Origin of the sequence: Reichenbachiella sp. (assembly GCF_039969095.1) — a bacterium.
Lineage (GTDB): Bacteria > Bacteroidota > Bacteroidia > Cytophagales > Cyclobacteriaceae > Reichenbachiella.
Map to the genome: position 1 here is coordinate 288358 of NZ_JBDVOL010000011.1, position 115343 is coordinate 403700.

Annotated in this window: 112 protein-coding genes and 1 riboswitch (2 of these 113 only partly in view); of the genes, 51 read left to right on the forward strand and 61 right to left on the reverse strand. The window is 37.7% G+C overall.

The genetic code is table 11. The annotated features are described in order from the left end of the window. From ABJH98_RS09825 to ABJH98_RS09835, 3 genes are all read right to left on the reverse strand, one after another. Positions 1 to 1033, reverse strand: partial view of a hypothetical protein gene (locus ABJH98_RS09825; RefSeq protein ID WP_348307492.1) — the 5' end (the start) only. 1502 nt of this gene lie to the left of the window's left edge; 1033 of the gene's 2535 nt are visible here — the first part of the coding sequence; the start codon lies at positions 1031 to 1033; its stop codon lies off the left edge, out of view. A 67-nt stretch (positions 1034 to 1100) separates the two neighbouring features. Next, entirely contained in the window at positions 1101 to 1637 is a 537-nt protein-coding gene (locus tag ABJH98_RS09830; protein WP_348307493.1) for an NAD(P)H-dependent oxidoreductase, read from the reverse strand. Between the two features lie 102 nt (positions 1638 to 1739). After that, entirely contained in the window at positions 1740 to 2882 is a 1143-nt protein-coding gene (locus ABJH98_RS09835) for an ABC transporter permease (protein WP_348307494.1), read from the reverse strand. 142 nt (positions 2883 to 3024) lie between these two features. Here ABJH98_RS09835 and ABJH98_RS09840 point away from each other — a divergent pair, with 142 nt between their 5' ends. Then, positions 3025 to 4200 (forward strand): DUF1343 domain-containing protein, encoded by a 1176-nt coding sequence (locus tag ABJH98_RS09840; RefSeq protein ID WP_348307495.1) that lies wholly within the window; start codon positions 3025 to 3027, stop codon positions 4198 to 4200. 6 nt (positions 4201 to 4206) lie between these two features. Here ABJH98_RS09840 and ABJH98_RS09845 read toward each other — a convergent pair whose 3' ends face one another. Then, positions 4207 to 4587 (reverse strand): rhodanese-like domain-containing protein, encoded by a 381-nt coding sequence (locus tag ABJH98_RS09845; RefSeq protein WP_348307496.1) that lies wholly within the window; start codon positions 4585 to 4587, stop codon positions 4207 to 4209. A 42-nt stretch (positions 4588 to 4629) separates the two neighbouring features. On the opposite strand from ABJH98_RS09845, the gene ABJH98_RS09850 reads away from it, so the two are divergent. The 7 genes from ABJH98_RS09850 to ABJH98_RS09880 all read left to right on the forward strand — a co-directional run bounded on the left by ABJH98_RS09850 (position 4630) and on the right by ABJH98_RS09880 (position 11184). Further along, positions 4630 to 5139, forward strand: coding sequence for a GNAT family N-acetyltransferase (locus tag ABJH98_RS09850; protein ID WP_348307497.1), 510 nt, complete (start codon positions 4630 to 4632; stop codon positions 5137 to 5139). An 81-nt stretch (positions 5140 to 5220) separates the two neighbouring features. Continuing rightward, a complete protein-coding gene (locus ABJH98_RS09855; protein ID WP_348307498.1) occupies positions 5221 to 6171 on the forward strand; it encodes a bifunctional helix-turn-helix transcriptional regulator/GNAT family N-acetyltransferase in 951 nt (316 codons plus the stop codon). A 25-nt stretch (positions 6172 to 6196) separates the two neighbouring features. Next, positions 6197 to 7105, forward strand: coding sequence for a DMT family transporter (locus ABJH98_RS09860; protein WP_348307499.1), 909 nt, complete (start codon positions 6197 to 6199; stop codon positions 7103 to 7105). A 36-nt stretch (positions 7106 to 7141) separates the two neighbouring features. Beyond that, entirely contained in the window at positions 7142 to 8014 is an 873-nt protein-coding gene (locus tag ABJH98_RS09865; RefSeq protein WP_348307500.1) for a hypothetical protein, read from the forward strand. 122 nt (positions 8015 to 8136) lie between these two features. Then, positions 8137 to 8751, forward strand: a complete 615-nt coding sequence (locus ABJH98_RS09870; RefSeq protein WP_348307501.1) for a DUF4136 domain-containing protein — start codon at positions 8137 to 8139, stop codon at positions 8749 to 8751. Between the two features lie 14 nt (positions 8752 to 8765). Continuing rightward, the gene (locus ABJH98_RS09875; protein WP_348307502.1) at positions 8766 to 9362 is read left to right on the forward strand and encodes an outer membrane beta-barrel protein; all 597 of its coding nucleotides are present in this window, start codon (positions 8766 to 8768) and stop codon (positions 9360 to 9362) included. Between the two features lie 85 nt (positions 9363 to 9447). Continuing rightward, entirely contained in the window at positions 9448 to 11184 is a 1737-nt protein-coding gene (locus ABJH98_RS09880; protein WP_348307503.1) for an ABC transporter ATP-binding protein, read from the forward strand. A gap of 1 nt (position 11185) precedes the next feature. Here ABJH98_RS09880 and ABJH98_RS09885 read toward each other — a convergent pair whose 3' ends face one another. From ABJH98_RS09885 to ABJH98_RS09915, 7 genes are all read right to left on the reverse strand, one after another. Continuing rightward, positions 11186 to 11725 (reverse strand): hypothetical protein, encoded by a 540-nt coding sequence (locus ABJH98_RS09885; RefSeq protein WP_348307504.1) that lies wholly within the window; start codon positions 11723 to 11725, stop codon positions 11186 to 11188. Positions 11726 to 11809: 84 nt separating this feature from the next. Further along, on the reverse strand, positions 11810 to 13480 hold the full coding sequence (locus ABJH98_RS09890) for a hypothetical protein (RefSeq protein ID WP_348307505.1): 1671 nt from the start codon (positions 13478 to 13480) through the stop codon (positions 11810 to 11812). Then, complete coding sequence (locus ABJH98_RS09895) at positions 13473 to 16445, reverse strand: tetratricopeptide repeat protein (RefSeq protein WP_348307506.1); 2973 nt, start codon at positions 16443 to 16445, stop codon at positions 13473 to 13475. The genes ABJH98_RS09890 and ABJH98_RS09895 overlap by 8 nt, the downstream gene beginning before the upstream one ends. Before the next feature lie 82 nt (positions 16446 to 16527). Then, on the reverse strand, positions 16528 to 17550 hold the full coding sequence (gene holA / locus ABJH98_RS09900; protein WP_348307507.1) for a DNA polymerase III subunit delta: 1023 nt from the start codon (positions 17548 to 17550) through the stop codon (positions 16528 to 16530). A gap of 108 nt (positions 17551 to 17658) precedes the next feature. Next, the gene (locus ABJH98_RS09905; protein WP_348307508.1) at positions 17659 to 18108 is read right to left on the reverse strand and encodes a hypothetical protein; all 450 of its coding nucleotides are present in this window, start codon (positions 18106 to 18108) and stop codon (positions 17659 to 17661) included. A gap of 31 nt (positions 18109 to 18139) precedes the next feature. Further along, the gene (locus ABJH98_RS09910) at positions 18140 to 18946 is read right to left on the reverse strand and encodes an alpha/beta hydrolase (RefSeq protein WP_348307509.1); all 807 of its coding nucleotides are present in this window, start codon (positions 18944 to 18946) and stop codon (positions 18140 to 18142) included. A 12-nt stretch (positions 18947 to 18958) separates the two neighbouring features. Beyond that, positions 18959 to 21001, reverse strand: coding sequence for a carboxy terminal-processing peptidase (locus ABJH98_RS09915; protein WP_348307510.1), 2043 nt, complete (start codon positions 20999 to 21001; stop codon positions 18959 to 18961). Positions 21002 to 21200: 199 nt separating this feature from the next. On the opposite strand from ABJH98_RS09915, the gene ABJH98_RS09920 reads away from it, so the two are divergent. The 3 genes from ABJH98_RS09920 (at position 21201) to ABJH98_RS09930 (ending at position 24273) form a co-directional block, all read left to right on the forward strand. Further along, positions 21201 to 22052, forward strand: a complete 852-nt coding sequence (locus ABJH98_RS09920; protein WP_348307511.1) for a transketolase — start codon at positions 21201 to 21203, stop codon at positions 22050 to 22052. Between the two features lie 13 nt (positions 22053 to 22065). After that, the gene (locus tag ABJH98_RS09925; RefSeq protein ID WP_348307512.1) at positions 22066 to 23025 is read left to right on the forward strand and encodes a transketolase C-terminal domain-containing protein; all 960 of its coding nucleotides are present in this window, start codon (positions 22066 to 22068) and stop codon (positions 23023 to 23025) included. A gap of 63 nt (positions 23026 to 23088) precedes the next feature. Beyond that, a complete protein-coding gene (locus tag ABJH98_RS09930) occupies positions 23089 to 24273 on the forward strand; it encodes an aspartate aminotransferase family protein (protein WP_348307513.1) in 1185 nt (394 codons plus the stop codon). A 9-nt stretch (positions 24274 to 24282) separates the two neighbouring features. Here the strand turns inward: ABJH98_RS09930 and ABJH98_RS09935 are convergent, their stop codons facing one another. The 8 genes from ABJH98_RS09935 to ABJH98_RS09970 form a co-directional block, all read right to left on the reverse strand. Next, positions 24283 to 25452 carry an aspartyl protease family protein gene (locus tag ABJH98_RS09935; RefSeq protein ID WP_348307514.1) on the reverse strand — a complete coding sequence of 390 codons (1170 nt, stop codon included), beginning with the start codon at positions 25450 to 25452 and terminating at the stop codon, positions 24283 to 24285. Between the two features lie 195 nt (positions 25453 to 25647). Then, positions 25648 to 27531 carry a M23 family metallopeptidase gene (locus tag ABJH98_RS09940; protein WP_348307515.1) on the reverse strand — a complete coding sequence of 628 codons (1884 nt, stop codon included), beginning with the start codon at positions 27529 to 27531 and terminating at the stop codon, positions 25648 to 25650. Beyond that, positions 27518 to 28126, reverse strand: coding sequence for a fumarylacetoacetate hydrolase family protein (locus tag ABJH98_RS09945; protein WP_348307516.1), 609 nt, complete (start codon positions 28124 to 28126; stop codon positions 27518 to 27520). Before ABJH98_RS09945 ends, ABJH98_RS09940 begins: the two co-directional genes overlap by 14 nt. A gap of 116 nt (positions 28127 to 28242) precedes the next feature. Further along, the gene (locus tag ABJH98_RS09950) at positions 28243 to 28791 is read right to left on the reverse strand and encodes a DUF4136 domain-containing protein (RefSeq protein WP_348307517.1); all 549 of its coding nucleotides are present in this window, start codon (positions 28789 to 28791) and stop codon (positions 28243 to 28245) included. A 155-nt stretch (positions 28792 to 28946) separates the two neighbouring features. Then, on the reverse strand, positions 28947 to 29963 hold the full coding sequence (locus ABJH98_RS09955) for an HAD family hydrolase (protein ID WP_348307518.1): 1017 nt from the start codon (positions 29961 to 29963) through the stop codon (positions 28947 to 28949). A 62-nt stretch (positions 29964 to 30025) separates the two neighbouring features. Further along, a complete protein-coding gene (locus tag ABJH98_RS09960) occupies positions 30026 to 31573 on the reverse strand; it encodes an arylsulfatase (protein ID WP_348307519.1) in 1548 nt (515 codons plus the stop codon). Positions 31574 to 31764: 191 nt separating this feature from the next. Further along, positions 31765 to 32817, reverse strand: coding sequence for a formylglycine-generating enzyme family protein (locus ABJH98_RS09965; RefSeq protein ID WP_348307520.1), 1053 nt, complete (start codon positions 32815 to 32817; stop codon positions 31765 to 31767). A 25-nt stretch (positions 32818 to 32842) separates the two neighbouring features. Further along, entirely contained in the window at positions 32843 to 34066 is a 1224-nt protein-coding gene (locus tag ABJH98_RS09970) for a sodium:proton antiporter (protein ID WP_348307521.1), read from the reverse strand. A gap of 171 nt (positions 34067 to 34237) precedes the next feature. Between ABJH98_RS09970 and ABJH98_RS09975 the strand changes: the two genes are divergently transcribed. Genes ABJH98_RS09975 through ABJH98_RS09985 form a run of 3 tightly spaced genes read left to right on the forward strand, consistent with a single transcriptional unit; the run spans position 34238 to position 36525 of the window. Further along, the gene (locus ABJH98_RS09975; RefSeq protein ID WP_348307522.1) at positions 34238 to 34675 is read left to right on the forward strand and encodes a RimK/LysX family protein; all 438 of its coding nucleotides are present in this window, start codon (positions 34238 to 34240) and stop codon (positions 34673 to 34675) included. Further along, the gene (gene rimK / locus ABJH98_RS09980; RefSeq protein ID WP_348307523.1) at positions 34672 to 35571 is read left to right on the forward strand and encodes a 30S ribosomal protein S6--L-glutamate ligase; all 900 of its coding nucleotides are present in this window, start codon (positions 34672 to 34674) and stop codon (positions 35569 to 35571) included. Before ABJH98_RS09975 ends, rimK begins: the two co-directional genes overlap by 4 nt. 3 nt (positions 35572 to 35574) lie before the next feature. Beyond that, positions 35575 to 36525 (forward strand): succinylglutamate desuccinylase/aspartoacylase family protein, encoded by a 951-nt coding sequence (locus tag ABJH98_RS09985; RefSeq protein WP_348307524.1) that lies wholly within the window; start codon positions 35575 to 35577, stop codon positions 36523 to 36525. A 109-nt stretch (positions 36526 to 36634) separates the two neighbouring features. Here the strand turns inward: ABJH98_RS09985 and ABJH98_RS09990 are convergent, their stop codons facing one another. Continuing rightward, positions 36635 to 37120 (reverse strand): hypothetical protein, encoded by a 486-nt coding sequence (locus ABJH98_RS09990; protein WP_348307525.1) that lies wholly within the window; start codon positions 37118 to 37120, stop codon positions 36635 to 36637. Between the two features lie 184 nt (positions 37121 to 37304). On the opposite strand from ABJH98_RS09990, the gene miaB reads away from it, so the two are divergent. From miaB to ABJH98_RS10035, 9 genes are all read left to right on the forward strand, one after another. Then, complete coding sequence (gene miaB / locus ABJH98_RS09995; protein ID WP_348307526.1) at positions 37305 to 38762, forward strand: tRNA (N6-isopentenyl adenosine(37)-C2)-methylthiotransferase MiaB; 1458 nt, start codon at positions 37305 to 37307, stop codon at positions 38760 to 38762. Positions 38763 to 38774: 12 nt separating this feature from the next. Then, complete coding sequence (locus tag ABJH98_RS10000; RefSeq protein ID WP_348307527.1) at positions 38775 to 40052, forward strand: sigma-54 dependent transcriptional regulator; 1278 nt, start codon at positions 38775 to 38777, stop codon at positions 40050 to 40052. Continuing rightward, positions 40036 to 40563 carry an LptE family protein gene (locus ABJH98_RS10005; protein WP_348307528.1) on the forward strand — a complete coding sequence of 176 codons (528 nt, stop codon included), beginning with the start codon at positions 40036 to 40038 and terminating at the stop codon, positions 40561 to 40563. Before ABJH98_RS10000 ends, ABJH98_RS10005 begins: the two co-directional genes overlap by 17 nt. A 42-nt stretch (positions 40564 to 40605) precedes the next feature. Beyond that, positions 40606 to 42666 (forward strand): hypothetical protein, encoded by a 2061-nt coding sequence (locus ABJH98_RS10010; RefSeq protein ID WP_348307529.1) that lies wholly within the window; start codon positions 40606 to 40608, stop codon positions 42664 to 42666. Then, positions 42667 to 43041, forward strand: a complete 375-nt coding sequence (gene secG / locus ABJH98_RS10015) for a preprotein translocase subunit SecG (protein WP_348307530.1) — start codon at positions 42667 to 42669, stop codon at positions 43039 to 43041. It abuts the gene before it with no gap. Positions 43042 to 43267: 226 nt separating this feature from the next. Continuing rightward, the gene (locus ABJH98_RS10020; RefSeq protein WP_348307531.1) at positions 43268 to 43546 is read left to right on the forward strand and encodes a co-chaperone GroES; all 279 of its coding nucleotides are present in this window, start codon (positions 43268 to 43270) and stop codon (positions 43544 to 43546) included. 43 nt (positions 43547 to 43589) lie between these two features. Next, positions 43590 to 45224 carry a chaperonin GroEL gene (gene groL, locus ABJH98_RS10025; protein ID WP_348307532.1) on the forward strand — a complete coding sequence of 545 codons (1635 nt, stop codon included), beginning with the start codon at positions 43590 to 43592 and terminating at the stop codon, positions 45222 to 45224. A 99-nt stretch (positions 45225 to 45323) separates the two neighbouring features. Beyond that, complete coding sequence (locus ABJH98_RS10030; RefSeq protein WP_348307533.1) at positions 45324 to 46664, forward strand: hypothetical protein; 1341 nt, start codon at positions 45324 to 45326, stop codon at positions 46662 to 46664. A 123-nt stretch (positions 46665 to 46787) separates the two neighbouring features. Beyond that, complete coding sequence (locus ABJH98_RS10035) at positions 46788 to 47186, forward strand: DUF3127 domain-containing protein (RefSeq protein ID WP_348307534.1); 399 nt, start codon at positions 46788 to 46790, stop codon at positions 47184 to 47186. Positions 47187 to 47273: 87 nt separating this feature from the next. Here the strand turns inward: ABJH98_RS10035 and ABJH98_RS10040 are convergent, their stop codons facing one another. After that, positions 47274 to 48161: a sterol desaturase family protein gene (locus ABJH98_RS10040; protein WP_348307535.1), complete on the reverse strand. Its 888-nt coding sequence runs from the start codon at positions 48159 to 48161 to the stop codon at positions 47274 to 47276. A gap of 304 nt (positions 48162 to 48465) precedes the next feature. Between ABJH98_RS10040 and ABJH98_RS10045 the strand changes: the two genes are divergently transcribed. The 9 genes from ABJH98_RS10045 (at position 48466) to ABJH98_RS10085 (ending at position 60291) form a co-directional block, all read left to right on the forward strand. Continuing rightward, positions 48466 to 49860, forward strand: coding sequence for a tetratricopeptide repeat protein (locus ABJH98_RS10045; RefSeq protein WP_348307536.1), 1395 nt, complete (start codon positions 48466 to 48468; stop codon positions 49858 to 49860). A gap of 116 nt (positions 49861 to 49976) precedes the next feature. Further along, the gene (locus tag ABJH98_RS10050) at positions 49977 to 50750 is read left to right on the forward strand and encodes a phosphosulfolactate synthase (RefSeq protein ID WP_348307537.1); all 774 of its coding nucleotides are present in this window, start codon (positions 49977 to 49979) and stop codon (positions 50748 to 50750) included. A 17-nt stretch (positions 50751 to 50767) separates the two neighbouring features. After that, on the forward strand, positions 50768 to 51721 hold the full coding sequence (locus tag ABJH98_RS10055; protein WP_348307538.1) for a DUF368 domain-containing protein: 954 nt from the start codon (positions 50768 to 50770) through the stop codon (positions 51719 to 51721). Next, positions 51718 to 52458, forward strand: coding sequence for a shikimate dehydrogenase (locus tag ABJH98_RS10060; RefSeq protein WP_348307539.1), 741 nt, complete (start codon positions 51718 to 51720; stop codon positions 52456 to 52458). The genes ABJH98_RS10055 and ABJH98_RS10060 overlap by 4 nt, the downstream gene beginning before the upstream one ends. 53 nt (positions 52459 to 52511) lie before the next feature. After that, positions 52512 to 53666 carry an MFS transporter gene (locus ABJH98_RS10065; RefSeq protein WP_348307540.1) on the forward strand — a complete coding sequence of 385 codons (1155 nt, stop codon included), beginning with the start codon at positions 52512 to 52514 and terminating at the stop codon, positions 53664 to 53666. Between the two features lie 87 nt (positions 53667 to 53753). Then, a complete protein-coding gene (uvrB, locus tag ABJH98_RS10070; RefSeq protein WP_348307541.1) occupies positions 53754 to 55778 on the forward strand; it encodes an excinuclease ABC subunit UvrB in 2025 nt (674 codons plus the stop codon). Between the two features lie 179 nt (positions 55779 to 55957). Beyond that, positions 55958 to 57013: a hypothetical protein gene (locus ABJH98_RS10075; RefSeq protein ID WP_348307542.1), complete on the forward strand. Its 1056-nt coding sequence runs from the start codon at positions 55958 to 55960 to the stop codon at positions 57011 to 57013. A 264-nt stretch (positions 57014 to 57277) separates the two neighbouring features. Then, complete coding sequence (locus ABJH98_RS10080; RefSeq protein WP_348307543.1) at positions 57278 to 57601, forward strand: hypothetical protein; 324 nt, start codon at positions 57278 to 57280, stop codon at positions 57599 to 57601. 245 nt (positions 57602 to 57846) lie between these two features. After that, complete coding sequence (locus ABJH98_RS10085) at positions 57847 to 60291, forward strand: tetratricopeptide repeat protein (protein WP_348307544.1); 2445 nt, start codon at positions 57847 to 57849, stop codon at positions 60289 to 60291. A 116-nt stretch (positions 60292 to 60407) separates the two neighbouring features. Here ABJH98_RS10085 and ABJH98_RS10090 read toward each other — a convergent pair whose 3' ends face one another. From ABJH98_RS10090 to ABJH98_RS10125, 8 genes are all read right to left on the reverse strand, one after another. Beyond that, positions 60408 to 61022: a LysE family transporter gene (locus tag ABJH98_RS10090; RefSeq protein ID WP_348307545.1), complete on the reverse strand. Its 615-nt coding sequence runs from the start codon at positions 61020 to 61022 to the stop codon at positions 60408 to 60410. Between the two features lie 68 nt (positions 61023 to 61090). Beyond that, complete coding sequence (locus tag ABJH98_RS10095) at positions 61091 to 61540, reverse strand: RES domain-containing protein (RefSeq protein WP_348307546.1); 450 nt, start codon at positions 61538 to 61540, stop codon at positions 61091 to 61093. Further along, positions 61537 to 61944: an antitoxin Xre/MbcA/ParS toxin-binding domain-containing protein gene (locus tag ABJH98_RS10100; protein ID WP_348307547.1), complete on the reverse strand. Its 408-nt coding sequence runs from the start codon at positions 61942 to 61944 to the stop codon at positions 61537 to 61539. Before ABJH98_RS10100 ends, ABJH98_RS10095 begins: the two co-directional genes overlap by 4 nt. A gap of 46 nt (positions 61945 to 61990) precedes the next feature. After that, positions 61991 to 63193: a hypothetical protein gene (locus tag ABJH98_RS10105; protein WP_348307548.1), complete on the reverse strand. Its 1203-nt coding sequence runs from the start codon at positions 63191 to 63193 to the stop codon at positions 61991 to 61993. A 5-nt stretch (positions 63194 to 63198) separates the two neighbouring features. After that, positions 63199 to 63957 (reverse strand): outer membrane beta-barrel protein, encoded by a 759-nt coding sequence (locus ABJH98_RS10110; protein ID WP_348307549.1) that lies wholly within the window; start codon positions 63955 to 63957, stop codon positions 63199 to 63201. Positions 63958 to 64072: 115 nt separating this feature from the next. Beyond that, positions 64073 to 65794, reverse strand: coding sequence for a DUF1501 domain-containing protein (locus tag ABJH98_RS10115; RefSeq protein ID WP_348307550.1), 1722 nt, complete (start codon positions 65792 to 65794; stop codon positions 64073 to 64075). A 10-nt stretch (positions 65795 to 65804) separates the two neighbouring features. Next, positions 65805 to 67562: a DUF1800 family protein gene (locus ABJH98_RS10120; RefSeq protein ID WP_348307551.1), complete on the reverse strand. Its 1758-nt coding sequence runs from the start codon at positions 67560 to 67562 to the stop codon at positions 65805 to 65807. Between the two features lie 137 nt (positions 67563 to 67699). Further along, a complete protein-coding gene (locus ABJH98_RS10125) occupies positions 67700 to 69256 on the reverse strand; it encodes a GH3 auxin-responsive promoter family protein (RefSeq protein ID WP_348307552.1) in 1557 nt (518 codons plus the stop codon). Between the two features lie 118 nt (positions 69257 to 69374). Here ABJH98_RS10125 and ABJH98_RS10130 point away from each other — a divergent pair, with 118 nt between their 5' ends. Further along, positions 69375 to 70058: a YggS family pyridoxal phosphate-dependent enzyme gene (locus tag ABJH98_RS10130; RefSeq protein WP_348307553.1), complete on the forward strand. Its 684-nt coding sequence runs from the start codon at positions 69375 to 69377 to the stop codon at positions 70056 to 70058. Here ABJH98_RS10130 and ABJH98_RS10135 read toward each other — a convergent pair whose 3' ends face one another. The 8 genes from ABJH98_RS10135 to ABJH98_RS10170 all read right to left on the reverse strand — a co-directional run bounded on the left by ABJH98_RS10135 (position 70059) and on the right by ABJH98_RS10170 (position 77589). Next, positions 70059 to 71267 carry a hypothetical protein gene (locus ABJH98_RS10135; RefSeq protein WP_348307554.1) on the reverse strand — a complete coding sequence of 403 codons (1209 nt, stop codon included), beginning with the start codon at positions 71265 to 71267 and terminating at the stop codon, positions 70059 to 70061. A 22-nt stretch (positions 71268 to 71289) separates the two neighbouring features. Beyond that, a complete protein-coding gene (locus tag ABJH98_RS10140) occupies positions 71290 to 71952 on the reverse strand; it encodes a TIGR02594 family protein (protein ID WP_348307555.1) in 663 nt (220 codons plus the stop codon). Between the two features lie 147 nt (positions 71953 to 72099). Further along, the gene (locus ABJH98_RS10145; protein WP_348307556.1) at positions 72100 to 72465 is read right to left on the reverse strand and encodes a methylglyoxal synthase; all 366 of its coding nucleotides are present in this window, start codon (positions 72463 to 72465) and stop codon (positions 72100 to 72102) included. A 154-nt stretch (positions 72466 to 72619) separates the two neighbouring features. Further along, positions 72620 to 74269, reverse strand: coding sequence for a glucose-6-phosphate isomerase (pgi, locus tag ABJH98_RS10150; protein ID WP_348307557.1), 1650 nt, complete (start codon positions 74267 to 74269; stop codon positions 72620 to 72622). Between the two features lies 1 nt (position 74270). After that, the gene (locus tag ABJH98_RS10155) at positions 74271 to 74945 is read right to left on the reverse strand and encodes an HAD family phosphatase (protein WP_348307558.1); all 675 of its coding nucleotides are present in this window, start codon (positions 74943 to 74945) and stop codon (positions 74271 to 74273) included. Positions 74946 to 75016: 71 nt separating this feature from the next. Continuing rightward, positions 75017 to 76054 carry a DUF3667 domain-containing protein gene (locus ABJH98_RS10160; RefSeq protein WP_348307559.1) on the reverse strand — a complete coding sequence of 346 codons (1038 nt, stop codon included), beginning with the start codon at positions 76052 to 76054 and terminating at the stop codon, positions 75017 to 75019. Then, positions 76055 to 76237, reverse strand: a complete 183-nt coding sequence (locus tag ABJH98_RS10165; RefSeq protein ID WP_348307560.1) for a hypothetical protein — start codon at positions 76235 to 76237, stop codon at positions 76055 to 76057. It lies immediately after the preceding gene. 2 nt (positions 76238 to 76239) lie between these two features. After that, complete coding sequence (locus ABJH98_RS10170; protein ID WP_348307561.1) at positions 76240 to 77589, reverse strand: NfeD family protein; 1350 nt, start codon at positions 77587 to 77589, stop codon at positions 76240 to 76242. Between the two features lie 70 nt (positions 77590 to 77659). Between ABJH98_RS10170 and ABJH98_RS10175 the strand changes: the two genes are divergently transcribed. Genes ABJH98_RS10175 through ABJH98_RS10185 form a run of 3 tightly spaced genes read left to right on the forward strand, consistent with a single transcriptional unit; the run spans position 77660 to position 80238 of the window. Continuing rightward, positions 77660 to 78436, forward strand: a complete 777-nt coding sequence (locus ABJH98_RS10175; protein ID WP_348307562.1) for a hypothetical protein — start codon at positions 77660 to 77662, stop codon at positions 78434 to 78436. Then, positions 78426 to 79487 (forward strand): LysM peptidoglycan-binding domain-containing protein, encoded by a 1062-nt coding sequence (locus ABJH98_RS10180; protein WP_348307563.1) that lies wholly within the window; start codon positions 78426 to 78428, stop codon positions 79485 to 79487. Before ABJH98_RS10175 ends, ABJH98_RS10180 begins: the two co-directional genes overlap by 11 nt. Continuing rightward, positions 79477 to 80238: a TIGR02757 family protein gene (locus ABJH98_RS10185; protein WP_348307564.1), complete on the forward strand. Its 762-nt coding sequence runs from the start codon at positions 79477 to 79479 to the stop codon at positions 80236 to 80238. The genes ABJH98_RS10180 and ABJH98_RS10185 overlap by 11 nt, the downstream gene beginning before the upstream one ends. A 162-nt stretch (positions 80239 to 80400) precedes the next feature. Here the strand turns inward: ABJH98_RS10185 and pyrE are convergent, their stop codons facing one another. Next, positions 80401 to 81051 (reverse strand): orotate phosphoribosyltransferase, encoded by a 651-nt coding sequence (pyrE, locus tag ABJH98_RS10190; protein WP_348307565.1) that lies wholly within the window; start codon positions 81049 to 81051, stop codon positions 80401 to 80403. Between the two features lie 133 nt (positions 81052 to 81184). Here pyrE and ABJH98_RS10195 point away from each other — a divergent pair, with 133 nt between their 5' ends. Beyond that, a complete protein-coding gene (locus ABJH98_RS10195) occupies positions 81185 to 81859 on the forward strand; it encodes an NUDIX domain-containing protein (protein ID WP_348307566.1) in 675 nt (224 codons plus the stop codon). A gap of 3 nt (positions 81860 to 81862) precedes the next feature. On the opposite strand, the gene coaD is transcribed toward ABJH98_RS10195, so the two are convergent. The 4 genes from coaD to ABJH98_RS10215 form a co-directional block, all read right to left on the reverse strand. Next, positions 81863 to 82321: a pantetheine-phosphate adenylyltransferase gene (coaD, locus tag ABJH98_RS10200; RefSeq protein WP_348307567.1), complete on the reverse strand. Its 459-nt coding sequence runs from the start codon at positions 82319 to 82321 to the stop codon at positions 81863 to 81865. 10 nt (positions 82322 to 82331) lie between these two features. Beyond that, positions 82332 to 83222: a DUF3822 family protein gene (locus ABJH98_RS10205; RefSeq protein WP_348307568.1), complete on the reverse strand. Its 891-nt coding sequence runs from the start codon at positions 83220 to 83222 to the stop codon at positions 82332 to 82334. Between the two features lie 8 nt (positions 83223 to 83230). After that, entirely contained in the window at positions 83231 to 83821 is a 591-nt protein-coding gene (locus ABJH98_RS10210; RefSeq protein ID WP_348307569.1) for a hypothetical protein, read from the reverse strand. Between the two features lie 68 nt (positions 83822 to 83889). Next, positions 83890 to 84381, reverse strand: a complete 492-nt coding sequence (locus tag ABJH98_RS10215; RefSeq protein ID WP_348307570.1) for an NUDIX hydrolase — start codon at positions 84379 to 84381, stop codon at positions 83890 to 83892. A 42-nt stretch (positions 84382 to 84423) separates the two neighbouring features. Here ABJH98_RS10215 and ABJH98_RS10220 point away from each other — a divergent pair, with 42 nt between their 5' ends. Beyond that, positions 84424 to 85821, forward strand: a complete 1398-nt coding sequence (locus ABJH98_RS10220) for an AAA family ATPase (RefSeq protein WP_348307571.1) — start codon at positions 84424 to 84426, stop codon at positions 85819 to 85821. 36 nt (positions 85822 to 85857) lie between these two features. Continuing rightward, complete coding sequence (locus ABJH98_RS10225; protein ID WP_348307572.1) at positions 85858 to 86271, forward strand: DUF1573 domain-containing protein; 414 nt, start codon at positions 85858 to 85860, stop codon at positions 86269 to 86271. 56 nt (positions 86272 to 86327) lie between these two features. Here ABJH98_RS10225 and ABJH98_RS10230 read toward each other — a convergent pair whose 3' ends face one another. The 10 genes from ABJH98_RS10230 to ABJH98_RS10275 all read right to left on the reverse strand — a co-directional run bounded on the left by ABJH98_RS10230 (position 86328) and on the right by ABJH98_RS10275 (position 93560). After that, positions 86328 to 86699 carry a VOC family protein gene (locus ABJH98_RS10230; RefSeq protein ID WP_348307573.1) on the reverse strand — a complete coding sequence of 124 codons (372 nt, stop codon included), beginning with the start codon at positions 86697 to 86699 and terminating at the stop codon, positions 86328 to 86330. Between the two features lie 21 nt (positions 86700 to 86720). After that, positions 86721 to 87233, reverse strand: coding sequence for a DUF4199 domain-containing protein (locus tag ABJH98_RS10235; RefSeq protein ID WP_348307574.1), 513 nt, complete (start codon positions 87231 to 87233; stop codon positions 86721 to 86723). Between the two features lie 76 nt (positions 87234 to 87309). Next, positions 87310 to 87726, reverse strand: coding sequence for a LuxR C-terminal-related transcriptional regulator (locus tag ABJH98_RS10240; RefSeq protein ID WP_348307575.1), 417 nt, complete (start codon positions 87724 to 87726; stop codon positions 87310 to 87312). Between the two features lie 3 nt (positions 87727 to 87729). Then, positions 87730 to 88647: a hypothetical protein gene (locus ABJH98_RS10245; RefSeq protein WP_348307576.1), complete on the reverse strand. Its 918-nt coding sequence runs from the start codon at positions 88645 to 88647 to the stop codon at positions 87730 to 87732. A gap of 139 nt (positions 88648 to 88786) precedes the next feature. Further along, positions 88787 to 89458 carry an ABC transporter ATP-binding protein gene (locus ABJH98_RS10250; RefSeq protein ID WP_348307577.1) on the reverse strand — a complete coding sequence of 224 codons (672 nt, stop codon included), beginning with the start codon at positions 89456 to 89458 and terminating at the stop codon, positions 88787 to 88789. 88 nt (positions 89459 to 89546) lie between these two features. Continuing rightward, on the reverse strand, positions 89547 to 89891 hold the full coding sequence (locus ABJH98_RS10255; RefSeq protein WP_348307578.1) for a hypothetical protein: 345 nt from the start codon (positions 89889 to 89891) through the stop codon (positions 89547 to 89549). Then, a complete protein-coding gene (locus ABJH98_RS10260; RefSeq protein ID WP_348307579.1) occupies positions 89888 to 90856 on the reverse strand; it encodes an ABC transporter ATP-binding protein in 969 nt (322 codons plus the stop codon). The genes ABJH98_RS10255 and ABJH98_RS10260 overlap by 4 nt, the downstream gene beginning before the upstream one ends. Beyond that, positions 90856 to 91872, reverse strand: coding sequence for an iron ABC transporter permease (locus ABJH98_RS10265; RefSeq protein WP_348307580.1), 1017 nt, complete (start codon positions 91870 to 91872; stop codon positions 90856 to 90858). Before ABJH98_RS10265 ends, ABJH98_RS10260 begins: the two co-directional genes overlap by 1 nt. A gap of 44 nt (positions 91873 to 91916) precedes the next feature. Continuing rightward, entirely contained in the window at positions 91917 to 93050 is a 1134-nt protein-coding gene (locus ABJH98_RS10270; RefSeq protein ID WP_348307581.1) for an ABC transporter substrate-binding protein, read from the reverse strand. Between the two features lie 45 nt (positions 93051 to 93095). Continuing rightward, complete coding sequence (locus ABJH98_RS10275; RefSeq protein WP_348307582.1) at positions 93096 to 93560, reverse strand: hypothetical protein; 465 nt, start codon at positions 93558 to 93560, stop codon at positions 93096 to 93098. Between the two features lie 286 nt (positions 93561 to 93846). After that, positions 93847 to 94076: riboswitch (cobalamin riboswitch) on the forward strand. 102 nt (positions 94077 to 94178) lie between these two features. Here ABJH98_RS10275 and ABJH98_RS10280 point away from each other — a divergent pair. The 4 genes from ABJH98_RS10280 (at position 94179) to ABJH98_RS10295 (ending at position 98331) form a co-directional block, all read left to right on the forward strand. Continuing rightward, on the forward strand, positions 94179 to 96092 hold the full coding sequence (locus ABJH98_RS10280; protein ID WP_348307583.1) for a TonB-dependent receptor: 1914 nt from the start codon (positions 94179 to 94181) through the stop codon (positions 96090 to 96092). A 54-nt stretch (positions 96093 to 96146) separates the two neighbouring features. After that, entirely contained in the window at positions 96147 to 96797 is a 651-nt protein-coding gene (locus tag ABJH98_RS10285) for a diphthine--ammonia ligase (RefSeq protein ID WP_348307584.1), read from the forward strand. A 254-nt stretch (positions 96798 to 97051) separates the two neighbouring features. Further along, a complete protein-coding gene (gene cobC / locus ABJH98_RS10290) occupies positions 97052 to 97612 on the forward strand; it encodes an alpha-ribazole phosphatase (protein WP_348307585.1) in 561 nt (186 codons plus the stop codon). Further along, entirely contained in the window at positions 97609 to 98331 is a 723-nt protein-coding gene (locus tag ABJH98_RS10295; protein WP_348307586.1) for an ATP-binding protein, read from the forward strand. Before cobC ends, ABJH98_RS10295 begins: the two co-directional genes overlap by 4 nt. Here the strand turns inward: ABJH98_RS10295 and meaB are convergent. Further along, positions 98312 to 99301 carry a methylmalonyl Co-A mutase-associated GTPase MeaB gene (gene meaB / locus ABJH98_RS10300; protein WP_348307587.1) on the reverse strand — a complete coding sequence of 330 codons (990 nt, stop codon included), beginning with the start codon at positions 99299 to 99301 and terminating at the stop codon, positions 98312 to 98314. The two genes, ABJH98_RS10295 and meaB, sit on opposite strands and share 20 nt — an antisense overlap. Before the next feature lie 253 nt (positions 99302 to 99554). On the opposite strand from meaB, the gene ABJH98_RS10305 reads away from it, so the two are divergent. Together ABJH98_RS10305 and ABJH98_RS10310 are read left to right on the forward strand one after the other, a co-directional pair. Continuing rightward, positions 99555 to 100799 (forward strand): CHASE2 domain-containing protein, encoded by a 1245-nt coding sequence (locus ABJH98_RS10305; RefSeq protein ID WP_348307588.1) that lies wholly within the window; start codon positions 99555 to 99557, stop codon positions 100797 to 100799. A 28-nt stretch (positions 100800 to 100827) separates the two neighbouring features. Next, on the forward strand, positions 100828 to 101754 hold the full coding sequence (locus ABJH98_RS10310; protein WP_348307589.1) for a hypothetical protein: 927 nt from the start codon (positions 100828 to 100830) through the stop codon (positions 101752 to 101754). A 102-nt stretch (positions 101755 to 101856) separates the two neighbouring features. On the opposite strand, the gene ABJH98_RS10315 is transcribed toward ABJH98_RS10310, so the two are convergent. The 5 genes from ABJH98_RS10315 to ABJH98_RS10335 all read right to left on the reverse strand — a co-directional run bounded on the left by ABJH98_RS10315 (position 101857) and on the right by ABJH98_RS10335 (position 106732). After that, positions 101857 to 102783 carry an aspartate carbamoyltransferase catalytic subunit gene (locus ABJH98_RS10315; RefSeq protein WP_348307590.1) on the reverse strand — a complete coding sequence of 309 codons (927 nt, stop codon included), beginning with the start codon at positions 102781 to 102783 and terminating at the stop codon, positions 101857 to 101859. Further along, positions 102780 to 103328: a bifunctional pyr operon transcriptional regulator/uracil phosphoribosyltransferase PyrR gene (gene pyrR / locus ABJH98_RS10320; protein ID WP_348307591.1), complete on the reverse strand. Its 549-nt coding sequence runs from the start codon at positions 103326 to 103328 to the stop codon at positions 102780 to 102782. The genes ABJH98_RS10315 and pyrR overlap by 4 nt, the downstream gene beginning before the upstream one ends. Before the next feature lie 71 nt (positions 103329 to 103399). Beyond that, complete coding sequence (locus tag ABJH98_RS10325; RefSeq protein ID WP_348307592.1) at positions 103400 to 104968, reverse strand: hypothetical protein; 1569 nt, start codon at positions 104966 to 104968, stop codon at positions 103400 to 103402. A 57-nt stretch (positions 104969 to 105025) separates the two neighbouring features. After that, the gene (locus tag ABJH98_RS10330; protein ID WP_348307593.1) at positions 105026 to 105433 is read right to left on the reverse strand and encodes an EVE domain-containing protein; all 408 of its coding nucleotides are present in this window, start codon (positions 105431 to 105433) and stop codon (positions 105026 to 105028) included. A 66-nt stretch (positions 105434 to 105499) separates the two neighbouring features. Then, positions 105500 to 106732 carry a pitrilysin family protein gene (locus ABJH98_RS10335; RefSeq protein ID WP_348307594.1) on the reverse strand — a complete coding sequence of 411 codons (1233 nt, stop codon included), beginning with the start codon at positions 106730 to 106732 and terminating at the stop codon, positions 105500 to 105502. A gap of 281 nt (positions 106733 to 107013) precedes the next feature. Here ABJH98_RS10335 and ABJH98_RS10340 point away from each other — a divergent pair, with 281 nt between their 5' ends. The 5 genes from ABJH98_RS10340 (at position 107014) to ABJH98_RS10360 (ending at position 110695) form a co-directional block, all read left to right on the forward strand. Further along, on the forward strand, positions 107014 to 108303 hold the full coding sequence (locus tag ABJH98_RS10340) for an aminopeptidase P family protein (RefSeq protein ID WP_348307595.1): 1290 nt from the start codon (positions 107014 to 107016) through the stop codon (positions 108301 to 108303). A 13-nt stretch (positions 108304 to 108316) separates the two neighbouring features. Further along, positions 108317 to 108739: a RidA family protein gene (locus ABJH98_RS10345; protein ID WP_348307596.1), complete on the forward strand. Its 423-nt coding sequence runs from the start codon at positions 108317 to 108319 to the stop codon at positions 108737 to 108739. Positions 108740 to 108828: 89 nt separating this feature from the next. Then, complete coding sequence (locus tag ABJH98_RS10350) at positions 108829 to 109413, forward strand: DUF4389 domain-containing protein (protein WP_348307597.1); 585 nt, start codon at positions 108829 to 108831, stop codon at positions 109411 to 109413. Positions 109414 to 109415: 2 nt separating this feature from the next. After that, positions 109416 to 109907 (forward strand): DUF4870 domain-containing protein, encoded by a 492-nt coding sequence (locus ABJH98_RS10355; RefSeq protein WP_348307598.1) that lies wholly within the window; start codon positions 109416 to 109418, stop codon positions 109905 to 109907. Continuing rightward, positions 109904 to 110695: a M48 family metallopeptidase gene (locus ABJH98_RS10360; protein WP_348307599.1), complete on the forward strand. Its 792-nt coding sequence runs from the start codon at positions 109904 to 109906 to the stop codon at positions 110693 to 110695. The genes ABJH98_RS10355 and ABJH98_RS10360 overlap by 4 nt, the downstream gene beginning before the upstream one ends. Here the strand turns inward: ABJH98_RS10360 and fabD are convergent. From fabD to ABJH98_RS10375, 3 genes are read right to left on the reverse strand one after another with little or no spacing between them, the layout of a single operon-like run. Further along, on the reverse strand, positions 110692 to 111564 hold the full coding sequence (gene fabD, locus ABJH98_RS10365; RefSeq protein ID WP_348307600.1) for an ACP S-malonyltransferase: 873 nt from the start codon (positions 111562 to 111564) through the stop codon (positions 110692 to 110694). The two genes, ABJH98_RS10360 and fabD, sit on opposite strands and share 4 nt — an antisense overlap. Before the next feature lie 46 nt (positions 111565 to 111610). Then, a complete protein-coding gene (locus ABJH98_RS10370; protein ID WP_348307601.1) occupies positions 111611 to 112024 on the reverse strand; it encodes a DCC1-like thiol-disulfide oxidoreductase family protein in 414 nt (137 codons plus the stop codon). Further along, positions 112003 to 114960 (reverse strand): gliding motility-associated C-terminal domain-containing protein, encoded by a 2958-nt coding sequence (locus ABJH98_RS10375; protein WP_348307602.1) that lies wholly within the window; start codon positions 114958 to 114960, stop codon positions 112003 to 112005. Before ABJH98_RS10375 ends, ABJH98_RS10370 begins: the two co-directional genes overlap by 22 nt. Positions 114961 to 115278: 318 nt before the next feature. On the opposite strand from ABJH98_RS10375, the gene ABJH98_RS10380 reads away from it, so the two are divergent. Next, positions 115279 to 115343, forward strand: the start of a protein-coding gene (locus ABJH98_RS10380) for a succinate dehydrogenase cytochrome b subunit (protein ID WP_348307603.1). It continues 622 nt past the right edge of the window; 65 of the gene's 687 nt are visible here — the first part of the coding sequence; it begins with the start codon at positions 115279 to 115281; its stop codon lies off the right edge, out of view.

Genomic DNA, 115343 nt, shown 5'->3' on the forward strand with positions numbered 1-115343 from the left:
CTTGTGTCGCTTCCTCCACATCCTCAGAAGAAAAGCCTTGTACGCTACCATTGTCACTCTCAGCAAACAGTACACCACCCAAATCACTATTCGTAGCAAAAGCTACCCATCCCTTTAATTCCGACTCATCAGTTAACAAAACTCTACCTGGATGGAATTTTCTCATAGGTTTATAATGTTCCAAAGGTTTTGATTGAGCAAGCATGTCATGATAAGTATCGACGTTGAGCTCTACATCATATTCCCTGACTTCATCATACTTAAGCTTTTCTGGCTTTTTAGCATACGGCTCAGTTACACGCACTTGAGTAATCATTTCAGCTTTTTTAACCAATTCAATGGACCCCGAAACTTTCTTGCCGTTTGTAGTTATCACATACCCTGGCATGGGTGTAGATTTAATATTCATAAAAGAGCTGTAGTAATCGTTTGATTCCCATGACACCAGTGACCAAAGGTTTTTAAATTTTGGATCTTCATACACTTTCACTCCATAGTTGGAAACTTCATCTGACTCAAATTTAAATGTCTCCTTTTTTGAATCTCGGATATCCAGACTCACTACTTTTCCATTCACCTCCTTCAATCTCAATCTCCCTTCTATTTCATTTCCAGACCTGGTTTTGATATATCCAAAACTGGTAGAGCCAGTTCGAACATTTTTATATGCAGTAAATGGAGATTTATCTACTTCACTCCAACTAAACAATGTTGGTGTGTCATTTATACTCGAATTGGAAAGTCCATATTCATTCAGACTTTTAACCATGAAATAATATTTATCTCCTGAGTTAGTTTTAATTCGCACACCAGACACCTTCTCATATGATGACCCAAAAAGAGAAATCTGCCCATCAAGAACAGTTCCATCCCTGAGGGTCACATATCCATTATCATAGACAGTCTTATAGTACCCAGACTTGTTCTGTTTTACTTTGTAATTACTCTCAGTACTGGTGTTGGTTTGTGCTACAGATGAATAGACAATAGACAGGTATAAAACGATTGCGAACAACCTTGGTGAATAGTGCATGTAAAGTTCAGTTTGTTGATGATTAATATAGAAAGATAAAAAAAACGACAAACAATACCGCATACACCTACCATTGATCATATGGCGATACCAATTGTATTGAGAGGTGATTAAGTCTATTGATGTATTCATCACTAACCACTCCATTTTCTATCGACACATGTACATGCCCTTTGAAATCCATACCCAGATATTTCGCCGTTAAGCTAATAGGCTCCGCAAACCACTCGTGATAATAATCACCTTCAGTCTGGCTGATCAAAGCCATCGATTTCCCTCTTAATTGTCTACCTATATCTTTTTCAATAGTTAACAGATCAGAAATCCGATCTAAGAATGTCTTCACTTCGGCACTCATAGTATACCAATAGATCGGTGTGACAATCACAAGTGTGTCATAGTGATTAATGAAATCTTCAATCAGGGGTAGAAAATCATCCTTATGATTTTTATGATCATAATCGTAGTAGGAAATGTCTTTTTCACCAAGATCCACCACTTCACTTCCAGATATTTCGGCAAAGGCTTTGGTTACTAATGTGGTATTTCCATTTTGATGCGAACTCCCGATTATTGACAGGATCCGAGTTTCGTTTTTATTCATCTGATTTGAGTTTTGTCCTGCGTAAGTAACGAGGAATCAAAACTTGTGCATGAAGATTCACATCAGAAGAATTGATGAATCAATTGAATCTCTTGATCAGAGTTAGTTGAAGCGAATTGCAGCTATTGGTTTGATTCGGGACACTACGGTCATGGGGATACCTAGTGCCAGAGATACAACCAGGAATGTCAACACATTAAGTCCAATGAGCGACTCATAATCCCATGATATAGGTACATAGTACATGTAATAGTTAGCGGCATCTAGCGGCACTAGTTGAAACTGATCTTGCATGAATGCAATGACGAAGGCTATCAAATTTCCATAAATCAAACCTTTAGAAACCAGAAGCATGCCTTTAAAAAGGAAGATTCGTTTCAATTGTCGCTTGCTCGCCCCTAATGCTTGCAACACACCAATCATATAAGTGCGCTCTAAAATAAGTATCAACAATATGGAAATCATATTGAAACAGGCGACTATTAAAATCAAGCCTAGAAATACGGTGACGTTCTGATTGAGCAGGCCTAACCAATCAAAAATTTGATTGTACTTATCACTTACTTTATCAACATATAAATCAGCGTCAATCGCATTAAAAAGCACATTTTCAGCTTCGTCTATTTGTGATGTTTCTTTTACAAAAACTTCAAATCCTCCAACTTGGTCTTCATTCCAATCATTCAGTCTTTGGATCATTCGTAGATCGCCAATGATTACACTTTTATCAAATTCTTCTAATCCTGTTTCATAAATTCCAACTAAAGTCAATTTCCTGAATCGAGGCGGATTTTGAACGAAATGAATCATAAACTGATCCCCTAATTTCATTCTAAGTTTGTTAGTGATGTGCTTGCTAAGAATGACTTCTGAAGAATAACTTTCTTCAGGGTGTTGAATAAACCTCCCAGCTTTCATGTTTACATTAAATCGAATGGAATCAAACTGAGTATCCACACCTTTAAAGACGACTCCTTCTACTTCTTCGCTTGTTTTGATTAGACCTGGCTTGAATGCAAATGCTTGTACGTGATCTATAAATTCAAATTGATCTTTTTTCAAATAAAAATCTGAATCAAAACTGATTGACTTTTCATCTAATGCATTACCCATATTGTATTTGGTAATCTCTAAATGGCCTTTGAAATTGTAAATTTTTTGCTTGATGGTTTGCTGGAAACCTCCCAAAATAAAGAATGCCAAAATCATAGCCGCTAGCCCAACACTGATACTAATAACAGCCAATTTCGATATGATTGATGAAAAGGAAGAATTGGCTTCCGAAGTGATACGTTTAGATATGAAATAAGGAAAATTCAATTTTTACAATTACATTCGTTATATGCTCCAAAATGGGGTGTAAAATAATTAAATCAAAACAATTCTTTTGATCCAAATCAAATACTTTAATCTCGTTTTGTCTGTGACCGTTTGCTTGGTCGCCTTTAGCTGTCAAGCAAAGAAAACCGAAAACCAAGCCATAATAACGGGAGCAGAACAAATTCATCAATACTTGCCAAAACTCAAGGACAGATCTGTAGCACTCCTTGTCAACCATACCTCTCTGATAGGCGAAGTTCATTTGTTGGACACCTTGCTATCTAGAGGTGTAAATGTGGTAAAAATATTCGCTCCAGAACATGGTTTTAGGGGCAATTTGGCTAATGGCGAGCAAGTACTTGATGCGCATGACGCAAAAACAGGATTGCCTCTTGTCTCTCTTTATGGTAAAAACAAAAAACCATCTCCAGAGCAACTTGAAGGAGTAGATATAGTGGTATATGACATTCAAGACGTTGGCGCTAGATTTTATACTTACATCAGTTCTATGCACTACATGATGGCAGCATGTGCCGAAAATAACACTGCTTTCCTACTGCTGGATCGGCCAAATCCAAATGCGCATTATATAGATGGGCCAGTACTTGAAGAGGCTTATGCTTCTTTTGTTGGGGTTCATCCGATTCCTATTGTCTATGGCATGTCAACAGGAGAATTAGCAACAATGATTAAAGGGGAAGGTTGGATCAATCAAGCCGACCAGCTCGATTTATCAGTGGTTGAATTAAAAAATTGGAAACATTCAAGCATTTTTGATTTACCCATATCTCCCTCTCCCAACCTTCCAAATGGTCAATCCATTGCGCTCTATCCTTCGCTTTGCCTATTTGAAGGCACAGATATAAGTATGGGCAGAGGAACAGATTTTCCATTTCAAGCCGTTGGATATCCAGATCCTGCCTATGGCGATTTCCAATTTACTCCTAGGAGCATAGAAGGAGTGTCAAAATATCCTCCCCACAAAAACAAGATCTGTTATGGGAATGATCTCAGATCTATAAACCCACCCAATCGAATAGATCTTGCTTATTTGATCCAGTATTATCAGTTATCAAAAAATAAGAGTGAATACTTTAATGCCTTTTTCACTAATCTATCGGGCACAAGAAAATTAAGGAAGCAAATTGAAGAGGGATGGTCTGAAGGGGAAATTCGAGCCTCTTGGCAAGAAGATTTAAATAAATTCAAAGCCAAAAGACAGCAGTATTTGATTTATGAATAATCTGCACTACTCGGTTTCCAGGCCTGCCGATTTCCAGGCATTCATTCCACCATCCAATTCATAAACATTGTCAAATCCAAGGGATTTCATTGTGGCAAAGGTTTTTCCACTTCTCCCGCCCGATCTGCAATAAATATAATAGGTTGTCTTTTTATCCAATTGACCTAATAGCTCTTCAAAATCTTCACCATAGAAATTTAACTGTTCAGCAGTTGGAACCATACCTTGCTCCACCTCTTCGTCTGTTCTTAGGTCAAGAATTTTATAAGTATTTGTTTCTTTTTCGATTTGAGATTTAAATTGCTCTGGAGGTAACTTTTCGGCTACCTGAGCAATACATGCAACATTGAATAAGAGTAACAATGAAATAATTAAAACGTTTCTCATCTTGGTCAACTTTAATTTTTGCTAATATAATTATTTCCTTTTATGACTCGCAACACAATCATTACAACTGAAAGAACCTATTTGAGTTCACCAGATACTCTTGAGCTTGATCAAATAATAAAATTAGACTCAGATCCTGAGATCATGCGCTACATCACTAAAGGAAAACCAAGATCAAGGCAAGAATCTGAAGAATGGATAGCAAAAAGACTAATTGATTTTAAAAAACATGGATTTGGCCTCATGCCAGCATACCTCATAGCAGATGATTCATTTATTGGGTGGGGTGGTCTGAAACACTTCGATAACACTTCCAAAATTGAAGTGGGCTATCGCTTGGACAAACCTTATTGGGGAATGGGCTTCGCCACAGAAATCACCAAAGGAGTCATAGACTATGCATCTAATAAACTGGGTCTCAAGCAATTGGTTGCTGTAACGGATCTAGAAAATGAAGCATCAAAAAAAGTGCTACTTAAAAGTGGATTTAAGTACATTTCTCAAGCCTTTCATTACCAAACTGACGTCGATTACTTTGAATTAAATTTCTAAAAATTCCCGGAGCACTTTTTTAACTCAAACATTTCTAAATATTTTTACGTAGTTAACTACGTTTCTTAAATACATTATTTTATGGATACAGTCAAACAACTTGGAGAGCTTGCCTTGGGCAGTCGTCTTAAAAGACTCAGCGATGAAATCATGAAAGATGGTAAAAAGATCTACGCTGCCAACAAGATCAATTTCGAACCCAAATGGTTTCCTGTGTATTACACCATTTCTCAATCCCAAGACATCACAGTCACTGACATTGCTGATGCCATTGGTTTCAAACATCCATCAGTCAGTCAGCTTGTCAAAGAGTTAGAAAAAAACAATCTTATAGAAAGTACCGCTAGCACTAATGATGCTAGAAAACGCAACTTGAAACTATCAAAGAAAGGTCTGGCATTATATCCAGGTATTGAGTCTATTTGGTCTGACATCTCAAACGCACTTAATGAAATGATCAGCCAGCACACCCACAATATTCTCTGTGCTCTCGAACAATGTGAAGACGATTTTGAAAAAATACCTATGTTGGAAAGGGTACAAACGCATCGCAAAGCTCGTCTCATGAGTCAAATTGAAATCATCGATTATGAACCAAAGTACGCCAAAGATTTTCTTAGGCTCAACGTAGAATGGATTGAAAAATATTTCAAAGTAGAGGATGAAGACAGAAGAACCCTAGAAGATCCAGATCAATATATCATTAAACCTGGAGGCGCTATCAAACTGGCCAAATACAAAGATGAAATAGTTGGTACGAGCGCATTGATGAAAATTGACAATGAAGTCTATGAGCTAGTCAAAATGGCCGTAACGGAAAAGTGTCAAGGATTGCAGATCGGGAAAAAACTAGGTCTCTCAGTTCTGGAAAAAGCAAAAGAACTGGGTGCTTCCAAAGTCATTTTAGAATCCAATAAAAAGCTAACACCAGCCATTAACTTGTATAAAAACTTAGGGTTTAAATCTGGGCAGCATTTCGGTGATAAATCCGTTTATGAAAGGTGCGATATCGAAATGGAATTCCTGATATAATCGTATCTTACCCATCAATTTTTTTATGTCAAACTCATCTAGTAATCAGAAAAAAGGGCTTGTTTTCGCTTGTCTCACTGCCCTCCTTTGGGGATTTTTGGCCATCGCACTAAAAGTGGCAGTCACTGAAATTGATCCTATTACGGTATCGTGGTTTAGATTTACAAGTGCAAGTATTCTAATATTTGGTTTCATCAGATTTAAAAATCCTAAGGAATTTTCAGCGCTCAAAAAATTTCCATGGTTGGCACTGTTGGCAGCAGCTGGCCTTTCGCTCAACTACGTTGGATACATCACTGGCATCCAACTTACCGGGCCTACAAATTCTCAAATCATTATTCAATCTGCACCACTATTACTCGGGATCATCGGAGTGATTATATTCAAAGAGAAAATCACAAAAAGACAATTGGCAGGAATTCTGATTGCAATCATTGGATTTTATTTTTTCTACCTTAATCAATTGAGTAGCACGGCTACCAGTGGAAAATCTATTTACAACAGTGGTTCTGTCTATATATTGATAGCAGCACTGTGCTGGGTGGTATATGCGGTGAGTCAAAAAATTTTGGTTCGAACATATCCGGTAAGAGTAATAAATTTTATTCTTTTCATTTTTTCCACATTTGCTTTGGCTCCTATGGTCGATTACCAAAGTATTTTCCAAATGAATATAGGGATGTGGTTTTTGATGTTGTTTTTAGGTCTGAATACGCTCTTAGCGTATAGCTTTTTGGGTGAAGCATTTAAACATGCAGATGCAAATAAAGTAGGGATCATAATAACATTAAATCCTTTGATCACCATCTTTGTGATGAGTGCATTAGCTTATTTAGAGGTTACTTGGATAGCGACAGATGTATTGTCGCTACCAGGTTTTATAAGTGCATTTGCGGTTTTGACAGGCGCAATATTAGCAGTTAAGTCCAAATAGCATTTGAAAACAAAATAATATTTGTACTTTTAATCTATGAGTAGAATTATTACCTACAGACTATTGGTGATCATACTTTTGGCCAAATTTTCAGTTGGGTTTGCTCAATCCTCTTCTGAGGTTTTTTTATTTGAGCTTAGTCAGGAAAATGGCAATTATAAATTGGCCAAACCAACCAATATATCCAATAATGAAGGATATGATAATCAACCAGCGTTTTTGAATAATGAAGAATTAGTTTACGCGGCTACTTTTGACAATCAAACAGACATCGTCAAGTTAAATTTTGTCACTAAAGAAAAACAAAGATTAACCAATACACCAGGTAGTGAATTCTCTCCTAAGCCCACTCCTGATGGCAAATACATTTCTGCAATTATTCTTGCCAAAGATGGAAGTCAGGTACTAGCCAAATACCCACTAAAAGGCGGACAGCCTAAAATCATACCTTCTTCACAGAAAATCGGCTACTACTGTTGGTATGACCGAAAAACAGTTTTTTCGTTTGTAGTAGGGTCTCCTCCTTCGCTCCAAGAATGGAATACAAAAAACTCACGATTCAAAATCATCATGATGAATCCTGGAAGATCATTGAGTCGTATACCAAACCAAAAAACTGTCAGTTTTATTCATAAAGAATCAGATGATATTTGGTATGTAAATAGCTATGACCCATCGACGGACAAGGTTACTTATATAACAGAGTGTCTTAAAGATGCCGAAGACATGACATGGGCATCTAATGGCACGGCTTTTATGAGTAGCAAAAAGGAAATTTACAAATTCAACCCATCAACTGATCAAAACTGGATATTAGTTGCCGATATGGATACTTTCAACTTATCTGAAGCAACTAGACTTGCCGTTAGTCCAGATTTAAAATGGATGGCGGTTGTTATAGGAGAATAATTTACAGAAGTATAATCTCTAATATCGATTATAACATTAATTTTACTGTATTCAAAACTGATATATCCACCAATTTATTTTCGTTTTGAATTGAAGAATATTAAATATTAAAATTACTACAAATGAAAATTTCCAATTATCTCGTTGCGCTGGCTGTAGTCATTGGCTTAAACAGCTGCTATCCGAGTGAAGAAATTCCGGTTTCTGATTTAGACATAGTCATTACATATAGAAATGAAGATGTCAATTTTTCAAATTATCAAACATACGCTATTTCGGATGTTCTTTTTGATCCTGATTACGAAGACTATAATGGTGAATATGATGACAGCCTTATAGAACAAATAAGAACGAACATGAACAGTCTCGGATATTCTGAAGAGGCTGATCCTACAAATAACACTCCCGATTTGGTAATTGTTCCTGAACTTATTTTTAGTGACAATTATATCGTAGGAGGAGGTGGCTGCTATTATGGATGCTGGGGATACCCTGGTGGCGGATGGTGGGGAGGATATCCTCCATATTACCCGCCTACTTATGTGGTTTCCTATTCTGAAGGTACTATTTTGATTCACATGATTGATCCTTCACAAAATGGACTAGTGGATAATTCATATTTAAGCGCATGGAACGGAGCTGTAAATGGATTATTAAGAAAATCAATTAATGAGAATCTTCTTGATGGATATGTAGATCAGGCTTTTGCTCAATCAGCTTATTATTTAGAAAAATAGAAATCTATACTCAAATGAAAAAATATATATTAATAGCTCTAGTCATAGGACTAGCAAATAGCACTGTATCAGCCCAAATGTCTGTTTTCAAAATGGATTGGAATATTGGTTTCCCTATGGGGGATATGGGTGATTTCATCGAAGATGAAAGTTATCGAGGCTTCAGAATTGGAGGTAGAGCATTTATCTATGACTATTTATCAGTTGGTGGTGAAGCAGGATGGTCTGTATTTAACAGTTCATGGGAAGGTGTTCAAAATGTTGATGGTAATATTGATGTTTCCGGCAAACAGTTCAGATACATGAATATGTATCCAATTATGGCCAATGCGCACTACTATTTAGGTGATGATGGTGGCGTTCGTCCATATTTAGGAACCAATGCAGGAGTCACTTTTATCAATACCAGAACTGAAATTGGACTGTGGGCCATATCTGAAACATCGACGCACTTCACACTAGCACCAGAATTAGGAGCACTTATTCCTGTAGGAGTAGCAGGTGCTGGCTTAAATATTGGTGCCAGATATGATGTTTCCTTCAAGACGAATAAGCTGGATATGAATGTCCAGACTTTCTCTTTATTCTTAGGATTTATATTCCTGAATTAATTCTTTTCGAAGACTTACTCAAATATTCTAATCTATTTAGGCAAATTGCCGTAATAGATTAGAATATTTTTTTTGTCCCCTATTTATGAGTAAGCAAAAAGCCTCTTTAGGCCACGTATTTAAAACCATTGTCCTTCCTAGAAAAAACCTTCTCCTTTTAGGATTGGTATTAATCATATTGAGCAGATTGGCCAGTTTAGTTCTGCCTTGGGCCAGTCAAATATTGATAGATGATGTTATCAAAAATAGTGACATCGAAATGCTCAAATGGCTACTTACCGTGGTGGTAGCTGCCATAGTAATCCAAGCGATCACTAGCTTTGCTTTGACCAGACTACTCAGCGTAGAAGCCCAGCATTTAATTGCTCAACTACGTGTAAAAGTGCAAAAGCAAATCATTCAACTCCCTATCAATTTTTTTGATGAAAACAAAAGTGGCGCTCTGGTATCAAGAATTATGAGTGACGTAGAAGGTGTACGAAATTTGGTTGGCACAGGCCTTGTTCAACTATTTGGTGGATCTCTAGCAGCTATCTTATCGTTAATACTATTGATTAGAATTAGCCCAATGATGACACTTTATGTTTTAGTACCGGTGGTCATTTTTGGAGTAATCTCATTAAAGGCATTCAGCTATATCAGACCCATATTTAGATCAAGAGGCAAAATCAATGCAGAAGTAACTGGTCGATTGACAGAAACTCTAAATGGTATTCGAGTCATTAAAGGATTTAATGCAGAGGAGCAGGAAATCAAATCCTTTGAGTCTGGTGCGCTGCGATTATATGAAAATGTAAAAAAGAGCCTCACTTCTACCGCTCTGGTCACTAGTTCTGCCACTTTCCTATTAGGCTTAGCTACTTCTGGTATTATGGGCATTGGTGGATACATGATCATCAATGATGATTTGACTTTCGGTGAATTTCTCTCTTTCACCCTCTATCTTGGATTTATGATCGCTCCTATCGTACAGATGAGCAATATTGGCAGTCAAATCACAGAGGCATTTGCTGGCTTGGATAGAACAGAAGAAATCATGTCCATGTCCACAGAAGCTGAAAACCCCAATCGCACAACAGAAATGGCACGTATTTCTGGCAAGGTGACTTTCGATAAAGTAAGCTTTGCCTATGATGAAGACAAAAATGTAATCAAAGAAATCTCATTTGAAGCTAAACCAGGATCAGTTACCGCCTTAGTAGGAACTTCAGGTTCAGGCAAATCAACCATTGCAGGATTAGTTGCGTCATTTATCAGCCCTCAGTCTGGTAAAATCAAGGTGGATGAAATGGATTTATCGACTGTAACACTAAATAGTTACAGAAATCAATTAGGAGTCGTGCTACAAGATGATTTTCTATTTGAGGGCACTATACGTCAGAATATATTATTTCCTCGTCCGGAAGCTAGTGAAGAACAAATACAACAGGCAGTGAAAGCCGCCCATGTGCAAGAGTTTACAGATCGATTTGAAGATGGGCTTGACACCTTAATTGGAGAGCGCGGAGTAAAACTTTCAGGAGGTCAACGTCAAAGAATTGCAATAGCCAGAGCTGTGCTAGCAGACCCAAGAATATTGATTCTGGATGAAGCTACTTCCAATTTAGATACAGAAAGCGAATCTTTCATCCAAGAAAGTTTAAAAACTTTGATGAAAGGCAGAACGACTTTTGTAATAGCTCACAGACTAAGCACGATCAAACAAGCAGATCAGATTTTAGTCATAGAACAAGGTAAAATAGCAGAATCTGGCACTCATGAAGAATTGATTGCTAAAGAAGGCAGATACTACGAGCTATACACTTATCAGGCACGGATTTAATTTATTTTGCCTTTTTGAATACTTTCATGGCTTCCTTGAGCCTGTGTTCTTTGCAAGCATGGTAACAATCTGAATCAATCTCATAGTAGGGCAACCTCTTACTATCTTTGATTTCTACATCGACGTACCGAACTTGTTGACCTAGCTCTTCATCCATTTTACCGCTGAAAATTATTGGCTCAGCGGTAGTAGGTTCGTTGTAAAATTCAAAATTTGATTTTGAAAAACGATGAATTTCCGTATCATCTTCTGCATAGAATACAAGATCTAAGCTTAATATAGCAGCTGTATCTACACCATAAACATACAAATCACCTGTTCCAATGAAGTTTCCATTTTTCTTCGTGGCTACTTCCATGTTTCGGATTTCCCATTGCTTGTCTTCTTCAAATGGAAAATAAATGGTACTACTAAACATGATGTGAACACAAGATTCGCTTGGACAAACAGTATCAAGATTTTTACCATTGTCAGTGATGTCCTGGGCAAAAAGTACAAGCCCAACAAGACAATTCACTAGAGTGAATAACCCTTTTTTCATAACTTTCCCTTATTGCTGATTAGACAATTAACTAAAAAAGCAAGTAAAAGTCAAGCAAAATGGCAGCTAAGAAGCTGCTAAAAATCAGAGTCTAAAAGTTGCCCCCGCTTTTAATTGTATTCCACGCTGTGGATAATTGAGGTATCTGGAAAAATTCTTATTGAATAAATTCTCTCCTGAGAAGAATATCCCCCACTGCTCTTTCAACTGATAGTGAAGTGCCAGATCCAACTTTGGAATAGCATCCAACTCAATATCGGAATCAACCAATGCCAGATTTTGACCTACTATTCCATCCATAAAAATAAAATTCCAATTGGCTTTCAATTTAGGAATGATCTGATGGTTTCCAGACACTAAAATTTCTGTGGTGGGACGATGGTATATTTGATCATAACCATCAGAAGAGTAGCCGAAATAGTTCACACCGAATGACACCTCATTTTCATCATTGATCTTATATTGAGCTTCTGCACTTAATGTTATCACGGTTGATTTTTCTTGGTCATAGGAAATATCAATTCTAGATTGATCTAATTCATTATTAACTAAAATCGGCAAATACCTAATCGATTGAAATCCTACGGATGCCATCAAACCCAATTGTTCCATTGGATGACCAACAATGCCTCCTGTAAAATCAACTAGTCGCTCTGAGTTGGCTACTCCTGCAGATTGATTCAGTACACCAACCTCTGAGGCAAAATCATATAATGAGTTAAAGGTATAACCTCCGTCCAACTGTGCAAACAAGGTATAATCTTGGGTCAGTAGATAACTGGCTCTTGCATATGGGAAAATCTTGCTTGAGTTTAATTCAGGTAAATCATCATTCTGCAAACTAAAGGACAACCCAACATCAAGTGTAATGTCATCAATGAGTAGTCTATAATATGGGTTTAATCTTAAATACGATCGAGATTCATCGATTCCAGTATCTGTATATTTAGAAAATTTCACTTCTGTATCTATAAAAATACTTTCAGAATAATTCCCATTGATTTCAAACGATACTGTATTTTCATTGGCTACAAAATTATCAGAATAATGCCTGAAATAGATTCTAGCCTCATAATCAAGTGCGTCATCTACTGTATTATCCAAAGCATTTAAATCAAAATTGATAAAATTACCTGTATGCTTTATATCTCCTTTGTCTACAGATGTACCTGCAGGGTAGCCGTAGTAATAGTCTTTATTCAAGCTATAATTTAAAGCCGATTCTAATCTGATATTCTCACGAATTAAAGCGCCGTAGAGGTTTATCTGCGAAGCTGCTGAACCACTATTTTCATCATCCACCTCTCCTTTGCCGAAAGATTCATGTTTAAGGTTTATTCCAAACATTTGATTAGGATCATCCATCGTAGTCAAACTAATATCTAATAATGGAGAAGCATAATTACCAAATCCAGCCTTGCCATAGTGTTGGTAGCTGATCTGGTTTTCTTCAACTGTGGCCTTGGCTGGCTTAAATTGCATAGGTTCATCAGCCACGTCATACACATACCACTTAAACTCACTAGGTTCGTTGACTGGTGCCGACATTTCTGGTTTCCATTTGATAAACTCATACAGCTTGATTTCTTTACCGAGCTCTATCTTTCTATCCTTTTCAATAACAATCTCAGCATCTTGAATCTCACCATCTGCATTGTACTCCGTTTGCGCCCAAGAATTAAAGGAACCAACCAGCAAAACCCAAAGAATACCTATATTTCGAAGTCCTATTTTCATCCCTATTTCTCTATTCATTTGAGTCAATGGTTTCTTCAATTTGCCTTAGTTTGACTTTAGCCTCTGCAATTACTTCTTCCAAAGTTGAATTTTCAATTAGGGATTTAAGTGTTGCTTTTGCCTGGAACAGTTCGTTCGTTTCAATATATATGTCAGCCATCAGCAGAAATGCCTTATTCACCCAAATATCATAGTTCTGAAAATTGTTCGTTAACACAAAAAGGCTTTCTAATGATCTATCATATTTTGCTTGATCGTAGTAAATTCTACTTATATAGTAATACGCTTCAGCACCCCTCTCATCTGGCGAATTGCTCACTAATGGTAAAAAACTCTGGAGTGCTTCTTCTAATTTGTCAGTTTCATATAGTGATTTTCCTATGATCAAGTTGGCTTGAGCACTAACCAAAACCCCAGACCTTGGATTGTTCAATAAAACATTGCCGTGATGGATAGCAGAATCGTATTGTGAAGCTTTAAAGTGATTTTCCATCAATCCTGTATGCACATAAATTATGTTTCTATAGGAACGGGATACTTGCGCTAGTTTATAGTAGTAAAAATTGCCTTGTTGCAAATGGCCTTCGATGCTTTCAATGTCTGCTAATCGATACAATACTTTTGAATATTTAGAGAAATCTTGATTATTCTCCAATGCCCTAAAGTACTTAATGGATTCATCGTAACGCCCTTGTCTGAAATATGCATCTCCAATTAAATATTGAGATTCTTCTTTTAAACTACTATTAGGATACGCCTTGATAAAATCTTCAAATCCTTGAATGGCCAATTCATATTTCTGGTTGTAATAGTTCCCTCTGGCTGATTCAAATTCTATATTCTCCAATGCCTCACTATTAGGGTTGGCCTGTTTGTACTTGCGGAGGTAATCGTCAAATTCATCAAATAAGCCAGAAGCATTTTTACTTTGCAATCCAAGTAAGGCACTATTAGCAGTCTGGTGCCTTGGAAACCGATCTAAAATTTCTTTGTAATTTGAAATACATGACTGTGATTGTCCTTCATTGTCGTATGCAATGGCCTGATTCAACAAAGCAAATGGCATAAAACTACTTGATGGAAATTTGAGCATGAACTTTCTATAAGTTTCGATGGCCTGTTTGCTTTGCCCCTCTTCAAAATCAATTTGAGCCAATTGAAAATATGCATGATCGACTTTTGAAGATTGCGGTAACTCTTTTACCAAACGATTAAAATATTGTTTTGCCATCGCATCCTTGTCTAAATATCTATTTAGCAATCCTATTTGAAAATAGATGTGATCCTTATTCTTGTTGCCTGATTTTTCCGCCTTCAAATAGAAATCTATGCCTTTTTGATACTCTTTCAACGCAAAGAAACAATCGCCCATTCTGAGTTGCGCATCTGCCAGATACTTCTTATTCACTTCAGAAGTAAATTGAGTTTCAAATTGTCTAAACGACTGAGCGGAATTTGCATAATTTTTTAAATTGTATTGTGCATAAGCTCTTCCATAAATAGCTTTTAAATACACTTCATTACTCGGCGTACGACTCACACTTTTATAATAAAATAGCGCCTCATCTTGTTCTTCCAATAGCGTTTTTGCTTCGCCTACCCAATAATACGTTTGCTGAGTGATACCAGCATCTTCGTCGTGAATCAAAGACTTTTGGAATACCTCTGCTGCCAACTCAAATTTCTTATCATTGAATAATGTCACACCTTTAAGGAAAGAAACTCTCTGATAGGTTTGTTTCAACTGAGGAGTTAGTCGCTCAAGTTCTTCTATATGAGCAATGGCTAAATCATAATCATTGGTTTGTGCATACGCAGTCCCTAACATGGCCTTGATTTCTGTATGAAACCTTCCTGAAGGATAAATTGATGTATATTCATTCAGTACATCAATTGCTCCTTGATAGCTGGGAATTTCCATCAAGCATTTGGCCTGATGATACAAGGCATCCTCTTTGATAACTGTAGGGTATTTGGCTGTATTTTCGAAGGAAGTAACGGCAAATGGCCAGTTTTGATCACCCGTATAAATGACCCCCAAATAATAAGACGCATAAGCTCCTACACTATCGTCTGCTACAGCAGATCTTTTCAGGTACTCGATGGCGTCATCGTTGTTCTCAATTTTAAAACTACTGTACCCTGCCCTAAAGTAATTTCTTTCGTTTCTATGATTAGGATACGATTTAAAAAGTAGTTTGTAATTTTTGGCAGCAGATTGAAACTTCTTCAGGGCATATTGTGAGTCCGATAAGAGATTTAAAATCACTCCATTTTCTACTGGAGTCAATTCGGTATCAACCAATTGGATCAACTCTTCATATTTCCCATTTTCATATAACGTACTGGCATATAATTCCATCGCCGGTTTTCTGAAATGCTCAGATTCAAAGGCTTCATTCAAGTAAGTAAAAGAAGTATCGAATTCGCCACGGCTGTGATAAATATAACCTCTGAAATAAGCGGCATCATTTTGATACGTAGAAAATGTGCCATCTAACTTTTTAAATGTCTCTAAGGATTGGTCATATTCATTTAAATGAAATTGGCAATAGCCTTTATTAAAAGTGAGTTCAGGGCTTAAATAGCCTTCAGATTTATTGTAATTATCCAATGCTTCTTTGTATCGCCCTTTGCCAAAGTAAAAATTTGCAATATCCAAATAGGCCCTTTGCGCATAAATATGTGAAGGGAATGCCTCTACAAATTCGTTCATCAATTGCTCTCCATCTGCTTGACCTGCCCGTATGGCACTAGAAGCTAAATAAAAAGTGGATTCAGCCAAATAAGGCTCTTCCAGGGACTTTGAAAACTCAACTCTGGAAGCTTTAAATGCCCCTCTTTCATATAAATCTCGTGCATGATTATATCGGGTGTGAACATCAATGATCGGCTGAGAAACAGCCTGAAAGCATGCCGCTAAGCAAACAACCAACGAGAAGATTTTGTTGAATTTGGGAAGATGAAAAAGGGATGAATTCAAAATGGAATTTTTAAATCTTATTAACAGTTGGATTAAGATATAACGTCCATAAACTGGATTTATTAAAATTAATATAATGCAATCAATGGATAAGATTAAAAATCAATTCCTTCAAAATTTCTCCTTCAGATTGACTTGGATAATCTATTCCTTTTGACTTCATGTCAGCAACTTTTAAATGTCTCACATTAGCTACTACTTTTGCCAATGGATAATTTTTTGCTGCCATGATATATTCCTTCACAAAAAATGGATGTACTCCCAATAACGATGCCAAATGCTTCTCGGATTTATCTTTAGAGTGATGCAACAACAATAATTTATTGAAAAAAGAAAACAAGTTCGCTATGATGGGAATTATTGGATTGGATTTGGGATCAGACTTAAAATAAGCGATGATTTCATTTGCCTTCAATACATTTCTGAATGACAACGCTTTTTGTAATTCAAAAACATTGTATTCTTTGCTGATACCAATATTTTTATAGACATGCTCGGCGGTGATTTCTGGTTCCTCCCCGATATTAATCAGCATTTTATCTACTTCATTGGCAATCCTAGTTAAGTTGTTTCCAATATTTTCTACAATCAGTTGAAGCGCCTTTTGATCAATTTGCTTTTTTCTAGACTTAACAAAAGATTCTAGCCAAGTCGGTATTTGATTATCGTAAAACTTTGAAGCAGTCATCAAAACCGCGTGCTTATCGATTGCCTTTCCTATTTTTTTTCTTTTGTCAAGCGTTTTGTATTTATATCCGAAAACCAAAACCGTTGATGGCTGAGGGTTTTCCAAATAGCCAAGTAGCATTTTTTCGTATTCCTCTTTATTGAACCCAGCAATTTCCTGTGCCTCCTTCACGATCACTACTTTTCTTTCCGCCATCATTGGAAAGCCTTTGGCGTGATTCAGTATATTGGGGATGTCAGCATCTTTTCCATAAACCACCACCTGATTAAAACTACGAAGGCTTTCATCCATCGCATTTTTTTCAATGTATGTGATTACTTCATCAATAAAATAAGACTCCTCTCCTTGCAAAAAGTAGACAGGCGCATATTGATTATTCTTAAGATTATTGAGAATGTCCTGATAGGTAACAGCCACGCTTTTTTTGATTAATTACAGACTTGGCAAATAAATGAAATTAATCAGACAAAGCGCAGAAATTCTACTTCAGTTTGACAAAATAGATCGGAAATAAGGTGGTAAAAATTAATGCGTGCGAATAGCATCATTAACGATCCTAATTAGGGATTTATTTATTTCATGAATCACCTCGTCACAATTCCTAATTACATATCTATGCTTGAGATTCATAGCATTGGTGAATGCAATGAAAGTATCATCTCCTTCTTCCCACACCAGTATTTTGAATGGGACATCAAGAAGTGCTGCTGGTTCGCAGGCAGCCAAGTGAACCACTTCATCAGTCTCAAAACTAATAACCTGAATCCGGCCTTTAAATCCATCCTCCAGACCTCTGGGGTTTGATTTGTATTCTTGGGTATTGATATAGGAAAACCCATTCTTATCTATACTGAAGTAAAGTTTTGAAATGGTATTATCTAAATCGTGTGGACTATTGTAGATCGTTACATCCTGAGCCTTTGACCCGAAGGAAACAACCAATAAAAAAAGAATTGCAACTATTCGTCTATTCATTCTAAGCAAGAGCCAATGAAACATCCTGGCATTAATTCAAAATTTGTTCCATAGTTTGCTGATATATCTCAAAAGTATCCAAATTATTGTGTTTACCGTTGTCAATGGTAATAAATTTTTTATTTGATTGTTCGATTTCGGCATACAACTGACGCCCCAACTCAAACGGAACTACCGCATCTTCAGTACCATGTAGAATTGTTATTGGGCATGAAATCTCATTTATTCTGGCCAATGAATTAAACTCATATTCCAACCAAGGTTTATACACTAAAAGGAAATCCAATACAGGGATCACCTCCCTAAGCCGGGTCATTGGAGTTTCTAGAATCAAATGTGATACCGCTCTATTGGCTGCCAAGTAAGTCCCTATCGCCGTTCCTAAAGACCGACCATGTACGATGATATTCTCATATTCTAATTGATGATAGGCATAATCATAGACGAATGTAGCATCTTCATATAACGCCACTTCGTTTCTTTCTCCTCTACTTTTCCCATAGGTACGATAGTCGATGACCAAAACATCATAACCGTGTTTTTGCCTTATATCGTTGGCCATATGCCCCCACCTTTCCAAGTTTCCACTATTGCCATGAAAATAAAGAATGAGTCCTTTCGTAGTATCACTTTTGAGCAATAAGCCATTCAGCCGTACATCTCTGCTTGGATTTAGATTTACTTCTTCATACTGAAAATCAAAAGTAAATTCATGATCATCGACTAATTGATCACCTTGAAATAAAATTTTTTCATGAAAGAGCAAGAAAAAAGCATTGTACAACATGTACAAGCCAAGCAAAGTTGCCAGTCCAATCCAGAGAGAGCTAAAACTCATTCTAATCAAGAATTATTTAACCAACTCTGCTAATAATCTAAGTCCTTCTTTTAGATACGGATCTTCTCGAAGTTTCTTTTGATCCTCTTCTGAGGTGGTGTATTCTTGATATATCTTACCCGCAGATTCTGAAAGCTTTTTCTGCATATCACTTTCCTCATCATTTTTATCCTGCTCTTTTTGTCGCTCTTCCAGATTTAATGAAAGCTCATTTCTCTCTTGATTGGCTTTCATTTTGGCGATATCTTTTTGTAGATTTTTCAAATCCACATCTGTTTTCAAATCACTTTGATAAAGAGATTTTAGGTTTGAAATGATCTCCTGTGTGATATTTTGAGTTGGCTTATAGTATGAGGTAGGAATCTGATCCCATTTCAAAGAATTAGGCCTTGAACTTTCGCCAAATTCTTCAGCGTCAAATGCCGAAGGAAACTCAATATCTGGGGTTACTCCAATGTTTTGAGTACTACTTCCAGAAACTCTATAATATTTTGACAAAGTAAATTTCAGATTACCCATTTTCTCTGGATAATTAGGATAGTATCTATTGAATCCGGCCATTTGCTGCACGGTGCCTTTTCCAAAAGTAGTTTCCCCAATAATCACCCCTCGCTCATAGTCCTGTATGGCTGCACTAAAAATTTCTGATGCAGATGCTGAGAATCTATTCACCAAAACTGCCAATGGGCCATCATAAAAAACACCGCCATTGTCATTTTTCTGAACTTCAATTTGATTGTTGCTATGTTTTACTTGCACAACAGGCCCCTTGTCGATAAATAAACCAGTCAGGTTGATTGCTTCAGGCAATGCCCCTCCTCCATTATATCTCAAATCAATCATGATGCCGTCTACATTTTTGGCTTGCAGGTCTTTGATCAATTTTTCCACATCTCGTGAAACACTGCGATAGTCTGGCACCCCGTTTCTTGCATCTTCGAAGTTCATGTAGAAATTAGGAATAGTGATCACGCCTAGATTGTATACCTTATTGCCCTTTGAAATTGGAATCATTTCAGCCTTAGCTGATTCGTCTTCCAAATTGATTTTTTCCCTTATTAAGGTGACTTCGTTGATCAATGCCTCTTCACCACCTTTGAGGTATTGCAATCTTACCTTACTGCCTTTTGGTCCTCTGATTAATTGCACTACATCTTGGAGTCTCCATCCAATTACATCCACGTAATCCTCATCTGCTTGAGCTACTGCAATAATTTTATCATCTTTTTGTAATTTTTTCGACTTGTATGCCGGGCCTCCGGCAATCACTTCATTGATGACAGTGTAGTCCATACTTTGAGTCAATCTCGCACCAATCCCTTCTAAGGAGAGATTCATGTTGATATTAAAATTCTCAGAAGATATAGGCGAGAAATAATTGGTGTGTGGATCGTAGGTCTCTGCGACAGCATTCATGAAAAATTGAAATACATCATCGGAATTGTATTGATTAATACCTTTTTGGTATCGCTGATATCTCTTGGTTAATGTTTCCTTAATACCAGCATCATCTTTTCCTGACAATTTAAGACTCAAGGCCTGGCTTTTGATAATTTTCCTCCAGCGTTCATTGATTTCCTCATCTGTAGAAGCCCATTCCAAATCTTCATAGTCTAATTCAATAGATTCATCCTTACTGAAATCAAAACCTTCGTCAATTAATGTTTGGATCATGGATATCCGGGTTTCCGCTCTTTCCCTAAAAATTCTAAAAATCTGGAAGGCCACATCCACATTGCGATCTTTAAGATCATCGTCTAATTGATATTTGTATTTCAAAAAATAATCAATATCAGCTTTTGTAAAATAGGCTTTATTGTCATCCAATGAACTCAAATAATTTTCAAAAATTACTGCCGACAAGGAGTCATTCATATCAATTTTGAGATAGTGGTATCTATTCAAGATGTCCATAGAAAGTCCTATCTCCATTGTGTGCTTTTGAGATGGCTGTAATACAGTAACTGAATCCTTGAGTACAAATGCCTGAGACGAAAACGCGACAATTACTAACAACACTGCAACAAATAACTTCTTCAATTCCTTCAAATTCATATTAGATTCAATTTTTCTTAACCTTATAGTAAAGGTAAATATGGGTTATATCAACGATAAATATTGACATTGAGGTGTGTTTTGTCATCATTTTATTTGGACGGTTAATTGATAATAATCAAATCTTAATGATATCTTTTCATTTCATCTGGCATGTCACTGCTTTCTATTATATCTTCGCGTCAAAAATCTCTTTCCTATGGATAAGTATCCAGATATAGAAAAATTAAAATCAATCGCAAGCCAAGTCCGACGTGACATCGTACGTATGGTTCATGGCGCACAATCCGGTCATCCGGGTGGATCTTTAGGCTGTACTGATTATTTAGTTGCCTTGTATTTTCACATCATGAATCATGACAAAGGTTTCAATCCAGATGCCAAAGATGAAGATTTATTCTTCTTGTCGAACGGTCATATCTCACCTGTATTTTACAGTGTATTGGCTCGTAGTGGATATTTTGATGTCAAGGAATTAGCTACTTTCAGAAAATTGAATACTCGTCTTCAGGGACACCCAGCTACAGAGGAAGGCTTGCCAGGAATCAGAATTGCTTCTGGGTCTTTAGGGCAAGGATTATCAGTATCAATTGGTGCTGCTTTATCTAAGAAAATTAACGGTGATTCCTCCACAGTTTTCACCCTGATGGGAGATGGCGAATTGCAAGAAGGGCAAATCTGGGAAGCAGCAATGTTTGCCGCTAGTAATAAAGTGGATAATTTAATTGCAGCAGTTGACTTCAATGGACAGCAGATTGATGGCCCAACATCTGAAGTGAATGACATGGGTGATCTCAAGGCCAAATGGGAAGCATTTGGCTGGACGGTGATTGAAGCTGATGGCAACGAAATGGAAGATATTGTTTCCAATTTGAAATTAGCCAAATCACTTTCTAAAAAAGAAAAGCCAATTTTGATTCTAATGAAAACAGAAATGGGTGCAGGTGTCGACTTTATGGAAGGCACACACAAATGGCACGGAATAGCACCTAATGATGAGGACTTACAAAATGCATTAGGGCAATTAGAAGAAACTTTAGGTGATTACTAAATCTTGACTGACGATGACTAAATATACATACACAGAAAAAAAAGACACAAGATCAGGATTTGGTGCTGGACTAGTAGAAGCTGGTAAAAAGAATCCAAATGTAGTTGCACTTTGTGCTGACTTGATTGGATCACTAAAAATGGGAGATTTCATCAAAGAATTTCCAGAAAGATTTGTGCAAGTGGGGATAGCCGAAGCGAACATGATGGGTATCGCTGCTGGAATGACCATAGGAGGCAAAATTCCATTTACAGGAACATTTGCCAACTTTTCTACCAGTAGAGTTTATGATCAAATCAGACAGTCGATCGCTTATTCGGAAAAGAATGTGAAAATCTGTGCTTCTCATGCAGGCTTAACGCTGGGAGAAGATGGTGCCACACACCAGGTGCTAGAAGACATCGGCATGATGAAGATGTTGCCGAACATGACCGTGATCAACCCTTGTGATTACAACCAAACTAAGGCAGCTACTTTAGCCCTTGTAGACCATGAAGGACCAGCATATTTGAGGTTTGGACGTCCGGCTTGGCCAATCTTCACTGATCCAAAACAAAAATTTGAGATAGGAAAAGCGATCAACTTCATTGAAGGTTCTGAAGTTTCTATCTTCGCTACAGGTCATATGTTATGGTTAGCGATAGAGGCTGAAGCTGTATTGGCTGAACAAGGCATCTCTGCTGAAGTAATCAACATACACACCATCAAACCATTGGATGGTCAAGCCATTTTAAAATCTGTTGAGAAAACAGGTTGTGCAGTTTCTGCTGAAGAACACCAAATTGCAGGTGGTCTTGGAGAAAGCATTGCCTCTCTCTTGACAAGAAATAACCCTAAGCCACTAGAGATAGTTGGAGTAGATGATTCGTTTGGAGAGAGTGGAAAGCCAGTTGAGCTTTTAGCTAAATACGGATTAAGCGTAGAAAGCATTGTTGAATCAGCTAAAAAAGCTATCTCAAGAAAGAACGCATAATACAGCAATAACAAAATCACTGAGCTGCCTGATTTATATTAAATTTAGGCAGCTTTTTTATTTATGAACAACAGACAACTATTCCTCAAGCATCTTGGTCAAACTTCAGAATTTCCTCTTGCTCTAGAAATTCAAAGAGCAGAAGGTCTATACATGTATGACAAAGATGACAAAGCATATCTAGACTTAATATCAGGCATTGGCGTAAGCTCTATTGGACATAGACACCCCAAAGTTATTGAAGCCATCAAAGCACAAATAGACAAACATTTGCATGTGATGGTTTATGGAGAGTTTGTCACCGCACCTCAAGTACAATTAGCACATGCCATCACCAAAACTCTCCCCGAAAACCTCGACAACGTTTTCTTAGTCAACTCTGGCAGCGAGGCGACTGAAGGCGCACTAAAATTAGCTAAAAGACACACCCAAAGAAGTAAGATCATTTCATTCGAAAATGCCTACCATGGCTCTACTTCTGGTGCCTTATCTATCGCAGGAGACGAAAAATTAAAAGCGCCTTTTCGACCGCTATTACCAGACATTCATCAAATCCGGTTTGGTGAATCTAATGATCTGAGTCAAATAGATAAAGACACTGCAGCTGTCATCATAGAAACAGTCCAAGGAGAGGCAGGAGTAAGATATGCAGATGTAGATTACTTTGAATCATTAAGGGCTAAGTGTACAGAAACAGGAGCATTGCTCGTCATGGATGAAATTCAATGTGGGTTTGGTCGTACGGGAAAATTCTGGGCATTTGAGCATTATGGAATCATTCCAGACATTTTATTATGTGCGAAAGGCATGGGAGGCGGTATGCCAATAGGCGCTTTCATATCTTCTAAATCCATCATGCATGATTTAACACACGATCCTATTCTGGGTCATATTACCACATTTGGTGGTCATCCTGTAAGTGCTGCTGCGTCTTTAGCAACGGTTCAAGTATTGCAAGAAGAAAAACTTATTGAGACAGTTGCAGTAAAAGAACAACTATTCCTTTCATTACTGAATCATTCTAAAATCAAAGAAGTTCGTAGTGTAGGCCTGATGATGGCTATTGAATTTGAATCATTTGAATATTTGGATCAGATTATACATAAACTTCTAGAAGAAGGAATACTTACAGATTGGTTTTTGTTTTGTGACAATTCCATGAGAATTGCACCTCCACTTACCATTACATCAGAAGAAATAAAAATGGCTTGTAATAAAATATTACAAGCCATTGATCAAGTGAACTAAAGCTTGTGCTTATAGCATTGCTTTCAATTCAAATTCATATTCTTCTCCATCGATAGTAACATTAACGGTTTCACCATCCTGAGAAAATATATCTCTCAATTTGGCCAATCCTAGTTCAATTGCATCTTGATCATCAACGGATTCTATAACTGCATCTACTTCGATCCCTGCTTCGTATGCTGGACTATTGTCAAAAACCTTGTGAACAAGCACTTGAGATTTATCCTTGCTCAACTGTAATTCAATTCCTGATGCATTTACAGGGAAAGCCTCTTTATAAGATTGTGCTGCCTCCCAATACATTTTCTTTTCACCATAATTATAAACTATATTGAATCTACTCAAAATCCCACTACCTATGATTCCAGATATTTTCTTATGGTTTTGAATACCGTGTTTTGCGTGACTCAAACCAACAGGCATGTTGTCAAAAGAAAAACCTTCGAATTGAAATGATTTAACTCGACCTCTGTGGTGTTCATATTCTGTATCACCTAGTCCCGCTACTAAGTAGATATAACTATCTCCAATTTTTGATGCCAAATCATTTAACTCAACAAATGGTGTATTGAAATCAACAGTGGCTTTAGCTCCTGTATCAATAAAAAATTCACCTTTCAATTGCTCTCCATTACTTAAAGTCACCTGTCCAGCTATATGAGGAATAAATGATGTAAGATTGATACTCATCATCTTACCAGATCCGTTGTATTTGTAGTTTTTTGGATTGTAGAGTTCAATCATTTTGGTATCAAAATTCATTGACACCACATAGTTGTTTAGAATATCATATCCGATAATTCCATCTATGTTTCTACCAATACTAATCTCTAAGTGATTCAATGAAGTTTCATACACTTTAATATTGTGAACGGGAGCACCTCCTACAGTCAATTCATTGTGTTTAACCAATTTGCCACTAATCGTACCTTCTGCACTTGTAGTAGTTGCGTTAGCGCCTGAAGTCATTCCTAACTCTTTAGCTCGATCAATATTCAAAACGGTTAATCCGTCACCAGTATCAAAAATAAAATCCAGTTCTTCTGAATTATTGACTTTCACCTTTATGAAGGAATGATCGCCAAATTGTTCAAAAGGAAAACTTGCCACTGGCTTCTGAGCCAATGCTACACCAGCATAAAATACCGCTGCTATTGCTATTCCTATTTTTCTTTTCATTATTTAATAGTTTTTAGAAGTGATCAAATCAAAATTACATAGTGCTTAATTTCAGGTTGATGATTAAAACAGCACCTAATCCCTGATTTGTCATAAGTGCATGAAATTAATCTCAATTCCCCGAATATCAAAACACGCTTCACAATTTAATTAGCTATGAATTACGCTTACTTATCACAGATTATGCCAAAAAAATTAAAAGGTGGCTTCAAATCTCTCAATGTTATTTGCATTGTCCTTGACGGCTAAATTGAATTGGCCTTGGATCACTACATTTTCATCGGACCAGATATAACCGCTTTTGGCATCAAAATTCATGAGCAACCAACGGCCGTCCAGAGTAGCTCGAATTGAATGAATGCCTGACATACTATCTTTAACTTTGAATTTAACTCTGCCAGGTCGAGAAGGCTTTTTGACTATTACTGGCGGAATGGAATCAGTTGCAATTGTAAATGCTACTAAATCTCTTGTTTTGAACACCAATTCATCCTCTTCCCACTCTCCTCCAACAAAATTTAAATTTCCTCTAGAATCAACCCCGTAAACACCTGATTTTACAAAATCATAAATTCCTTGAGGTTTGATATATACAGTTGCAAATTGACGCAATGGAGTAGTTGCATTATCAAACTCAAATACTTCAAGACCATTCTTTTTGATTCTTTTTTGATAATGAATATAGGCTGTATCAAACAATGCAAAAGTTGGAAAAGACACCCTTACATTCTCACCTTCCCATTTCATTTTTTGATCAGAAGGCACCATGCCAGCCAAGTTGAATTTGTAAGTCTGATCGCAGAGTTGTGCTGAGTCAGGTAATCCATTGCGAAGGTCCCACAAAAAATGGTGGGTCGTATTTGTATAAAAGGCCATATCCACAATGTGCTTTTTCCCAGCAATAAAAAAGCTCGCATCACAATAACCTTCCTTGCTTTCAATTTCCAGCCAATTGGCCATAATATCAAATCCCTTGGCATCCAAGCCGTAAGTATGTTTGGATTCCCTACTTCTTTCGAATCCATTGTCATTAATTTTGATATTCACCTGATTGACATTGCCATATGAGTCTTCCAGTCTAATGTCAATTTGATGCTCTAATGGATCGAAAATTCGGAGCAATCCTGAGCGAACATTGGTTGAATAAAATTTGAGTTTGTTGCCTTCATCCAAATACAGCTTGTTGAATTTTCTTCCTCCTTCTCTATACCTTTTGTAATTGGTATGTACTAAAATGTTTCTCTGATAACTGAAATTCAACTGATCTATACTTTGGCTGAATGCCAGCTTGCCATCAAATGACATGGTTTGGTGTCTAACTCCATTTCGATTTCTGGCACCGTCGAATTTATCGTATGCATAAACCTCGACCCCAATATTTCCAAACAAAGAAATACCCTCTTCTATATAAGGATTACCATCTTCATCTGTCACAACATCGAACTCAACTCTTCCCCACATACCATTCACACGAGCATTTTCATCCATGGTTATAAAAGCAACTGAAGCAAGTGTTGGAGGAATTTTATCAATAATTTCATCAAACCCATAATCCAATGGATCCAAAACGCGATGTCTCAAATTCCGAACTTCAAAATGTAGATGTGGCCCAGATGATGAACCGGAGTTACCAGATAATGCAATCATATCTCCTTTTTTGAATGCGAATTGATTCTTCTCTGGATACAAATCAATTTGAAAAGATTCTTCCTCATATTGTTGAACGTTAACATAAGAGGAAATTTTTTCATTAAATGATTTGAGATGGGCGTAAACGGTTACTGTGCCATTATCTGGATGCACCAAATACAGCGCATTACCATATCCCCCAAGAGCTACACGAATGCGCTGAACATACCCATCAGCCGCAGCATACACGGGCAGTCCTGTGATTCCACTTGTCTTAATATCTAGTCCCGTATGGAAATGTGAAGATCGCAATTCTGACATGGTGCCAGCCAAATAATTCTCCTGTTTTGGACGAACTGGAAACATAAAGTCACCATACTGCGGAGAAACTTGACAGAAAGCCTCCAAATTGATCAGAAGTAAAATGGATAGGATTTTATTTGATTTCAAAATCCATCATTTTTTTATCCTCAATAAATGCTTCTAGTCTTTGGCCAATTTGTACTGGCCCCACTCCTTCAGGAGTTCCGGTGAAGATGATGTCCCCTTTTTTCAACATAAAAAATTTAGAAACATAGGCTATGATATAATCGATACTGAACAACATCATACTAGTGTTTCCGACTTGAACATCTGCTCCATCTTTCTTTAAACTGAAATTCAGTTTTGACAAATCAAAATGAGATTTTGGTAAGAATTCTGAAATAGGAGCAGAACCATTAAATCCTTTGGCCAGATCCCATGGCAATCCTTTGGCTTTCGCTTTGGACTGAAGGTCGCGAGCAGTGAAATCTACTCCTATACCTATCTCTTCATAATATTTATGAGCAAATTTTTCATCAATATTCTTCCCTACCTTACAAATTTTAACCAGAATTTCTACTTCATGATGAATATCTTTTGAAAAGTCCGGGTAGTAAAATGCCGCATTTTTTTTCAGGATTGCGGTCTCTGGCTTACTGAAAACTACTGGTTCTTCTGGCCTTTCATTGTTTAGCTCTTCTATGTGCTTAGCATAATTTCTTCCTATCGCAAGTATCTTCATTTTTTATGTGGCTAAACCTTAAACCTATTCAAATTATTAAATTGTGAAGATAGATTATTGCCAATCATTATCTAACAGGAGTTCAAAAAAAATCCCCAAGAACTTGGGGATTTTTATTAATTGTTTCCAGGATACTGTTTCATCAGCTTGCGTATTTTCTTAGGAATTGTTTTTTCTCTTTTCTTTGGATTTTCTTTTACGGTTGATGTGATTATTCCCTGCCATTGCAAATCTTTAGTTTCGCTATCATACATATCAATCACGAGCGTCCCTTCAATGTAATCGCTTTCAGAATATGTAGTAGTTGAACTACCCATTCCACCATATCCCCAGCCCCATCGACCGCCATATCCCATACCTCCATTATAATTGGTATAAGCAGTAGTACTTGTCTTTTGGTCGAAAACGATAAAAAGCGTAATAATTGCATCTCCGTCAGATTCTACGAATTCCATACCACGCTCGTCAAATTCTGAACGAATTGCTTTTTGAATACGATCTTTGTCTAATTGGTTGATTTGCTTCTCACTATCTTCTTGCCATCCGGCAAACGTATAAGTCTTATATTTTGAAAAATCAGCATCCTTATTATAATCACTTTTAACCTGAGAAAATGACACCATTGAAATAGCCATTGCTGCTAATAATAAACTAATTGATTTCATAATTTTATATTTTAATATTAAGAGATTGATTTTAAGATAAAGAATCATTTGAAATAACAATTTTAAATCTAATTATCCTAAGCCAAATAAGAAAATAGACACAATCTATTTAACCTAAGACCCACCACTACCGAAAATAAAGGAATTGGATTCATTTAATCTTCCAATTCAAAAGGATAAACTACTTTCCAATCCCGCTTCATATCCGCTACTGTCCAGCCTAACTTTCCTGCTACTCGCAATCCCTCTTTGAGCTTACCAATAGAAGACAAGCTGTCGTAGGCCCATTCTCTCTTGTCGTCAGTATGATGCACATACATCATAAATGAATTGGGCTTAGTTGAGGTCCATTCCAACATTTGCAGATCTCCATCTGAATTACCAAATGCAGCAATTGGTTTCTTTCCTATGAAATTATAGATACCCACTGGTTTACCCGATTTGTCATCAATAAATGAAAGTTCCGGATACCTATTGATGATCTTTTCATCCTGATCATATTCTACTTTCATCATGCTTCCCACTACTTGCTCTGCTGGGATACCATAGAGTTGATTGGTTACGGGTCGCATAAATCCAATCCCTCCGCCAGATACGATGAAGGTTTTAAATTCATTCTCCCTTAAATAAGCCAACACTTCCAACATGGGCTGAAAAACCAAATCTGTATAGGGACGATTGAATTTAGGATGTTTGGCTGTGCGCATCCACTCCTTGACCCTTCCTTCAAAATCACCTGCTGTCATGCCTCCATGCGAAGCCATAATGATTTGTAGGAGAGCACCTTCTCCCTGCTTCATCACCGCTATCAGATCGTTATTTAGAACAGATTTGAAAGGTTCAGTGTTATACCATTCTGGGTGCTCAGGAGCTAATTTGGCTATTTGATCTAATGCGAAGGCCAATTGAAAATACATCGGTTGCTCTGACCATAAGGTTCCATCGTTGTCAAATACGGCAATTCTATCCTCAACTGGAACAAAAGTTGAGCTCAAAGAATCTGTGGAACTCTGTACAAAATTAATAATGGATGATTTGCTGGATCCGTCGTTCCAAGAGGGCAAAGGATCCTTTATTTCAATATTTGATTTTTTTTCAATTGAAGTTGTTTGGCATGAAAACATCACCAACAACCCAAGAATCAGTTTGAAAGAGAAATTCGTTTTAGTCATGATTGAATGATTTAAAACAGAGCCAATTGGCTCTGTTTAATATTAATTCTATGTATTACTCTTTAATTGTTCGTTGGAGTTGTTAGTTTCTCCATCACCTTATCTAAGCTAAAACTTGCAGCCTTCATTCTAGGAGGGTACTCTTTGAAGGTCATTAAGAAATCCCCCACTACCTTTTGCGCCGGTACTAGAAGAAACGCATGATCTAATAACCAATCGTAATAAGTATTGGAAGTAATGGTTGCAAATTCATATGGATCCCTTCGTAAATTATAGATCATTGGCAATCTCAACGGGATAAAAGGCTCCGCCCATACCTGCAAAGTTCCGGGTGATCGCTGCTCCATAAAAATCAATTTCCAGTCATTGTACCGCAAAGCGGTTAAATCGCCATCATCTGAAAAGTAAAAAATTTCTTTTCTTGGCCCTTTATCAACCTCTCCTTTAAAATAAGGTACAAAGCTATAACCATCTAGGTGTACTTTGAAATCCCTGCCATTAGCCGTATATCCTTTTAGAAGTTTTTCAGGCACATCACCCTGCCCTACAGCATCTAAAAAAGTCGGCATCCAATCCATACCAGACATGATTTCGTTGCAAACTGTACCAGGTTTAACCGTACCGGGCCATCTTACCATAGCTGGCACTCTCCATCCACCTTCCCAATTCGTGTTTTTCTCACCACGGAAAGGGTTTATACCAGCATCAGGCCAGGTATTTTTGTGAGGACCGTTGTCTGTCGAATACATTACGATCGTATTGTCTGCAATCTTCAACTCATCTAAAAGAGCTAAAAATTTACCTACATGCATGTCATGTTCCACCATACCATCGCCATATTCATTTTGACCAGAAACCCCTCTTAATTCAGCTTTTACATGAGTTCTGAAGTGCATTCTTGTACCATTCCACCATACAAAAAATGGCCTGTTAGCTTTTACTGCATCTCTAATAAATTTAATAGCTGCTTCAGAGGACTCATCATCGATGGTCTCCATGCGCTTTTTAGTTAAAGCCCCAGTATCTTCAATTTTTCCTCCTGCAATGGAATGAATGACACCCCTTGGGCCAAAATTCTTTTTAAAATCAGGGTACTCCTTTGGATCAGGATAATCTGGTAATTCTGGTTCTTCCTCAGCATTGAGGTGATAGAGGTTGCCAAAGAATTCATCAAATCCATGATTGGTTGGCAGGTGTTCATCTCTATCGCCCAAATGATTTTTACCAAACTGGCCAGTTACATACCCAGCTGGCTTGAGCAACTCAGCAATGGTTGGATCCTTTTCTGAAATACCTTCTTTAGCTCCTGGCATTCCTACTTTGCTCAGCCCTGATCTGAACACGCTTTGACCAAGGATAAATGAAGAACGCCCAGCTGTACAACTTTGCTCAGCATAGTAATCCGTAAAAATCATTCCCTCCTTGGCAATTCTATCGATATTAGGCGTACGATAGCCTACAATACCCATAGTGTAAGCACTAATATTAGATTGGCCAATGTCATCTCCCCAAATCACCAGGATATTAGGTTTCTTATTTTTTTGTGCTAATGCAACCACTGGGAGCATAGCCATTAGCAAAAAGGCATTTCTTAATGTTCTTAACTTCATGGTTATTTGTTTAGGTTTAGAAAGCGATGAGATATAGTATGTAAATTGAGAAACACTATATTGAAGCCAATCAACAGCACACTATATCTGCTTTTCAAACAAATTACAGAAAAGTTTGAGAATAAGAAAACTGAAAGAATGGAATCTAACTACTTAAGTAAGGATTTAACAAGAATTTAATACTTGAAAAATTAGTTGATCACATCTTGAACACACCTGAAACCGAGGTGCTCTTGTCCAGAATCAATGGCTGTTGCCATTCTGGCACTAGGTCGATAATTACTACAATACTGATCACTACACAAGTAGGACCCTCCCTTGATCACCCGCTTGGGTACTTTTGGTTCTTGGGGATCATAGCTGGATTCTGGACCTGTTGGATTACGACAAACCGTGATGGCTTTCTGCTTATTTTGAAAATGGCTGTCAGGTCGATACCAATCGCCTGTCCATTCCCATACATTACCTATCATATCGTACAGACCATAAGCATTTGGAGCGTAACTTTTTACGGGAGCCGTCTTCTCAAATCCATCTTCAATGGTGTTCTCTCCTGGAAAAGTACCTTGAAAAAAATTAGCCAAAAATTGCCCCTCTGGCGTCAGTTCTTCACCCCAGGCAAAAGACTGGTGCATACCACCACGACTCGCATACTCCCATTCAGCCTCCGTGGGTAGTCTTTTGCCGGCCCACTGCGCATAAGCTTTTGCATCTTCATGTGCGATGTGTACAACAGGATGATTTTCCTTCCCGGTTATATCACTATCCGGACCATAAGGATGTCTCCAATCAGATCCAATCAGCCAGGCCCACCATTGCGAATAATCATTCAGATTGGCAATATTGGGTTGAGGTGAAAAAATGAGTGACCCGGGCGACAGCACAGAATCAGCAGGTTTTTCCATACCTGCTGGTAATTGCTTTTTCATTTCTTCCCAGTCAATCGGGCGTTCGGCAATGGTCTTGTACCCGGTAGCCTCAACAAAAACTTGAAATTCAGCGTTGGTTACTTCATGCACATCCATATAGAAGCCTGAAAGTTCCACGGCAAACTCAGGGCCTTCCGTTGGATTGGCTTCCCGATCTTCACTGCCCATGGTGAACGTACCTCCAGGGATATAAACCATTCCTGCTGGAACCTCTGATTCAGTCCTTTTTTCGGTATTGGTATTGCTTTGATTTGATTCTCTTGAAGAACATGAAACAATTCCTAATGCGATTAGCGCTACCACTAAATTTTTCATACTGCAGTTAATTCTAAATTTTAAATTAAGATGAGATGTGTCCTTGCCCTTGACTCTCATCTATCGTTTCAATGTTGTCTTCCTCTTCTTCAGTTTTAGTAATCATAATTCCAACGGCCATTATAATAGCTGTGATCAAAATGATCTGAATAATTAAAGAATTGTTTACCAACGGAATTTGTTGAGCTGGTAAAATGCTAAGAAAGAGTAAAATGGTTATTAAGCCTCGAGGTGCTACGAACAACAAAGGCTTAAACGGCAACCCTGATATCTTAAGTTGTAAGCTTCTTGCCAGAATAAACAAGGCAACAATTCCTATTGACCAAGCCAGTGTTTGAAGGTTCAGTATATCTGAAGTCTCCAATAAAAAGCCGAAAAGAATAAAGAATAATGCTCTGACTAGAAATGCCAATTCAATCGTCAGGTCTTTGAATTTTTCACTTTCAGTTTCTAAAACTTCCAATTTAAATCTATCTATCCAAGCAAACCACCGCAATTGATCTGCATTACCAATAAACAACCCAAAGATCAGAATAAATATCAAGGCGGGTAAATGGTAGACTTTGAGAATGGTATAAATCAATATGACGAGTAAGATGATTGGAATGAATTTTACATGATGATCAATTTTTCGGATTAGAACAGACAGTCCAAGGGTTGCTACAAATGAAATAATCACAATTGCCACAAGTTGAATACTGAAATGACCGAAAGAAGAAACTCCTATACTGTCATAAAGAATCACAAAATTGAAAAACAAAACTCCCAATATATCCGAAAGGCTACTTTCATAAATCACAAATTCTCGATTAAATTCAGAAAGGTTTGAAACACTAGGAACCGCTATTGCACTACTAATAATACACAAGGGCACTGCATTGGTTAGACATTGCAAAAATGAATATCCACTGACTACTGAAAATATATAAGCTAAGATGAAGGACAAGCCTAGCATAGGTACTAACGCACCGAGTATTGACTGCTTGATTAAGGGGATTTTGGACTTATTAAGTCGCAACTCCAGTGCACCTTCTAAAACTATCAATATTAACCCAGCGGTAGCCAGCACGGGTAGGATCGCAGAGAGATTGGGTACATTAATTTCGAAATATTCAACACCCCTTTTTATCGCCCAGCCTAGAACTAACAACAATATCACCGACGGCACTTTCGTTCGTGCTGAGGTCAGGTTGAACAAATAGGCAACTAACAATAAAGTGCAAAATGTAATAATTATGGTGGTTGTCATACTAGGTGTTTTTCAATATTCACAAGCGTACCTTTCGTAGTTTTTATTGCAAAATAGCACTTTTAGTTTAGCAAAAATAAAAATTGAAGTATACGTTGAATACCAATTGATCAAACTAACTTGTCTTCAAAAATCAAGTCAAAAAACTGATACTCAATTTGACTTTTAACTATGGAAAAAATTACGATCGGACGAATTGATAGAATCGATCTACCAGAATTCGGATTAGAAAATATTGCGGCAAAAATAGATACCGGCGCCAACCGTTCTTCCATCCACTGCTCTAAGATCGAACACAAAGATTATGAAGGTGTTGACAGCATTATTTTTAGTATTCCATTAGATGGAAACGGAGAAGAAAACTCATTCCATAGTTCAGATTTTTTTAAGAAAAAAATAAAAAGCTCGTCAGGTCACGTCGAAGAGCGTTATATTATAAAGACAACAGTGGTGCTATTCGGTAAGCGCTTTAAAACTTCTTTTTCGCTGACAGACCGAACTGAAATGAAGTATCCAATCTTGCTAGGCAGAAAGCTTCTCGCCGGACATTTTGTGGTCGACGTACAAGAGAAAAATTTATCCTTTAATTCAAAAAACACACAAAAATGAAAATCGCCGTATTATCCAGAAATCCGAATTTGTACTCAACGAAAAGATTGTTGGAGGCGATCGAGCAGCGTGGGCATGAAGCACTAATCATCGATCATTTGAAATGCGATATCATCATCGATGATGATGGGCCATCTTTATATTATCAAGGAAAAAAAATAAAGGATATCGACGCAGTGATACCAAGAATTGGGGCATCCGTCACCTTTTATGGCACTGCAGTCGTACGTCAATTCGAAATGATGAAAGTCTTTTCTGCTGTTAGTTCATTGGCGATTACACGATCAAGAGACAAACTGAGAAGTCTTCAAATTCTTTCTAGGTCAGGTGTGAATATGCCAAAGACGGCCTTTACAAATTTTTCCAAGGAGGAAAATGACACCTTGGAGCTAGTAGGCAATGCACCCGTGGTAATCAAACTCCTAGAGGGTACACAAGGACTTGGCGTAGTATTGGCCGAATCCAAGAAAGCAGCAAAGTCCGTGGTAGAAGCTTTTGAAGGTCTGAAAGCGAGAGTAATCCTTCAGGAATTCATAGAAGAGTCTGGCGGAGCAGACATCCGTGCTTTTGTAGTCAATGGCGAAGTAGTAGGTGCCATGAAAAGACAAGGCAAAGAAGGCGAGTTCAGATCCAACCTGCACCGCGGCGGCAGCGCCAATATCATCAAACTCAAAAGAGCAGAGAAAACCGCAGCCTTGAAAGCAGCCGAAGCCATGGGATTAAAAATCGCTGGTGTAGACATGCTCCAATCCAAAAGAGGGCCGCTTATTCTTGAAGTTAATTCATCTCCTGGGCTAGAAGGTATAGAAAAAGCTACTGGTGTAGATATCGCAGGAAAAATAATAGAATACATCGAATCTGGGATGTCGAAAAAAAGGAAAAAAGTAGATGCCTAATTCATGGAATTACAAGATCTAAAAATTGCAGGTATTTCGATTGCCCCTGGTGAGGAAAAGCAAATAGATGCTCAAATCGCTAAACTTCCGAGTCGAACACCTATAGATATCCCGATCATTGTCAGTCGGTCGAAAAAGCCTGGACCCACCCTACTAATCACTGGTGGCATGCACGGAGACGAGATCAATGGTATAGAAATTGTCCGTAGAGTGATTACCAACAACTATCACAGACCGCTTATTGGCACAGTCATTTGCATTCCAATCCTTAATGTATATGGCTTTATTCATTTTTCTCGCCAAACTGTTGGTGGTAAGGATATGAATCGTTCGTTTCCTGGAACTAGAAATGGCTCTTTGGCCAGTCAGTTAGCCTATAGATTAACTCAAGATATTTTACCATTGATAGATTATGGTATCGATTTTCATACGGGTGGTGCGAGGATAAACAATTACCCACAAGTAAGAGCCAATCTCGATGAACCAAAAAACATGGAATTAGTCCAAGCTTTTTCGCCCAAATTTATGATTCATTCTCCCTTCAGGGAAAAATCATTTAGAAAAGAGGCTGCGAAAAAAGGCACACCTATTTTAGTATATGAAGGTGGCGAGTCTCTGCGGCTAAGAAAACATGCGATTGATGTTGGTATCAATGGATTGCTCCGTGTGATGAAACATCTTAAAATGCGTGATGAAGCACCCGTGTCGAAAGGAGAATCCTATTTTATTAAAAAATCTTCATGGCTCAGAGCAAAATCTGCAGGTATCTATCACTCATTTTTCAGAACAGGCGAATATGTAGAAAAAGGAACTGTAGTTGGGTTAATTACTGGACCATATGGGGAATTTGAACATAAAATGAAAGCACATATCTCTGGTTATGCCATAGCCATCAATAACAACCCCGTAGTGAATCGTGGAGATGCGTTGATCCATATTGGTATACCTGATTAAAAAAGAAAGCCGCACCAGAGGGTGCGGCTTAAAACTCAACTTGAAATCTATACTTATACACCGTAAAGGTTACCCATAAGACTCTTTCATTGATCAAAAGTTACTATCTCTAATCATTAAGTTTTAAAACATCATCTCCGTTACTTCCATTAATAATCGTAAGATCAATTACATTCATAATATCTGGTGTGAACCCCAGATCAGTCTCATTCAAATCAAAATACAAGGTAGAAGATAAATATGCTTCACAATTGTCATCATGAGCATCATGATTTAAAATCACCGTATATCTGGGTGGATAAATCATAGTAATCACCTCAGGCCAAATCAATTCAAATGTATGCTGCTCGCATCCACCACCATAGGCTACATCGATAATGAGTAAGGTGCTATCATTTCTTAGATCAACTAAATCAAAAGGGTCAGAATCGGGTGCTGATGTTTGCAAACTTGACCAAGCCTGATCAAAACTATCCTGATCGACAATCACTTGACGAGTAGCTATTTCTGAATCTGACATTTCAGTGGGTTCAGATTCGTTACAAGAAACGGACAATAATAAAAGTGCGAGGGAAATTATTGGAAGATTTTTCATAATGTATTTTTAAATTCTCTCTAAAGACACTTGAACTTTAATTAAGGTTGGAAATACTGCTATTAAAGAATGTTGATTTATAGAAAAAGGTTGCTGTAAAAGAAATTCTATTTATGAATTAATCAGACCTGACATTTTGTCGCAATTATTCTATCTTTGCCATCTTAAAAAAATAATAATATAGGTGAAAGAGATTATTGGCGATATAGACATCATAGACAATGCACAAGAAAATTGTGACGTCGTAAATATCACAAAAGAGGAGCAAAACATCGGACAGAAGAAGTTATACATCGAAAGTTACGGCTGTCAAATGAATTTTTCTGATAGTGAAATCGTATCTTCCATTTTAAAAAAAGAAGGGTATACGACTACTTCATCCATTGAAGAAGCCGATGTGACATTTCTCAATACCTGTTCAATACGAGAAAAAGCTGAAACGACAGTTAGAAATCGATTGAGCGAAATCAATCAGTACAAAAAGAAAAATCCAGAATTAGTAATAGGTGTGCTAGGCTGTATGGCAGAGCGTCTAAAATCTAAACTACTGGAAGAGGAAAAAATCGTTGATCTAGTGGTTGGGCCAGATGCCTATCGAGAACTTCCAAATATGCTCGACGAAGTAAGCACGGGTCAAAAAGCAGTCAATACTTTCCTTTCAAGAGAAGAAACTTACGACGACATTACTCCAGTCAGGTTAAATTCTAATGGAGTCACTGCATTCATCTCCATCATGAGAGGATGTGACAATATGTGTTCCTTCTGCGTAGTTCCATTCACCCGTGGACGTGAAAGAAGTAGAGATCCATTCTCAGTAGTAAAAGAAGCTCAAGATCTTTTTGATAAAGGATATAGAGAAGTTACTCTTTTAGGGCAAAATGTAGATTCTTACAAATGGTCTCCAGAACAAAATAATAAAGCTCGATTAGAAAAAACTGATGCTTCCGAAATTGTCAATTTTGCCAATTTACTTGAAATGGTCGCAGAAGTGAGTCCCTTATTGAGAGTGCGATTTGCGACTTCACATCCAAAAGACATTACAGACGATGTATTGTACACCATGAAGAAGTACGATAACCTCTGTAAATACATTCATTTTCCTGCTCAAAGTGGCAATTCAAGAATATTGGAAAGAATGAATCGTACCTACGACAGGGACTGGTACATCAGCAAGATCGATCGAATTAGAGAAATTTTGGGCAACGAATGTGGAATATCAAGTGATATGATCTCTGGGTTTTGTGGAGAAACGGAAGAAGAACACAAAGACACTTTATCTCTGATGGAATATGTGAGATACGACTATTCCTACATGTTTTTCTATTCAGAAAGACCAGGTACATTAGCCGAAAAGAAATACGAAGACGATATCCCAATGGATATCAAAAAACGAAGATTAACAGAAGTAATCAATCTCCAAAGAGAGCTTTCTATCGAAAGGAACCAAATGACTATTGGTAAAACATACAAAGTGCTGGTAGAGGGATTCTCTAAACGATCTAAGAGTCAATTGCAAGGCAGAACCACCTGCAATCGAGTAGCAGTATTTGATGCGGGTAACTACAAAAAAGGGGATTATGTTAATGTATTGGTCAATGAAGTAACAACAGGAACCTTATTAGCATCAGCTGTTGACAACTAAACCTATTCTCTAGTGAAAGAATCCGAAATACAAACCATCAAACAACGTTTTGGTATCATTGGCAATTCTCAATTGCTCAATCAAGCCATAAACGTAGCTGCTCAAGTCGCTCCTACAGATATGAGTGTGCTCATTACAGGTGAAAGTGGAAGCGGAAAGGAATCATTCTCAAAAATCATTCACTCGCTAAGCAAGAGAAAACATGGTCAATTCATAGCGGTAAACTGCGGCGCCATCCCAGAAGGTACAATTGATTCGGAATTATTTGGACATGAAAAAGGATCCTTTACAGGGGCACATGAGGCTCGCAAAGGTTACTTTGAAGTAACTGATGGGGGCACCATATTTTTGGATGAAATTGGTGAAATGCCAATGAGCACTCAAGCAAGGCTTCTTCGTGTACTCGAGAATGGCGAATTCATTAAAGTAGGCTCTTCAAAGGTACAAAAGGCCAATGTGCGTGTATTAGCAGCCACTAATGTCAATTTGATCACAGCTGTAGAAAAAAATAAATTTCGAGAAGACCTATATTATAGATTAAACACAGTTCCAATCTACGTGCCGGCACTAAGAGAACGTGGATCTGATATAGAATTACTTTTCAGAAAATTTGCCTACGATTTCGGTGAGCAATATCACGTCGACGCAATCAAATTAACTGATCGAGCGAAAGAAACATTGATGAGGTTCCGATTTCCTGGCAACATCCGTCAATTGAAAAACCTAGCTGAACAAATTTCTGTTTTGGAAATGAATCGAACGCTAGACGAAGAAACGCTCAAAAAATATTTACCTCAAAATGTAAGTAACCTTCCTGCTCTTCTAGACAAAAAAGCTGATTCATCTGCGGGCAATGACGGTTTCACCGAAAGAGATATTTTGTATAAAATCCTTTTCGACATGAAAAAGGACATGAATGACTTAAAAAAATTGGTGCTACAAAATGCAGGAGATAGCTCAGATCGAGATGAAATTATAAAGGAGCATGGAAAATTATTCAGTAATCTGGAATTGAAAGACGAGCATTTTTCAGAGTTTTCAGAAAACCCCATGGACTCTCCCGTCATTATCAATCAGGATGATTATCAAGACTTTGATTCTGATAAAGTCGAAGACATAGCGCATGAAACTGAACAGGACGATTCTTTGTCTATAGAGAAAAAAGAAAAAGAGTTGATAATCAAAGCATTAAGAAAAAATAGAAATAAAAGAAAATATGCTGCACAAGATTTAGGCATTTCTGAACGTACTTTGTATAGAAAAATCAAACACTATGAGTTGGAAGACTAGTATTTTCATTTGTATGTCTTTTGCCTTGATGAATACTTCATGTGGCGTGTACTCTTTTACTGGTGCGTCCATTTCGTCCACAGTTGAGACAATCTCTATTCAAACCTTCTACAACAACTCCCCCTTAGGACCTTCAAATATGAGTCCTCTTTTCACCGAAAAAATTAAGGACTACTATTTAAGAAACACTAGTCTTACACTTGTTGATGGTGAGGGAGATTTACAATTGGAAGGCAGTATAGATAATTACACCCTCACTCCTGTGGCCGTTTCTGCCTCCGAGGACCCTAGCCAAGTGGATCTGACCAGTTTGACACGAATAACAATATATGTCTCTGCCACATACACCAATATAGAAAATGACGAATTTGATTTCGATCAAACTTTTTCGTTCTTTAAAGACTTTGACCAAAACAGAGAGGATTTATCTGCAAACGAAGAAGAATATGTAAATGAAATCTTCGACCAAATCATACTGGATATTTTCAACTCTTCTGTTGCCAATTGGTAAATTTTGTTATCTTTATCGCTTACGCATAACTGAGAGCCACCATTGAATAAGCAAACATTTCTAGAGTTGATGAAGGCCCCTGAAAAGATGTCAGAGGCTGATTTTGTGGAGCTGGAAACGCTAGTCAAAGCAAATCCTTATTTCCAAAACGGGCATAGCATGTTAGCTAATGCAAGCAGGAGATTAAAAAAGCCGTCTTTATCCAAAAAAATGAGTACGGCTGCAATCTATTCCACTAATAGAAATATCTTCAAACAGTACATTCAAGGACAGATCAAATTTGGTAAACCACAACCAACTACTGTAATAAAAGGTGATCCAGTTAAAAAAGATACCAAACCGAAAGCAGTACCTACACCAGACAATACACCAAGAAAAGTCCCTACTCACAACACAGATGAGGAACAGAGTGCGCTGGTAAAAGAGATTTATGAAAATCTAGAAAAATGGAAAGCGAGTAGAGAACATTATCTCGATTACGACAAAAGGCATCCTGAAGAAATAGTAATAGAAGATCCTTTTGCGTCCAAAGAGGCTCCTGTTCAACCCGAAGAACCAAAAGCAACTCCCGAAAAAGCCGAGATATCAAAAGAAACTTCATCTCCAGAAGATTCAGCAAAAGAAGAAAAAGCTATTTCCACAGAACCTAAGTTAACTGATGCTGATGCTGAAATAGACGAAGTTCAAAAACTAAAGAATCAAGTAGCTGAAGAAATCGAAGCTGAAGAAGAATCGATTTCAAAAGCATTGTCAGGAATTGCAGAAAAGAAAAAAGAAGAAACTGTAGAACCAAAGGCAGAAGAAATAAAAACAGAAGAAGCAGAAGAAAAACCAAAACCTGCCTCTTCTTCAATTTCCTCAGATGAATTAACTGCCATTGTAGATGCCGAATCCTCGATGGACAAAGTTGAATCTGAAGATGATGCCGAAGATTCTGTAGACGATATTGAAGAGTCTATTGCTGCTAAAACCGAGACTGAACCTGCAAATGTAGCACAACCTCAGATTGAAAAAGTTCCAGATGAAATTGAATCTACCACAACAGAAACCAGTGATAGTTCAGCGGAAATAGAAATCAATGAGGTTGAAGAAGAAAAAGTAGAAGATCAATCTGAACCAGAGGATCAAAAAGAAGAAGATGTAGAGATTGAAGTATCCATTAATACCACTTCTGACAAATCCACTGAAGAAACTGAAGAAGAACTCGATCAGATTGGTAAAGAAATCCAAGAACTCAAATTAACTCCTGGAAGTACACCGACTGGAAAGAAATTCCGACTTGGTGTATTGAAAAGAGGAACTAAATTCACGAAAGAAAAAGTAAAAAAGACAGCTAAAGTGGCTCCTGCTAAAAAAGCAGAATCTAAAAAGAAAGAAGAATCTAAAACTAAAACGGCCACTCAATCTACCGCTACAAAAAAGACAACTAAAAAAGAAGAGCCTAAAAAAGCAGCAACCAAAAAAGTAACTAAGAAGGAAACCACTCCAAAAAAAAACAGCACTAGTACTAAGGAAGCACCTAAGAAGTCGACTACAAAAAAAGAATCCACCGCTAAAAAAACAACTACAACCAAAAAAGTAGATACTGAGAAGAAAGTAGCTAAAAAGAAAGCTGCTACTAAAACAACTAGCTCAAAAGCGGAAGCAAAAAAGGAACCTACTAAAAAAGACACTTCAAAGAAAGCCTCACCCAAGTTTAGGATGTCAGCCACATTGGGATCGAAAACTAAAAAGAAAACTACTCCTAATAAGAGCACAAAGAAAGAAGACGATTCATCGTCAGAAAAAAAAAAACCTAAAGAAGTAAGCCCCTCCAGCAAAAAAGACACTACTAGTCAATCGATTATCATAGATTCGTTCATTGAGCTAAATCCAACTATCCAAGTAACAAAAGGCAAACAGCCAGAAGAGATACCTGTAGAAGATTTGGCAGCACGATATGATGCCTTTCCTGACGACCTAGTTACTGAAAATTTAGCCACCATTTTAACCAATCAGGGGAAAGTAGAAAAAGCCATTGACATCTATCAAAAATTAATTTTGAAAAATCCTCAAAAAAAGGCTTACTTTGCGTCTCAAATTGAAAAATTAAATAAGAAATAGATGTTTACTACGATTGTTGTATTGATTGTTTTTGTAGCTGTAGTGCTTGTATTAGTTGTTTTAGCACAAAACTCAAAAGGTGGTGGGTTGACTAGCCAATTTGGTGGCTCAGGTACTTCTCAGTTGATGGGAGTTAAGAAAACCGGCGACTTGCTAGAAAAATTAACGTGGGGATTAGCAATTGCATTGATCGGATTGACGCTTTCTACTAAGTTTTTAATCACTCAGTCAAGAGGCGAAGAATTTTCAAGCCCAAATATCGAGAGTGCTCAAGATAAAACTATCGCGCCAAACCTAGATTTAGGAACGGAAGAAGCTGAAGGTGATATTCTTGATGATGCACTTGAGGTAGAAGATGCAAGCAACGAAGAGTAATCTTAGTTATACATAAAATATTTAAGTCCTGTTCATCATTGAGCAGGACTTTTTTTATAACTAAAATCCAATGCTATCCTGTCATAAAATAACCACTACCACCCTACTCCTGTCACCTTTCCTGCAAGTTTGACCGACTTTTTGACAGGACTTTGAATTGGCATAAGAAATGCTAATAAGCAGAAAGAATTTTCTTAATATAGAATCAATTAAAATTTAAAAGAACATGTCAAAAGTAAGCTTTAAACCAAACGAAGATAGAATTTTGGTTGAACCTGCTGCCGCAGAGGAAAAAACCGCTTCTGGTATTATCATTCCTGATACTGCTAAAGAAAAACCACAAGAAGGAATTGTAGTGGCAGTTGGAGAAGGTGTTACCGACAAACCAGTGACTGTAAAAGTTGGAGACAAAGTGCTTTACGGCAAATACTCTGGCACTGAGCTATCATTGGATGGTAAGGAATACCTCATCATGCGAAATTCTGACGTATTCGGAACCCTATAATTTCAAATAACCTTTTTCAATAGAATATTAAAGATCATTTAAAATGGCTAAAGACATATTTTTTAATTCAGACGCAAGAGACGGCCTTAAAAGAGGCGTTGACATGCTAGCTGACGCAGTAAAAGTAACCTTAGGACCTAAGGGAAGAAACGTAATTCTTGACAAAAAATTCGGTGCCCCTACCGTAACTAAAGATGGTGTTTCTGTAGCAAAAGAAATCGAATTAAGCGATGCCTTGGAAAACATGGGTGCTCAATTGGTAAAAGAAGTAGCTTCTAAAACTGCTGATGATGCAGGTGACGGAACTACTACTGCTACTGTTTTGACTCAAGCGCTTTTCGGAAACGGATTTAAAAACGTTGCTGCAGGTGCTAACCCAATGGACCTTAAAAGAGGAATCGATAAGGCAGTAGCTACAGTTGTAGCTGACTTGAGAAAACAATCAAAAGAAATCAAAGACAACAGTGAAGTAGCTCAGGTAGCTACCGTATCTGCCAACAACGACGCTGAAATCGGTAAGATGATTGCTGATGCCATGGACAAAGTAGGCAAAGACGGAGTAATCACTGTAGAAGAAGCAAAAGGTACTGAAACAGAAGTAAAAACTGTAGAAGGTATGCAATTCGACAGAGGATATCTTTCTCCATATTTCGTGACTAACACGGACAAAATGGAAGCTGAGATGGAAAATCCTTACATCTTGATCTACGACAAGAAGATCTCGACAATGAAGGAATTACTTCCAGTATTGGAAGCTACTGCTCAGACTGGCAAGCCTTTAGTAATTATCTCTGAAGATGTAGACGGTGAGGCATTGGCTACTTTGGTAGTAAACAAAATCAGAGGATCTCTGAAAATTGCTGCTGTTAAAGCACCGGGTTTTGGCGATAGAAGAAAGGCTATGTTGGAAGACATCGCCATCTTAACTGGCGGTACTGTTATCTCTGAAGAAAGAGGATACAAACTAGAGAACGCTACTTTGGAGTACTTAGGTACTGCTGAGAAGGTTAACATAGACAAAGACAATACAATTATTGTAAATGGTGCTGGCAAAAAAGAAGACATTGATGCTAGAGTAAACCAAATCAAGCAACAAGTAGAAAATACTACTTCTGACTACGACAAAGAAAAGCTACAAGAAAGATTAGCTAAGTTGTCTGGTGGTGTAGCTATCCTTTATATCGGAGCTGCTACTGAGGTAGAAATGAAAGAGAAGAAAGACAGAGTAGATGATGCGTTGCACGCAACTAGAGCTGCCGTACAAGAAGGTATCGTAGCAGGTGGAGGCGTTGCCTTGATCAGAGCCATTGCTTCATTGGATGGATTGACTTTGGAGAACGAAGACCAAAACACTGGTGTGAATATCGTGAGAATGGCTATTGAATCTCCTTTGAGAACAATCGTAGCTAACGCTGGTGGTGAAGGATCTGTAGTAGTAAATGCTGTAAAAGACGGCAAAGGAGACTACGGATACAACGCTGCTAATGATACGTATGAATCCATGTTCAAAGCAGGGATCATCGACCCTACTAAGGTGACAAGATTAGCACTTGAAAATGCAGCTTCTATTGCTTCATTGCTATTGACTAGTGATGCAGCTGTAGTAGATCAGCCTGAGCCAGAAGGTGCTCCTGCTATGCCTCCAATGGGTGGCGGCGGAATGCCGGGCATGATGTAATCATGAAGCCATAGTCGAAGGACTATTTATCATAAATCAAGCCATTCTGATAATAATCAGGATGGCTTTTTTCATGTCGTAAATTTCATATCTTTAAGAATGAAAGTTGCAACTACCCTCCTCCTTATCTGTTCTTTTACATTTTCTACACTCGCTCAAACTGAGATTGATCAAAATCAACAACATCAAATAGATTCATTGAGCGAATTGGTGATCTCACTTGAAACTACAGAACTCATTCAGTCGATGTCTCAGCGATCGATACTTACGCCTAGATATTTCAAGGATAGAAAATCACTAACGGCACGACAAGCCTACAATTTTTGGATTAGAAACACAGCTAGCAAATTCATTTCACACCTCAATGTTTATTCTGCTCTATATAATGCCAACAAGTACTATGAATATGATAGTTTAGAAAACACCTTTTACAATCATATCCTCGAGCATGATGAGATGGTGACTTCCATTGTGTACAGCACAGAACCAAACATCTTTTATTCAGCATCGTCGGACGGGAAAATTCTGAAGTGGGATGAATCAAATATAAAAAAAGAACCCATACAGCTCTATCGAGATAGAATCCTTTATCGCTCATTAGACTTAAGTTCGGATGGCAAATGGTTATTAGCCGTTACCAAAGAAAATGGCGTTTTACTAATAAATACTCAAACTAATAAATCCAAGAAGTCGGAGGTTTCTGTCTCTCAAGTAAGTGTTGATTCGGAAAATGCTCAAGCTGCCATTTTTCTACCTGATCAAATGAACTATCTCACAGTTAACAAACAGGGAGAAATAAAAATAAAAGGCTATGAACTAGATTCAGTGAAAGGCAAAACTGATTATGAAATCAGAGCACTTGCAGTTGATGTTGAGAAAAGTGAAATCTATGCTGGAACCATCAATGGAGTTGTACAAGTTTGGAACGAACGATTTGAAAATTCGCATTTAGATATACCCGAAACCTTCGCAGTCAATGTATTAGCAGTCAGTACCGATCATAAACTCTTAGCTATTGGTCGTGAGAAAGGTGATGCCATCATTTGGCATTTGGAAGATAAAAGAATTGTAAGAATTATTTCCGGGCATCAGTCGGCCATTACTGCTATTGACTTTAGCCCAGATAACGAACGAATTTTGACCGCCAGCAGAGATGGTACGGTTAGAGTTTGGGACATATTTGATTCTAAAAAATTTCCCATTGTATTGGACGATCACAATGACTGGGTAATGACTGCCTGTTTTGATCATTCCGGCACAAAAATCATTACTGGTTCCAAAGACAAGACTATCAGAATATTCAACTTGGATTTCGAATGGATGGCAGACAGGCTCTGCAATTACATAACCAGGAATATGACTCCCGAAGAATGGCATGATTACGTAGGACACAATTTTCCTTATGAAGACACTTGCCCTAACCTTTCTGAAAAAAATTAAGACTCAACTTAAAGTGTACCTTTTAAGAGATTAGTTTTTTACATTCAATATTTTATAAACATCATTGAAGTTTACCTTTTGAATTGACATCTTTGTACTCCATTCATTTAGAAAATATACACCATGGAAATCAAAGCAAAACTGCTAGAAAAATATGAAACGGCATCCTTCGGTGCCAGTGGCTTCAAAAAGAGAGAATTCGTAGTTGAGTATGCAGAAAACCCTCAATATCCAGAATTTATCAAGTTTGAATTGATTCAAGATAAATGTGAACAACTTGATGGTTTTAATATCGGACAAGAATTGAATATCGCCTTTAATCTGAAAGGCAGAAAGTGGACCAACCCTAAAAACGAAGTGGTATACTTCAATTCACTACAAGCCTGGAGAATTAGTGCCGCCAATGATGTAAGTGCTGCTCCAGCACAAGGAGGTCAAACCAACGAGTCAGGCGAAAACGTTACTGAGCCAGAATGGCTCAATGCGGATAACAGCGGTGAAGCAGACGACTTGCCGTTCTAAAATTATTAAATACTAATTAAGAAGGGCTTTTTGAAATTATCAAAAAGCCCTTCTTTAGTTTTACAACAAGATTAAAGTATCCTACCATCATTTCTTCAAACCTAAACCATTCAGGTTTTGATCTATAAATGTTTTGGGAAAGTTTTCGTCATCAGGAAAACCTAATTCAATATCCTTTCCATCTCTAGGAATATAGCTTGTACCAAATAAATAATCCCAAATACTCAAAGACAGTCCAAAATTGACTCCATACTTATGATCATTAGGCAGCTCCTTTGCGTGATGCCAAATGTGCATAGCCGGATTGTTGAAAAGGTATTTGAATGGGCCAATGTTCACATTAAAATTGGCGTGATTCCAATGACCTATGGCTATAGCAATCGCATGGACCAAAAAGAAGTCAGACAGACTAAATCCGATTAATGCCAAGGGAATATACTCGAGAGACTTATATACCACATTCTCCATCCAATGAAATCTCAGATGGGCAGCAAATCCCATTTGTTTGACACTGTGATGTACTTTGTGAAACTCCCATAACCATGGTGACCAATGCAGCAGCCGATGAATCATCCATTCGATAAAATCCTTGACCACAAATAGTAATACCAACTGAATCCATGCTGGAAGAGCTCCCACTTGGATAGCTACTAAGTTCTTGATCCCAAACAGCGCAAGAAAATCATTCAGCAGTTCCACTCCGACCTGAGATACCCCAGCAAATGCGACTATCGAAAACAGGAAAAAATTGAAAAGCATATAAAAGGCATCCAACCAAAAATCCTGTCTGAATTTTGGTTGGTTTTTTCTCCAAGGCTTGGCAAGTTCCAATCCAAAAAATAACAGTGACACTATTATTAAAAAATAAAAGTAATTCCCCCAAAGCCCTTGACTAGAACTAAAAGTAATCTGCCCTATAAACCAATTGAAATATCCAATTGTGGCTTCCAAAAACAACTCAAAATAAGTATTCATTCTAGTTTTTCAATAGTTTTATTGATGTATAACGAAAAATTACAAGTTTGATCATGTCAATTCTTTATGACTCAAATTAAAAAAATACAAGAAATTAAATATTAATCAATTTCCATATATCTATCTGATAATCAATTCTATAAAATTAGAGACATTAACAATTCCATCAAATTTCATGCTTAATCAGGTATACAAAAAACAAACTTAACGACTCTTTTGTTAAATCTTAATTAGTATATTTCATTATGATATTGAGGTGACAGATTGTGCATTCAGTATTTTTGCAACCAAATGCTATTGGATAATGGAGGAGAATTTTAAGAAACGAAACGAGGAGAAGGAGCTTTTAAAAAAGTACGAGTCGTTTCGGGAGAATAAAGAAGCCTTTTATTTTACCTCGGACGAATACGAATCAATCGTCCAAACCTACATAGATCAGAACAAACATCGCAAAGCACTCAAAGCAGTGAATTTGGCGATTGAACAATATCCATTTGCTGTTGAGTTTATGGTTCTGAAAGCTCAAACCTATTCCAATTTACAGGAATATGGAATCGCCATCAATATTTTAGAGAAAGCCGGGAATTTGCACCCAGGAGACCCTGATATATTTTTAATTAAAGGGAATATTCAAATTCTAAACGGTGATATCAATGACGCTTTAGCCAGTTTTGAAAGTGCTTTGGAGTCATCTGAAGACAAAGATGAGATTTTTTATAGCATAGGACTTGCCTATCAAAATCGCGGGGATTACAAAGAAGCCATTACTTTCTTTAAAAAATCGTTGGAAGAAAATCTAAACAATGAAAATGCCCTTTATGAATTGGCTTATTGTTTGGATGTAACTGGTGAATTGGAAACCAGCATTTCTTACTATAAAGAATTTATAGATAAGGATCCGTACTCTGAATATGCATGGTTCAATTTAGGGATTGTATATAACAAACTAGAAAAGTACGAAGACTCCATCAATGCATATGAGTATTGTCTGGCCATAGATGATAAGTATAGCTCTGCATATTTCAACATGGGCAATTCGCTCATGATGCTAAAGAAGTTTGAACAGGGTTTAAATGCCTTCAAAACGACTTTAGAGCTGGAAGGTCCTACTCCTGAAATTTACTTTAGCATTGGGTCTGTTTATGAACAAATGGAACAATTCGATTTGGCCATAAGATATTATAGAAAATCTACCAAGCTCGATCAGTTTTATGATGAAGCCTGGTATTGTACAGGTGTATGTCTTGGACATCAAAACAAATGGTATGAAGCGGTTCATTTTTTCAACAAGGCACTCAAGCTGAGCGTAGAAAATGCCGACTACTGGATGGCTTTGGCAGAAGCAGAATACAAAGTTGGAAATGTAGTTTCTAGTATCGATGCGTATGACGAAGTGAGTCAATTAGATCCAGGAAATGTAGAAGTTTGGAAAAATTGGTCATTAATATATCATGAGCAGGGTGATCATGAGCAAGCCATGAACATCATTCATGATGGGCTTGAAGAACTACCCGATGAAGCCACTCTTTTTTATCAAGCAGTCATCTATTTAATAGAAAAAGGCCATTACAAATTGGCATTTACCTATTTAGAAAAAGGGCTATTCCTAGACTATGAAGGACACACCATTCTATATGACCACTTTCCTAAGTTAGAAACACAAAAGGCGCTGTATAAAATCATTCAGCAATACAAATAAGACATTCATCACTTACCCCAAATCAATTATCAAAACCCTTTGCAAATAGGGCTATTATCAATTTATTTGCAGGTTGAAAAAATCGACTAGCTAGATTTTCGTATTGAATACTTAGAATGAATTATACCCTTAAGAATATACCTGAAAGAACGGTAAAGCCAAGAGACAAAGGATTCACAATGGTGATGGACAAAGGTTTAAGCACCAGACAGGCAGAAGACCTTATAGAAACTTGTGGAGATTACGTCGATATTATAAAATTGGGCTGGGCTACTTCTTATGCCACTAACAATCTTCAGAAAAAATTAGACTTTTATAAATCTGCTGGTATCCCAGTTTATTTGGGAGGCACTCTATTCGAGGCATTTATCATTAGAGATCAATTTGATGATTATCGCAAAGTATTGGATAAATACGACATCCAACATGCCGAAGTATCTGACGGTTCCATAATTCTTGATCACACCAAAAAATGCGAATACATAAGCACATTGGCCAAAGATGTCACTGTGTTATCCGAAGTAGGCTCAAAAGATGCAGCAGAAATCATACCTCCATATCAGTGGATTGAATTGATGCAAAAAGAGCTAGATGCTGGTGCATGGAAAGTAATTGGTGAAGCTAGAGAAGGAGGAAACGTTGGTTTGTTTAGGTCAGACGGAGAAGTAAGATCTGGTCTTGTACAAGAAATTTTGACCAAAATCCCAATGGAGAAGGTAATCTGGGAAGCGCCACAGAAATCTCAACAAGTGTATTTCATCAAACTCCTTGGTTCGAATGTGAATCTTGGAAACATCGCTCCTTCTGAAGTAATTCCTTTGGAAACTCTTCGTTTGGGCTTAAGAGGTGATACTTTTGATTATTTCCTCAACGGTGACGCGAAGCTGTAAGCAACTCCAACCACTTTATGCGGACCTTTAAAGATTATTTCCTACTATTCCTCAAGGGCATGGGCATGGGCAGCGCCGATGTGGTGCCCGGGGTATCAGGAGGTACAATCGCTTTTATCACTGGCATCTATGAAGAATTGCTTCATTCGATCAATTCGTTTGATCCTCAAGCCTTTAAGCTTTTGTTCTCTCTTAAATTCAAGGAATTTTGGATCAAAATTAATGGTGCATTTTTACTACCTCTAGTTGCTGGAATAGTATTAAGCGCACTTACGCTTGCTAAAATCATTACATTTCTGCTAGATAAGCATCCTATTCAGATTTGGTCATTTTTCTTCGGGTTAATTATCATATCATCCATTTCAGTAGCCAAGGAAATCACTAAGTGGAATATTTATACTGTGCTTTCATGCCTATTCGGTATTGCTATAGCTTTTGTGATTACAATGGTAACTCCATCAACTACACCAGATGAACTCTGGTTTGTATTCATATGCGGCGCCATTGCTATATGCGCCATGATATTGCCAGGTATATCTGGCAGCTTTATTTTATTGATTCTAGGCAAATATGCTTATATCATGTCAGCGCTTAAAAATCTAGATACGGCAGTTATAGCTGTTTTTGCTAGTGGATGTATTATCGGTCTTTTTACGTTTTCGAGAGTCATTTCCTGGTTTTTGAAAAAATTCCATAATTATGCCATTGCTCTTCTAGCTGGATTTATGATAGGGTCATTGAATAAAATATGGCCTTGGAAAAAAGCCGAGCTTTTTCGATTCAACTCTCATGGAGAACAGGTACCAATATTTGAACGCAATTTATTACCAACCGATTACATGACAGAAACTGGTCAATCACCAATGATCATTCAAGCCATATTGTACATGGCTTTAGGATTTATGATGGTGGTTATCATGGAAAAAATCGCCTTCGCTATCAAAAAAGCTAAGCAGAAAAGTGAGTCATGAGACAATTCGGACTCATCGGCAACACACTAAAACACTCATTTTCTAAAAATTACTTTTCTGAAAAATTTGAAAATGAAGGAATTATAGAAAATCATTATGAGCTGTTTGAATTAGCTACAATAGCTGAATTTCAGAACCTCATTGATCATTATTCTGAATCATTAGCTGGACTAAATGTCACCATTCCTTACAAAAAGGAGGTGATGGTATATCTAGATGAGCTAGATGAGAATGCAGCTGAAATTGGCGCTGTAAACACCATTAAAGTCCTCGACAATGGTAAGCTTAAAGGATTTAATACTGATTATTTAGGCTTTATCAATTCCTTGCAAGCCAACTGGGATCTAACCAACAAGAAAGCTCTTGTTCTTGGAACTGGTGGTGCATCAGAAGCAATAAAAAAAGCTTTAAAGGATTTAAATATTCCATTTCAATCCATATCTAGAAAATCCTCAGCAACTGCTATAAGCTATGAAGAGGTAATGGCTGGTGAATACGTTCAAAACAATCACTTGATTATCAATACCACACCTTTAGGGACATTCCCTGAGGTAGACACCAAGCCTCAATTGCCCTATGATCAATTGTCCGATCAACATTTGTTGTTTGATCTGGTTTACAATCCAGAAGTCACAGCTTTTTTACAAGAAGGTTTGGATAGAGGCGCTAAAATTAAAAATGGCTATAACATGCTTGTCGGACAGGCAGAAGCTTCTTGGAAAATATGGAATGATTAGCCATCTTTCTGCTCGATGTCACGTATCTCCTACCTTGACTTAACTTTTTTTTCATGCAATCACTTCCAAGAAATGTCTGGGTACTTACACTAGGTTTAGGGCTTATGATGTCCACAAGCTCACTTGTCGTTTTTGTCGGCGGATTAGTTGGCACTACCCTAGCACCTACTCCAAATTTAGCCACTCTGCCGGTAGCTGCTATAATCGTAGGTACAGCATTTTCCACAGTTCCAGTGGCGCTATTCATGAGAAAATTTGGTAGAAAAAGAGCATTTTTATCCATCATCGTATATTCTGTTTTTATTTCTTTAATAGCAGCCTATAGCATTCATGTTCAATCTTTCTATTTGTTTTGCGCCAGTCTCGCTCTTTTTGGCGTTTCAGTTGCTTCTTTGAATCAGTTTCGATTTGCAGCCATGGAAAGTGTGAAGCCAGAACAAATTCCAGATGCTGCTTCTACAGTACTTTTAGGAGGCATAGCAGCCGCCTTTATTGGACCTGAAATCGCTGTAAAAGGAAAAGATTTATTAGAGCAACCATTTGCAGGATCGTTTCTTTTTCTAGCAGCTTTGTTTGTTTTTGGTTTTGTGATTCTTTCTTTTTTTAAAAATGTAAAACCTAGCTCACAAGAACACGCAGCGCCAGGTCGTCCGTTGTTAGCAATCATCAAGCAACCCATTTTTTGGACTGCTGTGCTCTGTGCTATGATTGGGTATGCAGTCATGAGTTTTATCATGACGGCTACACCAGTGAGCATGCATGTCATGGATGGTCACTCTCTTGAAGATACCAAATGGGTGATACAGAGTCATATTGTTGCTATGTTTTTGCCCAGTTTGATCACGGCTTGGGTAATTAAAAAGATTGGCATTAAACGTATGATGCTGACTGGTATTATGGCATTCGCTATCTGTATTGGCATTGCGTATTCTGGTCATCATGTCGGGCACTATTGGGGCTCTTTAGTTCTGCTGGGAATCGGGTGGAATTTTCTGTTCATTGGTGGGACTACACTCCTACCGCAAGCCTATACAGACAACGAACGCTTTAAAGTGCAAGCCCTGAATGAGTTTATGATTTTCGGCACCCAGGCAACAGCGGCTTTATCTGCTGGTTTTGTTGTGCATGCGATCGGTTGGGAAAATATGCTACTGACAACTATTCCGCTGTTGTTGATCCCTTTGATTGCTATTGTCAGATCAAAATAACACAAAGCTTTATCCTTTCATTTTTAATTATTGAATAGCGCCACTTTTGATTTGTTCATCCGTATAGACTAGTCGATATTTACGCCTATGGATTTCAAACTCACATCAGAATACGTACCTACTGGAGACCAACCCCAAGCGATTGCCGAATTGACCGAAGGACTGAACAATGGAGAACCCTCGCAAGTCCTACTAGGCGTTACTGGGTCGGGTAAGACCTTCACTATGGCGAATGTGATTGCCGAAACCAATAGACCAGCATTGGTGCTCTGTCACAACAAGACTCTGGCAGCACAGCTGTATGGTGAACTCAAACAATTTTTTCCTGAAAATGCGGTGGAGTATTTCATTAGCTACTATGATTACTATCAACCAGAAGCCTTTCTACCTACGACTGGATTATATATTGAGAAAGATTTAAGTATCAATGAAGAAATAGAAAAACTGCGTTTGGCCGCTACTTCTTCCCTGCTCACCGGTAGACGAGATGTGATTGTCGTTGCCTCCGTTTCTTGTATCTATGGTATTGGTAATCCAGAAGAGTTTGGAAAAAACATTGTGACTTTAGAGGTGGGCCAACAGATCTCCAGAAATCAATTACTATTCAAATTTGTGGATATTCTCTACAGTAGAACAGAAGCAGATTTCAAACGAGGCAACTTCCGTGTAAAAGGTGACACCGTGGATATCTTCATTGCTTATGGAGATTTTGCTTATCGCATCATTTTCTGGGGAGATGAAATCGAAACCATCCAGCGAATAGAACCACATACAGGTAAAAAATTATCAGATGAAAAGATTGTCACTATTTTTCCAGCCAATCTCTTCGTAACAGGCAAAGACTTGCTGCACCAGGCGATCAATCAGATTCAGGATGATATGGTCAAACAAGTACAATACTTTGAAGAAGAACGCAGATTCTTAGAAGCCAAGCGACTAAAAGAACGAACCGAATTCGACATAGAAATGATGCGTGAGTTGGGATACTGCTCCGGAGTAGAAAACTACTCCCGTTACTTTGATAGACGAGACAAAGGCGCACGCCCTTTCTGTTTGTTAGACTATTTTCCAGATGATTTTCTAATGATCATTGACGAAAGTCACGTGACCCTCCCGCAAGTAAGAGCGATGTGGGGTGGTGATCGTGCTCGAAAGGTCAATCTGGTAGATCATGGTTTTAGGCTTCCTTCTGCGATGGATAACAGACCGTTGACCTTTGATGAATTCGAAGGCATGGTAGGTCAAAGCGTCTATGTCAGTGCTACGCCTGGAGATTATGAGCTCAGAAAGGCTGATGGTGTAGTGGTGGAGCAAGTCATTCGTCCTACGGGATTGCTTGACCCAGTGATTGAAGTCCGCCCTAGCCTCAATCAGATTGATGATTTGATGGATGAAATCGAAGAACGTGTAAGACTGGAAGAAAGAGTATTGGTGACTACACTAACCAAACGTATGGCAGAAGAGCTTTCCAAATATTTGATTAATGCAGGTGTAAAAACCAGATACATTCACTCTGAAGTAGATACGCTCGATCGAGTGGAAATTCTTAGAGAATTACGTTTGGGTGTCTTTGATGTATTGGTGGGTGTTAATCTACTGAGAGAAGGATTGGATTTACCAGAGGTGTCTTTGGTGGCGATCATTGATGCGGATAAGGAAGGATTCTTGAGAAACGAAAGATCACTGGTGCAAACCATAGGAAGAGCAGCAAGAAACGAAAAAGGCATGGTGATCATGTATGCCGACAAAGTCACTGGCTCTATGCAAATGGCGATGGATGAAACCAACAGAAGGCGTGCCATACAGATCGAATACAACACCAAACATGGCATTACGCCAACCACAGTGAAAAAGTCGAAAGAAGCCATCATGGGACAAACTTCGGTTGCCGACTCGAAGAAACAAACGACACCAAAACCATACATTGAAAGTGAAGAAGCGAACCTGGCTGCAGACCCAGTCGTGGCCTACATGGACAAGGCAGGTATCGAAAAAATGATAGAGAAAACGAAGAAGTCCATGGAAAAAGCGGCTAAAGATCTCGACTTTATGGAAGCGGCTCGATTGAGGGATGAGATGCTGGCTTTGGAAAAGCTTAAAGCTGAAAAGTAACTTATCTTCCATACCAGAGAAACAAATGCATGGCGTTTTGATCTTTCCCTGAAAAATCCTAACATTACTACGCAGCACTTCTGAGAAAAATTAAGCGTATTAATAAACGTTTAAATAAATACATAATAGATATATAGTCACCTTTGTCACTATATCACTACGTTAGGGTCAATTACTGAATGAAGAGACTTATATTATTTTTTCTGCTTTTTTCCAGCCAAGTACAGGGTCAGGAAAAGTATTATGAAATAGTGGATTTCCGGTTTTATTTGTCCGACAGTTTAGATCATCGAAATGCTATTGAAATATCTACTTTTGAGGATTTGAATAAGGTTAATGAAAATCCAGAATTGAGTATTGATACTTTGAGCCAAAGTATTGGAATTGCAACATTCAACAAAGGAAAATTTAGCTTGTCAAGTACGTGGGGAAGGAAGTTTGACATCGTTGAACAAACAGAAAACCGCATAACTTTTGAACACAATTCGCTTAAAAAAAAGGCAATCATATTCAATGAACCTTCTGATTTATTAAAAGCATTTTCTTCGAACTGTTTTGTTATTTTGTTTGAGCTTGAAAGAACTGAGTATATCATAGCAGACTCATTTAGTGGAGACAAAATTTATACTTTTTCATATCCATCATTTTCAGTTAATATAGAGCCGATTAACGATAATAGTGAGGGAGTTTTGTCTTTTGAACAAGATTCTAAAGTAACTCAAGGCTATTATGAATTGCATACATATCTCAAGCATAAAAAAATAAGCAAGTACATTTTTGAGAGTGACATCAATTATGCCAAACAATTTTACATTGATAAGAAGGGCTTCCTCTATCAGTTCAAGAATGATTCCTTGAAATTAAAGATGAGCCAAGCAATAGAAGGAGAGTCCAAAATTGCTACTAAAAACAAACTCATTGGTGAATGGAAGACAGTTAATTTTAGACATAGCTTGGATTCGTTATTTTTTGATCCAATCCTATCATTTACTATCGATCAACAATTCCGAATTAAAGAGCATTCGAATGATAGTTCTAAGACGATTTATTTTAGGAAATATGGTGCTTGGGAACTTTCTGGACAGTTAGAAATATCTCCTTCTGGCAAATACCTACTTGTAACATCCGAAATTGGCATAACCAGAGTATGGAATTACTCATTCGATGGTGAAACTTTAACTCTTGGCCTATTTCCTTCTGATCATTATCTTGAAGTGGAATTAAAAAGACCCTAACATTTGATATGAGATGCATGGCGGTTTAGCAGTAATGAAAGCCTCTGAGGTGTTAGCACGCCCCGCCGATTCTGCGATGCGTCTCATGAGAATTTAAAAATGTATGAGCAAACGTTGCCCGGCCGAATCACAGATTCGGCTATATTAGCAACCGAAACAAAGAAAATATAAAGCGCCACGACACCATATCAGGGCGTTATGGAGAACGTTCCAACCATTATTCAATAAATAGTGTCTTTTAATTATTATGGATAGTAAAGAACTATGAAAAGTATTAAAACCAACATTCTACTCATCTTCGGTCTTACAACTCTCCTCTTAGGTTGTGCTTCAGACGAAAACCCTACTCTGCATGGTGATTTTGAATTCACTATTGAATATTTGAGCACTGTGACGGTTGGCGGAGTTGTTGGAATTACTGAACGGCATTTTGAAGTAGGCGAAATTTATGAAGGAACGGACGATGGAGAAGCTACTATAGTGATAAGAATTGCCGAACACACAGAATTGAATGAAGATTGTCCAAACAGCTGGTGTTACCAAGAACTTTTATCTGTTCCGAGAGGGCATTTGAAATTCGTAGAATAAACCTAATTCTCAATGGGTCACGAACAAAAATAAATCTCCATAACATCATACATCAATTCATGCTGCATTCTGCTAGAGGGAAGATTTGAGGTTACTCTAGCCCCGCTGAATCTGCGATTCAGTACATGAGAATTGAAAAAATATGTACTGAATCCCAGATTCAGCTATATTGCAACCGAAACAATCTGCCTTACATTAAGCACGAATGATGTATAGGCGTTAGAGATAATTATTCCACAAACTATATGCGAAGAACCAAGTATTTTCTGTTGATTCTTGTCTTATGTTTTTCCAGCAAAGGCTTTTCCCAAATTGACCTATTCGACGATGCATTGAATAAGACTAATAGGAGCACTTTTGATGTTCTTTCGTCAATCAAAAATTACAACGATTCAATTACTCTAAAAAGTGCGAGCTATGAACTCAATATGGAAACGGGCTTAAATTACCTGAATTCAGGAGAGTTTTTAAAGGCTATCAGTTTTTTTAAAGTTGCGAAAACCATATATGTAAAGTCAGTCGGAGATTCTCAATTCCACTTTTCAAATGGTTTAAGTGACAAAAACCCCTACCCAGATTATTATTTGGGTATTGGTTATTTCTACTTATCAGAGTATGATAGTGCAATTCTTTATTTTGAAAACTCGCTCGAAGAGGTTCCTTATTTTATTGATGCTGTTAACTTCTTAGGAAATACCCATTTGCAAAAAGGGTCAATTGATTTGGCCCAGAAAGTTTTTCAAAATGGGTTGAAAATAAACAACGACCTAGATATTTTAATACACAACAATGCCTATTGCTACTTTTTAAAAAATGAATTAAAAGCAGCAAAAACTGAACTTGAACAGAATATAGGGTTAAACAGAACTTTTTTTCAATCATACTTTCTTCTTGGCTACATCGAGGAACTCAACGGTAATCCTAAAAAAGCTGAAGAAATATACTCGACAGCAATTCAGGAAGATTCAAGTAATAAAGATTCATTTTATAGTAGGGCGTACTTCCACCTTAGACAAAACGATATGAGTAGTGCAAAAGCTGATTACAATTCTATCATTGAAATTGATCCGCAAGAAACTACCTCAATAGTAATGTCGAGTTTGTTGACATTACATGAAGGAAATTACATAGAAGGCATCTCCAGATTATCAGATCTACTGAATAAAAGTGATGTTTTCGAGCAACAGAGTAAAAAAACCTCATCACAATACTTTGATTTGGAACTACAAAGCATCGTACAAGATATCGATGAATACACTAGCCAAAAGGAATTATACTTAATTGGCTATATGGTTGATGAAATTATTTTTAATCGAAGCACCTCTGCATCTATTGAACAAGCAAACCTTTTACTTCATACCGAACCTGAGTCAATCATAGGAAAAAGAATTTTGCTCTATTGTGAGACGATTCGAAACCCGTCGATAATAAACATTAAGCTTATTGAAGAAATATTAGGGTCTAAAAAATTTCCGTCTGTTTTATATCTAAAAGCTATGTATCATTTTAATAAGAAAGATTATGATATAAGCAAAGAAACTTTTGGCCTTTTGTTGGATACAGCTCCATATCTTGGATTTGGACATTATTATTTAGGGAGAAGTTTTGAAAAGACCAATCAGTACCACCTAGCAATATCTGCTTATACCAATGCCATAGAGAATATGCCATATTATCCCAATGCATATAACGATAGAGGAAACTGTTTTGAGAGTATAAATGAAAGTCGAAAAGCAATTAAGGACTTCAATAAAACTTTATCAATTAGTACTTTAAATGGATGGCCATACAACAATATGGGAATTAGTTACAGAAGTCTCAAACTATATGATAGCGCTATATACTGCTATAACAAGGCTTTAGAAATTAACAATTATGAATCGCCGTACTACAACATGGGGCTAGTTTATGAAGATCTAGAAGAATACGATTCAGCATTGAAAATGTATTCGCAAGCAATCGAATTAAGTCAGATTTACCCTAGTTATTATGTTCATAGAGGAGATTTATATTATCAACTTGACAATATAAAAGAGGCGATTGAAGACTACAGTAAATGCATTTCTTTAAATCCCGTCAATCCAAACTATTACAAGAACAGGGGAAATGCCTTCATTTACATTGATAAATTCGACGAAGCAATTAGCGATTTTTTAAAAGCCACGGAACTTGACCCAAATTATTCTTACGCTTTCAGAAGGTTGGGTGATGCTTATCGATATTCAGCCGATTACAATTTAGCTATTAGTAGTTATGAGAAAGCATTGATGATTAAGCCAAAATATGAATATGCAGAGTATGGACTAGCATACACATATTTGGATATGAACGAGTTGAATTTAGCTGTGAAACACTTCACTAATGCTACCGAAATTGACCCTGAATATGCATCAGCCTATGGCAATATGGGTTGGGCTTATTATCTGCTTAATGAATATGATCTTTGTATCGAAAACTCGCAGAAAGCTGTTGAACTTGATGACAGTGCTTTCTACGCAAGATTTAACATTGCATTGTCTACGCTTTGCAAAGGAGATTTTGAACAAGCAAAGTCTTTATATGATGAATTCATGAAATTAGCTGTCTCCAAAAATGCAAATGTTCAAGGTGCGAAATCTGATTTAGTTGATCTCATCAAAAAGAAGACTTTTAGTAAAGAAGCTAAACAAATCCTGAAATTGTATTTTTAAAATATCTCTAACAGACACTAAAATGAATATGCGAACTGAGCCCTTTAATATGACAATGCGAATAGGAAACTTCAGTGCTACTGGCAACTGGGGCGCATACTCATTTTAGTTAGACGTCACATCAAATAGTACTCCACCAACAACTTAGCACCAAGTACTGCCAGCACCATACCGATGCCGATACGAAGGTACCTTTTGAACTTTTCGTTCAAATACTTATTTAGTTTCTGTGCGTAATAAGCTTTCAAGACATCTGTGATCCAGACCATATTTAGCACCCCTGCAAAAAATAAGAGTTCACTGGTGGTATCATTGAATTCTGCTATGGCATAGTTGGAAATGGCCGCCCAAAAGCCCCAAATGATCGGATTGATGGCATTGAGCATGATGGCTTGAGTGAACAAACCAAACTTTTGCAAATGAGAAGATGAAGATGCCGCTGGCTTCTGTTCCTTTTCCTTTTTAAAAATAAAAACCAGCCCAAAAAGAATGAGTAGAATCCCTCCTCCTATCGACAACTCCGCTGGCGGTTCGCTGCCATCTGAAATTTGGCTCAACCCAAGCCAGGTCAAGAGAATAATAGAAGTATCTGTCAGCGCCACACCTACAATAAAATACAAGGCTTTTTTGAAGCCGTGATCAATGGCATTTTGAACGAGTGTGAGAAATACAGGACCTGTAGATAGTGAAGGCACCAAACCTGCTGATAGGCCAATAAAGTATGCAATCAAAATATAGGTTTCATTTTTGTATGATGAAAATTATACCAATTATGTCAAACAAGTTTTACGATCGTCAATTAGTTCCAAAGTCTTTGATCAAAAAGTAGGGGTTTGACCTCTTTGACTTTCAGGTGATGAAAGTTATCATGCTGTGGGTTGAGCAAATAATTGAATTCTGAAGAAACAATCGAACTCGGTACCTTCAAGCCTACTCCGCCCTGATCTAAAAATTGTCTACCTGCATCAATCGTCGAACTTGTAAAAGGGTAGCTATTCCAGACTTCAGGTAAGGCGGTCAGTTCATCTATATCAATTGAATCAGGCAACTCCAACTCCGTGCAATAAAAGCCTCTCCCGATTTGATTGGAACTACAATTCGCCATGACTTCTAACATGGCCAAAGAATGGCTTTCCGAAGTGTAAAGCATTCTTCTCCCTTTGGGGTTCCATCTGCCTCCATAGCGCATGGCACCCGTACCAGACAAATCATGAATATAAGGTTTGGTAGTAATCCGAAAAAGAATCATGAATAAACACCGTGCTCCATACGACCGAGTAAATCTTCGACAAGGGATAAACCCGTACTATTCCCTAAAAAGTCATAAGGTTTTTTGTGCGCTAAGGCCAGAAGGTCGGACTTGAGCCAAGTCTGAAATGCTGGAATACCTCCAAGCACCTCTGCTCCGTATTGATACAAAGCAGCAATCTGTAGGATACGATCGCTCACAGATGCACTTATGAGCTCTTCGTCTTTTACTTTTTCTAGGGTTCGTCTACTTACTGGTAGGAGATTAGAAAATTCAGTAAGATTCATTCCAGTCATCGATACTACTGCCAAAAAATCTGATTTGGTGATGCCTTCATGAGCCTTTTGGTATCTAACCGCAGGATCATTGATCAAACGCAATATCTCATTTGCTTTATATGACATACACAAATGTACGAATTATTTCGTAAATTATTACGCATTTTTTCGCTTATTGCACCAAGTCATTCAATTCACTCTCTGATTTTTTGAACAAGCACAATCGCTGAAATTTACCAGCCACTTGAGTTGATCCTAGTATCGCTAAACCATTGTCCGATGTTACTTGGATGGCTCCTAGTTGATATGGGCTTGAGAAGCCTAAGTAATCAACCGCAATATAAGCACCTGTATTGTCATAAAAATGCAAAGCGATTTGCTGATTCTTGGTAGTTGTCGCTATGATGATATAATCGGCATTGCCCAGTGTCATTGTTGTCATTTTCACTTTTTCGTCATACGCCCATTCTAGCATAGGATTGCCTTCTATATCGGTTGATGAGGATATTCCCGAGGTGTTTAGTGTGGCAATTGCATTAGCATATTGATCTCCATAATTGAATCGCGCTACGGCATAATTATCTCCACTTAATGATAATAAACTACTGATCCCGCCTTGATCTAGTTGACCCTGAATCACGCCGGAAGGCGTATTGTCGCTCAAATCGGTAAATAATAGGGATAAGGTATAATTGTAAAATCCATTGGCATAGTAGGTGCCATCTACAGATCGACCAGCAAAAAATGGTAATTCACGCCCAGTACGAGTAAAGTGATCAATGATAGGCTCCTCCACTTCTTGACCCGCTCCAATACCAAAAGCACTCTGAGAGGTTATGGATCCGTCAGCATTTACTAAGGATAAAACTGTAGTTCTATTGACAGAACTGTAACTCAAAAGGACAAACTGATCTTCTCCGTCATTTTCCGCATACATAGGATAGGTGGTGCCAATTCCAATAGTACTGACCACACGAGCGGAATCATCCACTTGATTGAGATAAGCTTGAAGGCTCACCGCATCCATACTGATAAAATAATGCTCTCCACCTAACACCAGAAACTTCCCGACTGGATGAACATTATTATCTCTCAAATAAGTGTTTCTAATAAAATGGCCTTCTTCATCAACACTTGAAATATAGGTACCCAGAAAATCAACATCATCGCGCCGATAGTTGCCTAAAAACAAATAGCCGTTGTCCGCAGTCTGTGTAACATCTACAGGTCTAATCTCATGATCAAACTGGTGGCTATCATAGATTCTCAAAAATGAATCCGCTGGGTTGACATCTTTGTTGTCACTGATATCACAGGACGAAATCACACTTAGCGTAATTACTCCCCAAATAAAGTTTTTAAATTTTATATTCATGAGGATTAAAAATCTGAGTTGAAGTTTTTGCTAATAAATCGCATAGGGAAAAATACGCCTACATTCATGCTAATATTGTCAATCGTAAGATCATCCATAGCATCTCCCGAGGCAGCGAGTCGATTGTCAGAATATCTATTGGATGCGTTGGCAATATTGTTCAACCCATAGCGATAGTTGATATCAAAGGAAAGGCGAACATTTCCTGGATCGTAATGCACACCTACACCAGCCGTTACTCCAAACGAAGAACCGATGAAAATATCCTTGGCTCCTACTATAATGGCCTCTGGTTGATAAGGTCTTACTGCTCCTGATGCTATGTCATTGTTTTCAATTTGGATTTCTTTATTGGCATTGAGTAAACGGCTGTAATAGGCACCTACCTGCACAAATGGTCTGATTTTTTCTTGTAAAATATCGTACTTAAACATCAGCGGTAAATCGATGTATTCCAAGTGATTTTTTTGATCATAGTTGAGTATCACCATATCGTCAGGATTGCTCACTGACTCATAAGTGTAAGAATTATGATAGGTAAAATTGAATCTTGAATAATTCGGAAAAAAGGCAATGGAAAATCCCTTGTGATAGAATACAAACTCGAGACCCACTTGAGAGCCCAAAGTCTTGAAATCATCATACTCCTTCTCTAGCTCAGAATCCACAAAATCAACTCCTTCGAAAGTTGAATAAAACTGTGTAGGATTAGCCTTGGTCAAATTGGGGCCACCTTTCAATCCTATCCAAAATTGTGTTTGCATAAATTGCTTGAGAGGATTTGGTGGTTTTTTAGGCTGCCCTTTTCGCTGCGCCATGGTCTCGAAGCCAATGAGCAAACAAAAAAGTAATAGTAGCTGATATTTACGATGCATAAGTTTAGTGCTTAACGATTAGTTTTTTTGAGTCTTTCAATAGTCCGGCATTTATTCTATAGATGTAAGTTCCTGGTTTCAGATCTGACACATCCAACTTCACTTCGTGCTCTCCGATTGCTTTTTCTTCCTGCAAAATACTTCTAACCAGCTTACCTTTATTATCGAAAAGGCTAAGTTCAACTTGAGCAGGAGCATTCAAATGGAAGCCAATTCTAGTTTCCTTATTTGCAGGATTTGGGTAACATTCTTTCAGTGAAAAACGCTGGGTCATAAATTCTTCCACCCCAGTGATTACGGATTTTGAAACTTCAACTTTTTCTAAAGCCTCTCCATCATCACCAGTTCCATCTATGTAATTGTTAAAGAAAATGTCATTGGTAATTACGCTTTTGTCGACTTGGAGCCAGTCCTCCAAAATACTGGCATAGATCTGTCGGTAATCATACTGCATCCCTACATTATTTTCAGACATATCTGGATTGGTACCAAACACACCGGGGTTTGCTCCTTTTCCGAAAATGAACATGGGCCCTCCCGTACCATGATCTGTACCATAGCTGCCATTAGAACCGATTCGTCTACCAAATTCCGACATGGTCACTGTCAAAACCCGGTCTTCGATCCCTCGAGCTCGCAAATCTGCCTGAAAAGCATTCATCGCGGAAGAAATGTGATAAAGTAAGGAAGCATGATTACCCATGGTAGGATCATAAGATTCCACTTGATCGGCATGAGTATCGAATCCACCAACCTTTACCAGAAAGACCTTAGTTTTAGCTCCTAATCCTGGTCCACCGCCATCCAAAAGTCTTGCTACTAATTCCAGTTGAGGGGTCAGTCGATTGCTCTTGGCTCCATCTGGCGCATTGAAAGGATAAACACTCGGATAGGTAACCGACGAAGCTGAAGCGGCATTATATATTTCCAACAGCCTGCCAGCATAATCCTCCGATTTGTCTTCTAGACCCAATATCCAGTTCATCTCATTCCAATAAGGAGAGTTGAGTAAGTAGTCTGGAGGAGTACCTCTTGGATCTGAACCTTGATCCACAAACCCATCTAAGTTTTCTATCAAATCTGCGAATCTTTGAGGGTTCCCTCCTAATGAAATAGAAGACGGAATATTACCGTTCTGATGAAAGACCAAAGAAACATCACTCCCAAGTTCTATAGCCAAAGGATCAGGCATGTCGTTGTTTGGGAAATCATCGGGATACACTTGAGGGGAATATTCACTTTGCAAATAGCGTCCTACCCATCCTGATGAGTAAAAATCATCTATTCCGCCGCCCATATTCCAAATATCCCTTCCACGAAAATGCGAACCATTATTATTTTTGTACGACACGCCTTGTACAATCGCCATTCGCCCTCTGTCGTACAAGTCTTTGACTCCTTGCATATCTGGATGCAGACCAATTTGATCTGCTGCAGCCAAAGTACTATCTAACGGAATGTATCTTCTCGCGCCATTTTTTGCTGGAATGGCAATATTTGCCCTGCGGTTGTAATATTGATCATACTGATCGACAGGTATGATCGTATTCACACCATCATTTCCTCCCAACAACTGAAGAATCACAAGGACTCGGTCGTTCGTACTACTTGCAGCCATTTGACGGAAGTAATTATTTCGAGCAATCAAATTGATCGGAACACCACTAATAGCAAATGGAAGTCCGGCAGCCAAAGGTATCTTTTTTAGAAAATTTCTTCTTTTCATGTGGTTAGGCTTAGGAGAGCTGAAACTCTGGTGATTGCAATAGTGCGTTGAATAAATTCTTTAATTGGCTTTCTACCACTTCTCCATCTTCCACATTGGTCCATCTAAAGTTCCAGGAACCTTCTGGATCTGCATCGATCTGTGGACTATACAAAAATGCCATTAGGAAATAGTTGAGTCTTTCAGCAGTAATTTCCGAAGAATCATCGCCAGTCGAGTCAAAAGTGAGGCTATCGTTCATCGGTAAAAAGTATCTACACAGCTCGATGATTAAATCATGTGCATCATCAGCCACCGTCGAAAAATTGTCTCTAACAAATTGCACTACATCTACGCCTACTCCTCCTGGCTCATCAGCATCCATATTATCTACCAACCGCTGGATAAACTGATAGCGTTCTGCTAGATAGTTGGTCGAAATCCAACTTCTGTTATAAATAGGGAACTGATGATAAGCTGGGTAACCTGCAACTTCAGGGGGTTCATAATAGACCATTCCTTGGCTGCTCATGGCCTGCTGAATACTTCCCATGAAAGTGTAGTAGTTTTCTAAATCTGTATTGTAATCTGGAATCTCTACTTCGAGACTTTTGAGTGTACCCAAAGCCAAATCCAAAGGTGATTTGATAATACCACCAAAATTGTCATTGGAAGTTCCAGCACCAGCTTCATAAAAATGCTCACTCTGAAAAAGATCAACCAATACTGGCTGAAGTTTGTACCCACTATTGATAAATGTTTGTGTCAGGTTGTCTATAATGTCATTATCGAGATCTTCATCAATACTGTAATAGACATAAAATCGATAAATTTTACGACAGATATTTTTTGCCGCTTCATCTGATTCGCTGTAAATCATCTCTACCAGTTGATTAATTTCATCTATAGCACTTTCTTCTGTAGCAGAACCGCCTTGCAATAATTCTACGTCAGGAGTGACCGTGGCGTCGTTGAATCGATAACTAAACTGTTTGGTGGTGTTGTCATGGGAAGAAGCAATAGTACCACCACGAATCACGCCTTTAGGAAGCTCCGTTTCCTCATCGATGTTGGTAAAGGCATCGTCAATATTGAATCCTGAAAATACCAGTGCAGCTGCTTGCACATCTTGTTCCGTGTAATTGAAATAGTCTCCTGGAGCGGGCAAGGCTGATACCGTCCCTTCTAAACCACGTCCAATTGAGAAAAGCTCTAAAAATTCCCTTCCAAAATTTTCATTGGGACTACCTAATACATTGGTATCTCCATCCAAGTATCTAAGCATAGCATTGTCTATGCAAATCTTCTTTGACAAAGATTTGAAATTAAGTTCTGGATCTTCATTGTCATCAAAACTGAATTGTCGGAAAAGTGCATTCTGATAATAGATGGATTTACTATTTGCTACTTTAGATTCAATAGTGGTAAAAATAGTGTGCAGTAAAAAAGTAATTTTTTCACGAGTTGCATAGGATATTGCTTGATCATCAGCCACACCCAAAGCTAGCATTTGACCAAAATGCCAAGACTTAAAATAAGAGTTCAGACCTCTATCATCTGAATTAGCATCAGTAGTTGGCTCAGTAATCCACTCTTGACCTGTTGCTGGGTCAATGGGCAACTCAGGCTCAGCTAGATCTTCCATAATGAACAATAAGTCCATGGCTTCGCTAGCGGTGAGCGCCGCTACTTGATCAATTTGTGTTTTAGTCGCGCCGAAAGTGGCCCTTCTAAGCAAATGAGCGGCGCGTTTTCTTCCTAACGTACCAGCCAAAGCGGTTAGCGGCATAATTGGTGATTTATAATTAGACTAATGGCAAAGAGCCAAATACAATATTATCTGAAATATGAATAAAAACGAACTATCCTAAGAAATAATATAACTATTTGTAGATATTTTAAATAATTAGATTAAACGTTGAAAAACTAGCAAGAAGGCGTGCTTTTAGATTGAATGAAACGATCCCATTCTTTTTGCCTTTCATTATTTAATACCCTAGGAAATTTGTGTTGCCCACCTACTTTTCCCTGAGCCCTCATCCAGGAATAAAAAACAGAAGTAGGAAGAAAATTCACAAAAACTTCTTTTAGAGCAGCAGACCGCTCAGTCCTATAATCATCATTTAGCTTTTTCAGATTCTCATCTAATAACTTCTTAAATCTGCCTTGATTCACTGGGTCATCAACCCCTACATACCACCGATGGGCAAATAAGGACTCAAAAGCCTCGCCACAAACTGTAAACTCCTTAATCGTCACATTCAATTGATTAGCGGTAAGCTCCAAAGCTTCATTCATATTGTCTAAAGACAAATGCTCACCACACAAGCTTAAAAAATGCTTGGTTCTGCCTTTAATAATTATCTCCGCATCTTTTACATTAGTAAATTCTATCACATCACCAATTAAGTACCGCCAAGTACCTGCATTCGTACTTATCAAAAGTGCGTACTCCTGACTCTCAACCACTTCATCAATTTTAAAAGTTTTCGGATTACTTATGAGCTGACCGCTTAAGTCAAAGTTATCTTTCGTAAAAGGAATAAATTCATAGAAGATACCGTTGTTCAAGACCAGCTTCATAGATGAATAATCAGGCTTATCCTGAAAGGCAATAAATCCTTCTGAAGCCAAATAGGTTTCCATATAATGAATAGGTTCAGCTAAGAGTTTTTCAAATCCTCTTTTGTATGGTTTGAATGAAACCCCACCATGAACAAATACTTTGAGGTTTGGCCAAATATCATGAATGGTACTCACTTGATAGTGGTCAATAATTTTCTCCATGAGCAATTGAATCCAAGCTGGAACACCGACAATCACACCTACATTCCATTTTTTCGCTTTAAGCACCATTTCATCCAATTTCGTGTCCCAATTGGCAGCCTTGGCTATTTTCCGATCAGGCTTGGCAAACCGCTGCAGCCAAATGGGTATCTGACTGGTAGTAATTCCGCTCAAGTCTCCTTCAAAATAGGTACCATTGAATTTCAAATCGGTACTTCCCCCAACCATCAAAATATCGGTTTCATAATATTTGGAATCGATTTCCAATTTGGCCAAAGCCAGTAACTGTCTCACCCCTGTCTTCTGCATGGACTTCAGAATATCCTTGGTGACGGGAATATATTTAGATGGAGCACCAGAAGTGCCTGAACTCAAGGCATAGTATTTCACTTTACCAGGCCAAGTCACTCCTTTTATTCCATCTCTTGATTTAGACCACCATTCTTCATTTATCGCATCATAATCATGGATGGGCACATTACTGGTGTAGTATTTATAAAAAAGGCTGGTGTCTTGATCTTTAAAACCATTCAAAATGGTTTTAAAGTAATAATGCCGACCGAAATATGTATCCTTAGCTGCTATTAATAATTTTCGCAATTCCGCTTTTTGCAGATCAATAGACGAAGTGTAGTCCTGCTCTAAACTCTCTCGCAGACGAATACCACGCTTGAGTAAATTTCCTAATATAGCCATGTGAAATGAACAACTGATTGATAAAATTGATTCATCAAATTAGTAGAAATAATCCTCAGAACTATTCTAAGTTGGTTGTTATTTTGTTAATTCACGATTAAGAAATTAAGTAAAAGACATGTCCGTAGCAGATAAAATACAATCCATCCAAAAAGAGCTTGACTCTACCACTGCCAAACTCATAGCAGTAAGTAAAACCAAACCAAACGAATTGATTTTAGAAGCATATGAGGCGGGACAAAGAGCTTTTGGTGAAAACAAAGTTCAAGAGATGGTTGAAAAAGAAGCCATTCTTCCTAAGGATATTGAGTGGCACATGATTGGTCACTTACAGCGAAATAAGGTGAAATACATCGCTCCATTTGTTCATTTGATACACGGCGTTGACACTATCAAGCTTCTTAAAGAAATCAACAAACAAGGAAAGAAAAACAATCGAATCATTCCTTGTCTATTGCAAGTACATATAGCAAAAGAGGAAACTAAATTTGGGTTTAGTGAAACTGAAATCAATGAATTTTTGGCGTCAAACCAATTAAATGAATTGGAAAATATAAACATTCAGGGATTGATGGGCATGGCGACAAATACGGACGACAACCACCAAGTCCGTGCTGAATTCTCAGGGTTGAAAACGCTCTTCGATTCGCTCAAAAGTCAATACCAACATTCACAACTAAACCTCAGTGAAATCTCCATGGGAATGAGTGGCGACTATCCTATTGCTGTAGAAGAAGGCAGTACAATGGTAAGAATTGGTAGTACGATTTTTGGAGCTAGAAACTATACCCAGTCCAGATAGTTATTGCTTTTCAGAAACTGCTCCTCTCAATTTCATTAACTTATTTAACAAATCAAACCAAAATGGTGCACCTAGAGAAATGGCCAATGCGGTGATTAGGTATCCTAAAACACTTGGCCAAACAAAAAGCAATCTAAATAGGTATTGCCACTTCTGACAAGTTGAAATTTTAACAGTTGATTTTTCAACTTTATTCTTTCCTATGATTTTTGATGCTAGCCCTGCATTGATCCAATCGGGATATATTACTCTGTTCTTTTTGTCTATCAACAAAGAATCAGGTAGCCAAGATCCCAATCCTAAAACTGAGTTTGCCGACTCAATATCTTTGTTTAGTTCTTTTTTGATATTCATGAGTGAATCCAACCGAGCATTATAATCAGTGATTAATACTCGAGAGGCAGAATCCAGCTGCAGCGTAGAATCAGCTCCAATTTTCAGACTGTCCGATACCAATAGTCCATATTTTTCATAGCTATTGTTTTCTAAATAGGCTCCCGCCATCTGAACCATTTGTTCTCTGGCATCTTGATCTACTGAAAGTTTTTTCACGATTGAAAATGTATCCACATTAAAAACCCAGGCCAGTACAAATCCGATGATCAATAAGATTTTTTGCATTCGCTGCTTGTACCAATCGGTAGTCTGCATCATGGTTCTATCAAACCAATTCTCCAATTCTTTTTTAAAGGCTTTGAGATCACCTTCACAATCATCTAATATGCTTTGAATGTATTCTGCAGTCTTGCGACCTAAAACACGTCTGGCTCCTTCTATATAACCTTCAGTTCCTTCGGGTAAGCATAAATTTTTCAATCCAGATTTAAGTTTTTCAGCTTCTGTAGTACCAGTACCCACGGCTTTCACCTTATCTATTATGACTTTAGCAAAATTTACCGCTTTAATCGCCGAAGGATTCAGGTTCGCCTTTCTACCTAAATATTTTATTTCCTGATGATTATAAAAATTATTTACTAAGTCGTTGATATAATTGCTCGGCAGAATATTAAACAATTCCATAAATCTTGGGAAATTGCTCCCTTCCCCTTCTTCATCATTGATCATTCGATTGATAGCTTCTTTCAGATTTCTTGCTCTGAGCATCAAATTGGTCGAGATGATTTCCGCCACTAAAGAGGCAAACAAGCTGTAGAGTAGATAAATAAATACTAGCCCAATGACAACGTCTATTGCAACACTTCCAGTCATGATCGTTTAGGTTTAGATAAAATTAGGATTGTAATAAAGACTCCATGATAGATTTGGATTGATTACCATATACTCCATCAACAGTGAGTTGATTGTTGGCTTGAAGTAACTTGAGTGCTTTAATTGTTTTATTGCCAAAGTCACCATCTGCGTCACCACAATTGAACCCTAATTTATTTAGTACATTTTGTAATTTGATCACTTCGGCACCTTTGTCTCCTTTTTTCAAAACTGGCTCTGGAATTTCAAGTTGTATTTCAGCACCCATTCGACGATAACCCAGCACCTTTCCAGCATCATAAGCCGCTACAGAAACTGCATTTCCTTGATTACCTCCTATGCAGAATACTTTCTTTTTGTCATCTGAATGTCCTAGATAAATACCCACATGCCCTTTCCAAGAATGCAAACTCTCTCGCCAAAAAACTACTACATCTCCAGGTCTTGGAGTAGCAGATTCACTCCCAACTTGTAACCAGCTCCGAGCATTGGCTTTACCACTTCGCTCATAGTTCAATTCATCACAGCAAAAATTCACAAAAATGCTACACCAGGGTGTTTCATCATCTTTGATACCCGGAAAATTGGATTGTTCTGCATATGACACAATTCGCGGATTGTGTTGACTTCCAGAAATTTCAGTTTGACCCAATTCTTTGAAGGCCACTTGGAGAAGCTTACTCATGATAGGTTGGTTTTGGTTTGTTTATCCTAAGATAAAAGAAAAATGAACATAAATCAATCTCCTTTCCAAAGCATTTCGACTTACCCAATCATGTGGAAATTTGTCATTCAAAAAATAGCCTAAAACATACATGCTAAGCTATTTTTTTCATTCGGCCGGCCAGCCGTCTAAAAGTAGTTGAGCACCAGCAGGATTCGTTGCGAATGGGATATTATGTACATCACAAAGTCTCATCAACATCTGAATGTCTGGTTCATGAGGATGTTTGCCTTGAGGGTCTCTAAAGAAAAATATTAAATCCATTTTACCTTCTGCCACCAAGGTAGCAATCTGTGCATCCCCTCCCATAGGCCCTGAAAGCAATTTCCTCACTTTCAATCCTGCTTTTTCTGCATGTGAACCAGTGGTACCTGTGGCAACAATATCCGCTTTAGCGATTCGATCTTTATTTTGAAGTAAGAAGCCAACCATTTCGGCTTTTTTTCCATCATGGGCAATTACTGCTAGTCTCATATTCGTTTCTTTATTGAAGATGCTTCAAAAGCAATTTATACGTCATCACGAGTGAAGCGAAGTGATCTTTTTGTTAAGATACGTACATAATCTTAAGATTGCTTCACGTTGTTCGCAATGACGGAACACTTTTGAAACATCTTCATTTCTCAAATCATCTCCACTCCTTCCACTGATTGATCAAACTATTGGTTGATCCATCGTGAGAAGTCACCTTTTCATCGCCTTGAAGCTCAGGAAGGATTTGTCCTGCCAATTGCTTACCTAGCTCTACACCCCACTGATCGAAACTGAATACGTTCCAAATGACACCTTGCACAAAAATCTTATGCTCGTACATAGCGATCAAAGCACCGAGATTGAATGGTGTGATTTTTTTGATCAATATAGAATTGGTCGGCTGATTACCTTCAAAAATCTTGAATGGCAACAAGAAGTCAATATCCTCCTCCTCCATTCCTGTTTTCAACAATTCATCGATCACAGTCTCTTCCATTTTACCTTTCATCAAAGCTTCGGTCTGGGCAAAGAAATTAGCCAGGAGCTTTTCGTGATGATCACTTATCGGATTCTGACTTTGCGCAGCAGCAATAAAATCCGAAGGAATCAACTTTGTCCCTTGGTGAATTAATTGATAAAAAGCATGTTGCCCATTGGTGCCTGGTTCACCCCAGATAATCTGTCCTGTTTGGATCGCAATAGGTTCTCCGTTTCTGTCTATGAACTTCCCATTACTCTCCATGTCGCCTTGCTGCAAATAGCTAGCAAAACGATGCAAATACTGGTCGTAAGGCAGAATCGCATGAGACTCAGCACCAAAGAAATTGTTGTACCATACACCCAAAAGTGCTAGAATCACTGGTAAATTATTTTCAAATTCAGTTTCACGGAAGTGAATATCCATGGCCTCCGCCCCGTCCAAGAGCTCTTTGAAATTGTCATATCCAATCGCACAAGCAATAGACATACCTATAGATGACCAAAGCGAATAGCGACCGCCTACCCAGTCCCAAAACTCGAACATATTGGCAGAATCAATACCAAAATCCTCTACTGATTTCTTATTGGTAGAGAGTGCAATGAAATGTTTGGCAATAGCGCTCTCGTCTTTAGCGATATTCAAAAACCAATCTTTGGCTGAATTGGCGTTGGTCATGGTTTCCTGAGTCGTAAATGTTTTTGATGCGATGATGAACAAAGTCTCTGCCGCATCCACTTTCTGCAACACCTGATGCAGATGTGAACCATCTACATTCGACACAAAGTAAGAATTGATGTTTTCTTTTTGATAAGGTTTCAATGCCTCAGTGACCATATAAGGGCCTAGGTCAGATCCACCAATACCAATGTTCACAATGTTTTTAATGACCTTTCCATCAAAACCTTTCAAATCTCCTGCATGAAGTTTGGTTGTAAAGGCTTTCATTTTCTCCAATTCCTTAGCTATCAAAGGACGGACATTCTCGCCATCTACTTCCAACGGTTCCTTGCTATTGCTTCTAAGTGCCGTGTGCAACACTGCCCTATCTTCTGTCTCGTTGATTTTTTCACCAGTAAACATGGCCTCTATGGCCTCTTTCAATTGGCAGTCCTTGGCCAATTGCATCAACAAGGTTTGCGTTTTGTCAGAGTAAATGTTTTTAGAATAATCTAAAAGGAAGTCTTTCCATTGAATGGAAAATTTACTGAATCGCTCAACGTCCTTTTCGAACATGTCGATAATAGGATCTTTCGAAATGTCCTCGTAGTGATTTTCTAAGGCTTCCCAAGCCTTTGTTTCAGCAGGATTTACTTTTGGAAACATATTAAATTAGTGTTTTGTCAATTGTCAATTTTTCTAACAATTTCAAGTCAATGTTGTTGTGTGAATCTATGATCACATGTGCTTTGGTTAAATCCTGGTTTCCAGAATTCAAATTGCGATAACCTATACATTTCATACCTGCAGAAATAGCCGCTTGTACGCCATGTTTGGCATCTTCTATTACCACACAATGCTTTGGGTCTACGCCCAAAGTTTTGGCAGCTAACAAAAAAATATCAGGATTGGGCTTTGTTTTCTCTACGTCCTGGCTACTTACATAACCTTCGAAGTATTGGGTAATGGCAAATTTATCTAAAACCAGTTTAATATTCTCTCTTGAAGCCGAAGAAGCTACAATCATTTTTGTACCACTGGTTTTGATACGATCTAAAAGACCAATTAAGCCCTCAATAGGATCGAAGTCTTTTTCTTTCAAACCATTGATATATGCATCATCTCCTTCGATTGTTAATTCCTTCCAGCTAGCATCTAGTCTATATTTTTCAATATGACCAGCCCAAAGGTCTCGCGTGCGCATACCTACGTATTTGGCATGTTCGGAAAACGGATAATCGGTGACACCGAAACGTTTTAGAATTTCAAACTCTGTCTCATAATGAATGGGCTCACTGTCCATAATTACCCCATCCATATCAAATATTACTGCTTCTAGCATTGGTAAAAGATTAGGCGGCAAAACTAGAGAAGATTTAATCAAATGAAAGAGCGCAGCGTATTATCTGAAAATCAAAATATCAACAACGAAATCAGTAACTCAGTAATAATAGCAAACACCAATATGTAAAAGTATAGCCATGCCGTTATCCAATATTTCAAAAAGGTCTTTTTCCAACTTTGTCCATACACCATCTTGAACGATAAAAAGGAATAGATGAATACCACGGACAATGAACCAATCGCCATCCAATTCTGGGCATTATCCGACTGCACCATCCAATGCATAATCGCCATCATGAGACCATAAACGAAGAAAGCAAAGGTGTGTAAATGAATTGTATGAATCAGGTGATTGATATAAAGTGTCTTTCTTCGGATGTACATAAGTTTTAACAGAAGTGCGAAAACTGGAATCAGCACAAACATCATGACCGACAGGTTTTTTACAATCTGCGAAACCAATAGTTCTTTATCACGCTTATAGATTCGAATGATCTGCTTGACAGTCAGCTGGGTGAGTGCATGTCGGTTTTCCAATTGCAATGAATCGAATAGGGCTTCTTCGGATACCGAATTATCATCCATGTATTGATTGAACATCTTCCACTGCCATTCCTCCAATGGCCAAGAAACATCGGCTGAGTCTTCTAGTGAATCCTCGTCAAATCTCACCATGACAGGCGGTGCATTCTTGATAGAATCCAAATTGAATTCCATTTCTTTCTGAAAGACATTTTGCACTGAATCCACCTCTGGTGAATCTAAAGCTTGACTCAATTCGCGAGTCAAATCTCCCATCAATATATTGAGCACAAAAAAGTAAAAGAAACTTACGATAATGTACAGCCGAATGGGATTGGCATAAGTGAAGCGCTTGCCTTCATTGTACTTTTTTGTCAGTTCACCTGGCTTGAAAAAGAATGGAAAGAAGGTATGTGCTAGTCTGGAATCAAAGGAGAAGAAATTTTCAAACAAATCCTTACCCAATTCCCTGAACGATACATTTTTATCATCATTCTGCTGCCCACAAATCGGACAATAATTATAAACATCATCCAAAGGCGTCTTGCAGTTGAGGCAATTCTTTGTCTTACGTAGGGCTCGCATTTATTCGGAAGGATCTTCTTTTTTTACGAATCGATTCAAGAAGAATGCTCCACCCCAAAGGCCTAGTGCCACAAGCGAATATTCCAATTGATAATATTGAGTTCGAAGGCTGAAATATAAAAAGATCACAGCTCCACTGAAAAGAACCCAGTAGATGATTCTGAATAGTTTTTCTTTCGACATGCTTATGCTAATTCTTTTACTTTGAGTGAAGTCCCTTCTTCACCTATGACTTCAATTTTCGCACCTTGCTCTATATAGCTTCCGCGAGTATAGGCATCATAAATTTCATGGTCGATCTCCACCTTACCACTCGGACGTAAAATGGTAAAAGCAACACCTGTTTTTCCCATTAATGTTTCCTTTTTGAAATTGGAAGTATAACCAGCCGATTTGTCTAAGGTGGTTTCGAGTGCAATTCGCTTAAATAAACCTGATTCGGTCAATCTCACTCCACCTATAAACATGACAATGAAAGATCCGATCAATCCCAAGAAGGTCACCAAAACTGCCGTGGTCAAGTTGCCAGTCGGCACAAAGGAAAAATCGAAGTAATCATTATTGAGCATGACTAAAATCAAGGAAGTGACCATCATGGTGATTCCAGAAACGCCAGCCACCCCAAATCCGGGTATAACAAATATCTCCAACGCCAGTAGCACAACTCCTAAGAAGAAAATGATGATCTCCCAATTCTCCGCCAAGCCATTCAGGTAGTATGGGGTAAAATATAGGATAATGGCTATCAGTGCAGCAAGTATTGGAAAGCCTACACCTGGCGTTTGTAGTTCAAAATAAATTCCGCCAAGGATAATGAGAATCAAAATCCCACTAACGAATGGATTAATAAATATATCTATGATTTTATCTGAAGTAGTGAGTTCATATTCAAACGTGTCATAGTCTTCTACACCAGATCTAGACATAATATCTTCTATTCCACTCACTTGCGCCTCACAAAAACCATGTTTAATCGCTTCTGAAGTTGAAAATGTTATCACTTTACCTTCCGTAGATATGCTATCAACTTCTACATCTTGATCCACCATAGCCTCGGCTATTTTCGGGTCACGGCCATTGGCCTCTGCTGTAGATCGCATGATCGAGCGCATGTAAGATTGATACTTGTCTGGTGCCGCGGCACCATCTTGGGTAACTACTGTAGCCGCACCTATACTTGCTCCTTTCGCCATGTAGATACTATCACAGGCGATGGAAATAAGTGCGCCGGCAGACGCAGCATCTTTGTTGATATAAACATAGATCGGCTTTTCAAACTCCAATACGCGCGTGCGGATATCATCGGCATCATTGAGTGCTCCACCATAGGTATCCATTTCAATAATTGCATAATCAGCGTTTTGCTCTCTTGCTTCTTCTAGAGCCAATTCTGTATATCGATTGGTTCGGGGATCTATATCTGCATCAAGTTTCAAAATAAAGACTAAAGGCTTGACTTTAGTACTATCTTGAGCATAGGAGCTAATCAAAAAAACGATGAACAGAAACAATAAAAGAGAGAGACGTTTATACATCAAGGATAACATTTAGATTTGCCCGAAAGTTATTTATTATTTATCACATCCATTAAACGAATACTGAATTTTGGCGGTTAAAAATTCGCATCACCAAATCAATTTTGATTTTCCTATCAAATCTATCATTCCTGGATCAGATGAAAATTTGCTTTTGATTGAAACCCATGATTTAGCTACTAAGTCACAAACTTTTCTTCTGTTGTCTTTCAAACCTTTTGAGATTATTCAGGCCATTTCATTTGGTGAAGAGTATGCTGGATTAGTTTCAAAATCTTATGACGCCGAAAAGCTCCTCTTTATTCAGTATTCCGATCAAAACAATCCAGATTTAACTAATATCTACACCTTCAACTGGCAAGGAGGTGAGCCTACATTCAGTTTGCAAAATACAAGAATTATTCAATCTGGTTTAGATTGGATCAAAGTGCCACATCCTCATTTTGCAAACAAAGAAATTTATATTGACATACAATCTGGCACGACACTTGAATCACCCCCCATTTCTAGCCATGAAATATTCAGTGATATTTCATACGCCACAGCTTACCCAGAAGACTCTGAGTATTTTCAATGGTTTGTGCAATATTTTGCCAAGTATGACATTATTCCTTGTAGGCAAATCGAGTATTTAAAACTCGCCGAAAAGATTTTGATTTCGTACTACGAAAAAGGTACCAAGGAACTTAACAACTCACTTGCCATTTTGAACGAAAATGGTGAGATTATTGAAAATATTTTACTCGAAGAACACCTAACAGGCATTGGTAAAGACACTTTTTTCGTCTACAGAAATAAAGCCATATTTGTCACTCAAAAATCTACAATGAATATTTATGATTTATAGACTGCTCTTTTTCTTGATTTGGATGGGAATAGCCCATTTTGGATATGCTAATAATCCAATGGATAGCCTTCGTGTGGAAAAAATAAAGGGCAAGAAATACATCATTCATCGTGCCGACCCAAAAGAAACACTCTATTCGATAACAAAGAGATATGGAGTTACACTAGAGGATTTGTATGAATTCAATCCAACATTGAAGACCAATGGATTGAAAATGTACGATACTATTCAAGTTCCATTATTGAAAAAGAAGAAAAAGCAAGAGGCAGAAATTACATTAATTGAATCAGATGATTTTCATGTCGTGCAGGTGGGAGAAACTCTTTTTGCCATATCCAGAATGTATAATATGTCAGTCGATTCCATCGCAGCCATCAATCAGTTGGAAAACGCCAATTTGAGTGTGGGCGATACGCTATACACTACCCCCCAATCCAAGATAGCATCAACACCCGCACTCGATCCTGAAGTAAAATATCATATAGTTCAACCTTCGGAAACGCTTTTTGGAATTTCGAGAATGTATCAGGTCGAAATCGAAGAAATTCAACAATGGAATAACCTACCTGATTACACCTTGTCTATCGGACAAAAATTAGTAGTTTCAGATGGCATAGAAAGAGAAGTAAAAGATACTGTCGCCCTTGCACCTATCGTAAAAAAAGAAGTGGATTCTTCGTACGTAAAACCTGAAAAACCTCCTTTGGATACCTTATATGTAAAAACGGACAATAGTAAGTTCAAAACAAAAACGAATGAGGTGGAAGGTAGAAAACAAACGATGGAAGAAGGATTTGCCATGAAAATCGAAGACACAGATTACACCAAAAAATTTCTGGCACTTCATCGTACTGCACCATTGGGATCCTCCATTCAGGTTAAAAACCAAATGACTAATCAAATCATTGAAGCAAAAGTCGTAGGTAAATTACCAGAGAGTGCCATGAATCGCACCTTGCTGCTAAGACTCTCTTCTGCTGCGTATAAAGCTATGGGCGCCATAGACTTGAAAACACCTATTACGGTCAGTTATTCTCTGGATGCAGAATGATATAAAAACATTTTTGGATGAAAAAGTTGAATTGTACAATCAAGCCTCTTTCATTCCAGACGATCCCATTTCAATACCACATCAATTTTCGAAAAAACAAGATATTGAAATAGCTGGGCTTTTTGCTGCCACGCTAGCCTGGGGTCAGCGTAAAACCATTATCAATAAGTGTAATGAGTTGATGCGGATGATGGATCATGCACCACATGACTTTGTGCTCCATCATGAAGAAAATGATCTGAAAAAATTCTTAACATTCAAGCATAGAACCTTCAACCCCACTGACACGCTCTTTTTTATTGATTTTTTAAAATCACATTATCAAAAAAATGATTCTCTTGAGTCTGCATTTACTAAAGGCCCATCCAATGACATGGAAGCCTATTTGACCCATTTTCACAACACCCTTTTCGCACACCCCAATGCACCAGACCGAACCAAAAAGCATGTAGCCACACCTGCCAGGAAATCTGCTTGCAAAAGATTGAACATGTTCCTAAGATGGATGGTAAGAAAAGACAACAAAGGGGTCGACTTTGGAATTTGGAATACCATACTCCCCTCCCAATTAATTTGCCCTTTGGATGTACATGTAGAGCGTGTAGCGAAACGATTGGGTCTGCTACAACGCAAACAAACCGATTGGAGAGCCGCACTTGAACTGAGTGAGAACTTACGAGAGCTAGACCCCAATGACCCAGTCAAATATGATTTTGCCTTGTTTGGTATGGGTGTAATGGAGAAGTATTAAATTTCTAACCCCTCCAAGTCATTTCGACTGGAATTCGATGATAGTCGGATGACAAGAGAATTCTTCTTAGCGACAAGCACCACACCTGATTCCCTGCAAACCAAAAAGGAGATCCCTCCGCAAGCTACGGGATCACAAATTCCGAATTAGATCCACATATAATTACCCTCTCCAGTTTTCTGGTTCCATCCTCCATGAATTAAGAGAATCCAATTCGTCGCTTTTGATCAGATTTGACGATACAGCAATATCCAATAGCGAATGGTAATCTGACAAGGTGAAATGTGACACCTTAGCCTGCATTAAGTTTCTATCCGCATGTGGAAACCCATAAGTAAATATGGCACCCAAACCAAGCACTTTCATTCCAGCCTCTCTCAAAGCTTCTATGGCTTTTATTGAGCTTCCACCTGTAGAAATTAAATCTTCGACTACAAATACATTTTTACCCTCTTGCACTTGACCTTCTATACGATTGGTTCTTCCATGCGATTTGGCTTTGTCTCTTACATAGATGAACGGCAATCCCATTTCTTCTGCAATGATGGCACCTTGAGGTATTCCCGCGGTGGCCACTCCTGCTATGATTTCAGTATCTGGATATCTTGATTGAATCTCTTTAACAAATGCCTTTTTGATCAAAGTACGTAATGCTGGATAAGACAACGTCATTCTATTATCACAATAGATAGGCGATTTCCAACCAGAAGCCCAGGTAAATGGATCTTTTGGCTGCAGTTTGATAGCCTTAATCTCTAATAATTCTGTTGCGATTTGTGCACTAAGCGGAAGATTTGATTCATTGTTAGTCATGTGGCGAAATTAGTAATATTTTAAATCAAGGTTTAACCTGATTAATGAATTATGAGAATTGAAGAAAAATTAATCTATGAAATTGTGAATCTCAGAATTTTTTAACCATGTTCGCTATGTACATCTTAGAGAAATGAAAATATATATTAACGATATACTAGTGCGCATTCGTGATCGCGCTCATCAATCCAAAAAGAAGTTTGATGTAATACTGGACAGTGATGTAGACGATATCCAAGCCATAAAACTCAAAGGCAGGGTCTTAATTAAAGAAAAATCTCATGAAGCTATCAATAAACTCTTCATGATAATGACCGATAAAAAGTACAATAAGATTAAGCAAATCGAAATCAGAGTCAAAAACAAAGTTAAAACTCGGGAATACCTAAAATCAAAATTCAATATCATAGAAGCTTCGGGAGGTGTAGTTGAAAAGGACAATAAAATTTTAATGATACTTAGAAATGATCTGTGGGATATACCTAAAGGCAAACTGGAAAAAGGGGAAAAAAGAGCGGAAGGAGGCCTGAGAGAAGTCGAAGAAGAAACAGGTGTCAAAGTTCAATTAGAAGAAAAAATATGCTCAACCTGGCATACTTATATTAGAAACAAAAAGTATGTACTCAAGAAAACCAACTGGTATCGAATGACCTGCATAGATGATTCACAAATGAAACCGCAGAAAGAAGAAAATATTCAAAAGGTGGTTTGGATGACAGCAAGTGAAGTGGATGTGGCTTTACTACATTCTTTCAAAACCATTGAAAGAGTGATTGACAAATACCGCAAACTTGGTGTAGAAGCCTAAAAACTAAAGTTCATAGGGTAGAAATGGACTCACGTCCCCATCGTACTTGTGCACTTCCCGAATTATAGTGGAACTAATATGGGCATAATCCGGAGAAGTAATCAGAAAAAAAGTTTCCAACTTCTCATTCAAATATCTATTGACTTGAGAGATACTATTTTCGTATTCAAAATCAGTAGTATTTCTTAACCCTCTTATTAAAAAAGAAGCATCAGTCTTTTTAGCCAAGTCAGCAGTCAATTCATTATAAACCATCACAGACACGTTCTCTTCAGGAGTAAAAGCAGATTTTATCCTATCTACCATATAATCTATCTCAAAGTAACGTGATTTAGCACTGTTATAGCCTACAGCAACGATTACCTCATCGAACAATTTTAGAGCCCGTCGTACAATGTCCTGATGCCCTTTCGTAAATGGGTCGAATGATCCCGGGAAAAGCGCAATTTTTTTGTCAGACATGACTTCTGGTTTAATCACAAAGATAGATGCTCAGTAGATCAAAATACTGGTGATCCGAAAGCTCGTCAAAGTGATAATTGAATTTGAGATTAGAAGGACGTTTCCCAAAAGAAATACCTCCAATGTATTTTGTGAATAATTTATGATGATCTGAGCCCTGCGATATATTTCCCCACAAAATGACTTTTTGAGTTCTCTGATTCAGATTAAACTCTTTAAACACCATCATCAAGTATTTCACATAATCTTTGGCCTCTTTGATGGAGAACTGATTGTAATAGTGAAGCTTATGATTTTCTGACACAAAAATGTGCATGATACCCCGATCCAGGATACAGTACACAATTTTAGTATTGCTTTGTGTATTATATTTTAATATGCCTTCGATGAGCGCGCTGCCTTGATGGATAACTTCAATTTCCTTGTTAGGGTATAATGAGTTGATCCAATTCACCAATCGTTTATCACCAGCGAAAGCATTGACGACATTCGATGAAGAATGTTTGTAAGTATATTCTCCTTCTACAGATTCGTTGATGGTACAGTTGAGCATTAAATATTCTCTGACAGAATCCTCCACAAAGTGTGTAGCAGGAACTAATGAGAATTTATGACTCTTCAATGATAGTTTGATAGAATCCCAAAAACCTGCCATGAGCAGGTGATGATTTTCAAATAATTTGGCCAAAACCTGCAACCTTGCATTAATCGTCTTTACATCCTGAAGGATATAATCCTCCACCATGAGACAAGTGTCATTGCGGGTATCTGTGATGCTCATTTGAAAATCACGAATCCCTATTTGCATCGAAAGACAGTAATGATGCAGTTGATCTACATCAAAATTACTGTCTTTGATTCTTTTTACTAGCTTGTATGTTGCGCTATGTATAGCTTCCAAATCTTTTATTATTCCCAGTTTCCAGCTGTAGTGATACTTGTTCTAGATCCAAATCTCAATGGTTTTTTGGTTCTAGCTTCATTGTCTTCTTTTCTCTTAGGATCTACTGGAGCAGTATTCCAAACTTCTACTACATCTACTCTTACGTTGCTCTTTTCAATTTTGTCTGCCCACATGGCAAATTTCTTATCCGTTGTTCCTGGTACAATATCCAATGTGTTCAAATCGAATTTTGGATATTTATCAGCAGAAAACAAAGAATCTATTACTGCAACAGTTCCTAATGTATCAATTTCTACTACCACACTATCCGCTCCGTAAGAAAGCTGATGAATAGTTTCAATTCTAGAAGTCAAGTAAAACTGACCAGAATCAACAAAGCTTTTCAATTTGTCCCAATCACTAGTATATTGACCATTTACTGCTTGATAGCCAATTTGCGCTTCTCTGATCATCATCAGTTTGTTGATGATTTCACCTTCCATTCTGGCAATTCTATCAGCTTCGTCGATTGACTTGAAAATGCTGTTACCTAAAAAGCCCGCCAACAAAAGCGAAAGGACTAAAAAACTTATTGAGATTATTCTTGTCTTCTCCATGCTTGAATTTCGATTTTTTGCAAGTATAAATATTTTTTAGAGTAATTCTGCTCTAAGCAAATGCTATTTTAAGGATTATTTCCAATATTAAAAAATCCCCGTTTAGCAAATAGATCGTCTAAAGATTCAATATCTTGAAACAGCCCATGAAGGCCATTTTTATTCAATTGTTTCAAGCCCTGAATATTCATCCAACGTGCCTCTTTCAAAATAGAATTACCGTTTATTTCTGGATCACTACCTAGTCGTAATTTACCACCGATTTGCTCCACCACAAAGAATAATTCTATGGCATGCAATCCATTACTTATAAATTCACTTACTCCCAGAAAGTCACAAACTTTTACAGAAATATTTACTTCCTCCTCAAATTCTCTGATTAAAGCCTCTTCTGAGGATTCTCCAAACTCTACGCCTCCTCCCGGCGGCAACCATAATTCGTCTTCTTGGTTTAGTCCTGCGTGGTTTAACAATAAAATACAATCATCCTTTACCAATAAACCCATGACCCGGACTCTCACTTGATTACCAAAAATAGTTTTGATTTCTTCTGATCCCATTCTCTGAGGTAGCTATACTTGCGCTAAATTAATCAATAACGATTGCCTCTACCTTCAGAAATATTACGAAACAAATTTGCACATGAGCCTACCAAAAGTCAGGATCAGGCTTTCTTAGCTATAGACCAATTTGTCGCGGCCAAGACAGCCAAGCCCACCATGATCCTCAAGGGTTATGCTGGGACTGGTAAAACTTCTATTGTGGCCACTTTAGTTAAAGTGCTTCCGCTTTTCAACTACAAATTCGTATTGCTGGCCCCAACAGGAAGAGCAGCCAAGGTCATTAGCCAATATGCCCAACGAACGGCCTTTACCATTCATAAACGAATTTATAAAGCAAAATCAAGTCAAGAATCTTCTGGCCCAGTCTTTAGTCAAACTAAAAACTATCAATCCAATACTATTTTTATTGTGGATGAGGCTTCGATGATTAGTTCGGAGGCTGACTATAAAAATAAAAGCCTGCTGAACGATTTGATTCAGTATGTCTTTGAAAAAGATGGAAACAAACTGCTATTAGTTGGTGACACGGCACAGCTTCCTCCTGTCCATCAGGAAAAAAGCATGGCATTGGATCGCGAACATTTATCAGATGTTTATCATTTAGATACCACAGAAAGTGTACTTACAGAAATAACCCGACAAGCAGAAAACAGCGGGATTCTCCTGAATGCCACCACTTTAAGGAATAGCTTATTTCAAAAAGAGAAGCAGATACATTTCGATACCAAGTCACACAAAGATATCTTTCGAATGACAGGAGAAAGGTTGGAAGATGGACTAAGATATGCGCATGATAAATATGGATTGGAAAATACATTGATTATCTGCAGATCCAACAAAAATGCAGTGATGTACAATCACTATATACGAAATACGCTATTCTATAAGGAAGACGAGTTGGATGCTGGTGATTTGCTCATGATCGCCAGAAACAACTACAATTTCGCTACAGATCAGGTGCCTTCCGGCTTTTTAGCGAATGGGGATTTTATGGAGATTTTAAAAATCAAGAAAACCGAAGAGTTACACGGTTTACGGTTTGCTGATGTAGAAATCCGATTGACAGACTACCCGGATGCTGAACCTTTTGAAGCCAAAATCATATTAGATGGACTGCATAGCTATACTCCTGCACTTACCCAAGAGCAAAATCAAGCCCTCTATAAAAGTGTATTAATTGACTATATGGACTTGTCTAAAAAGCAACAAAAAGAAGCCATGAAAGAGGATAAGTACCTCAATGCGCTACAAGTAAAGTATGCATACGCCCTTACTTGCCATAAAAGCCAGGGTGGGCAATGGGATGCTGTATTTGTGGATCAAGGCTATCTGGGTGAAGCTGAAATCGACAATGATTTTATCAGATGGGCATATACAGCTATTACCAGAGCGAAAAATGAACTTTTTCTGGTTAATTTTGACACCAAATTCTTCTAGAATTACGTTAAGTAGCAAACAACTAAAAAACTAGCAATGAAATATTTATTAACAATAGCTGTATTGGCCTGTCTTTCTTTTGGTGTAACAGCACAGGATGCTGAATTGTTGGCGCCTACACCTCCAGGGCCTTTTATCAAGTTTACTGAAAAGTCACACGACTTTGGAGATATAGAACAAGGAGAATCTGTTGAATACACATTCGAATTCACCAACACAGGAGATGCACCAGTAGTGATATCTAATGTGATGACTACTTGTGGTTGCACAGCATCAAGCTGGCCTCGCGAACCTGTCTTACCAGGAGTCTCTAGCAAAATCGAAGTAAGCTTCAATAGCACTGGAAAAATCGGTCATCAAAATAAAGTCATTACCATTATGAGTAATGCAACCAACAATCCAGAGCATGTGAAAATCATTACGAATATTCTACCGAAAACGGATTCCTAAAAGTAGGATAAGAACATTCAAATGCCTTTTGGAACATACGTTTCAAAAGGCATTTTTTATACATGCTGATCTATCAAGATCATGTTTCCATCAGGATCGGCAATCATAAGGCTTGCTGGACCTGATGTAGATTCATCAGCTTCTTGAATTAAGCTAATTTCCTCATCCTTTAATTTCTTTTGTATGGCTCGGATATCATCAAATGAATCCAATGTATTGGCCTCTTGATCCCATCCTGGATTGAATGTCAATAAATTGCCTTCAAACATTCCTTGAAACAAGCCGATCAAAGTTTTTTCATTTTTCAAGATTAGATAATTTTGCTCCATGCTTCCTGCAAAGACAAAGAACCCTAGGTTCTCATAAAATGATTTTGAAATAGCCAGATCTTTTACACTCAGGCTAACCGAAAATGCTCCTAATTTCATATCTATAAGTTTAGTTTTTGGTTATTTATTTTTTAATGCAAATGAAGAAATCACTGTCATGACCAAGCCAATTGGAAATACGGTTCCAAACATGAGCAGTCCACCAAAAGCCGGGCTCAGCCACAATTCTTTTCCGTCATTGATGTATGCCAGCTCTTTCTCAACTTGTTCAGCAGATAATGCTGAATCTGATTTTACCATGGCGATAGAATGATCCAAATATGTTTGTAAAAAATCTGGCATCAACCAGGCATACAGTACATAAGAAAAAATTCCAAAAGCCAAGGCCGCAACGAAATTCACGAATGTCCCGAATATGAAAGCCTGCTTGAAGGACAACTCACCATCCAATTCTGTTTTGTACTGTTTGATCCCAAAATAAATAGCCGTAAGCGAAAGGATCATGGACGCATAACCATACACTTCCCCTGCACCAAGCTCCATGTCCTCTCCATAAATCCAAAAAGGAAGCATGACACCAAACATCATAACCACAGACCCAATCAGACCATATTTAATTGCTATATTTTTCATTGTTCAAGTAATTGATTGTGCTCAAATGTATAGGAAGATAAGAAAAACCCGTTCACCCGAAAGTATGAAATAGCTCTTACTCAACTATTCTGAGTTCTTTGGCCTTGGCCAAAGCTTGTGTTCTGCGCTTGGCATGGAGTTTTAGGTACAGATTGCTGATGTGGGTCTTTACAGTATTGAGAGAGACAAACAATTTATCGGCAATTTCTTGATTAGAGAGTCCGTTATTTAATTCGACCAATACGTCAAGTTCTCGGTCACTCAGATTGATTTTCTTGCCATTTTCAATAGACACTTTTGCCAATTGTTGATCTTTTTTTGAAGAGCTCAATTTAATTCCAGCCCATATGCCTAGAATCAAAAAAAGCAAGCCTACTCCTGCGGCATAAAACTCGAACGACAAAACCCGAATGAGGTGGAAATAATCCAGCGCATTGAGCAGTGTAAGAAGTAGCCCCACACTCAACCCGATGAATATGGCCGATTTTTTCAATGTTTATTTATTAAATCCAGTTCGGTTATAATCTATAGTTGATCCTCTATCAAGAATGGAAAATTGATTGCTATTGGGGAAATTGAGCATATAGTCTTTGGCATTGGCTTCGAGGCTGATTTCTTGTCCAAATTGAAGGTTTAATTCGAAATGGCTACTTCCAGCTGAATTTACCATCCAATAGATAAAATGATGATTGGACTCATCATAACTGATCACACTCTTTTTATAAAGCTTTTCATCTCTGTAAAATCTCAATTCAAGTGAATGTGGGAATAGCTCTACTATTTCACATCTTGTCCGATCAGAGCCTTCATATTTACCCGGGATTAGATCAAAAATATAATTGGTATTTACTAAGGAATCGGCATCAGGATACACCTTAGAAGACAACTCAATCACTGTTTCAAAATGTTTCTTACAATCTTCAGCTTTATCATACATTTTGTCGTCAGACTTTGGAAATGGGAATTGTAGAAAAAACTCCATGAAGGATGGAGCCCCATTATATAACTTTTGTATGCGTTGGGTTTTACCAATGGCATCAATGTGAACGACTTTTCCTTTTACTATTCTTCCCTTATTGGATCTTATTTCTTCTATTCTGACTGAAGCCAAATCCAAATCTCTGAGATTAACAATTCTATCAAAATAAACATCTTTGTCAGTGGTATTGGGTTTATCAGAGCTAGAGTTTTTAATGTTTATCTCACCATTTTTTGAATTAAACAGAAAGTTATTATGCCACCACTGACCCGTAGATGGGTTTTGATAGAAGTACGCTAGATTTTCTTGCAGCCATCCCATAGACTCGTCAAATTTTAGCTGATCATCCTCTGGCATTTGCGCATAAGCAACTTTAGAAAATGAAAAACAAATGAAAAACAGACAGATTAGAATTCTTGAGAGGTAGTTATCCATAGCCATGGGATAATAATTATTTGCTTCTATTGAAAAATTACAAAAACCAAATATAGGCAAGGATAAATGCCAGACCCAATCACACATAAAAAAACCGAAGCGAGTGACTTCGGTTTTGAAATATTATTTGAGTAAAAAGTTATTTCCCATCGCTTACAACAGCGCCATCTTCCAAGCGAATAATTCGAGAACCATACTCGGCACATTTTTCAGAATGTGTTACTTGAATAATGGTCATCCCTTCCTCATTCAGCTTCTTGAATAGTTTCATGATTTCTTCACCTTGCTCAGAATGCAAATTCCCAGTAGGCTCATCAGCCAACAATAGATTTGGTCCGCCTATCAAAGCTCTGGCTACGCCTACCAACTGCTGCTGTCCGCCTGACAATTGCTCTGGAAACAAATCTCGCTTGGCTACCATCTGGAATCTATCCAGCATCTCCGCAACCATACTCGCCCTTTCTTTACCTTTAACTCCTCTGTATAACAATGGTGTTTCGATGTTTTCATATACATTCAATTCATCAATTAAATGATAGGCTTGAAATACGAAACCTATGTATTCCTTGTGTAGTTTTGATGTCTTTCGCTCGCTGAACTTGTGTACAGGTTCATCAAGAAAATAGTATTCTCCATCCGATGGCCTGTCTAACATGCCAATGATATTGAGCAATGTAGATTTACCAGACCCAGAAGGCCCCATGATACTTACAAATTCGCCTTGTTTCACTTCCAAATCGATCCCCTTGAGGATAAATAGGCGCTGAAACTTAGAATCGACGTACTTGTCTATGTCTTTAAGTTTGATCATTAGATTTTATTTTGAAGTTGTTTTTGACTCTTTCTCAAATATAGAAATTAAACAGAGAAACGAAAGTCCTTAGTTTCGGTTTTGCAAACTATATTCCTCGCGTGTTAATAGCCACTTTATCAGGTGTAGGATACTTCAAAAGTTTTGAAAAATTTTCTTTCCAAAAATCCATATCCAAAAGCTCTCCTTTACTGTTGTGAGTCAATGTGATTAAAACTCTCACTCCGTCTTCATCAGTATATTCTACTTGCACAATATCACCAGCATAATCACCAGAATCGCCTAAAGTAAAATTAATGCTCCCCATCACACCACCTTCATAATCGTCTACATTTGATGGAAAAACATACTTCTCAGGGTTTTTATTAGCCAAACCCAACAGATGCTTGGCAAGCCTTATTTCTTCTTCTCGTATTTTTCTTATCTGACTCATGTTTTTTGAATTGAATCCAACAGTTCATTTATTGTTAAACCGTCCTGTTTATTCATTTTCCAGCCTAATATATTATCCTTTATTTCGACCTCGATTTCAACCCCAACCTCATTAATCCCATATCCATTTCTTTCCAGCGCTTTTTGAACCCACTGCACAGGTTTTTCTTCTCCGACAACCTTAAAGAAAAGCGCTGGTGTCTGTTTTAATTTAATTTGTCCCGTTCGGCTATCCAGGTGAAAATTTTCATGAAAAAAAATCTTTTCAAGTTCGCCTGATAATCCCAGATCTTCAGGCACCCCAGTCACTATGGGTTCATTAAAATTCATGAGCCACAACTCATCTGCAAACTGCATGGAGAGATCTAATTCGTGTGTAGATATCAGAATCGATTTACCCGTTTCATTCTTGATAGATTGGAGTAATTGAAACATTTCCACCCGATTCACCACGTCCAAATGTGCAGTAGGTTCGTCCATAAGGATAATATCTGTATCCTGAGCCAAGACACGTGCTACCATGGCTTTCTGAAACTGCCCATCGCTGATGGCAGACAGTTTCGAATGCTCGATATAATTGATCTTGCATCTGGATATGGCTTCTTCAATCTTTTGGGTATCTTTTTCAGACTCCTGACCAATCCAATTGGTGTAAGGGTAACGACCCAAAGCGACTAGCTCTCGAACAGTCATATTAGACGTACCAATTTTATCGGTTGTTATTATGCCCAGCTTCATTGCTAAGTCTCTCCTATCGAGATGTTCAATATCTTGTTTGTCTATTAAAATATTTCCTGATAGTCGCTCCTGCAAATTCGAGAGTGTCCGAAGCAAAGTTGACTTCCCTACTCCATTCTGTCCTAGCAAACAGACTAACCGACCATTTCTTAGATTTAAATTGATATCACTAGCAATTTTTTTGTTCGCGTACCCTACGCTTAGATTCTTGATGTGTAAAGAAGTCATCAGAAGCTGTTGGATATATTACCTCGTTTTACAATCAACCAAATCACAAGTGGCCCACCTAGAATAGATGTGATGGCATTAAGCGGAAGTGAATGTGAAAAACCCGGCAATCGTGATATAATATCGCAAACCATCAAGATAATGGCGCCTAAAAAGCCTACAAAAGGGATTAGAATACGATGATCAGAAGTATCTAATATCATGCGCGCAATATGAGGGGTAGCTAATCCAATAAAAGCAATGGGTCCACAATAGGCTGTAATTGTCCCCGACAACAAGGCTGTGATACTAATTACTCCGTATTTCGCTAAAGTCATGTTCAATCCTGCATTTTTAGCATACTGATTGCCTAACAAGAATATATTTAAGGGTTTGATTAAAAAAACTGACCCTATCCAACCCATTGCAATTAATGGAAATAATATCTGCAATTCGCTGATTGTCACACTACCTAAGTCACCAAATGTCCAAATCAAATAAGCTTGCACATCTTCTGGATTGCTGAAAAATTGCAAAATGCTTACAACAGCACTAGTCGCGCTACTAAACATCAATCCAATAATCAATAAGGAAGTGTTGTCTCGCACTTTAGTAGAAAAAAACAGCACTACGGCAAATACTAAAAAAGAGCCTATTATGGCACCTATAGCCATAGAAAAGCCGGGCATAAATTGAATTCCAAAAAGCAACCAAAGAGACTCTCCAAACACCACCAATGCCACACCTAAACTAGCCCCTGCACTGATTCCCAACACATAAGGTCCAGCCAATGGATTTCTAAAAAAAGTCTGCATATACAGACCACTCAAACCAAGTCCACTACCGGCCAATACACCCGCTATTGCCCTTGGAATTCTATAATTCATAACGATACGTTCCCATGCAGGGTGTTGTACAGCCTCGCCTGCCATGATATCCCAAAGTGCCTCTATTGGAATCAATACAGATCCGAACATTACATCCAAAAGGAAGGCAAGGATAAAAACTAAGATGAGTATGACAAATGCTTTATTCAAAACAGACTAGAAGTGTTTAAACGAAATTAACAGAAAAGCACTGGCTATTCCAATTTCATGTAATAATAGAGTTCATATTCTGGCAATAATTCAGGATGTAAAATTTTGATATGATCTGCCAGTAATCGATCTGGGTTTACATTGCCTGATTCGAAATAGTCATTAGCACCTTGCTCATTCACGCGAGCCATATATGAGTAGACGTTGCCATTTTTGAAAGCCTCAAATTCAGCATACCTTTCATCCGCTTGCTTCAGTTGCTCTAGAGAAGTGTAACCAGCTACTCCTATCCAATAATCAGCGTTGTAGCCTTTCTCAAAAACCGATTCGAAATCCATGCTCAACCATCCTGTGCCTTGATCTTCACTCCATAAATAATTACCTCCTGCTGCCGATATGATATTGGCACCGTAGTTTTCTGCGGCAGGCATAAACCAAGTGCCTCCATAAAGAATACCTGTGATTACCGTAGGTTCTCGCCTGTCCTTTACTATTTCCAATAATGAATCATAAATCATCACTTTTTGTTCAAAAATAGTATTCGCCAATGTTTCAGTTCCTGATAGATGACCTAAGAATTTTATCCATTCAAAACGTCCCAATATTGAGGTTTCCATATAACCAGCATTCATTACAACTTTCATATCCAGTTCTCCCAATTTTTCCAGTTGTCTATTCTCTGTCCCAGAACTAAATGCCAAAATGATATCTGGGTTTAAATTAAGAATACTCTCAATATCCAAGCTTCCATCAGGCCCTACTTCTTTTACTTTTCCATTTTTGACGCGACTCAATATCTCTGGGGAATAAATGAATTGAGTTTGAGCAAATCCTGTGAGTCGATCTGTGATTTTCAATTGATCCATCAATGCCAATTGAGTAGTCAGATTAGAAACTATGGTTTGAACCGGAGTTTTAATTTTGATATATGAATTGTCGTCTAAATATGAAGCAGGTATAGCGTTGGAATATAGGAGATACCTGATAGGCTCTTTACTCCCTTGCCATGGCTTGTCGATGGTTATTAGTTTTATACCATCTTGGTATTTGATATCAAATCTTTCAGCAAATTGGATTTCTGAATCAAGGCTTTCCTCATCACTAGATTCTGCATGTTTTTTACTACTACACGCTCCAAAAACCAAAAAGCATAAAAAAAAAGATAGGTATCTATTCATCGCGCAAATAAACACCTATCCTTTTAGAAAATAAATATTCTGTACTTACAATCTAATCAATGAAGCACCAGCTTCCATTGTTACATATTTTTTGATTGACTCATAATCAGCTCCTGGCAGGTGATCAATTGCTTTTCCAGTATTCGGGATTTTATGACCATTTTCGGCCTGCCACCATTCGTCAGCAAGCGTTTTTGTTTCTGCATGATCTACATCAAAATGTTTGATGCACGTATCGCATGTCATCCAAGTTTGATCTTTTTCAGCTGTCTTTTCAAAAATGATTCCTCTCATTTTTGTAGCATTTTCGTCTTTGTCTTTGAAATGCTGAGTAGTGTAAGACATTGTTTCTGGCTCCACCATTTTATGGTCCCAGTAAGTTTTACTAGTTATAACTTGAGAAGTAGTTAATGCGTAGCCTTCATTACGTTCCATATGTGACTTGCACACGCTACATTGAGTAGCCTTCTTCCCTTTTTTTTCCTTTTTAAACAGCCCTAATAGTCCCATGATTATTGAGTTTTGATCTTTGGTTTTTTGATGACATCTCTTTAAAGACGTGAAACTATCCTTACGGTTTCACATGTATAAGATGATCATTGCATTCATTTAGTTGCACAAAAGACAAAATTATTACGAAATAGTTTCTTTTGATAGTGGTAAACTCTTGATTTCAGCTTTTGGTTTAGTTATTAGACTGACAACAAGAATCTCCCTACCAACAACAGGAACTAACATTAATGACCTTTATTTTTTCATTGTCACCTATTTATTTTCCATCCTCAATTATTTCTCTAGCTTTGCCGAAATTATTGGTTTTCGAAGGTCTAAGACCTGAGAAATTAAAAGGGAATTCGGTGAAACGTTAAATGTTGATTCCGAAGCTGTTCCCGCAACTGTAATTCGAAGATGTCTTAGGATATCATTTTTGATCTAGCACAGCCACTGTCCTTACAAGTCTGGATGGGAAGGCCAATCAAAAAATTTCGAAGAGCCAGGAGACCTGCCGGTAGTTAATCATTTATCTGAGCTTTCGGGAGAAAAGTGAAGTGAACTGCGGCATGTCAAATGCTACTATTCCCTTTTTCTAACAAAGGCTCATAGTTTTTTAACCTTTTAAAAATTACTATGAGAATTTCAAAAATTAATCTCAAACACGTTTTAGCCACAGGGCTATTTTTACAAACAGGATTTTGGGCACAAGCCCAAGAACAAGAAGAACTGACGACCTACTCCATGAACGAGTTGGTGGTGACAGGCACCAAATTCGAAATACCAGTAGAAAAATCTGGTAAAACCATCTACAAATTAACTGCTAAAGACATTGAAAAAAATGCTGGTAAATCAGCAGCAGATTTACTTAATGAAGTACCTGGTATTCAAATGGATGGCAACTTTGGTGCTCCTGGTGCAAATATTAGCTATTTCGTAAGAGGAGGTAGAAATAAAAATACTTTGATTCTTATTGATGGTGTACCTCTAAATGACCCATCTGGTATTGACGCCTTTTTCGACCTTCGTTTTTTACCAGTTAGTCAAATAGAATCTATTGAAATACTTAAAGGCGGTTTGAGCACGCTTTATGGCACTGGTGCATCTGCAGCTGTTATTAGCATCAAACTAAAGGAAGCAAAGCAAGACGGCGTTCATGGACAAGTAGACTATAGTTATGGTTCATTTGAAACCCATCAAATATCAGCCAATGTCAATGGCAAACAAGACCAATTGAGCTATATGGTGAGTGGTAGCCTGATGGATGCCGAAGGATTTTCGGCTGCCTCAGATGAAAATTCTAGCTCTTCTTATACCAAAGATGGTATGAATCAAAAAAATGCTAACATTAAAATAGGATTGCAAGCCACCGAAGAATTGAATTTAGATTTCAACGCGGCTTATGATGAGTTTTCTGCGGACTATGACGATGGCCCATTCATCGATGCTGACAATCAAAACAATGGAGAGCAATTTAGAATTGGCTTCACACCAAGCTTTGATTATGGTGATGGGTTGGTAAAATTAAGTGTGTTGTTGAATACTGGTACAAGAGCATTCGAAAGCACTTACCCTTCAGAATACAAATCCAAAAACCTTCAAACCGATTTGTCCAATGAGCATCAATGGAATGACAATTTCAAAACCTTAGTTGGAATCAATATTCAGAAACTATCGGCCAAGGAAATTTTAGCTAATCCAGAAGCTGAATATGATGATTTCAACATAGTAGACCCATATGCTTCCGTTTTTTTTGATCACAGCTCTGGCTTGAATATTCACGCCGGTGTTAGATTAAACACACATAGCGTATATGACTCTGAGTTCGTTTACAACTTGAATCCATCCTTCTTATTGCCGCTGAATAATGAGCTGTCGCTCAAATTATTAGCTTCAATATCTACTTCTTATATTACGCCAAGCCTTTATCAACTGTACTCTATATATGGTAATGAAAACTTGTCACCGGAAAGATCAACTAACTATGAAGGTGGTGTTTCTTTCTACCTAGGTGAGAAATTGACATTAAATACCGTTTACTTCAGAAGAGATGAAACTGATCCAATTATTTTCAGTGGGGCACCTGACGACAACGGTGGCTGGGTAAGTTTTTACGATAATGGAACAGATGAGCAAGTGGTCAAAGGATTCGAACTTGATGCCAATTGGTCAGTCTCAAGTCGTATTAGTCTGAACGCCAACTACAGTTATGTAACAACAGACGAAGAATCCAATTTTTATAGAATTCCTGCATACAAAGTAGGAGCTGGTTTGGTCGTATCCCCAATGGAAAGCCTTGATGTTTCAATAAAATATCAACTTACGGGGGAAAGAACTGTTGCTTACTGGGATTCTGCAACCTTTGCGTCTGTGGAAACTGATCTTAGTTCTTTTAGCGTAGTAGACTTTTTTGCTAGTTACAAATTGATCAACAACAACTTGTCAATTTATGGTGGGATCAATAATGTATTTGATACCGATTTCATCGGGATATATGGATACACTACTCGAGGTCGATCCGCTACATTAGGTCTAAATTATCAATTTTAAGCTTTTAATTTGACCTGTCAGGTTTTGAAAACCTGACAGGTCCCTTTTATAAAAATGAAAATAGGATGCTCTTGGAGTGGTGGTAAAGACAGTTGTTTTGCTTTGATGAAACAGTTGGATAAGGGTGATGAACTCAAGATCGTCATGAATGTAATGGATGAAAATCAAGCATACTCCAAATCTCATGGATTGACTAAAGAAGTATTGCTAGCGCAAGCCAGAGCGCTTGGTACTCCCATCCAATTAGCTTCAGCAGCCTGGTCTACTTACGAAGAGAATTTTATCGCGAATCTCAAAGAAATTAAAAGCCGATATGAAATCGGAGGCATGATCTATGGTGATATTGACATTCAAGAACATAAAGACTGGGAAGAGAAAGTGTCGGCAGAAGCAGGATTGGAAGCCTACCTCCCTCTATGGCATGGCAATCGGCGAGAATTAGTTGAATCCATTATTGATGCAGGGATACGAGCCATCATAGTTTCATGTAATCACACGTTAGGTTTAGAATTTTTGGGAGAAGAAATTACAAAAGATTTAATTCCAAAATTGGAATCCAAAGGCGTGGATGTATGTGGAGAAAATGGAGAATACCATACCTTAGTTATTGATTGTCCTCTCTTCAACGAATCAATTAATATACAGAAAGGTGAAAAAGTAAAAACCGACAACTATTGCTTCATTGAAACGAAAATAAAACCATAATCGACCAAAGGCAAAAACATACGACTACATACTTGCCAAATAGTTGGCAATTTTCTAATTACCATGATTAAAAAAACTCTAACAATCGTCTATATACACGTTCAATATATCCATTCATTAATTACCGGATTAATTTTAGTTAAATTGTAGTTGTCTCACTATTTCAAAAAATGGATTAGTTGATATGCGGTGATTGTTTTGGAAGCTGGCCAACAATTTTCTAAAATCACCTTTTACCTATTGGTTCTACTGCTATGGAAATTTATCTAATTAGACATACGACTCCTAAAATCGCTAAGGGCATTTGTTATGGACAAAGCGATATCGAGCTATCTGCTAGTTTTGAGCAAGATGCTAAATCAGTGCGTGAACTAATTGACAAGCCATTCGACTATATTTTTTCAAGTCCTTCAAAGAGGTGTGCAAAATTAGCCGACTCATTTGACGTGAATGTACAAAAAGAACCTCGACTGATGGAACTCAATTTTGGGGACTGGGAAATGAAAAAATGGAAAGACGTACCACAAACCAAATTAACTGAATGGATGGAGAACTATGTAATAAAAGCACCTCCAAAAGGCGAGACATATAATCAGTTAAAAATCAGAGTGGTAGAAATATTCAAGGGTATCATATCTCAAAATAGATCAGTCACAGGGATTGTTACACATGCCGGTCCGATCAGAGCGATCTTGTCACATGTACTCAACTTGTCCCTAAAGGATACCTTCACACTCAAAATTGATTATGGCAGTGTGACAAAAATTAGTCTGAATGAAGCTGTATTCTCAGTAGATTATATCAATAAAAAATGACAAAAACACCTATCGCAATTAGCTGGAGTGGTGGCAAGGATTCTAGTATGATGCTGTATCATTTCATGAATGATACTCAATATGAAATTGTAGAATTGCACACAGCTATTTCTAGCGAAACGAAAAGAGTCTCAATGCATGGCATAAGTCAAGATTTAATAAAAGCTCAGGCTGAATCAATTGGTTTACCTGTACATTTCATTTCTATAGATCCAGACTCAACCAATGCTAATTATGAAAAAGCATTGAATAGCTATTATTCCAACTTAAGAACCAAAGGGATCAACCACATTGGATTTGGAGATATATTTTTGGAAGACCTCAAGGCTTATAGGGATCAGATGTTAAGTGACAATGGGCTGATTGGTGTCTACCCACTTTGGAAACAAAAAACCAGCGACCTAGCTCAATTCTTTTTGAAAAATAATTTTAAAACCTTGATTTGTTGTGCAAAACAAAACCTTTTTCCAGAAAGTATCTGCGGTAAAGAGTATTCGCAAACTATGCTTGATGCTTTTAGCACGGAAGTAGATGTATGTGGTGAGAATGGGGAGTTTCATTCCTTTGCCATAGGTGGCCCTATTTTCAAACATCCCATATCCATAGATGTAAATGAAATAATGGTTCATACTTATAAACATAAATTAACATCAGGTGAAGAGGTGAAAACAGCATTTGAATTTGCTGACCTTACACTGGCTAAGCCAATAGCTGTTTGACTCTATCCAGCATTTCGATAGTGGCTTTGGAAACAGACAGTTCGTTTTGCTTAACTTTCAATTCAAGTTCTTGTCTAAGTGCTTTGAGATGAGGCTGATCTGCCAATTGCTGCAATATTCCAAAATTCACTCGATCTTCAAACCAAGTCAAATTCTGATCACTTCTGTTTTGATAAAACAATCCATTTGATATCATTTCTTTTTGAAAGGATGCTATCATTTGCCAAACCGACTCAAAGCCTGTCTTCTCCAAGGCTGAACACAGTTCTACTTGAGTAGACCAGCCAGTTTCGCTTGCAGCGAATAAATGAAGCGCGCTCAGTAAATCTTTTTTGGACTGTCTAGCTAATTTGGCCTGATCTCCATCCGCTTTATTGATGACAATACCATGAGCCATCTCCATGATTCCTTTTTTAATTCCTTGCAAGTCATCACCTGAACCAGGTTGAATCATTAGTAGAAAAAAATCAACCATATTATTGACCAATGTTTCTGACTGTCCTACACCAACGGTTTCAACAATAATGGCGTCGAAACCAGCCACCTCACAAAGTAGCACTGCTTCTCTGGTACGATTATTCACACCTCCCAAAGTATTGCCAGACGCAGATGGTCTAATGTAGGCCATTGGGTGCCTACTTAATGTTTCCATTCTGGTTTTATCTCCAAGAATACTCCCACCAGTCCGTTGGCTACTTGGGTCAATAGCAAGTACAGCTACTTTTTTACCTTGATCAATGAGGTAAGTACCAAATCCTTCGATAAAACTAGACTTTCCTACTCCAGGTGTACCTGTAATTCCGACACGAATTGATGGCGTGCTATCTTGTATTACTTCATTCAGAAGTTGATCTGCCATTTTTTGATCCTCTACCCTCTTACTTTCAACTAAAGTGATCGCTTGGGCTAAGATAACATTGTTTTGCGCCTTGAGGCCATCAACATAATATTTGAGGTCAAATCTTTTCATGAAACACTTGTGAGTAAAAAATTAAAGATAGCAATGAAATTACATGAGTTTGGGTTTTATCAAATAATTAAGAATCCGAATACTTCTTATAGTTGGATTTCCTATGTTTATAGATAATTTGGAGTAATTGGTCGATTAATAATTGAATTAAACTAAGATAGAGTTAGCTTTAATTTCGAATTGAGAAAAAGGTTACCAATTGTTCCTAATTCATATTTAATAAAGGAACGTTTATTAATCTTAACAAACCGACATGTATAAAAAATTCTGGCTAGAGACCATTTACGCATTATTTTTCATCCTAGCATTAGCCTTTCTTGTCACTCGAGTTACTGCCTTCAATATTTTTGATGTATTTGATCCTATCGGAGAAGTGTTTTCGGATATGGAAAGTACAGATATTGTTTTCTCTCATTTGAGAGAAGATCCAGTTGCAGAGGAGAATCTCATAATCGTCAACATTGGAGATTTACCGAGAGCAGGGATCGCAGACTTAGTAAATATTGTTAACTCCGCCAATCCAAAAGTGATAGGAATGGATATGTTATTCAGAAATCCAAAGGAAGATACTTTAGGAGACTTAAAACTATCTGATGCACTATCCAGAGTTGAAAATTTAATCATGTATAGCAAATTGATTAATGAAGACGACGACGATGATTTCGATACACTACTTGTGTCTCACCCATCGTTATTCAATTATGGAGAAACTGCATTTGTAAACTTTATTACTGGAGCTGCAGATCAGGATGACTTAAAAATGTGCAGACAATTTGCCGTACGTGAATATGTAAATGGTGAAGAGGAGCTCGCATTTGCAGTAAAATTAGCGCAATATATGGATCCAGAAAAGGTAGATCGATTTCTGGCCAGAGGAAATAATATTGAAACAATTAACTATCGTGGCAGCATTTTTGATTATGGTGCTACTAATTCGCCTATAGCTTATTACGCTTTGGACTGGTATCAGGTTCTAAATATGGAATTTGCTCCTGATTTAATCCAGGATAAAGCTGTCATATTTTGCTATTTAGGTAGCGAATTAGGTGACAGAAAGACCAATGACGATGTATATTTTACACCACTAAACAAAAACTACGTTGGGAAAACTCATGCGGATATGTTTGGTGGCGTAGTTCATGCCAATGTCTTTTCAATGATTATGGCTGAAGATTACATCGATGAAATGGACGATAATTTCGCCTACTTACTTGCTTTGGTCATTTTGTATTTAAATATTGTTTTATTCACAGTAATTTATAAAGTGGTACCCAGATGGTACGATGGCTTGACAAAACTTACACAATTAATAGAAGCTGGTGCGATATTCACACTGAGCCTTGTCATTTTTATTTACTTCAATTACAAGGTCGATGTAACGTTATCAATAGTTGCTGTATTAATTGCGGGGGATGCACTCGAAGTTTTCTTTGGTGTATTTGTCAATCTTTTCACAAAAGAAGGTCGAAAAGAACTTCGAGAATTAAAGAAATTGTAAATTTGTAATCTATAAATCTATATATATCATGAGAACTAAATTATTCATAACATCGACTCTTCTGATATTCTTTTTAGTCAATACCAGCTACGGACAAAGTTTTGTTTTTAGAGTATTAGCTAGTAAAGGAGCCAATCAGGTGAAAAAAGCCCAAACAGGGGAAACTATTCCGTTAAAAACGGGCGCAACTTTAATGTCTGGCGATGAATTGATCGCAGCATCAGGAGCGTATATTGGATTGATGCACAAATCGGGAAGAACGATTGAAGTAAGAAATCCAGGCGTTACAAAAATTACTGACTTAGAAACTAAATTGGCTAAGAACCAATCAAGTGTGGCTAATAAATATGCTCAGTTCGTAATGAACAAAATGAACGAAGATGACGGAGACTTAAGCTCAAATTACAGACGTAATATGAAAGCTACAGGAGCCGTGGAACGTGCTACATCAAGCTCTTCATTAAAAGTTTTGCTTCCGAGTTCAGTAGACATCCTCAACCCTGAAGCTATTATCAGATGGGAAGGAGCTTCTGAAGTAGAAGATGCTTCATACGTTGTAAGTATTAAGAATATTTTTGATGAGGAAATATATAATGCTGAAACTACTGATACTAGTCTGAGCATTAACTTTGAAGATGATAATCTAGCTAATGAAAGATTAGTAATCTTGAATGTGAAAGTAAAAGACAACGACGAACTCAAGTCAGGTGACTATGGCATCAAGAGAATGTCTGCAGATGACGCTGCATCTATAAACGAAAATCTACAGGCTCTAAAATCAGATTTGACTGAAGATAGCCCATTGAACAATTTGATTTTCGCTTCATTCTATGAAGAAAATAATTTAATCTTAGACGCAATGACTCAATACGAAAAAGCTTTAATTGCTTCTCCAGATGTTGAGGATTTCAAAACTATTTATGACGATTTCCTAGCGAAAAACGGATTAAAATAAGAAAACGAGTTCTTAAGATAGAAGGGTCATGCCAGAACGGCATGACCTTTTTTGTTATATCTAACAAAACATTACAGATCAAAGTCTGGTTTATCAGTGGATTTATTTTGTAGCTCCAGCGAGGAGGTAAAGTACAGCCATTCGGATAGCCACACCATTTTCAACTTGATTGAGAATGATAGAATGTTGAGAATCAGCTACATCACTAGTGATCTCCACTCCCCTATTGATTGGCCCAGGATGCATGATCACTATTTCCTTATCTAAACGATCCAACATCTCCTTGTTTACACCAAAATATAGCGAGTATTCGCGAAGTGATGGGAAATATTTGATGTGTTGTCTTTCGAGTTGAATCCTTAATATATTGGCCACATCGCACCATTTCAATGCTTCAAATACATCTGTAACTACTTTCACACCAAGCGAAGTTATGTATTTAGGCACAAGCGTTGCTGGCCCACAGATCATGACTTCTGCTCCCATTTTTTGTAAGGCAAACACATTGGACAGAGCCACTCTGGAATGGATAATATCTCCAATGATTGCAATTTTTTTACCTGATAAGTCACCAAGTTTCTCCCTCATGGAGAATGCATCGAGCAAAGCCTGAGTAGGATGTTCGTGAGTTCCATCTCCAGCATTCACAATATTGGCATCAATATGCTTGGAAAGAAAGTGAGGAGCACCTGGCGAGGAATGACGCATAACAATCATATCCACCTTCATGGCGAGGATATTATTGACCGTATCAAGTAGTGTCTCTCCTTTTTTTACAGAACTTCCAGATGAAGAAAAATTAATCACATCTGCTGAAAGTCTTTTTTCTGCTAACTCAAACGACAATTTGGTCCTTGTAGAATTTTCAAAAAAGACATTGGCAATAGTAATATCTCTGAGTGAGGGAACCTTTTTAATGGGTCTATTGATGACGTCTTTAAAATTGTCTGCTGTTTCAAAAATCAATTGAATATCATCTGGTGTAAGATCCTTGATACCCAATAAATGTTTGCTACTCAATTGACTCATTTTTTCGAATTATCTATCAACCAAATTTTATCTTCTTTTTTGCCCTGTTCCGTGAGTTCTACGAGAACTTTCTGAGACAACACCGTATTGACTTGTTTACCAATATAATTGGCTTCTACAGGAATATCTCGGCTATACACCCGATCAATTAATGCTAAAAATTCCACCTTAGCGGGACGACCAAATGCACCCATCGCGTCCATGGCAGATTTTACCGACCGTCCAGTATACAGTACATCGTCGATCAACACGACATTTTTATCTTCTATAATAAAAGGGACTTTCGTCTCGCTTGGAGCAAGTAGCTCATCCCTTCTTCTGAAATCGTCTCTGTGAAATGTGATATCCAAATAACCTAATGGAATGGTTTTCTTCACCACCTCTTCCAATTTGGCTTTAATACGTTCTGCTACATAGATACCTTTAGGCTGCAAACCAAGCAACACTGTGTTTTCAAATTTGTTGTGATTTTCAATTAATTGATAACAAAGACGGGAGATGGTGATGCTGAGGTGATGGCTATTAAGAAGAAGTCTCTTTTGCATGTGTCTTTGATTATGCAAATATAGAAATTAGCCCTTCACATATAAAAGTATTTTCAAGAGAAGATTTCAGATTATTGATATTGTACCTTATTTATATAAAATACACGACGGTTCAGTTTCACGTCTTTATCTTTCAAATTCTTGATGTGCTGTATGCCAAACGTATAAAAACTACCGTCAAACCACTTTTCCAGGCCTTCCATTTCTTTTTCATTGTTTCGAACTTCATCAGATTTAAAATGCAACTCTACTGGATCAAAGCTCTTGCCTTCTAGGATTTCATCGTTCTGAATGATTTTTGACCTAATGACATTTTCATAAACATAGAGAAGCACTATACGGTCGTCTTCAACACTAATTTGAACATTGTCTTTTAATGAATAACTCAACAAATCATTGATCTCAAAACTATTGTCCCATAACAAGTCTCCTTTTTTACTAAACCCAACTACAACAGCATGAGTGTACTTGAAGCCAATAAAATTAGGGTTCGAAAAACCATCATTGGAGTTGAAATTATTAGAAGAATAAAAATTACTACTTCCATAGTTTGAATATTTGGGGTAATAAGCTTCTCCAACTAATATGTATTCATTTTCTCTTTCTATAATATCATGAATTAACAATCGATAATTGAATTTCGCCTTCTGCCCTTTTACTTTTTTTCGCTCGATTTTCTCCTTCACTCTTTCTTCCCTTTTCGCTCTCATATAAGAAAAGAAATTTTCAAGATCTCCATAATCATGGTATTTGATAAATTCCTGCATACCCAGATTAAGCTTAGCTAGATACAAGCCTCTCGAGTATTCAGATTTTCTTTTTGAAAAAGTACCTGCGATATATTGAGTACCATTGTCGAAACTGGTAGAAACTCCATCTAACAAACTTTTTTCATGTTCGGCTTTGATACTTTCTGTGTGCACTAATTCGCCTTTCTCAGTAAACGTTTTAATAGAAACTGTGGTCTGTTTATGAATTGTTCGTTCGCTCAGTACAATCGTAAAATTGTTCGTTTTTTTATCGGTACGCACATCAATAATACTACTGTTGTTATTGTATATCCCGGGCATGACTTTAGGCTTTGGATCATCCAAATCAATCGTACTAACTACTGGTCTAAGATTTGATACCCCACCAAAAATTAAAGTATTAGAAACCACTTCAAAATGACTTAACTCCAATGGTAATGCTAATTTGATGGCATGTGAATAAATTTCTTCCCCAGATAAATCAATTTGATAAACAGTCATATCATCGAGTTTGTACTCAGACTTTCCGTAGAGTAAGAAAAATCCTTCATCACTATAATCATAACCCAAAAATACAGATCCATAATTCACTGCTAGTGCTTTATCCCAGACTACATTTAGAAGGCTATCTACTAAATACATTTCCCATATAAAACCAGTCTCCGTTCGATTACGAGTCTCTTTCACCACCAACAACCCACGCTCTTTTGCTGAAATGATGACGAAATCCTCATCCTTGTTGCCCACTTCAAATTCAATTCTTTTGGGTTGAACAATAAACGATTCCTGCTCTACAGTGTCAATCTCCGCCTCTTTTTTCTTTTTTTGTCCCAGTGACAAACTTTGAATGCCGATGATCAATAAAACTAATATGTAAGCAGTTTTTCTCATTTCTTTAATCTTACTTAAAAAAGGATTTAGTAGTCCAATACCCTTACTCTTTTACGTTCATTTCTGTCCTAAAGACAAGACAATTTCAAATTCCTTTTTTTTTACTGGCTGAACTGATAGTCTCGAATTATTCACTAGTACCATTTCTGATAGTCTTTTATCATTCTTGATTTGCTCAAGACCCACCGCTTTGCCCAGCTTAAACTCAGGCACCAAGTCAACAACAACCCATCGATTATCATCCGTAGTAGGATCAGGGTAATGCTCCTTAACAATTTTAGCTACTCCTACGATACATTTTTCATTGACGCTATGATAAAAAAGGGCAAGATCGCCCAATTTCATATTCTTCATATGCATTCGAGCAGCGTAGTTACGAACACCATCCCAGTGGTCTTTTCCTAGTTTTACAAAATCATCCCAAGAATAGGCATTGGGTTCAGATTTGATCAACCAATAATTCATAAATATTCATTTCAATTTACTAATTGAAATTTAAATATTAAAAAGACCAATACAAACAGCCATATACTATAACGGTAAAAATTTAAGCACACTCATCTGATCAAAATTCAGACATTCATTGGCAAGATTTCGAAGCTGAGATCTTGTCACACGATCTACTTTTTCAAATACCGTATCCAACCCTTCAATCCTTTTATGATCCAGCATACTTTTGGCCATCATAAGCATGAAATTTTGGTTGTTCTCTTCAGACATTGCCATTTGACCTTTGATTTGATTTTTTGCGGTTTGGAGTTGTTTGGAACCTAGCTCGACCTCCTTTAGTTTTTTAATTTCTTTCTGGACGAGTTGTAAAGACTTCTCCAAGTTGGCAGGTTCAGTAGCATAGAAAATGCTAAACAAACCTGTATCGGTAAATGCCTGAAAATTTGATTCAATGTTGTAAACCATACCATGATTTTCTCGAAGGCTCAAATTGAGTCTTGAATTCATGGCATGGCCACCTAAAATATTGTTTAGAACAAAAAATGGCACTTTTTTATCTGAATAAATATCAAAGGCACGACAGCCGATCCCGATATGAGCTTGCGTTATTTCTTTCTTCTTTTTATCCAACTGTGGCATATAGCCATTCACCAATTTACGTTTTCTTTCGCAAGAAATTCGCTCGAACTGAATTAGGTTTTTCTCCACGATTTTTTTCAACTTCTTCAAGGAGTAATTACCAACAGAAGAAAAAACCATACGTTCGGTATCGAGATTCTCACTGACGAAATCAAGAAAATCCGTTTGTCGGAAAGATCTTACGCTCTCTTGAGTACCCAATATATTATTCCCTAGCTGATGATCTTTAAAAACCAAACTATCCAACTGATCCTGAATGGCATCTTCGGGACTATCTGCATACATCGACATTTCTTCAAGAATCACCTGACGCTCTTTGTTGATTTGAGCATCTGGAAAAATAGAATTAAAAGTAATATCAGTCAGTAATTCTACGGCCTTGTCAAGATGATTGTCTAAAACCGCTGCGTAGAAACAGATTTTTTCTTTAGTTGTATAGGCATTGAGCTCACCACCTAAAGATTCCAATCTATTGATAATATGAAATGCCTTTCGTCTCTGTGTTCCTTTGAAAGCCATGTGCTCCCAAAAGTGTGCTATTCCTTGCTGGTGAGGGCCTTCATCCCTACTTCCAATATCTAGCATCAACGCACAGTGGGCTATTTTCGTGTTTGAAACTTGTCTATGAACAACTCTTATTCCATTGGGCAATTCCCACAATTCATAATCCATCATATTCCTTCATTCGAATAGACAAAGCTATACATTTTGGAAATCTGAATAGTTGAAAGGTGGAAATGAATACCTATACTTTTCAGAGAAACTCTATGTATTGAATAATGGAGTTTTTTTCTACTCTTTTCCGATCATCGCTGTTTTTATGTTAGGGCGAATATTTAATTTGGTTTAGGACGGATTATGGAAAAATTATTTTCTGCGTCAATTATCATTCAAAATGAAACGCTAGATTTACGATTACAAGTAGGTTCTTCTATTTCACCATAAACATTATCACCATGAAGTATTTACCAATAGGTAATGATCTATTTATTACCAATAGGAAGAAGTTGATCTCTAAACTCAAGGGTAATTCAGTAGCACTATTCAACTCTAGTGATATAATGCCAACAACAGCTGATGGTACCATGCCATTCAAACAAGACGCTAATATTTTCTATTTATCAGGTATAGATCAAGAAGAATCAATTTTACTGTTAGCGCCAGATTTTCCAGACGAACGATTCAGGGAAGTGCTGTTTCTGAGAGAAACGAATGAAGAAATCGCCGTATGGGAAGGCCATAAATACACCAAAGAAGAAGCAGAAGAAACATCTGGTATAAAGACTGTGAAGTGGCTTAATGAATTCGAGAATATATTAAACACAGTACTGGCAGAAACGGAACATATTTATTTAGACTCAAATGAACATATCCGAAATGGGTCTAAGGTAGAAACAAGATCTGATCGATTTATAAAATGGTGCCAACAGCACTATCCATTACATGAATATCAAAGAATTGCACCTTTGATCTATGATCTTAGATGCGTGAAAGAACAGCGCGAAATTGAACTGATTCAACATGCCTGTGACATTACAGAAATTGGATTTAAAAGGATTCTTGAATTTGCTAAGCCTGGTGTATGGGAATATGAATTGGAAGCAGAACTGTCATACGAATTTTTGCGCAACCGAGCGACTCGGTTCGCTTACGATCCTATTGTAGCCAGTGGGGCTAATTCTTGTGTCCTCCACTACATAGAGAATAGCCAACAATGTAAGGGTGGAGATATTATTTTATTCGATGTAGGAGCCGAATATGCCAATTATAATGCCGATATGACAAGGGTCATTCCTGTAAATGGAAAATTCACTAAGAGACAAAAACAAGTGTATGATGCAGTACTAAGAGTGAAAAATGAGGCCACTGAATTATTAACTCCCGGAAATGACATACCAGAATACCACAAAGCAGTAGGTGAAATTATGGAAAGGGAACTTCTGGCCCTAGGACTGATTAGCAAAATGGATATTGAAAATCAAGACCCCGATTGGCCAGCTTACAAAAAATACTTTATGCATGGCACCTCTCATCATTTGGGACTAAATGTACATGACGTCGCTAGTATTTATAAGAAATTTGAACCTGGAATGGTACTTACAGTAGAACCTGGGATTTATATCCCTGAAGAAAATATTGGCATTCGGCTAGAAGATAATGTGGTCATTACCAAAAATGGTCAAGACAACTTAATGAAAAACATCCCTATCCATGCCGAAGAAATTGAAAGCTTGATGAACGCATAAATACAACCCAGAAATGAATAATGAATCCATAAAAAACTCAAATGAAGCGCCCGAGCCAGTTGGACTTTACCCCCATGCTAGAAAGGTCGGAAACATACTTTACCTATCAGGTGTAGGTCCAAGAGAAAAAGGAACTAAAAAAATCCCAGGTGTAGATCTAGATGAAAATGGAAATATAAAATCCTATGACATTGCTACTCAATGCCATTCTGTTTTCAAAAACATAAAACTAATTCTAGAAGCTTCTGGATCATCCTGGGATCAGTTGATAGACGTGACCGTTTTCCTAACGAATATGAAAGATGACTTTAAGGTTTATAATGAAATCTATGCGGAATATTTCAAAGACAATCAACCTTGCCGGACGACCATTGAGATCAATTGCCTTCCTACTCCTATTGCCATAGAGCTGAAATGTGTGGCGACGATTAATTGAATATAAATCATTGTATTCATTTATTGAAATTGGCGCAAACAGAAATTCGCAGTATATTGGATTCTTGTTTTACAACCAAACAATAAACTATGATGACATTTAATGTTAAACATCAGGAGTCATATTCCAGAAGCGAACTGCTCCTAAGATCATTTTTTGGCTATTTCTACATTGTATTGCCACACGCCTTTATTTTGATGTTTCTAGCGCTATGGGGTTCTATATTGACTTTCATATCCTGGCTTATTATCATGTTCACTGGTAGTTATCCAGAGAGTTTTTTCGAATATCAGGTCAAACTGATGAAATGGTCTACAAGAGTAAATTTGAGAGTGTATAATCTTGCTGACGGCTATCCCTCTTTTGGTTTGGAAAGCGAAGATTCTGCATTCACATTGGAAATACCATATCCAGAAAATCTAAGTCGCTCCACTCAGTTGATCAAATTACTATTTGGGGCTTTCTATGTGATTATTCCTCATGGCTTTTTACTTCTATTTAGAGGTATTGCTACTATGTTTCTTTGGATCCTTGGATGGTGGGCTGTATTGTTTACTGGAAAATTTCCAGAATCATGGCATGAATTTATTGTAGGTACTATGCGATGGGGACTTAGAGTTCAGCTCTACATGGGATATATGACTGATGATTATCCTCCATTTTCAGGGAAATAAGTATGGAATATTACGATCTCGAACAACCAGACGAGCTCACAAAAAAGGAAAAGGAAGATGCCATGGGGGCTTACCTCATGATGTTTGCAGCCATAGGAGCTGGACTTCCTTTGCCTATTATCAATTTGATTGCGTCGGTGATTTATTATTTTGTTCAAAAGAAAAACACGCGTTTTGTACGATTCCATAGTCTTCAATCACTTTGGAGTCAGGTTCCAACTACATTAATCAATGCAGGAGCTATGTATTGGACATTGCAGATCTTTCTTTTTGACAACCTTGAAACATCTGATAGGTACTATGGCTATCTGATCATGTTAGTTATTTTAAACCTATCCTACTTTGCATTTAGTATTGTAGGTGCGGTAAAAGCTAGAAATGGAAAAATGTACTACTTCCTTTTTTTTGGCAAACTTTGCTATCATCAAGTTTATCAAATCAGAGATGATGAAGGTGATGAATCAAGTAATGTAAATCTTCCGCCTAGATTATGAGATCAGGGGCACTTAGAGAATTAGGTATACTGATTGCCATTTTCGCGATGATTTGGGCAGGGTTTTCCTATTACAACTATGATCGTATCGAAAATCCATTCACCATTTCTCTTGAAAAAGAAGCAAAATTATCTGACTTTATGAACAAACATCTAATGACTGATTTTGAATTCATTCACAATCAGTCATTAGATTCTACTATTCAGATCATCACTGATCGTTTACTATCTAATTTAGATTCGGCTCAGTATGAATACAAATTTCATATTATCAATGAATCTGAAGCGAATGCATTCACAACCCTTGACGGTAATATTTATATATTCTCAGGATTGATAAATGAAGTGACTTCCGCTGAAGAATTAGCTTTAATACTGGCACATGAAATTGGTCATGCTGAGCATAAGCATGTTGTGGACAAACTGATTAAAACAATTGGCATAGAAGCCCTATTCAGCATAATGACAGGTGGTGACCCTGTATTGATTTCCGAAATCAGTAAACTCACCATGTCCACTTCTTTCGATCGGCTCAATGAAGAGGAAGCGGATGATTTTGCTTTGGAATTAGCTTTCGATAGCCAAATCAATCCAAGACGATTAGCTCAATTTTTCATAAAAATGAAGTCAAAAAATCAATCTATAATTCAGGAAAAATTGGAATTCATTAGTACTCACCCTATGAGTAATGACAGAATAAAAAAGTCATCAGATTTTGAATTATCTGATGACTTTGAAGAAGTTCCTATTCCTTTGGATTGGGAAGTAGTAAAAGGGTATCTCAATTAAATACCGCTAACTTCGGCTTCTCTGTGAATTTTCTTAACTAATCCTTGAAGGACTTTTCCAGGACCGCACTCTACGAAATCTGTAGCTCCATCTGACACCATTTGCTGAACTGACTGAGTCCATCTGACAGGTGCAGTCAACTGAGCGATCAAGTTAGCTTTAATCTCTTCAATGTTCGAATGTGCTTTGGCGTCTACATTTTGGTAAACTGGGCAGATGGGGTTAGAGAATGTAGTCGATTCGATAGCCGCAGCTAATTGCTCTCTGGCTGGCTCCATCAACGGAGAGTGAAAGGCTCCTCCTACAGGAAGTGGTAATGCTCTTTTGGCTCCCGCTTCTTTCATTTTCTCACATGCCAATTCAATTCCCGAATTTGATCCAGAAATCACCAATTGCCCTGGGCAGTTGTAGTTGGCAGCCACGACTACATCATCAATACCAGCACAAATCTCTTCGACTTTCTCATCTTCTAATCCTAGAATTGCCGCCATTGTAGATGGATTTAGTTCGCATGCCTTCTGCATAGCTTGAGCGCGTTGAGATACCAATCGCAAACCATCTTCGAATGTCAAGGACCCATTGGCTACCAATGCAGAAAATTCGCCCAATGAATGGCCAGCTACCATGTCAGGATTAAAATCATCATTTACCAATGCGGAAATCACCGAGTGAAGAAAAACCGCTGGCTGGGTAACTTTAGTTTCTTTCAGTTCGTCTGCAGACCCTTCAAACATGATCTTGGTAATATCAAAACCTAAGATTTGATTGGCACTTTCAAAAAGAGTTTTGGCTTTACTAGAACTCTCATATAAATCTTTACCCATTCCGGTAAACTGAGCACCCTGTCCTGGGAATACGTATGCTTTCATTTTGTATCTAATTAAAATTTTGAAAGCAAACTTAATTGAAATGGGTTCATTCTAAAAACCGATCCTTAACATCTGGCGAAGGCAAAATGCAAGTATCAGCTTGTCCCATGAGTTTATACCTATGTTTAGCAACGAGATTGTAAAAGAAATTAGTCAAGAATGAAGGAAAAACCCTGAAAATCGAAATCCAATTCCATGGCGTTTTTAAATATCGTGCAATTCTGAATGCAGCCATAGCATGAGTTGAAAGTTCACCATTATTCACATACAACAAACTATCTGTGTAATTAAGTGGCAGGCTGTACTGTTCCAGAATGGCTTGGCCTTTTTCAGATTGAAGCGGAGTAAAATGCAATGAAGCATTGCGTTCATGATCTAAAATAAAATTTACAGAGCTATTGCAGAAGGTGCAGACCCCATCATAAAGAACCAGATGGGCTATTTCACTATTTGTACCCATCCCTTGATCGTCTTCTTACTTTCGTCTTCATCTAGCACATCAAAAGTTACATCTGCCCCATAATAATAGACCCCAGCCGGTAATTCCCGACCTGAATTCGTGGTTCCATCCCAGTTGATTAATATGCTATTCACACTTTGACCCTCGCCTCCAGAGCGTGCTGAGTTAAAATCAAAAATGATACCGCCAGCTCGATCAAACACCTTAAATTCCACTTGTCTTACAAATCTTGGACAAAGTCCAAGGTCAAAATCAGGAACTTCCTGATTGTTTAATATATCTGTATATGGAGTGAAGGTTTCGTTTCTCGATTGACTGTCTCCATCTGGAGAGAAGGCATTCGGCAATATATAATTCGGACAATTGTCAGCACATAACGTTTGTTCTTCGTCCCATTCTCCTTCATTTCCAGCCTTATCCACTGCAGTGATTCGATAGCAACCTTTGAATGAACTTAAACCTGTATGTTGGAAGGAAGTGCCTTGAACCTCTGCTACAAAATCTTCACCTCTTTCTCCAAACGCCTCCTCAGTGCCATCCTCAGAAAAATAGATTCTATAAGCCTTTACATCTGGATCGCATTCACCAAAATCATAAGTCCAATTTAGATCTCTAAAATAATTAGAAAACGAACATTTCTCTTTCGATAAAAATGCGACACAATCAAAATCTTCATTGAAAGACAAAACAGGCGCACAATCAGGTGCATCACCATCATCCAACTGAGCAGAATTTATTTGGGATTTGTTTACAATTGGATCGTCATCTATTAAATCATTGCCGTAACTACCCTTGGTTTCAACATAATAATAATACACCAGATTGAGATCTAGCGGATTCGTGTCTTCATCATATATATCCTCAAAATACAATCCAGTCAATGCCGCATCTACACTGGTCAAAGAATCAAAATCAGCTATTTCCAGATCATCTTCTGAAACAAACCCATCTCCTTCATGGCGGTAGATGGTATGATAATACTTCTCTACAGGATCTCCAGCAGAAGGCTGTACTATGTTTGACCAAGGTGTAAATGCTTCCCAATTCAAAATAATGGCTTCTGTACTAGAACTGGTTTCCAACCAAACTGAAGATGCAGGGGCAGACCAATCGATAGGCTCTTCTTCCCCAATTAACATCATGTTAATGACGTAATGATAGGCATTCGACTTTGTATCCAATCCAGTGTCGGTATACGTCAAGAAATCTAAACCTGTAATTCTTTGAATATCAGTAGCTATTGTGTCCGGATTAGTAATTCCTCCCAGCCCTGCAAATCTCACAACTTCATATTGATAATCATCTAAATCCAAATCTACAGGCAGCTGCCACTTAAGAAATATTTGACCAGTAGTCTCACTGGTTTCCTCCACATCAGTCTCTACAATGATCGGTGCGGTCAATCCCATTTCTGCACATACCTCCATCGAAGCATAACTTTCACCTCCGGCAGGTTCTGGGAATATGGCAACAATTCTGTAGCAGTAGTTTGCGCCTGGAGCCAATTTAGCTCCATTATTATCGTCCAAATAACTGGTAGGCTGCTCTTCAACCTCATCATCATTATTTATTACGAAACTTACAGTATCAATCAATTGATATCCTGCTGATTCTGGTATACCTACATTGCAGTCTTCGGCTAAAAACTCGTAAGAATCTACACGCCTCCATATCTGCATTCCGCTTGCCCCTACACAACCTGAATAAGAGTCCCAGTTTAGTTCCACTGTTCTACCCGGCTCCACACTAGCATTTAATCCTGTTGGAGCTGGAGCCACGACCGTGATATTCCAGGTTTTAAAATCTACCAACTTCGGTCCTAATTCTGGATCATCTGTCGCCTTCAACTGCACTTCATAAGGTCTTCTTCTTACTAACTCACAAGAAGTTTCCCAATTGAATGTGGCACTAGCTGGAGAAGCTTGATATTCACCATCAGGCACTAAGGTTGCACTATTTACATTCTGTTCAAAAGGCCCCCCAAAAGCCTCAATTCTCACATCATCTCCATCTGGATCAGTTGCTGTAATGATTTCATTTACTGTATGACCAGCTTCTACACAGACATCTGGCGGTGGCGTAATCTCAGGTCTTTCGTTATCTGTGTCTTCGATAATGACCTGCATATCTCTTGTCAAGGAACCTAACAGAAACCATTCTCCTTCAATTTTCCTCCATTCATCTACAATAAAGGCAATATTGTATTCTCCGGGAGCACCAGGGGCATCCCAGGTCACATTTCCATTGATGGCATTAATTCCAAAGGTTGGTCTGTCATTTTGATCTTCGTTGCCTGTTAAGTAATTGTCATAAAACTCTGGATCATTTGGATCTAAATAATTGTTTACGACTCGGTCAAAGGATTGTTTTGGATCTGTAATTCTAAAGGAAAGACTATCTCCATCACTATCATAAGCGCCAGGATTGTGAAGAAATTTGGCGCCCACAGCCCCCTTATCTATTGGAGGTACTAAAAATACAGGTGTATTATTAAGACCAAAAAATGGATCAATCAGAATAGAAGTCTCAATATAAAAAGGTGTGTCTACAGAATTGGACATGTTTTGAATGCCAGCATTTCTATTTCTCTCATTGTATCTAACTGTGTATTTACCAGGAGCAGAAAAGGTATGTGAAATTTCGAAAAAATTATACGCGACTTCATCTTCCAATGGTATGGTTCCACTTGCTTCAGCGTTTTCGGATAAATTAAGAACAGTTCCATCACCAAAATCTATTTCTCCTCCTCCAAAGACTACTGAGGATCCTGTATCCGTATAACCTATAACAGTAAACTTATACGTTAGATTTGAATTTGAAATACGGACAGCTACAATTTCCCCTGCTCTAATATGAGTAGCCAGTACATTCTCGAAACAAAAAATCAGAGAGAAAATCAATAACCCTAATACTCTAATTGCCGAACGGTATGTCATTAAATTCAAAGGTTTATAATTCAAGTTCAATGTTGAAACAATTCTTTCAACTCATTCCCTACTCATATTGTTTCCAATTAAGAAGGAACAATAGATTCTTTGGCTTTAAATATATAAGATAAACGGCATTGTTGCTTCAAATCATACAGCAATCTGGAAATAAATTGAAAGAAGTCGAATCAGATTCATAATAATCCCAGCCCTTAATTTATAATTAGTCTAAATACCAAAACTGAATTTCGCATTCCATTGGTTGCTATGCCCTCCAAGTATATATTTGGGGCATCATTTAGCATCTAAATTTTCAACAATCGTAGTATGAGTTGGTTTACACAAACACTTTCAGGCAGCGTCGGCAAAAAACTCTTGATGGCACTGACTGG

Excerpts from the sequence above, each read along its gene's own strand:
- ABJH98_RS09925 (WP_348307512.1), top strand. The coding sequence starts at position 22,066 with ATGACTAAATATACATACACAGAAAAAAAAGACACAAGATCAGGATTT.
- ABJH98_RS10030 (WP_348307533.1), top strand. The coding sequence starts at position 45,324 with ATGAAAGTTGCAACTACCCTCCTCCTTATCTGTTCTTTTACATTTTCT.
- ABJH98_RS10035 (WP_348307534.1), top strand. The coding sequence starts at position 46,788 with ATGGAAATCAAAGCAAAACTGCTAGAAAAATATGAAACGGCATCCTTC.
- uvrB (WP_348307541.1), top strand. The coding sequence starts at position 53,754 with ATGGATTTCAAACTCACATCAGAATACGTACCTACTGGAGACCAACCC.
- ABJH98_RS10305 (WP_348307588.1), top strand. The coding sequence starts at position 99,555 with ATGTATAAAAAATTCTGGCTAGAGACCATTTACGCATTATTTTTCATC.
- ABJH98_RS09975 (WP_348307522.1), top strand. The coding sequence starts at position 34,238 with ATGGAAAAAATTACGATCGGACGAATTGATAGAATCGATCTACCAGAA.
- cobC (WP_348307585.1), top strand. The coding sequence starts at position 97,052 with ATGGAAATTTATCTAATTAGACATACGACTCCTAAAATCGCTAAGGGC.
- ABJH98_RS10120 (WP_348307551.1), bottom strand. The coding sequence starts at position 67,562 with ATGCCGCTAACCGCTTTGGCTGGTACGTTAGGAAGAAAACGCGCCGCT.
- ABJH98_RS10210 (WP_348307569.1), bottom strand. The coding sequence starts at position 83,821 with ATGGAGAAGACAAGAATAATCTCAATAAGTTTTTTAGTCCTTTCGCTT.
- ABJH98_RS09890 (WP_348307505.1), bottom strand. The coding sequence starts at position 13,480 with ATGAATAGAGAAATAGGGATGAAAATAGGACTTCGAAATATAGGTATT.
- ABJH98_RS09845 (WP_348307496.1), bottom strand. The coding sequence starts at position 4,587 with ATGAGAAACGTTTTAATTATTTCATTGTTACTCTTATTCAATGTTGCA.
- ABJH98_RS10115 (WP_348307550.1), bottom strand. The coding sequence starts at position 65,794 with ATGAAAAGAAGAAATTTTCTAAAAAAGATACCTTTGGCTGCCGGACTT.
- ABJH98_RS09985 (WP_348307524.1), top strand. The coding sequence starts at position 35,575 with ATGGAATTACAAGATCTAAAAATTGCAGGTATTTCGATTGCCCCTGGT.
- ABJH98_RS09955 (WP_348307518.1), bottom strand. The coding sequence starts at position 29,963 with ATGACTAAAACGAATTTCTCTTTCAAACTGATTCTTGGGTTGTTGGTG.
- ABJH98_RS10050 (WP_348307537.1), top strand. The coding sequence starts at position 49,977 with ATGAATTATACCCTTAAGAATATACCTGAAAGAACGGTAAAGCCAAGA.
- groL (WP_348307532.1), top strand. The coding sequence starts at position 43,590 with ATGGCTAAAGACATATTTTTTAATTCAGACGCAAGAGACGGCCTTAAA.
- ABJH98_RS10345 (WP_348307596.1), top strand. The coding sequence starts at position 108,317 with ATGAATAATGAATCCATAAAAAACTCAAATGAAGCGCCCGAGCCAGTT.
- ABJH98_RS10295 (WP_348307586.1), top strand. The coding sequence starts at position 97,609 with ATGACAAAAACACCTATCGCAATTAGCTGGAGTGGTGGCAAGGATTCT.
- ABJH98_RS10045 (WP_348307536.1), top strand. The coding sequence starts at position 48,466 with ATGGAGGAGAATTTTAAGAAACGAAACGAGGAGAAGGAGCTTTTAAAA.
- ABJH98_RS10185 (WP_348307564.1), top strand. The coding sequence starts at position 79,477 with ATGCAGAATGATATAAAAACATTTTTGGATGAAAAAGTTGAATTGTAC.
- ABJH98_RS09870 (WP_348307501.1), top strand. The coding sequence starts at position 8,137 with ATGAAAATTTCCAATTATCTCGTTGCGCTGGCTGTAGTCATTGGCTTA.
- pgi (WP_348307557.1), bottom strand. The coding sequence starts at position 74,269 with ATGTTTCCAAAAGTAAATCCTGCTGAAACAAAGGCTTGGGAAGCCTTA.
- ABJH98_RS10355 (WP_348307598.1), top strand. The coding sequence starts at position 109,416 with ATGGAATATTACGATCTCGAACAACCAGACGAGCTCACAAAAAAGGAA.
- ABJH98_RS09945 (WP_348307516.1), bottom strand. The coding sequence starts at position 28,126 with ATGAAGATACTTGCGATAGGAAGAAATTATGCTAAGCACATAGAAGAG.
- ABJH98_RS09990 (WP_348307525.1), bottom strand. The coding sequence starts at position 37,120 with ATGAAAAATCTTCCAATAATTTCCCTCGCACTTTTATTATTGTCCGTT.
- ABJH98_RS10020 (WP_348307531.1), top strand. The coding sequence starts at position 43,268 with ATGTCAAAAGTAAGCTTTAAACCAAACGAAGATAGAATTTTGGTTGAA.
- ABJH98_RS09965 (WP_348307520.1), bottom strand. The coding sequence starts at position 32,817 with ATGAAAAATTTAGTGGTAGCGCTAATCGCATTAGGAATTGTTTCATGT.
- ABJH98_RS10095 (WP_348307546.1), bottom strand. The coding sequence starts at position 61,540 with ATGATTCTTTTTCGGATTACTACCAAACCTTATATTCATGATTTGTCT.
- ABJH98_RS10085 (WP_348307544.1), top strand. The coding sequence starts at position 57,847 with ATGCGAAGAACCAAGTATTTTCTGTTGATTCTTGTCTTATGTTTTTCC.
- ABJH98_RS10100 (WP_348307547.1), bottom strand. The coding sequence starts at position 61,944 with ATGTCATATAAAGCAAATGAGATATTGCGTTTGATCAATGATCCTGCG.
- ABJH98_RS09935 (WP_348307514.1), bottom strand. The coding sequence starts at position 25,452 with ATGAAAAGAAAAATAGGAATAGCAATAGCAGCGGTATTTTATGCTGGT.
- ABJH98_RS09855 (WP_348307498.1), top strand. The coding sequence starts at position 5,221 with ATGGATACAGTCAAACAACTTGGAGAGCTTGCCTTGGGCAGTCGTCTT.
- ABJH98_RS10350 (WP_348307597.1), top strand. The coding sequence starts at position 108,829 with ATGATGACATTTAATGTTAAACATCAGGAGTCATATTCCAGAAGCGAA.
- ABJH98_RS10280 (WP_348307583.1), top strand. The coding sequence starts at position 94,179 with ATGAGAATTTCAAAAATTAATCTCAAACACGTTTTAGCCACAGGGCTA.
- ABJH98_RS09905 (WP_348307508.1), bottom strand. The coding sequence starts at position 18,108 with ATGAATAGACGAATAGTTGCAATTCTTTTTTTATTGGTTGTTTCCTTC.
- ABJH98_RS10215 (WP_348307570.1), bottom strand. The coding sequence starts at position 84,381 with ATGGGATCAGAAGAAATCAAAACTATTTTTGGTAATCAAGTGAGAGTC.
- ABJH98_RS10285 (WP_348307584.1), top strand. The coding sequence starts at position 96,147 with ATGAAAATAGGATGCTCTTGGAGTGGTGGTAAAGACAGTTGTTTTGCT.
- ABJH98_RS09830 (WP_348307493.1), bottom strand. The coding sequence starts at position 1,637 with ATGAATAAAAACGAAACTCGGATCCTGTCAATAATCGGGAGTTCGCAT.
- ABJH98_RS10105 (WP_348307548.1), bottom strand. The coding sequence starts at position 63,193 with ATGAATATAAAATTTAAAAACTTTATTTGGGGAGTAATTACGCTAAGT.
- pyrR (WP_348307591.1), bottom strand. The coding sequence starts at position 103,328 with ATGCAAAAGAGACTTCTTCTTAATAGCCATCACCTCAGCATCACCATC.
- meaB (WP_348307587.1), bottom strand. The coding sequence starts at position 99,301 with ATGAAAAGATTTGACCTCAAATATTATGTTGATGGCCTCAAGGCGCAA.
- ABJH98_RS10005 (WP_348307528.1), top strand. The coding sequence starts at position 40,036 with ATGAGTTGGAAGACTAGTATTTTCATTTGTATGTCTTTTGCCTTGATG.
- ABJH98_RS10170 (WP_348307561.1), bottom strand. The coding sequence starts at position 77,589 with ATGTATAAACGTCTCTCTCTTTTATTGTTTCTGTTCATCGTTTTTTTG.
- ABJH98_RS09865 (WP_348307500.1), top strand. The coding sequence starts at position 7,142 with ATGAGTAGAATTATTACCTACAGACTATTGGTGATCATACTTTTGGCC.
- ABJH98_RS10340 (WP_348307595.1), top strand. The coding sequence starts at position 107,014 with ATGAAGTATTTACCAATAGGTAATGATCTATTTATTACCAATAGGAAG.
- ABJH98_RS10060 (WP_348307539.1), top strand. The coding sequence starts at position 51,718 with ATGAGACAATTCGGACTCATCGGCAACACACTAAAACACTCATTTTCT.
- ABJH98_RS10270 (WP_348307581.1), bottom strand. The coding sequence starts at position 93,050 with ATGAATAGATACCTATCTTTTTTTTTATGCTTTTTGGTTTTTGGAGCG.
- ABJH98_RS10195 (WP_348307566.1), top strand. The coding sequence starts at position 81,185 with ATGAAAATATATATTAACGATATACTAGTGCGCATTCGTGATCGCGCT.
- ABJH98_RS09860 (WP_348307499.1), top strand. The coding sequence starts at position 6,197 with ATGTCAAACTCATCTAGTAATCAGAAAAAAGGGCTTGTTTTCGCTTGT.
- ABJH98_RS09850 (WP_348307497.1), top strand. The coding sequence starts at position 4,630 with ATGACTCGCAACACAATCATTACAACTGAAAGAACCTATTTGAGTTCA.
- ABJH98_RS10230 (WP_348307573.1), bottom strand. The coding sequence starts at position 86,699 with ATGAAATTAGGAGCATTTTCGGTTAGCCTGAGTGTAAAAGATCTGGCT.
- ABJH98_RS10110 (WP_348307549.1), bottom strand. The coding sequence starts at position 63,957 with ATGCAAACACAATTTTGGATAGGATTGAAAGGTGGCCCCAATTTGACC.
- ABJH98_RS09920 (WP_348307511.1), top strand. The coding sequence starts at position 21,201 with ATGGATAAGTATCCAGATATAGAAAAATTAAAATCAATCGCAAGCCAA.
- ABJH98_RS10250 (WP_348307577.1), bottom strand. The coding sequence starts at position 89,458 with ATGATCAAACTTAAAGACATAGACAAGTACGTCGATTCTAAGTTTCAG.
- ABJH98_RS10225 (WP_348307572.1), top strand. The coding sequence starts at position 85,858 with ATGAAATATTTATTAACAATAGCTGTATTGGCCTGTCTTTCTTTTGGT.
- ABJH98_RS10235 (WP_348307574.1), bottom strand. The coding sequence starts at position 87,233 with ATGAAAAATATAGCAATTAAATATGGTCTGATTGGGTCTGTGGTTATG.
- ABJH98_RS09910 (WP_348307509.1), bottom strand. The coding sequence starts at position 18,946 with ATGAGTTTTAGCTCTCTCTGGATTGGACTGGCAACTTTGCTTGGCTTG.
- ABJH98_RS10245 (WP_348307576.1), bottom strand. The coding sequence starts at position 88,647 with ATGGATAACTACCTCTCAAGAATTCTAATCTGTCTGTTTTTCATTTGT.
- pyrE (WP_348307565.1), bottom strand. The coding sequence starts at position 81,051 with ATGACTAACAATGAATCAAATCTTCCGCTTAGTGCACAAATCGCAACA.
- ABJH98_RS10310 (WP_348307589.1), top strand. The coding sequence starts at position 100,828 with ATGAGAACTAAATTATTCATAACATCGACTCTTCTGATATTCTTTTTA.
- ABJH98_RS10075 (WP_348307542.1), top strand. The coding sequence starts at position 55,958 with ATGAAGAGACTTATATTATTTTTTCTGCTTTTTTCCAGCCAAGTACAG.
- ABJH98_RS10255 (WP_348307578.1), bottom strand. The coding sequence starts at position 89,891 with ATGAGTCAGATAAGAAAAATACGAGAAGAAGAAATAAGGCTTGCCAAG.
- secG (WP_348307530.1), top strand. The coding sequence starts at position 42,667 with ATGTTTACTACGATTGTTGTATTGATTGTTTTTGTAGCTGTAGTGCTT.
- ABJH98_RS10135 (WP_348307554.1), bottom strand. The coding sequence starts at position 71,267 with ATGACTGGAAGTGTTGCAATAGACGTTGTCATTGGGCTAGTATTTATT.
- ABJH98_RS10160 (WP_348307559.1), bottom strand. The coding sequence starts at position 76,054 with ATGCGAGCCCTACGTAAGACAAAGAATTGCCTCAACTGCAAGACGCCT.
- ABJH98_RS10055 (WP_348307538.1), top strand. The coding sequence starts at position 50,768 with ATGCGGACCTTTAAAGATTATTTCCTACTATTCCTCAAGGGCATGGGC.
- ABJH98_RS10315 (WP_348307590.1), bottom strand. The coding sequence starts at position 102,783 with ATGAGTCAATTGAGTAGCAAACATTTATTGGGTATCAAGGATCTTACA.
- ABJH98_RS09960 (WP_348307519.1), bottom strand. The coding sequence starts at position 31,573 with ATGAAGTTAAGAACATTAAGAAATGCCTTTTTGCTAATGGCTATGCTC.
- ABJH98_RS10065 (WP_348307540.1), top strand. The coding sequence starts at position 52,512 with ATGCAATCACTTCCAAGAAATGTCTGGGTACTTACACTAGGTTTAGGG.
- ABJH98_RS10140 (WP_348307555.1), bottom strand. The coding sequence starts at position 71,952 with ATGAGTAAGCTTCTCCAAGTGGCCTTCAAAGAATTGGGTCAAACTGAA.
- ABJH98_RS10165 (WP_348307560.1), bottom strand. The coding sequence starts at position 76,237 with ATGTCGAAAGAAAAACTATTCAGAATCATCTACTGGGTTCTTTTCAGT.
- ABJH98_RS10360 (WP_348307599.1), top strand. The coding sequence starts at position 109,904 with ATGAGATCAGGGGCACTTAGAGAATTAGGTATACTGATTGCCATTTTC.
- ABJH98_RS09885 (WP_348307504.1), bottom strand. The coding sequence starts at position 11,725 with ATGAAAAAAGGGTTATTCACTCTAGTGAATTGTCTTGTTGGGCTTGTA.
- ABJH98_RS09950 (WP_348307517.1), bottom strand. The coding sequence starts at position 28,791 with ATGAAATCAATTAGTTTATTATTAGCAGCAATGGCTATTTCAATGGTG.
- ABJH98_RS10080 (WP_348307543.1), top strand. The coding sequence starts at position 57,278 with ATGAAAAGTATTAAAACCAACATTCTACTCATCTTCGGTCTTACAACT.
- coaD (WP_348307567.1), bottom strand. The coding sequence starts at position 82,321 with ATGTCTGACAAAAAAATTGCGCTTTTCCCGGGATCATTCGACCCATTT.
- ABJH98_RS10325 (WP_348307592.1), bottom strand. The coding sequence starts at position 104,968 with ATGAGAAAAACTGCTTACATATTAGTTTTATTGATCATCGGCATTCAA.
- ABJH98_RS09875 (WP_348307502.1), top strand. The coding sequence starts at position 8,766 with ATGAAAAAATATATATTAATAGCTCTAGTCATAGGACTAGCAAATAGC.
- ABJH98_RS10040 (WP_348307535.1), bottom strand. The coding sequence starts at position 48,161 with ATGAATACTTATTTTGAGTTGTTTTTGGAAGCCACAATTGGATATTTC.
- ABJH98_RS10145 (WP_348307556.1), bottom strand. The coding sequence starts at position 72,465 with ATGAGACTAGCAGTAATTGCCCATGATGGAAAAAAAGCCGAAATGGTT.
- ABJH98_RS09970 (WP_348307521.1), bottom strand. The coding sequence starts at position 34,066 with ATGACAACCACCATAATTATTACATTTTGCACTTTATTGTTAGTTGCC.
- ABJH98_RS10130 (WP_348307553.1), top strand. The coding sequence starts at position 69,375 with ATGTCCGTAGCAGATAAAATACAATCCATCCAAAAAGAGCTTGACTCT.
- ABJH98_RS10335 (WP_348307594.1), bottom strand. The coding sequence starts at position 106,732 with ATGATGGATTATGAATTGTGGGAATTGCCCAATGGAATAAGAGTTGTT.
- ABJH98_RS10180 (WP_348307563.1), top strand. The coding sequence starts at position 78,426 with ATGATTTATAGACTGCTCTTTTTCTTGATTTGGATGGGAATAGCCCAT.
- ABJH98_RS09930 (WP_348307513.1), top strand. The coding sequence starts at position 23,089 with ATGAACAACAGACAACTATTCCTCAAGCATCTTGGTCAAACTTCAGAA.
- ABJH98_RS09915 (WP_348307510.1), bottom strand. The coding sequence starts at position 21,001 with ATGAATTTGAAGGAATTGAAGAAGTTATTTGTTGCAGTGTTGTTAGTA.
- fabD (WP_348307600.1), bottom strand. The coding sequence starts at position 111,564 with ATGAAAGCATACGTATTCCCAGGACAGGGTGCTCAGTTTACCGGAATG.
- ABJH98_RS10330 (WP_348307593.1), bottom strand. The coding sequence starts at position 105,433 with ATGAATTATTGGTTGATCAAATCTGAACCCAATGCCTATTCTTGGGAT.
- ABJH98_RS09880 (WP_348307503.1), top strand. The coding sequence starts at position 9,448 with ATGAGTAAGCAAAAAGCCTCTTTAGGCCACGTATTTAAAACCATTGTC.
- ABJH98_RS10155 (WP_348307558.1), bottom strand. The coding sequence starts at position 74,945 with ATGCTAGAAGCAGTAATATTTGATATGGATGGGGTAATTATGGACAGT.
- ABJH98_RS10375 (WP_348307602.1), bottom strand. The coding sequence starts at position 114,960 with ATGACATACCGTTCGGCAATTAGAGTATTAGGGTTATTGATTTTCTCT.
- ABJH98_RS10260 (WP_348307579.1), bottom strand. The coding sequence starts at position 90,856 with ATGACTTCTTTACACATCAAGAATCTAAGCGTAGGGTACGCGAACAAA.
- rimK (WP_348307523.1), top strand. The coding sequence starts at position 34,672 with ATGAAAATCGCCGTATTATCCAGAAATCCGAATTTGTACTCAACGAAA.
- ABJH98_RS10370 (WP_348307601.1), bottom strand. The coding sequence starts at position 112,024 with ATGGGTACAAATAGTGAAATAGCCCATCTGGTTCTTTATGATGGGGTC.
- ABJH98_RS10275 (WP_348307582.1), bottom strand. The coding sequence starts at position 93,560 with ATGGGACTATTAGGGCTGTTTAAAAAGGAAAAAAAAGGGAAGAAGGCT.
- ABJH98_RS10125 (WP_348307552.1), bottom strand. The coding sequence starts at position 69,256 with ATGGCTATATTAGGAAATTTACTCAAGCGTGGTATTCGTCTGCGAGAG.